The 112,875-nt window shown below is 74.1% G+C and carries 107 protein-coding genes (2 of these 107 only partly in view); 69 read left to right on the top strand and 38 right to left on the bottom strand.

Annotated features, from left to right (window positions below):
* The 8 genes from ABZ249_RS04890 to ABZ249_RS04925 all read right to left on the bottom strand — a co-directional run.
* Positions 1-1,730: the 5' portion of a TraM recognition domain-containing protein gene (locus ABZ249_RS04890; protein WP_355257379.1), read on the bottom strand. The gene continues 106 nt to the left of window position 1, outside the view; the window shows 1,730 of its 1,836 coding nt (coding positions 1-1,730); the start codon lies at positions 1,728-1,730; its stop codon lies off the left edge, out of view.
* A 3-nt stretch (positions 1,731-1,733) separates the two neighbouring features.
* Positions 1,734-3,281 carry a hypothetical protein gene (locus ABZ249_RS04895; RefSeq protein ID WP_355257382.1) on the bottom strand — a complete coding sequence of 516 codons (1,548 nt, stop codon included), beginning with the start codon at positions 3,279-3,281 and terminating at the stop codon, positions 1,734-1,736.
* A 9-nt stretch (positions 3,282-3,290) separates the two neighbouring features.
* Positions 3,291-4,760 (bottom strand): SCO6880 family protein, encoded by a 1,470-nt coding sequence (locus tag ABZ249_RS04900; protein ID WP_355257385.1) that lies wholly within the window; start codon positions 4,758-4,760, stop codon positions 3,291-3,293.
* A complete protein-coding gene (locus tag ABZ249_RS04905; protein WP_355257388.1) occupies positions 4,761-6,392 on the bottom strand; it encodes a hypothetical protein in 1,632 nt (543 codons plus the stop codon).
* A 65-nt stretch (positions 6,393-6,457) separates the two neighbouring features.
* Complete coding sequence (locus ABZ249_RS04910) at positions 6,458-7,321, bottom strand: hypothetical protein (RefSeq protein WP_355257391.1); 864 nt, start codon at positions 7,319-7,321, stop codon at positions 6,458-6,460.
* Positions 7,322-7,352: 31 nt separating this feature from the next.
* The gene (locus ABZ249_RS04915; protein ID WP_355257394.1) at positions 7,353-7,694 is read right to left on the bottom strand and encodes a hypothetical protein; all 342 of its coding nucleotides are present in this window, start codon (positions 7,692-7,694) and stop codon (positions 7,353-7,355) included.
* The gene (locus ABZ249_RS04920; protein ID WP_355257397.1) at positions 7,694-8,032 is read right to left on the bottom strand and encodes a hypothetical protein; all 339 of its coding nucleotides are present in this window, start codon (positions 8,030-8,032) and stop codon (positions 7,694-7,696) included. The genes ABZ249_RS04915 and ABZ249_RS04920 overlap by 1 nt, the downstream gene beginning before the upstream one ends.
* A 9-nt stretch (positions 8,033-8,041) precedes the next feature.
* Entirely contained in the window at positions 8,042-8,560 is a 519-nt protein-coding gene (locus ABZ249_RS04925; protein ID WP_355257400.1) for a hypothetical protein, read from the bottom strand.
* Positions 8,561-9,051: 491 nt separating this feature from the next.
* On the opposite strand from ABZ249_RS04925, the gene ABZ249_RS04930 reads away from it, so the two are divergent.
* From ABZ249_RS04930 to ABZ249_RS04960, 7 genes are all read left to right on the top strand, one after another.
* Positions 9,052-9,705: a hypothetical protein gene (locus tag ABZ249_RS04930; RefSeq protein ID WP_355257403.1), complete on the top strand. Its 654-nt coding sequence runs from the start codon at positions 9,052-9,054 to the stop codon at positions 9,703-9,705.
* The gene (locus tag ABZ249_RS04935; protein WP_355257406.1) at positions 9,702-11,207 is read left to right on the top strand and encodes a C40 family peptidase; all 1,506 of its coding nucleotides are present in this window, start codon (positions 9,702-9,704) and stop codon (positions 11,205-11,207) included. The genes ABZ249_RS04930 and ABZ249_RS04935 overlap by 4 nt, the downstream gene beginning before the upstream one ends.
* 52 nt (positions 11,208-11,259) lie before the next feature.
* Positions 11,260-11,655: a hypothetical protein gene (locus ABZ249_RS04940; protein WP_220564438.1), complete on the top strand. Its 396-nt coding sequence runs from the start codon at positions 11,260-11,262 to the stop codon at positions 11,653-11,655.
* A 72-nt stretch (positions 11,656-11,727) separates the two neighbouring features.
* A complete protein-coding gene (locus tag ABZ249_RS04945) occupies positions 11,728-12,741 on the top strand; it encodes a MoxR family ATPase (RefSeq protein ID WP_255646971.1) in 1,014 nt (337 codons plus the stop codon).
* The gene (locus ABZ249_RS04950) at positions 12,741-13,868 is read left to right on the top strand and encodes a DUF58 domain-containing protein (protein ID WP_355257410.1); all 1,128 of its coding nucleotides are present in this window, start codon (positions 12,741-12,743) and stop codon (positions 13,866-13,868) included. The genes ABZ249_RS04945 and ABZ249_RS04950 overlap by 1 nt, the downstream gene beginning before the upstream one ends.
* Positions 13,856-16,111 (top strand): transglutaminaseTgpA domain-containing protein, encoded by a 2,256-nt coding sequence (locus ABZ249_RS04955; protein WP_355257412.1) that lies wholly within the window; start codon positions 13,856-13,858, stop codon positions 16,109-16,111. The genes ABZ249_RS04950 and ABZ249_RS04955 overlap by 13 nt, the downstream gene beginning before the upstream one ends.
* A gap of 55 nt (positions 16,112-16,166) precedes the next feature.
* The gene (locus tag ABZ249_RS04960) at positions 16,167-18,218 is read left to right on the top strand and encodes a hypothetical protein (RefSeq protein ID WP_355257415.1); all 2,052 of its coding nucleotides are present in this window, start codon (positions 16,167-16,169) and stop codon (positions 18,216-18,218) included.
* A 3-nt stretch (positions 18,219-18,221) separates the two neighbouring features.
* Here the strand turns inward: ABZ249_RS04960 and ABZ249_RS04965 are convergent, their stop codons facing one another.
* From ABZ249_RS04965 to ABZ249_RS04980, 4 genes are all read right to left on the bottom strand, one after another.
* On the bottom strand, positions 18,222-18,650 hold the full coding sequence (locus tag ABZ249_RS04965; protein WP_355257418.1) for a spore-associated protein: 429 nt from the start codon (positions 18,648-18,650) through the stop codon (positions 18,222-18,224).
* Positions 18,650-20,971, bottom strand: coding sequence for a fibronectin type III domain-containing protein (locus ABZ249_RS04970; RefSeq protein ID WP_355257421.1), 2,322 nt, complete (start codon positions 20,969-20,971; stop codon positions 18,650-18,652). The genes ABZ249_RS04965 and ABZ249_RS04970 overlap by 1 nt, the downstream gene beginning before the upstream one ends.
* Positions 20,972-21,133: 162 nt before the next feature.
* Entirely contained in the window at positions 21,134-22,603 is a 1,470-nt protein-coding gene (locus ABZ249_RS04975) for a PQQ-binding-like beta-propeller repeat protein (RefSeq protein ID WP_355257424.1), read from the bottom strand.
* A 112-nt stretch (positions 22,604-22,715) separates the two neighbouring features.
* Positions 22,716-23,336, bottom strand: a complete 621-nt coding sequence (locus ABZ249_RS04980; RefSeq protein WP_220564431.1) for a YigZ family protein — start codon at positions 23,334-23,336, stop codon at positions 22,716-22,718.
* Positions 23,337-23,428: 92 nt separating this feature from the next.
* Here ABZ249_RS04980 and ABZ249_RS04985 point away from each other — a divergent pair, with 92 nt between their 5' ends.
* The 3 genes from ABZ249_RS04985 to ABZ249_RS04995 all read left to right on the top strand — a co-directional run bounded on the left by ABZ249_RS04985 (position 23,429) and on the right by ABZ249_RS04995 (position 25,291).
* On the top strand, positions 23,429-24,094 hold the full coding sequence (locus ABZ249_RS04985; RefSeq protein WP_355257427.1) for a helix-turn-helix domain-containing protein: 666 nt from the start codon (positions 23,429-23,431) through the stop codon (positions 24,092-24,094).
* Between the two features lie 33 nt (positions 24,095-24,127).
* Positions 24,128-24,595 (top strand): DUF3291 domain-containing protein, encoded by a 468-nt coding sequence (locus ABZ249_RS04990; protein WP_220564429.1) that lies wholly within the window; start codon positions 24,128-24,130, stop codon positions 24,593-24,595.
* Positions 24,596-24,673: 78 nt separating this feature from the next.
* Complete coding sequence (locus ABZ249_RS04995; protein ID WP_355257431.1) at positions 24,674-25,291, top strand: superoxide dismutase family protein; 618 nt, start codon at positions 24,674-24,676, stop codon at positions 25,289-25,291.
* Between the two features lie 336 nt (positions 25,292-25,627).
* On the opposite strand, the gene ABZ249_RS05000 is transcribed toward ABZ249_RS04995, so the two are convergent.
* Both ABZ249_RS05000 and ABZ249_RS05005 read right to left on the bottom strand, forming a co-directional pair.
* The gene (locus ABZ249_RS05000; RefSeq protein ID WP_355257434.1) at positions 25,628-26,347 is read right to left on the bottom strand and encodes a YidC/Oxa1 family membrane protein insertase; all 720 of its coding nucleotides are present in this window, start codon (positions 26,345-26,347) and stop codon (positions 25,628-25,630) included.
* A 103-nt stretch (positions 26,348-26,450) separates the two neighbouring features.
* A complete protein-coding gene (locus ABZ249_RS05005) occupies positions 26,451-26,669 on the bottom strand; it encodes a DUF6412 domain-containing protein (RefSeq protein WP_355257933.1) in 219 nt (72 codons plus the stop codon).
* Between the two features lie 289 nt (positions 26,670-26,958).
* Here ABZ249_RS05005 and ABZ249_RS05010 point away from each other — a divergent pair, with 289 nt between their 5' ends.
* On the top strand, positions 26,959-27,276 hold the full coding sequence (locus ABZ249_RS05010) for a hypothetical protein (RefSeq protein WP_220564426.1): 318 nt from the start codon (positions 26,959-26,961) through the stop codon (positions 27,274-27,276).
* Here the strand turns inward: ABZ249_RS05010 and ABZ249_RS05015 are convergent.
* Together ABZ249_RS05015 and ABZ249_RS05020 are read right to left on the bottom strand one after the other, a co-directional pair.
* Positions 27,266-28,207, bottom strand: a complete 942-nt coding sequence (locus tag ABZ249_RS05015; protein WP_355257438.1) for a sugar kinase — start codon at positions 28,205-28,207, stop codon at positions 27,266-27,268. The genes ABZ249_RS05010 and ABZ249_RS05015 overlap by 11 nt on opposite strands.
* Positions 28,204-29,826 carry a D-aminoacylase gene (locus ABZ249_RS05020; protein ID WP_355257441.1) on the bottom strand — a complete coding sequence of 541 codons (1,623 nt, stop codon included), beginning with the start codon at positions 29,824-29,826 and terminating at the stop codon, positions 28,204-28,206. The genes ABZ249_RS05015 and ABZ249_RS05020 overlap by 4 nt, the downstream gene beginning before the upstream one ends.
* 265 nt (positions 29,827-30,091) lie before the next feature.
* Between ABZ249_RS05020 and ABZ249_RS05025 the strand changes: the two genes are divergently transcribed.
* From ABZ249_RS05025 to ABZ249_RS05075, 11 genes are all read left to right on the top strand, one after another.
* Entirely contained in the window at positions 30,092-30,472 is a 381-nt protein-coding gene (locus tag ABZ249_RS05025) for a Rid family detoxifying hydrolase (RefSeq protein WP_220564423.1), read from the top strand.
* Positions 30,473-31,020: 548 nt separating this feature from the next.
* Entirely contained in the window at positions 31,021-31,326 is a 306-nt protein-coding gene (locus ABZ249_RS05030) for a gas vesicle protein (protein ID WP_220564422.1), read from the top strand.
* 64 nt (positions 31,327-31,390) lie between these two features.
* Positions 31,391-31,813 (top strand): gas vesicle protein GvpJ, encoded by a 423-nt coding sequence (gene gvpJ / locus ABZ249_RS05035; RefSeq protein ID WP_220564421.1) that lies wholly within the window; start codon positions 31,391-31,393, stop codon positions 31,811-31,813.
* On the top strand, positions 31,810-32,565 hold the full coding sequence (locus ABZ249_RS05040; RefSeq protein WP_355257446.1) for a GvpL/GvpF family gas vesicle protein: 756 nt from the start codon (positions 31,810-31,812) through the stop codon (positions 32,563-32,565). The genes gvpJ and ABZ249_RS05040 overlap by 4 nt, the downstream gene beginning before the upstream one ends.
* A gap of 12 nt (positions 32,566-32,577) precedes the next feature.
* Positions 32,578-32,835, top strand: coding sequence for a gas vesicle protein GvpG (locus ABZ249_RS05045; protein WP_355257449.1), 258 nt, complete (start codon positions 32,578-32,580; stop codon positions 32,833-32,835).
* Between the two features lie 11 nt (positions 32,836-32,846).
* The gene (locus ABZ249_RS05050; protein WP_355257452.1) at positions 32,847-33,458 is read left to right on the top strand and encodes a hypothetical protein; all 612 of its coding nucleotides are present in this window, start codon (positions 32,847-32,849) and stop codon (positions 33,456-33,458) included.
* Positions 33,445-34,629 carry an SRPBCC family protein gene (locus tag ABZ249_RS05055; RefSeq protein ID WP_355257455.1) on the top strand — a complete coding sequence of 395 codons (1,185 nt, stop codon included), beginning with the start codon at positions 33,445-33,447 and terminating at the stop codon, positions 34,627-34,629. Before ABZ249_RS05050 ends, ABZ249_RS05055 begins: the two co-directional genes overlap by 14 nt.
* Before the next feature lie 97 nt (positions 34,630-34,726).
* Complete coding sequence (locus ABZ249_RS05060) at positions 34,727-35,149, top strand: gas vesicle protein (protein WP_355257458.1); 423 nt, start codon at positions 34,727-34,729, stop codon at positions 35,147-35,149.
* On the top strand, positions 35,136-35,930 hold the full coding sequence (locus tag ABZ249_RS05065; RefSeq protein WP_355257461.1) for a GvpL/GvpF family gas vesicle protein: 795 nt from the start codon (positions 35,136-35,138) through the stop codon (positions 35,928-35,930). Before ABZ249_RS05060 ends, ABZ249_RS05065 begins: the two co-directional genes overlap by 14 nt.
* Positions 35,927-36,229: a gas vesicle protein gene (locus ABZ249_RS05070; protein ID WP_355257464.1), complete on the top strand. Its 303-nt coding sequence runs from the start codon at positions 35,927-35,929 to the stop codon at positions 36,227-36,229. Before ABZ249_RS05065 ends, ABZ249_RS05070 begins: the two co-directional genes overlap by 4 nt.
* A gap of 29 nt (positions 36,230-36,258) precedes the next feature.
* Complete coding sequence (locus ABZ249_RS05075; RefSeq protein WP_355257467.1) at positions 36,259-36,723, top strand: gas vesicle protein K; 465 nt, start codon at positions 36,259-36,261, stop codon at positions 36,721-36,723.
* Between the two features lie 184 nt (positions 36,724-36,907).
* On the opposite strand, the gene ABZ249_RS05080 is transcribed toward ABZ249_RS05075, so the two are convergent.
* Entirely contained in the window at positions 36,908-37,567 is a 660-nt protein-coding gene (locus ABZ249_RS05080) for a class I SAM-dependent methyltransferase (protein WP_355257470.1), read from the bottom strand.
* Positions 37,568-37,733: 166 nt separating this feature from the next.
* Entirely contained in the window at positions 37,734-38,330 is a 597-nt protein-coding gene (locus tag ABZ249_RS05085; RefSeq protein WP_355257473.1) for a TetR family transcriptional regulator, read from the bottom strand.
* A 280-nt stretch (positions 38,331-38,610) separates the two neighbouring features.
* Here ABZ249_RS05085 and ABZ249_RS05090 point away from each other — a divergent pair, with 280 nt between their 5' ends.
* Complete coding sequence (locus ABZ249_RS05090; protein WP_355257476.1) at positions 38,611-40,164, top strand: MDR family MFS transporter; 1,554 nt, start codon at positions 38,611-38,613, stop codon at positions 40,162-40,164.
* A gap of 46 nt (positions 40,165-40,210) precedes the next feature.
* On the opposite strand, the gene ABZ249_RS05095 is transcribed toward ABZ249_RS05090, so the two are convergent.
* On the bottom strand, positions 40,211-40,660 hold the full coding sequence (locus tag ABZ249_RS05095; protein ID WP_220564410.1) for a GNAT family N-acetyltransferase: 450 nt from the start codon (positions 40,658-40,660) through the stop codon (positions 40,211-40,213).
* Between the two features lie 123 nt (positions 40,661-40,783).
* Positions 40,784-42,088: a cell division protein DivIVA gene (locus tag ABZ249_RS05100; protein ID WP_355257936.1), complete on the bottom strand. Its 1,305-nt coding sequence runs from the start codon at positions 42,086-42,088 to the stop codon at positions 40,784-40,786.
* A gap of 391 nt (positions 42,089-42,479) precedes the next feature.
* Between ABZ249_RS05100 and ABZ249_RS05105 the strand changes: the two genes are divergently transcribed.
* Positions 42,480-43,037, top strand: coding sequence for a gamma carbonic anhydrase family protein (locus ABZ249_RS05105; protein ID WP_355257479.1), 558 nt, complete (start codon positions 42,480-42,482; stop codon positions 43,035-43,037).
* A 117-nt stretch (positions 43,038-43,154) separates the two neighbouring features.
* On the opposite strand, the gene ABZ249_RS05110 is transcribed toward ABZ249_RS05105, so the two are convergent.
* Together ABZ249_RS05110 and ABZ249_RS05115 are read right to left on the bottom strand one after the other, a co-directional pair.
* On the bottom strand, positions 43,155-44,042 hold the full coding sequence (locus ABZ249_RS05110) for an ABC transporter permease (protein ID WP_355257482.1): 888 nt from the start codon (positions 44,040-44,042) through the stop codon (positions 43,155-43,157).
* Between the two features lie 38 nt (positions 44,043-44,080).
* The gene (locus tag ABZ249_RS05115) at positions 44,081-45,061 is read right to left on the bottom strand and encodes an ABC transporter ATP-binding protein (protein WP_355257485.1); all 981 of its coding nucleotides are present in this window, start codon (positions 45,059-45,061) and stop codon (positions 44,081-44,083) included.
* A 357-nt stretch (positions 45,062-45,418) separates the two neighbouring features.
* Between ABZ249_RS05115 and ABZ249_RS05120 the strand changes: the two genes are divergently transcribed.
* The 17 genes from ABZ249_RS05120 to ABZ249_RS05200 all read left to right on the top strand — a co-directional run bounded on the left by ABZ249_RS05120 (position 45,419) and on the right by ABZ249_RS05200 (position 58,218).
* Positions 45,419-46,159, top strand: a complete 741-nt coding sequence (locus ABZ249_RS05120; RefSeq protein WP_220564406.1) for a class I SAM-dependent methyltransferase — start codon at positions 45,419-45,421, stop codon at positions 46,157-46,159.
* A complete protein-coding gene (gene lxmK / locus ABZ249_RS05125; RefSeq protein WP_220564405.1) occupies positions 46,149-47,213 on the top strand; it encodes a class V lanthionine synthetase subunit LxmK in 1,065 nt (354 codons plus the stop codon). The genes ABZ249_RS05120 and lxmK overlap by 11 nt, the downstream gene beginning before the upstream one ends.
* The gene (locus ABZ249_RS05130; protein ID WP_355257489.1) at positions 47,210-48,166 is read left to right on the top strand and encodes a T3SS effector HopA1 family protein; all 957 of its coding nucleotides are present in this window, start codon (positions 47,210-47,212) and stop codon (positions 48,164-48,166) included. Before lxmK ends, ABZ249_RS05130 begins: the two co-directional genes overlap by 4 nt.
* Positions 48,167-48,242: 76 nt before the next feature.
* Positions 48,243-48,407, top strand: a complete 165-nt coding sequence (locus ABZ249_RS05135; protein ID WP_220564403.1) for an LxmA leader domain family RiPP — start codon at positions 48,243-48,245, stop codon at positions 48,405-48,407.
* 195 nt (positions 48,408-48,602) lie between these two features.
* Positions 48,603-48,761, top strand: a complete 159-nt coding sequence (locus ABZ249_RS05140) for an LxmA leader domain family RiPP (protein WP_220564402.1) — start codon at positions 48,603-48,605, stop codon at positions 48,759-48,761.
* A gap of 25 nt (positions 48,762-48,786) precedes the next feature.
* A complete protein-coding gene (locus ABZ249_RS05145) occupies positions 48,787-48,951 on the top strand; it encodes an LxmA leader domain family RiPP (RefSeq protein WP_220564401.1) in 165 nt (54 codons plus the stop codon).
* A 25-nt stretch (positions 48,952-48,976) separates the two neighbouring features.
* The gene (locus ABZ249_RS05150) at positions 48,977-49,159 is read left to right on the top strand and encodes an LxmA leader domain family RiPP (protein WP_220564400.1); all 183 of its coding nucleotides are present in this window, start codon (positions 48,977-48,979) and stop codon (positions 49,157-49,159) included.
* 29 nt (positions 49,160-49,188) lie between these two features.
* Positions 49,189-49,365, top strand: coding sequence for an LxmA leader domain family RiPP (locus ABZ249_RS05155; protein ID WP_220564399.1), 177 nt, complete (start codon positions 49,189-49,191; stop codon positions 49,363-49,365).
* A 58-nt stretch (positions 49,366-49,423) separates the two neighbouring features.
* Positions 49,424-49,600: an LxmA leader domain family RiPP gene (locus ABZ249_RS05160; RefSeq protein WP_220564398.1), complete on the top strand. Its 177-nt coding sequence runs from the start codon at positions 49,424-49,426 to the stop codon at positions 49,598-49,600.
* Between the two features lie 103 nt (positions 49,601-49,703).
* Positions 49,704-50,432 carry an ABC transporter ATP-binding protein gene (locus tag ABZ249_RS05165; protein ID WP_355257496.1) on the top strand — a complete coding sequence of 243 codons (729 nt, stop codon included), beginning with the start codon at positions 49,704-49,706 and terminating at the stop codon, positions 50,430-50,432.
* On the top strand, positions 50,429-51,256 hold the full coding sequence (locus ABZ249_RS05170) for an ABC transporter permease (protein ID WP_355257499.1): 828 nt from the start codon (positions 50,429-50,431) through the stop codon (positions 51,254-51,256). Before ABZ249_RS05165 ends, ABZ249_RS05170 begins: the two co-directional genes overlap by 4 nt.
* Before the next feature lie 35 nt (positions 51,257-51,291).
* Positions 51,292-52,287 carry an LLM class flavin-dependent oxidoreductase gene (locus tag ABZ249_RS05175; protein ID WP_355257502.1) on the top strand — a complete coding sequence of 332 codons (996 nt, stop codon included), beginning with the start codon at positions 51,292-51,294 and terminating at the stop codon, positions 52,285-52,287.
* Positions 52,280-52,897: a flavoprotein gene (locus ABZ249_RS05180; RefSeq protein WP_355257505.1), complete on the top strand. Its 618-nt coding sequence runs from the start codon at positions 52,280-52,282 to the stop codon at positions 52,895-52,897. The genes ABZ249_RS05175 and ABZ249_RS05180 overlap by 8 nt, the downstream gene beginning before the upstream one ends.
* The gene (locus ABZ249_RS05185; protein ID WP_355257508.1) at positions 52,891-53,844 is read left to right on the top strand and encodes a hypothetical protein; all 954 of its coding nucleotides are present in this window, start codon (positions 52,891-52,893) and stop codon (positions 53,842-53,844) included. The genes ABZ249_RS05180 and ABZ249_RS05185 overlap by 7 nt, the downstream gene beginning before the upstream one ends.
* The gene (locus ABZ249_RS05190; protein WP_355257511.1) at positions 53,841-55,127 is read left to right on the top strand and encodes a pitrilysin family protein; all 1,287 of its coding nucleotides are present in this window, start codon (positions 53,841-53,843) and stop codon (positions 55,125-55,127) included. Before ABZ249_RS05185 ends, ABZ249_RS05190 begins: the two co-directional genes overlap by 4 nt.
* Positions 55,127-56,434, top strand: coding sequence for a pitrilysin family protein (locus ABZ249_RS05195; protein WP_355257514.1), 1,308 nt, complete (start codon positions 55,127-55,129; stop codon positions 56,432-56,434). The genes ABZ249_RS05190 and ABZ249_RS05195 overlap by 1 nt, the downstream gene beginning before the upstream one ends.
* Positions 56,431-58,218, top strand: a complete 1,788-nt coding sequence (locus tag ABZ249_RS05200) for an ABC transporter ATP-binding protein (RefSeq protein WP_355257517.1) — start codon at positions 56,431-56,433, stop codon at positions 58,216-58,218. The genes ABZ249_RS05195 and ABZ249_RS05200 overlap by 4 nt, the downstream gene beginning before the upstream one ends.
* A 26-nt stretch (positions 58,219-58,244) precedes the next feature.
* Here ABZ249_RS05200 and ABZ249_RS05205 read toward each other — a convergent pair whose 3' ends face one another.
* Together ABZ249_RS05205 and ABZ249_RS05210 are read right to left on the bottom strand one after the other, a co-directional pair.
* The gene (locus tag ABZ249_RS05205) at positions 58,245-58,898 is read right to left on the bottom strand and encodes a response regulator transcription factor (RefSeq protein ID WP_355257520.1); all 654 of its coding nucleotides are present in this window, start codon (positions 58,896-58,898) and stop codon (positions 58,245-58,247) included.
* Between the two features lie 165 nt (positions 58,899-59,063).
* The gene (locus ABZ249_RS05210) at positions 59,064-59,255 is read right to left on the bottom strand and encodes a hypothetical protein (RefSeq protein ID WP_220564388.1); all 192 of its coding nucleotides are present in this window, start codon (positions 59,253-59,255) and stop codon (positions 59,064-59,066) included.
* Between the two features lie 310 nt (positions 59,256-59,565).
* On the opposite strand from ABZ249_RS05210, the gene ABZ249_RS05215 reads away from it, so the two are divergent.
* On the top strand, positions 59,566-59,745 hold the full coding sequence (locus tag ABZ249_RS05215; protein ID WP_355257523.1) for a hypothetical protein: 180 nt from the start codon (positions 59,566-59,568) through the stop codon (positions 59,743-59,745).
* Between the two features lie 2 nt (positions 59,746-59,747).
* Here ABZ249_RS05215 and ABZ249_RS05220 read toward each other — a convergent pair whose 3' ends face one another.
* From ABZ249_RS05220 to ABZ249_RS05235, 4 genes are all read right to left on the bottom strand, one after another.
* Positions 59,748-60,947: a histidine kinase gene (locus ABZ249_RS05220; RefSeq protein WP_355257526.1), complete on the bottom strand. Its 1,200-nt coding sequence runs from the start codon at positions 60,945-60,947 to the stop codon at positions 59,748-59,750.
* The gene (locus ABZ249_RS05225) at positions 60,944-62,155 is read right to left on the bottom strand and encodes a histidine kinase (protein ID WP_355257529.1); all 1,212 of its coding nucleotides are present in this window, start codon (positions 62,153-62,155) and stop codon (positions 60,944-60,946) included. Before ABZ249_RS05225 ends, ABZ249_RS05220 begins: the two co-directional genes overlap by 4 nt.
* A 70-nt stretch (positions 62,156-62,225) precedes the next feature.
* Positions 62,226-63,068 (bottom strand): ABC transporter permease, encoded by an 843-nt coding sequence (locus ABZ249_RS05230; protein WP_220564385.1) that lies wholly within the window; start codon positions 63,066-63,068, stop codon positions 62,226-62,228.
* 39 nt (positions 63,069-63,107) lie between these two features.
* Entirely contained in the window at positions 63,108-64,097 is a 990-nt protein-coding gene (locus tag ABZ249_RS05235; protein ID WP_355257533.1) for an ABC transporter ATP-binding protein, read from the bottom strand.
* A 625-nt stretch (positions 64,098-64,722) separates the two neighbouring features.
* Between ABZ249_RS05235 and ABZ249_RS05240 the strand changes: the two genes are divergently transcribed.
* Positions 64,723-65,388: a DUF998 domain-containing protein gene (locus tag ABZ249_RS05240; protein WP_355257536.1), complete on the top strand. Its 666-nt coding sequence runs from the start codon at positions 64,723-64,725 to the stop codon at positions 65,386-65,388.
* 27 nt (positions 65,389-65,415) lie between these two features.
* Here the strand turns inward: ABZ249_RS05240 and ABZ249_RS05245 are convergent, their stop codons facing one another.
* Both ABZ249_RS05245 and ABZ249_RS05250 read right to left on the bottom strand, forming a co-directional pair.
* Positions 65,416-67,617, bottom strand: a complete 2,202-nt coding sequence (locus tag ABZ249_RS05245) for a (Fe-S)-binding protein (RefSeq protein ID WP_355257539.1) — start codon at positions 67,615-67,617, stop codon at positions 65,416-65,418.
* Positions 67,618-68,019: 402 nt separating this feature from the next.
* Positions 68,020-68,856, bottom strand: coding sequence for a sensor domain-containing protein (locus ABZ249_RS05250; protein WP_355257542.1), 837 nt, complete (start codon positions 68,854-68,856; stop codon positions 68,020-68,022).
* Between the two features lie 342 nt (positions 68,857-69,198).
* Here ABZ249_RS05250 and dnaK point away from each other — a divergent pair, with 342 nt between their 5' ends.
* The 5 genes from dnaK to clpB all read left to right on the top strand — a co-directional run bounded on the left by dnaK (position 69,199) and on the right by clpB (position 76,300).
* A complete protein-coding gene (gene dnaK / locus ABZ249_RS05255; protein WP_220564380.1) occupies positions 69,199-71,049 on the top strand; it encodes a molecular chaperone DnaK in 1,851 nt (616 codons plus the stop codon).
* A gap of 36 nt (positions 71,050-71,085) precedes the next feature.
* The gene (grpE, locus tag ABZ249_RS05260; RefSeq protein WP_355257545.1) at positions 71,086-71,811 is read left to right on the top strand and encodes a nucleotide exchange factor GrpE; all 726 of its coding nucleotides are present in this window, start codon (positions 71,086-71,088) and stop codon (positions 71,809-71,811) included.
* A 126-nt stretch (positions 71,812-71,937) separates the two neighbouring features.
* Entirely contained in the window at positions 71,938-73,104 is a 1,167-nt protein-coding gene (gene dnaJ / locus ABZ249_RS05265) for a molecular chaperone DnaJ (protein ID WP_220564378.1), read from the top strand.
* Positions 73,105-73,109: 5 nt separating this feature from the next.
* Positions 73,110-73,592, top strand: a complete 483-nt coding sequence (locus ABZ249_RS05270; RefSeq protein WP_220564377.1) for a helix-turn-helix transcriptional regulator — start codon at positions 73,110-73,112, stop codon at positions 73,590-73,592.
* 95 nt (positions 73,593-73,687) lie between these two features.
* Positions 73,688-76,300 carry an ATP-dependent chaperone ClpB gene (clpB, locus tag ABZ249_RS05275; protein ID WP_355257549.1) on the top strand — a complete coding sequence of 871 codons (2,613 nt, stop codon included), beginning with the start codon at positions 73,688-73,690 and terminating at the stop codon, positions 76,298-76,300.
* Between the two features lie 49 nt (positions 76,301-76,349).
* Here clpB and ABZ249_RS05280 read toward each other — a convergent pair whose 3' ends face one another.
* The 4 genes from ABZ249_RS05280 to ABZ249_RS05295 form a co-directional block, all read right to left on the bottom strand.
* Positions 76,350-77,339, bottom strand: coding sequence for an NAD-dependent epimerase/dehydratase family protein (locus tag ABZ249_RS05280; protein ID WP_355257552.1), 990 nt, complete (start codon positions 77,337-77,339; stop codon positions 76,350-76,352).
* Between the two features lie 59 nt (positions 77,340-77,398).
* Positions 77,399-78,655 carry an RNA polymerase sigma factor gene (locus ABZ249_RS05285; protein ID WP_355257556.1) on the bottom strand — a complete coding sequence of 419 codons (1,257 nt, stop codon included), beginning with the start codon at positions 78,653-78,655 and terminating at the stop codon, positions 77,399-77,401.
* 48 nt (positions 78,656-78,703) lie between these two features.
* The gene (locus ABZ249_RS05290) at positions 78,704-79,150 is read right to left on the bottom strand and encodes a YciI family protein (RefSeq protein WP_355257559.1); all 447 of its coding nucleotides are present in this window, start codon (positions 79,148-79,150) and stop codon (positions 78,704-78,706) included.
* A 254-nt stretch (positions 79,151-79,404) separates the two neighbouring features.
* On the bottom strand, positions 79,405-79,968 hold the full coding sequence (locus tag ABZ249_RS05295; RefSeq protein WP_355257562.1) for a hypothetical protein: 564 nt from the start codon (positions 79,966-79,968) through the stop codon (positions 79,405-79,407).
* 183 nt (positions 79,969-80,151) lie between these two features.
* On the opposite strand from ABZ249_RS05295, the gene ABZ249_RS05300 reads away from it, so the two are divergent.
* Positions 80,152-82,818 (top strand): DUF4135 domain-containing protein, encoded by a 2,667-nt coding sequence (locus ABZ249_RS05300; protein ID WP_355257565.1) that lies wholly within the window; start codon positions 80,152-80,154, stop codon positions 82,816-82,818.
* Between the two features lie 8 nt (positions 82,819-82,826).
* On the opposite strand, the gene ABZ249_RS05305 is transcribed toward ABZ249_RS05300, so the two are convergent.
* Entirely contained in the window at positions 82,827-83,345 is a 519-nt protein-coding gene (locus ABZ249_RS05305) for a hypothetical protein (RefSeq protein WP_220564368.1), read from the bottom strand.
* A 244-nt stretch (positions 83,346-83,589) separates the two neighbouring features.
* On the opposite strand from ABZ249_RS05305, the gene ABZ249_RS05310 reads away from it, so the two are divergent.
* A complete protein-coding gene (locus ABZ249_RS05310) occupies positions 83,590-83,820 on the top strand; it encodes a hypothetical protein (RefSeq protein WP_355257568.1) in 231 nt (76 codons plus the stop codon).
* Between the two features lie 29 nt (positions 83,821-83,849).
* On the opposite strand, the gene ABZ249_RS05315 is transcribed toward ABZ249_RS05310, so the two are convergent.
* Entirely contained in the window at positions 83,850-86,654 is a 2,805-nt protein-coding gene (locus ABZ249_RS05315) for a BTAD domain-containing putative transcriptional regulator (protein WP_355257571.1), read from the bottom strand.
* Between the two features lie 424 nt (positions 86,655-87,078).
* Here ABZ249_RS05315 and ABZ249_RS05320 point away from each other — a divergent pair, with 424 nt between their 5' ends.
* On the top strand, positions 87,079-87,459 hold the full coding sequence (locus tag ABZ249_RS05320) for a nuclear transport factor 2 family protein (protein ID WP_355257574.1): 381 nt from the start codon (positions 87,079-87,081) through the stop codon (positions 87,457-87,459).
* A 36-nt stretch (positions 87,460-87,495) separates the two neighbouring features.
* Here ABZ249_RS05320 and ABZ249_RS05325 read toward each other — a convergent pair whose 3' ends face one another.
* Positions 87,496-90,249, bottom strand: coding sequence for a BTAD domain-containing putative transcriptional regulator (locus ABZ249_RS05325; protein ID WP_355257577.1), 2,754 nt, complete (start codon positions 90,247-90,249; stop codon positions 87,496-87,498).
* Positions 90,250-90,680: 431 nt separating this feature from the next.
* Between ABZ249_RS05325 and ABZ249_RS05330 the strand changes: the two genes are divergently transcribed.
* From ABZ249_RS05330 to ABZ249_RS05375, 10 genes are all read left to right on the top strand, one after another.
* Positions 90,681-91,319 carry a DUF1449 domain-containing protein gene (locus tag ABZ249_RS05330; protein ID WP_355257939.1) on the top strand — a complete coding sequence of 213 codons (639 nt, stop codon included), beginning with the start codon at positions 90,681-90,683 and terminating at the stop codon, positions 91,317-91,319.
* Between the two features lie 260 nt (positions 91,320-91,579).
* Positions 91,580-93,664 carry a flotillin family protein gene (locus tag ABZ249_RS05335; protein ID WP_355257580.1) on the top strand — a complete coding sequence of 695 codons (2,085 nt, stop codon included), beginning with the start codon at positions 91,580-91,582 and terminating at the stop codon, positions 93,662-93,664.
* Positions 93,665-93,675: 11 nt separating this feature from the next.
* The gene (locus tag ABZ249_RS05340; protein ID WP_355257583.1) at positions 93,676-98,664 is read left to right on the top strand and encodes a DNA repair ATPase; all 4,989 of its coding nucleotides are present in this window, start codon (positions 93,676-93,678) and stop codon (positions 98,662-98,664) included.
* Positions 98,665-98,750: 86 nt separating this feature from the next.
* The gene (locus ABZ249_RS05345; RefSeq protein ID WP_355257586.1) at positions 98,751-99,164 is read left to right on the top strand and encodes a hypothetical protein; all 414 of its coding nucleotides are present in this window, start codon (positions 98,751-98,753) and stop codon (positions 99,162-99,164) included.
* 35 nt (positions 99,165-99,199) lie between these two features.
* Entirely contained in the window at positions 99,200-99,430 is a 231-nt protein-coding gene (locus ABZ249_RS05350) for an antitoxin (RefSeq protein WP_355257589.1), read from the top strand.
* A complete protein-coding gene (locus ABZ249_RS05355; RefSeq protein ID WP_355257592.1) occupies positions 99,427-99,822 on the top strand; it encodes a type II toxin-antitoxin system VapC family toxin in 396 nt (131 codons plus the stop codon). The genes ABZ249_RS05350 and ABZ249_RS05355 overlap by 4 nt, the downstream gene beginning before the upstream one ends.
* A 136-nt stretch (positions 99,823-99,958) precedes the next feature.
* On the top strand, positions 99,959-100,123 hold the full coding sequence (locus tag ABZ249_RS05360) for a MerR family DNA-binding transcriptional regulator (protein ID WP_355257595.1): 165 nt from the start codon (positions 99,959-99,961) through the stop codon (positions 100,121-100,123).
* A 4-nt stretch (positions 100,124-100,127) separates the two neighbouring features.
* Positions 100,128-101,108 carry a bile acid:sodium symporter gene (locus ABZ249_RS05365; RefSeq protein ID WP_355257598.1) on the top strand — a complete coding sequence of 327 codons (981 nt, stop codon included), beginning with the start codon at positions 100,128-100,130 and terminating at the stop codon, positions 101,106-101,108.
* A gap of 138 nt (positions 101,109-101,246) precedes the next feature.
* The gene (locus ABZ249_RS05370) at positions 101,247-102,893 is read left to right on the top strand and encodes a DUF6745 domain-containing protein (protein WP_355257601.1); all 1,647 of its coding nucleotides are present in this window, start codon (positions 101,247-101,249) and stop codon (positions 102,891-102,893) included.
* A 102-nt stretch (positions 102,894-102,995) separates the two neighbouring features.
* On the top strand, positions 102,996-103,892 hold the full coding sequence (locus tag ABZ249_RS05375; RefSeq protein WP_355257604.1) for a macrolide 2'-phosphotransferase: 897 nt from the start codon (positions 102,996-102,998) through the stop codon (positions 103,890-103,892).
* A 192-nt stretch (positions 103,893-104,084) separates the two neighbouring features.
* On the opposite strand, the gene ABZ249_RS05380 is transcribed toward ABZ249_RS05375, so the two are convergent.
* The gene (locus ABZ249_RS05380; protein WP_355257607.1) at positions 104,085-104,870 is read right to left on the bottom strand and encodes an alpha/beta hydrolase; all 786 of its coding nucleotides are present in this window, start codon (positions 104,868-104,870) and stop codon (positions 104,085-104,087) included.
* Positions 104,871-105,173: 303 nt separating this feature from the next.
* Here ABZ249_RS05380 and ABZ249_RS05385 point away from each other — a divergent pair, with 303 nt between their 5' ends.
* The 8 genes from ABZ249_RS05385 to ABZ249_RS05420 all read left to right on the top strand — a co-directional run.
* Positions 105,174-105,719, top strand: a complete 546-nt coding sequence (locus ABZ249_RS05385; RefSeq protein WP_355257610.1) for a GNAT family protein — start codon at positions 105,174-105,176, stop codon at positions 105,717-105,719.
* 178 nt (positions 105,720-105,897) lie between these two features.
* Positions 105,898-106,308, top strand: a complete 411-nt coding sequence (locus tag ABZ249_RS05390) for a hypothetical protein (RefSeq protein ID WP_355257613.1) — start codon at positions 105,898-105,900, stop codon at positions 106,306-106,308.
* A gap of 216 nt (positions 106,309-106,524) precedes the next feature.
* The gene (locus tag ABZ249_RS05395; RefSeq protein WP_220564355.1) at positions 106,525-106,707 is read left to right on the top strand and encodes a thiazolylpeptide-type bacteriocin; all 183 of its coding nucleotides are present in this window, start codon (positions 106,525-106,527) and stop codon (positions 106,705-106,707) included.
* Between the two features lie 293 nt (positions 106,708-107,000).
* Positions 107,001-107,177, top strand: a complete 177-nt coding sequence (locus tag ABZ249_RS05400) for a thiazolylpeptide-type bacteriocin (RefSeq protein ID WP_073380607.1) — start codon at positions 107,001-107,003, stop codon at positions 107,175-107,177.
* Between the two features lie 322 nt (positions 107,178-107,499).
* Positions 107,500-108,486 (top strand): ABC transporter ATP-binding protein, encoded by a 987-nt coding sequence (locus ABZ249_RS05405; protein ID WP_355257618.1) that lies wholly within the window; start codon positions 107,500-107,502, stop codon positions 108,484-108,486.
* Positions 108,483-109,361 (top strand): ABC transporter permease, encoded by an 879-nt coding sequence (locus tag ABZ249_RS05410; RefSeq protein WP_355257621.1) that lies wholly within the window; start codon positions 108,483-108,485, stop codon positions 109,359-109,361. Before ABZ249_RS05405 ends, ABZ249_RS05410 begins: the two co-directional genes overlap by 4 nt.
* Complete coding sequence (locus ABZ249_RS05415) at positions 109,358-112,048, top strand: lantibiotic dehydratase (protein WP_355257624.1); 2,691 nt, start codon at positions 109,358-109,360, stop codon at positions 112,046-112,048. Before ABZ249_RS05410 ends, ABZ249_RS05415 begins: the two co-directional genes overlap by 4 nt.
* Positions 112,045-112,875, top strand: partial view of a hypothetical protein gene (locus tag ABZ249_RS05420; protein ID WP_355257627.1) — the 5' portion only. Its footprint extends 306 nt past the window's final position; the window shows 831 of its 1,137 coding nt (coding positions 1-831); the start codon lies at positions 112,045-112,047; its stop codon lies off the right edge, out of view. The genes ABZ249_RS05415 and ABZ249_RS05420 overlap by 4 nt, the downstream gene beginning before the upstream one ends.

Genomic DNA, 112,875 nt, shown 5'->3' on the forward strand with positions numbered 1-112,875 from the left:
GGGGCGCGGCGGTCCCGGTACCACGGGAGCATCCGCAGGATGGTGGGCTTGGCGGCGGTGGCGAAGAGCAGGCAGTCGCCCTTGTCGATCCGGCGGATGTCCGAGCCCTGGAGGATCTCCTGCCGCCGCAGCTGCACCGAGTGGTTGCCCTTGCCCTCGCCGTAGCTGAAGGACGTGGTGGACACGTCGTGCTGGCCGACGAGCTTGGAGAGGGCGTCCACGATCTTGTGGTCGTCGAGTCCGGCGCCGAACACCTTGACCGTGGCGGCGGACCACATCGCCTCCATGCCGTTCTCCGTCCACACCCGCACGCCCTGGCGGTGGCTCTGGAGGATGGTGACCGGCACGATGCCCCGCGACCCCAGGTGGGAGTACATGTCGGGCAGGTCGGCGATCTTGCAGATGTTCGCGGCCTCGTCCAGGACCGCCACCAGCGGCGGGTCCAGGCGGCCGCCCTGCGCCTCGGAGGCCTGCTCGCCGGCGAGGAAGATCGCGTCCGTGAGCGCGGCGATGAGCGGCGCGGACGCCGCCCGGGACTTGCTGAGCAGGTGCAGGGTCTGCCGGGTGGTGACGAAGGAGCGCGGCTGGAACTCCGGGAAGGGGTCGCCCTCCTGGGGCGTCACCCACCGCATGATCTCGGGGTCGTCCAGGCAGCGGGCGGCGGTGCGCGCCGTGGTGTAGATGCCGTCGCGGGTCTCCGCGACGATGTTCTGCGTCTCGCGCAGGGCCTCGGCGTAGGCGGTGAACCCGTGCTCGAACAGGATGTCCACCGGCTGGGGCAGCTTGGTGTCGTGGAGCCACTCGCCGACCTCCCGCAGCGACCGGCCGTCCAGGGCGGCGGCCAGGATGAGCTGGGAGAGCAGGGCGCGGGCGGCGGGCCCCCACATGTCCTTCTTGGAGTCGTCGTCGATGGTGAGGACGAAGTGCCCGGCGAGCCGGTAGGCGTCCTCGACGCCGCGCACCTCCGCCAGCGGGTCCCACCAGAACTCCTGCTCCTGGTGGGTGATGTGCTGGGGGTCGAACAGCCACACGCGCTCGCCGGTGGTCCGCTGCCGGATGGCCGCCGTCGCCGACCAGACGTCGGCCTTGTTGCTGGTGGCCAGCGCCGCGCCGGGCGCGTCCAGGACGTAGGGGATGGCCATCGCGGTGGTCTTGCCCGCCCGGGGCGCCATGAAGGCGAGGACGGTGTCCTCCCACGAGGCGAACAGGCGCTTGCCGACCCGCTCCCCTCCCATGCGGACGTCCCCGAGGGCCAGGCCCACGTCGGCGTCCCCGAGCGACCGCCCCCGGGACCCGGCCAGGGAGCGCCGCCGCAGGCGGACGGCCTTGTCGGCGGCCTCGGGTCGGGCCAGCTCCGAGACGGTGTCGTTGTCCTTGTTCAGAGCGCCGACCGCGTCCGGCTGCCCGTACAGGGCGTCGCGCAGGCGGGCCAGGGCCCACCACACCGCCGTGACGGACGCGGCGGCCAGGAGGGTGAACACCACGAGGACCGGGACCGTGGGCACGCCCGGCCACACCGCCGCGGTGTCCCGCATCAGGAGGGAGTAGGCCCACAGGGGGCCGAAGGGGGTCACCGTCCCGCCCAGCACCGCCGCCACGAGGCGGGCGGAGAGCCAGAACAGGAAGAACAGGCCGACCACGCCCCAGAGCGCGAGCAGGACCAGCAGGGGCGGCGCGCCCGCCGCGGCCACCCCGCCCTTCACCTGGTACTTCGGACGTTCACGGGCCACGGTTCACTCCCTCCGGATCGCCTGGTCGGTGTCGTACAGGGCGAGCTCGTCACGGGTGAGGGTCATCTGCACCGGGATGCCCAGGCGCTCCGCACCGGTCTTGATCAGGTACTTGCCGCGGCCCGGGTGGCGGGCCCCGGGCTGCCAGGAGTCGGGTGAGGACCAGGAGGAGACCAGCCCCTGTTCGGGGGCGGTCATCGGGGTGATGCGGTTGACGGCCGCGAGCTCGCGCGGCGGCAGGCCCGCCAGGACGGTGATGGCGGAGCGGTCCACGAACCCGCGCGCCTTGGCCCGGTCCTCCTCGGTGGCCAGGGCCTCCAGGTCGTTGAGGGAGTGCGTCACCATGACCGAGGCCATGCCCTTGGAGCGGTTGAGCCGGGTGAGGGAGTCGGCGAACTCCACCAGGCCGGGGGCGCCGCGCAGGGCCCGCCACAGCTCGTCCATGACCCCGATGTAGGAGCGGCGCCGGATGACGCCGTGCTCGGACAGGACCGCGGCGGCGTCCACCATCCCGAATCCGTAGCTCCACGTGCAGAGCATGGCGGCGGTGAGGAGCTTGTCCCCGGCCGCGCCCACGCGGGAGATGTCGACGCTGATCCCCGGGGCCTCCAGGTCGAGCGGTGTCGTGGTCTCGCCGTCGAAGACCCCCGCCAGGGAGCCCGTGCACAGCAGGCGCAGCGTGAAGACGAGGTCGTCGACGCGCTTGTCGTACTGGTCCCGGGTGTCGGCGCGGGCGAACGACCGCAGCGAGTCGGGCCCCTCCTCCACGACGTTGAGCACGTCGATGACGGTGGGCTGGCGCAGGCCGGCGAGCCGCTCGTCCAGCAGGTCGATGGCCGCGCCGAGCACGACCTCCTCGGAGTTGGCGATCCGCCCTTCGCGGACCAGGGTGCACAGCGCCATGAGCAGGGAGATCCGGCGCGAGCGCACCTCCCAGCGCAGCTTCTCCCGCTCCATGTCGGTGAGCCGCCCCATGACCTGGCCCAGGGGCCCGGCGTCGAGCGGGTTGATCCGGTCCAGGCCCCGCCCGATGCGCACCACCTGGCCGCCCAGGTGGGCGATGAGGTCGCTGTAGTCGGGCTTGGTGTCGCCCAGGATGATCGCCTGGGAGCCGAACGACACGGCGCCGGTGACCAGCCGCTTGACGAACGTGGACTTGCCCGTGCCCGGCTGGCCCAGGACGAAGCACCCGGGGTTGGTGATCAGCCCCGCGCGCAGCCACGCCATCGGGTCCAGGCAGACGACCTCGCCCGAGAGCAGGTCGCGGCCGATGGGGGTGCCGATCGCGGGCGGCTTGCTGCTGGTGACGAAGGGGAACAGCCCGCACGCCTGCGCGGTGGTGGCCTGGTACTCCACGACGTTGGGGATGTTGGGCGAGGCCCCGCCGCCCCGGTGGCGCCAGCCGAGCAGGGGGGCGATGACCTCGCGGTCCCGCTCCGCCGACCGGTCGGGCGCGGCCGTCTCCTGCTGCTTCTTGCGCTTGAGCCGCCTGCGCTCCTCGCGCTGCTGGCGGCGCTCCTCCGCCCGGCTCTGCCTGTCGACGATCGCCATCGGTGTCTCCTAACCCATACCGCGCTGGACGAGAAACGGCGGGCACACGCCCAGGGGCAGGGTCGTGGCGAACGCGACGTCCTGGCTGCCCCAGGCCCGGCGCAGCCGGATCCGGGAGGTCTCGGCCGCCGACTCCGTGTGCGCGATCGCCTGCTGCATCTTCTGCTCGTCGTCGACGGTCGCCGTCGTGTACAGGCTCACCTGCACCAGGCCTGCGCCGCGCGTCTCCTCCTGCGCCGCCTGCCGCGCGTAGGCCAGGTCCTGCCGGTCCCGGGCGCTCACCCGGTGGCGCACCCGGAAGGACAGCTCGCTCTTGTACTGGGCGGCGGCGTTCTGCGCCTCCAGGGCGCGGGCCGCCGCGGCCGCCGGCCAGGGCCGGAACAGCAGGGTGGTGCGCTTGACCCAGCGGGTCGGCGAGAGCAGCTCGGCGAGCACCGTGCTGGTGACGTGGGTGCGCGGCGCCTCCTGCCAGATCCACGAGACGCTCGTGCCGCTGTCGTGCGTGTAGCGGTCGTGGTGCGCCTCGGCCTCGACCGGGGTGGCGTCCGTCCAGTCGACGCTGCCGATGCCCTCGGGGGTCTTCTGGAGCAGGGAGCTGAGGTCGTTGAGCGCCGTCGGGTCGTAGGCGGAGCGCACCATCGCGACGAGCTGCTCCGGGGTGGCCCGGCCCAGGACCGAGACGCCCGAGCCCGCCAGGGAGGTCTCGATCTGGTTCAGGTACCCGTTGATCTCGACCGCGGCCTGCATGCGGTCCTTGGGGGCGGTGGGGAACCTCCGCGGGTCGTAGGTGATGCTGACCCGGGTCTCCACCTGGGCGCTGACGGTGGGCGCGTTGACGACGAGGTCGTGCATGATCTTGCGGGCGGCCTCGGGGGAGGCCGGATCGATCTCCGCCTCGACGCGGTGGCGCAGCGTACTGCCCGGGTCGGGCCGGGACTCGACCGTCACCGTCACCCACTGGACCCACGGCATGTACCCGAGGGAGGCCAGCCACTGGTGCCAGCCCGCCACCCAGGTGTCGACGTCGGAGGGCTCGGCGAGCCACACCGAGTTGGACGACACCAGGACCGTCGCGGTCATGTGGCCCAGGCGCCGGTTCCAGGCCAGCCCGAACCGGCCGCCCCGGCCGTCCTCGCAGGAGAGCAGGGTGACGGGGGCCAGCACGCCGGGCAGCTGGAAGGCGCGCGGGTGCTCGACCATGACGCCCGCCCGGTAGCGGGTGTGACCGAGCGCCTTGGCCCACCACCAGCGCAGCCGGGTGAGCAGGAAGCTCAGCAGGGACTCGCCCTGCACCGGCACCGCGGCCAGCACGAACGCCACCGCCATGACCGGCAGCAGGTACAGGGCCAGCCCGGGGGCGAACAGCCCGGCCAGCATCAGCAGGATGAGCCCCGCGAAGAGGACGAGGGTGGCGGTGAGGCCGAGCCCGAAGAGCCCGATGCTGCGGCGCTTGCGCCACCCCCCGTACGTGCGGACCACCTAGACCATCCTTCCGTCGGCTCCGGTGGGCGCGTCCGCGCCCGCCGCTCCCCCGGGGCCGGCGGTCGACACCGAGCCCCCCGTGTCCAGGGACGCGCCCTCCGAGACGCTCCCCCCGTACGAGTCGCCGCCCCCCGCGTAGGAGGCGCCCGGAGCGCCGGGGTCGGCCCCGCCGCCCCCGCCGCCCTCGACCGCTCCCGAGGCGGAGACGTAGGACGCCTCGGAGGCCGAGGTCGTCGAGCCGACCGACTCCGACGCGCCCGGGGCCGCCGATCCCGAACCGCCCGGGAGGGCCGAGTCCGCGCCGGCCTGCGCCGTCGGGTCGCCGCCGGTCCCCTCGGGGAGCCCGGCGTCGCCGGTCCCGTCGAGGGCGCCCCCGGCCTCGGGGGCCCCGGCCGCGGCGAGTCCGGCCGTCGCGGCCGTTCCGGCCCCGGTACCGCCCTGGCCGCCCAGGGTCCCCAGGGCGCCCCGGTCCGCGGCACCGGTCGCCGGGCCGGAGTCGCCGGCCTGCTGCACCCCGCCCCCGCTCCCCCCGTCGAGGTTGCGGGCCACCCCGGAGGCACGCTCGTTGGCCCCGGCGGCGGCCGCCTGGAGGCCGCCGGACCCTCCGGAGTACGAGGCCGGGGAGCCGTCGGTGCCCCCGCCGACCCCGGCGGAGGAGCCGCCGCCCTCCGAGGCGCCGCTGCCACCGCCCCCGCCTCCGCTCCCACCGCCGCCGCCGGTGATGGAACCGATGCCCCCCGCGGTGAGGGCGACCATCCAGACCCCGGCCGAGCCCATCAGGCGCATCAGCACGGGGAGGGAGCCGGTGGCCAGGAGCATCACGCCGGCGCCCACCAGGTACGTGGACAGCCCGTTGCTGGTGTCGTCGCCGGTGGTGCCGAGGAGGACCAGCCCGACCAGGTAGATCATCAGCAGCAGCGGCTTGTACAGGATGCAGGCGAACAGCCAGCCGATGACCTTGGGGAAGATCCGCAGGCCGGGCACCATCGTGCTGGCCGCCGCCAGCGGCAGCAGGCAGGCCAGGAGGTAGACGATCGCGTTCAGCACGGACAGGATGACCATCTGCGCGATGAGCCCGAGGATCACGGCGAGGGAGACGAGGTTGGTGAACGCCTGGCGCGCGGCGTCGTTGTCGAACCCCAGGGCGTCCTCGTCGGCGCCCACCCGCATGATGCTGGGGTAGACCTCCCGTGCCGACGAGAGGAGGTTGATCGGCCCCTCGCTGTTGTTCAGGTGCGGCCGCTGCCCCTGGTAGGTCGGCGCGTCGATGATCATCTGGGTCAGCGCGCTGCCGAAGGCCATCAGGACGTAGACGAGGAAGAGCCCGGCGAAGGTCGTGATGATCACCGACAGCAGGCCGCGGACCAGGTCCATCATCGGGTCAAGGCGGCGGGTCCAGAGCAGCCGGACCGCCGCCAGCAGGATGCCCAGGGTCGCCAGGAAGAGCACCAGGGGGTTGAAGATGTTCTGGATGTGGAGCACGCCCTCGTCGACGACGAGCAGGCCGCCCGTGGGCGGTCCGTTCGCGTCGGCGCCGATGGGCGGCCTGCTCCCGCCGAGGATCAGCAGGTCGAACATCCGCTCGGTGACGCCCTGAAGGCTCTCACCGACCCATTCGTCCATGTTCATTCGCCTCGCCCCCTCTCCTCCAGCCGCCCCGGTCCCTCCCGGTCGCGCCGGCCCTCATTCGTCCGTCAGTCCGGGCAGTAGTCCTGCGGGAAGTCGCCCACCTCCCGGTTGGCCTCCACCCAGGCCGGGTACTGCGTGCAGATGTAGTAGCGCTTGACGGCGCCCTCCCCCCGGCCGGCGGCCAGCTGGTACTTGCGCGGGACCTCGTCGAAGTCGTCGATGGCGTCCTTGCACGACTTCGCGGTCTCGTTCAGCAGGCTCGACGGGAGGTTGGCGCAGTGGTAGGTCGCCCAGACCCAGTCGGACCTCCCCATGAGGTCGCGATCGTCCCCCCGGGGGGTGCAGGGGGAGTGCTCGAAGTTGTTGTGCACGTCCGCGAAGCCCGTGACGAAGCAGTACTCGTAGCAGTCCGCGGCCCCGTCGTAGGTGCACCGCACGTCGTCGGCGCCGGTCAGGGGGAGGGTGTGCGAGAGCTCGGTCCACCGGTCGGAGTCGGGGCAGACGTACGTGCTCGTATCGGGGTCCCTGAGCCCGCCCTCGCAGGAGCTCTCCTGCTCCCTGGCGGCCTGCTCCTGGACGACGCGCTCGACGAGGTTCCCCAGGTCCTCCTCGGTGTCGTGCCGTGACCCCTGGAGGAGCACCGCGGCCAGGGAGCCCGCGGCGATGAGCAGGATGATCCCGAGGATGACCCAGGGGAGCTCGGCCATGCCGCGCGCGGCGATCCAGGGGTCGCCGGTGAAGTTGGCGTGGATCATCCGCCCGCCGATGATGATCAGCGCGAGGACCCCGACGACCGCGCCGAGGCCGACGACGTAGCCCAGCAGCTCGTTGCCCGCGCGCTCGAACTGCACCAGGGCCGCGGCGGAGTCGATGCCCGTGGCGGCGTCGGAGGCCGCCCGGTCCGAGAACCGGTACGCGGAGTACGTCATCACGTCTTTCCCGTCGTCATGACAGTGCGGTTCACACCCCGAGCAGCGTGGTCACGATGGGGACGGCGACGAGCATCAGCGAGACGCCCATGATGGTCCACAGGGCGCCGCTGACGCCCTCGGCGGCCATCTCGGAGCGGCCCAGCCTGCCGGCGGCCATCTTCCCCGCGGAGTACAGCAGCCCGATGACCCCGACCACGACGACGACCCCCTGGGCGAAGTTGAGCAGTCTCCCGATGGGGTTCCCCGAGGGGTTCTGCTCGCCGTTCTGCGACCAGGCCGGCATCCGGGGTTCGGGGTCCCAGGTCACTTCGAGGGGGAGGGAGGCGGCCAGGTGGGCGGCGTCCGCGAGGACGGCGAGCGCACCCGCCATCAACCGCCGCCCACGTTGGCGACGGCCCGGATCACGGGCACGGCGACGAGCATCAGGGAGATGCCCATGATGGTCCAGACGAGGCCGCCGACACCGTCGGCGGCCAGGTCGGAGCGGCCGAACTTGCCGATGGCCATCTTCCCGGCGGCGAAGAGCACGCCGATGATGCCGATGACGACGATGATGCCCTGGCCCCAGTTGATGGCGGTGCCGATCGGGTCGTCGCCCTCGTCGAAGTCGGGCAGTTTGGGGTCGGTGGTCCACCCGAAGTCCATGGGGACCATGGCCAGGTGGTTGGTCAGGTCGGCCGCGACCTGGAGGTATCCGTCCATGCTCATCCGTTCTCGTCAGCCTGCGGGGTGGGGGGTCCGGACCCCGGCCGCCGCCGTGATCCGGGCCAGGGCCCGGGACGCCTTGCCCGGCAGCTTCACCCTCGCCGCCTCGGCCGCGTCGACGTAGCGCAGGCCCGGGACGAAGGGGAAGCGGATCGGGGGCCCGGTGCGCTCGCCCACCAGGCGCAACCGCGCCGAGGACTCGGGGGGTTCAGGGCCGGAGCCGTCGGCCACGACCACCAGGGCGGCGGGGCGCAGCCCGTTGTGCTCCAGGACGTTGACGACCTCCGCGAGCCGCGTCGTCGCGGTGATGCCGTCCCGGGTGACGAGGACCAGGGGGCGGCCGAAGACGGAGATCAGGTCGCGGTCGGGCGTGTAGGCGCCGAGGTCCCAGGGGGTGCCGAGCAGTGCGGCCAGGGTGGTCGCGCCCGCTCCTCCGTGGCAGCCCAGGACCACGGCCTCCCCGAGACCGCTCCCGGAGGACGCGGTGGAGGCGCCGCGCACGTCATCGGCGTCGATGGGTCGCCTCCTCATCTGGTCCTCCCCGGGTCGCTCGGTCCGTTCCGCCGGAAGGGACGACGGGTCCGACGGGGTTCGGAGAACGTCCCGTCACTCGGAGCCTCGCCATTCGCGACGTCCGAAAATCGGCGTCCGCGGACAGGAGATAACGGACGGTGATGCCGCTGGGCCGGGGCGGGGGTCGAACAGCAGGCCATATATACCGCAAAGGCATAAAACCCCTCAAGTGACCAGTATCACATTCGTCACTTTGAGCAATGGACCGCATGGACTCTCCGTTGAAAATGCGAAAAAGAGGGACCTTTTCTCGGTCACCATGCGGAATTCGGAAACTCCGAACCGTGATCGCGCTTGGTCGACCACAACCTTTCGCCAGGAGACCCATTCGGGACTTCTTGCCCGCGAACAATGGAACACTCAAGGGTTTATCTAAAAGTTATCCTCGTTCACGCTGCGTCACCATATCCGGACGCCGTAATCCATTGCCGTACCGGAACGCCCTCTGTATGGATGTACCGGATGTCCAGGAGCGGAACGGCGGGTCCAGCATGAGCGACTTCACCAGCGGTTCACGCGAGAAAACGATCGTGATCGCGATCATCGCGGCCCTGGTCGTCGCCCTCGTCCTGCTGTTCCGGCAGCTCTCGGGCGGTTCCGACGCGGAGGAGCCCGACCCCGGACCCGGAGCGGAGGCCCCGGCGACGCAGGCCCCCGGCGAGCCCGTGGACGACGTCCTGGCGCTCATGCCCCACTCCGAGGACGAGCTCCGCGCCGGCGCCGAGAGCGCTCGGAGCTTCGTCGCCGCCTACACCGAGGTCCGCCCCGAGGAGACCGACGAGGAGCGCCTCGCCCGGCTCTCGCCCCTGGTGTCCGAGGAGTTCTTCGGAGCCGTGGAGGCCCTCGTCATGGGCGCCCCCACCAGCGCCGTCCCCCGGGGGAACCCCCAGGCGCTGCGGTCGGACGCGGTGGTCACCGGCATTCGCAACATCGGGGAGGGATCGGTGATCTTCGAAGTGGAGGCGCGGTTCATGACCGACACCGGGGACGACGGGGGGAACGAGCCCGTGTCGTACGCGGTCACCATGGTCCCCGAGGAAGGGGGCTGGGCCGTGTACGCCTTCCAGGGAGCCGCCGTCGGGGACATCGCGGAGACCGGGTGAGCACCCGGGCGCGTACACGGGCGAAGGCGCTGTGGTCCCGGCTGGTCACCCTCGTCCTGCCCGCGGGCGGACGCGACGGCGACCGGGGGTCGGCCGCCCTGCCGCAGGGCGGCGGGGCCGCCCGGGTGGGCGGGGGCGTCACCGCGCTCGCCGTCATGGGGGGCATCGCCTACGCCGCCACGATGTGCGGCCCCACAGGGGCGACGAGCACCGCTGCGGGCGACTTCGGCGCAGCGGCCACACCGGGTGGTGTGATCCAGGCTTCCGCTTCGACCGACTGCTACCGTCCCGCCCCGTCGACGCCGACGACCATCACCATCAGCGCGCACGGGGAGCCGGGCTCCTCGACCAAGACCGTCCGCGTCGACGTCCCCGCCGACATTCTGCGCATACACCGGAGCGCGGCAGAGGCGTACGACCTCCCCTGGGAGCTGATGGCGGCCATCGGGGCCATCGAGACCCAGAACGGCAACTATGTCTCTACCGACCCCCAGTGGCACTCAGGGCTGTGCTGGGGCCAACGCAACCCCTACGGGGCCGCGGGGATCGTGCAGTTCGGTGTCCAGGACCCGGTGACCGGGCAGGTCGGCGGCCGGCTCGGTAACGCGAGCAACGCCTGGGGTGGCAAGCCCGATGAACCGGTCTCGGCGCGCGTGCCCTACGACCACAAGGTCGGCACAATGCCCGCGAACCCCCGGTACTTCGGCATCGATGGGAACGCCGACCAGAGGGTCAACGTCTGGGACCCGGCGGACAACATCACCTCCGGGGCCTTCCGCATCGCCTACTACGCCCGCCAGGCCGAGCAGAAGGGCTCGTCCTCCGTCTGCGGGCGGAGCGACCTGACCCCCATGCAGTGCACGGTTTTCCGGCACAACCCCGCCAAGTGGTACGTCGACCAGGTCTTCGAGGTCGCCGAGTACTACCGGAACTCGGGGATCGCCCCGACCTCCCCCTCCCTGAACATCGTCCAGGCGTCCTCGGGCTCCTCCGACCGGGAGTGCGAGGGCGGGGGCGGCGCCACGCAGGCGGCGTTCCTCGGGGACGTCGGCGAGGCGCACCGGAGGGCGGTGGAGTTCGCCCGGGCCCAGCTCGGCAAACCCTACGTCTGGGGCGGCCGGGGTCCCGACTCCTTCGACTGCTCCGGGCTCACCCAGGGGGCGTGGCGGGCGGCCGGGGTGCAGATCCCCTGGGTGACGACCACCCAGTGGGACCCGGACCATCCGGACTACCGGGGAGGGACGGCCGAGCGCGTCCAGGAGGGCAGCCTGGACGTCTCCGTCCTCCAGCCCGGCGACCTGCTCTTCTTCCACACCAACCCGGGCGCGGCCAGCCCCTCCCATGTCGGCATCTACGCCGGCGGGGGCATGATGGTCCATGCGGCGAACTCCCGCAAACCCATCGAAGAGGTCCCCCTGGACTCGCAGTACTACCGCTCCTCCTACATCGGCGCCGTGCGGATCACCCCGGACGGCGACGGACCGGACTCCATGCAGGTGTGACCCCCCGCCCCCGCTCCCCGCAACCGCACCCGATCACAAAGGACGATCCGCCATGGCCTTCTTCGTACCCCTCCTCGCCGCCGCGGGCGGCACCGCCCTGCGGGCCGCCGGCGGCCGCGCCCTGAGCTTCCTCGGCAGCCGGGGGGCGAGCTGGCTCGCCGCCCGCGGCGGCTGGGGCGGCCTGGCGAAGGGCATCGGCAGCGGCGCGCTCGGCTTCGGCCTGGGCGCCCTCAAGCTCGGAGCGAGCGCCCTGCCCGCCATGGCGGGTATGGCCATGAGCGCCGGGGCCACCGTGCTGGGCGCGGCCGGGGCCGCCCTCGGCGGCGCCACCAGCCTGCTCGGAATGCTGGCGAGCGCCTTCGAGGGCGCGGGGTCGGGACAGTCGTACGGCATGTCGGGTCCGGCGCTGAGGGGCAAGGGCAAGGGGGCCACACCGCTGCACGCCTGAATCCGGCCCCGGCGCGCCCGCGCCGGGGCCGACACCTCCGCCTCCCTCCCTCACCACCCCGGAAACCGCACTGTGAACACGCACGCCGCCACGGCCCCCGCCCTCCCGCTGACCATGGACGACGCGGTCATCCGCGCCGACCTGTTCGACGGTGTCGCCGCCTCGGTCGAGACCGCCCTGCTGGGCAAGTCCGAGGTCGTGCGCCTGGCCCTGGTCGCCATGCTGTGCCAGGGGCACGTCCTGCTGGAGGACGTGCCCGGCACCGGCAAGACCACGCTGGCCCGCGCCGTCGCCGCCGTCGCGGGCGGCGACTGGCGCCGCGTCCAGTTCACCCCCGACCTGCTGCCCTCCGACGTCACCGGGGTGACGATCTTCAACCAGGCCACCCGGGAGTTCGAGTTCCGGCCCGGCCCGGTCTTCGCCAACGTCGTCGTCGCCGACGAGATCAACCGGGCCTCGCCCAAGACGCAGTCGGCCCTGCTGGAGGTCATGGAGGAGCAGGCGGTCACGGTGGACGGCGAGCGGTACGCGGTGCCCTCCCCGTTCCTGGTCGTGGCCACCCAGAACCCCGTGGAGATGTCGGGCACCTACCGGCTGCCCGAGGCCCAGCTGGACCGCTTCCTCATGCGCCTCTCCCTGGGCTACGCCGACCCGGCCGCGGAGATCGCCATCATGCGCGGGGAGACGCTGACCTCCCCGGACGACCTGAAGCCCGTCCTGAGCGCGGAGGAGGCGGAGCTGCTGCGCGGGGACGCGCGGCGGGTGTTCGTCCACGACTCGATCTACGAGTACATCCTGCGCGTCGCCCACGCCACCCGCGACCGCGCGGAGCTGAGCGTGGGCCTGTCCACCCGGTCCACGGTGGCGATGGCGCGGACGGCGAAGATGTTCGCGCTCGCCTCCGGGCGCCCCTACGTGGAGCCCGAGGACGTCAAGTACCTGGCCCGCCCGGTCTGGGCGCACCGGCTGGTCCCCTCCCCGGAGGCGTCGATCGGCGGCCGGGGCGGCGCCGACGTGCTGGAGGAGATCCTCCGCGACACCCCCGCGCCCACGCCCGGCCGTCCCGCGGGCCCGGCGGCCGGCTGATGCCGACAGCACGGGGCCTGGCCGTCGCCGGGACCGGTGTCCTGCTGCTCGTGCTCGGCGTCCTGTCCGAGTACCAGGAACTGGCCCTGCTCGGCGGCGTGGCCGTGGCGGCGGTCGTCCTGGCCGTGGTGGCGGTGGGGCGGCCGGCGGCCGTGGCCGTCGAGCGCTCCCCCTCCGCGGTCCGCACGTCCCCCGGCGCCGCCGTGGACGTGCGGCTCTCCCTGCGCAACGCCGGGCGGCGGGCCGTCCGCGCCGCCGACCGCGTGGGCGGCCACCGGGGCGAGCGGCCGGTGCGGCCGCAGCGGCTGGCGGGGCGGGCCGCCGCCGAGGTCCACTACCGGTTCCGGCCCGGCCGCCGCGGCCTCGTCCGGCTGGGCCCGCTGCGCGCGGGCCGCTCGGACCCGCTGGGGCTGGCCGCGGCGTACCGCGACCACGGGGACACGGACCTGGTCTGGGTCCACCCCCGGTGGGAGCCGCTCGGCTCGGTGCCGGTGGGCCGGCGCGCCGACCCCGACGGCGAGGCCGACGGGGCGCCCTCCGGGGCCCTGACCTTCCACACCCTGCGCGACCACGTCCCCGGGGACGACCTGCGGCACGTCCACTGGCGCAGCTCGGCCCGGCTGGACCGGCTCGTGGTGCGGGAGTACATCGACGTCTCCCAGCCGCGGCTGCACGTCATCGTCGACGACCGGCCCGCCCCGGGCGGCGAGGACGCGCTCGACGAGGTGGCGAGCGTGGCCGCCTCCCTGGTGGGGACGGGGGTGGGCGCGTCCATGCACTGCGAGCTGTGGCTGGTGAGCGGCCGGGGGCGCGACTCCGCCGGCGGGCTGCCGCCGATGCTCGACCTGCTCGCCGAGGCGGTCCCCTCCCCGGACGCCGACCTGGAGGGCGCCCTGCGCCTGGCCCGGTCCCGGCCGGCCGGGGACACCGCGATCCTGGTGGGGGGCGCGCTCGGCACCGCCGACCTGCGGTCGTTCGGCCGGCTGGAGCACCACTACTCCTCCCTGGTCGCGATCTCCCTCGGAGCGGCGGAGCGGCCGGCGGCGCCGCCGTCGGTGACGCTGCTCTGCGCCGGGGACGCGCGCGGTTTCGCGGAACGCTGGAACGGAGCCCCATGGTCACGCTGACGCGCGAGCGCGCGGACGCCTCCCCCGGCGGGACCGGCGGGGGGCGCGCGGTCCCGCGGACGCTCCTGGCGGCCGCGGGCCTGGTCCTGGCCTCCTCCGCCGGAGGCGTGGCGCTCGCCCCCGGGTACGCGACACCCCTGCCGGTGCAGGTGGTGCTGCCGGCGTGCGCGCTGCTCGCCGTGCTGGTGACGCTGGCGGCCCGGGCCCGGCTGCGCCCGTCCCTGGTGGTCCCGGCCGGGCTCCCGCTGCCGCTGGCGGCGGTCGTCGTCTGCGCCGTCCTGCTCCCGGGCCAGGGGACGGGCGTGGTCGACTCCACGGTCGAGGCGCTGGTCCACTCCGGCGCCCGGATCCTGACCAGTGCCGCGCCCACGCCGCTCAGCGTGGACACGCTCACGGCTCCGCTGCTGGCCACCTGGCTCGCCGGGGTCGGCTCGGTGCTGCTCTGGCACGGGCGACGGCCCGCGCTGGCGATCCTGCCGGGGCTGCTGTGGCTGGTGGGAGCGGTGGTGCTCAACGGGCCGGTGGCCCCGCCCGGGTTCCCCTCGATCGGGCTCGTGGCGGTGGCCGCGGTGCTGCTGATGTCCGCGGTCTCCGCCGAACGCCCGCCGCCGGGGGCGGACGGTCCGACGGCCGCCGACCTGGTGGTCGAGGACGGCACCCCGGAGGGAGCGGCGCCGGGCGGGCGGGCCGGCCGGTTCCTGACGACGGTGCTCGTCACCGTCCTGGCGGCCGCCGTCACGGTGTTCGGCGGCCCGGTGCTCCTCGCGGACTGGGAGGCCCGGCCGCGCGACCCGCGCGAGGCCCTCACCCCGCCGCTGGCCCCCGAGGCCGCCCTGAACCCGCTCGGCCACCTCTCCGAGTGGGCCGCCGCCCCGGACGTCCCGCTGCTGACGGTGCGGTCCGAGGAGCCCGTCGAACTGCGCTGGGTCGCCCTGGCGGACTTCACCGGCACGACGTGGCTGCCGGAGGGGGGCTACCGGGCCGCCGGAGAGGTGCTCCCCGCGCCGGTGCCCGCGCCGCCGCACGCCGTCCGCGGCAGTGCGGAGGTGGCCGTGGGCGAGGAGCTGCCCGGCGGGTGGGTCCCGGTCGTCGGGGCCCCGCGCACGATCGACCTGCCCTCCGTGGGCCACGACGCCCGGTCGGGGGTGGTGGTGCTCCGGGAGGGCCCGGTCGCGGGCACGGAGTACACGGTCACCGGGGACGTGGGCGACTGGCGGCCCGCGGAGCTGGAGACGGCGCACGTCCCGGCGGGCCCGGAGTTCGACCGGTACCGGGAGCTGCCCCCGGGGGCTCCCCCGGTCCTGAACGACGTGGTCGCCGCGGTCTCCGGCCAGGGGCCGCCCTACGAGCGGGCCCGGCTCATCGCCGAGTACCTGCGCGAGTCGCACCACTTCTCCGCAGAGTCCCCGGGCGGCCACGGGTACGCCCACGTCGCGCGGGTGCTGGCGCCGCCCGGGGAGCAGGGCGGCGGGGGGACCTCCGAGCAGTTCGCCAGCGCCTTCGCCCTGCTGGCCAGGGCCGCCGGGCTGCCGAGCCGGGTCGTCGTCGGCTTCGGCCCGGGGGACGGCGCCGAAGACGGCGCGCACACGGTGCGCACCGGCGACGCCGTCGCGTGGGGCGAGGTGTACTTCGAGGGCTTCGGCTGGGTGCCCTTCTCCGTGACCCCCGGCGAGGAGGGCGAGGAGGCCCCCGAGGAGACGTCCGCCGGCACGGCCGGCGACGAGGACGGCCCGGAGGCGGAGAGCCAGGGGGCGCAGGGCGGCGGGGCCCAGGGGTCGCAGGAGCGGCCGCCGGAGCGCGAGGACGCGTGGACCCGGCCCGCGCTGTTCGCGGGCACCGCGCTGCTCGCGGCGGCGGTGGCGGTCCCGGCGGCGCGGCTGGCCCGGAGGTGGCTGCGGCTGCGGACCGGGTCCCCCGAGCGCCGGGTGCTGGGCGCCTGGTGGGAGCTGCGGGACACGCTGCGCCAGTGCGGGGCGCCGCTCCCGGCCGGACGGACGGTGGGCGAGACCCTCGCCGCGGTCGACGGCCTGCTCCCCGCGGGGGCGGGCATCGGGCTGGACCGGCTGGGCCGGGCGGTGAACTGGATCGGGTTCGCCGAGAACGCCCGGGTGAGCCGGGAGGCGGCGGCCGACGCCGCCGCAGCAGTGCGGCGGTACTCGTCCGGGCTGCGCCGGACCCGCGGCCGGGCGCGGCGGGCGCTGTGGTGGTTCGACCCCCGGCCGCTGTTCTGGCGGGCCCGGTGAGCGCCGCCGCGGTGGGGGGCTTCGTGGATGGACCGGTCGTGAGGAGGTACGGGCGATGGACCGGATGACGTCCGGCGGCAGCCTCGTGGAGGGGTTCCACTCTCTGGAGGTGCTGCACCGGGGTGCGGCCGCCACCGTCTACCGGGCCGTCCCGGACGGCGGCGGCGACCCGGTCGTCCTCAAGGTGGCGCGCATGGCCGGCGCCGCGCCGGAGCGGGCGCGGGTGCCGGAGGACGTGCCCGGGGCGGTGCGGGTGCTGGCCGCCGGGAGCACGCGGTCGGGGCGGCCCTTCGTCGCCATGCCCCTGTACGGGGACGGCGACTACGCGGGGGTGCTGGACCGCCGCCACCCGCTCCCCCTGCCGGAGGTCGCCCGGGTCGGGTCGGTCGTGGCCGGGGCGCTGGAGGCGCTGCACGCGGCCGGGCTGGCGCACCACGCCGTGGAGCCCTCGCACGTCCTGCTCGGCGGCGGGGAGGTCGCGCTCACCGGCCTGGACCGGGTGCTGCCGCTGGGGACACCCGGGCCCGCGCCGGACGCCGCCGCCCTGCCCCACACCCCGCCGGAGGCGGTGGACGGCCGGGCGGCGACCCCGGCCTCCGACGTGTACCGGCTGGCCGCCACGCTGTGGACGCTGCTGGCCGGGCGCCCGCCGTTCGCCGACGGCCCCGCGGACCTGTTCTCGCTCCGGGAGCGGGTGCTCACCGAGGTGTTGCCGCCTCCGCGCGCGGACCTGCCCGACGCGTGGTGGTCGGTGCTGTCGCGCGGCCTGGCCAAGGACCCCGCCCTGCGCCACCCCGACGCGGCCGCCTTCGCCGCCGCCCTCCGAGCCGCCACCCCGGGCGCGGTGCCGACTCCGCCCGCACCGCCCGTCCCCGAAGCCCCACCTGCGACGCCCGTGACCCCTGCGGCGCCCGAGGCCCCTGTGGCGTCCGTGGAGCGGGAGGTGCCCACGGCGGAGGCGGCGGCCTCAGACGCCGCGCCCGTGACACCTGCGACACCCGCGACGGAAGCGCCGCCCGCAGAAGCGGCCGCAGTCCCCGGCGCGCCTGTGCCCCCTGAGACACACGTGACCCCTGCGACCGCGACGCACATGGCCCCTGCGGCCCCTGTGGCGTCCGTGGAGCAAGAGGTGCCCACGGCGGAAACGGCGGTCTCAGACGCCGCGCCCGCGATGCCTGCGGCGCCCGCCGGGGAAGAGCCGGGGGCGCCGCCTGTGGTGGAGGCGCCCGGGGAGGCGTCCCCGGCTGCGGCGGAGCCGACGGTCGGGTCCGGGCCGCGCACCGACCCCGCTCCCCCTCCGGCGGAGCCCCCTGCCCCCGCGAGGCCGACGACCGCTCCTGTGTCGCCCACCCCCCGGTCACCGGTCCCGGGCACGCCCTCCGAGACCCGGGGCGGCGCCGTGGAGCCGACCGCCGCGGCGCCCCTCCCGGCGAAGACGGACCCCGTGCCCCGGGACCCCTGGCACGGCATCGTCGACCGGACCCCGTCGACGCCCCCCGTCGTCGCCCGGCAAGCGGCGCCGCCGCCCGGCGGGCGGCCCCCGGGCGGCGCCCCGAGCGACCCCTGGCACGGCCTGCTGGAGCCGGGTACCCCCGGCGCCGGCCCGCGACCGGAGCCGGACGAGGGCGCACCGCGCTGGGGCACGCTCCGGATCGTGGTCGCGGCGGCGTCCGTCCTCGTCATCGTCCTGGGCGTGGCGACCTTCCTCAACCCGGGCCCGGTGGCGGCGGTGCTGGGCGCGGTGGGCCTCATGTCCCGCGAGGAGGCGCCCCCTCCGGGGGCCGAGCTGCCGGAGGCGTCGGAGGTCCCCGGCGCCGCCATCGACCCGGAGTCGGCGCCCGCGGACGTGGCCCTGGAGGACTCCGGCGAGGCCGTGGTGCTGACCTGGACGGCGGCCCCCGGCGCGGAGTCCGCCCCCCATCACGTCGTGGGCGGCCCCGCGGGCGACACCCCCGCCTCGCTCGCCGACGCGGCGGCGGGCACGGCCGAGGCCCGGGTGGAGGGGCTCGACCCGGAGACGGAGTACTGCTTCATCGTCATCGCCGTCCTGGGCGCGGACACCATCGCCCACTCCGAGGAGGTCTGCACCGAGCGCGGCGCGGGCTGAGGGTCAGCTGCCGCAGTTGGTGCCCCAGACGGTGTGGGACCGGCCGCCGGAGGAGCCGGTGACGTCGACGCAGACGCCCCTGGCCCGCACGTACACCGGGCCGGTGACCCCGTTCCCGGTGCTCCACTGCGCCCCGCCGCCGCCCGAGACGCGCAGGCCGATGTCCACGGCGCCGGAGCCGACGGTCACTGCGCAGTTCTGGCCGAGATTGCCCTCGTAGAAGAGGTACATCGTCCCGCCACCGCCGGGAATGGACCTGGGCCATCCGGCGGCGTTCTGTGTGTACGTCAACGCCCCCTCCGCGCTCTGCGAGTTGCAGATGGCGACCGGGTCGGCCGCCTGTACGGCCGAGGTCGGGGACAGCAGCACCGCCGCGACGGCGGCCGCCAGGACCCCGGCCCAGGAGGCGCGGGTCCTCGTTCGACGACGCATCACCGGAACTCCCTTTCGCATCTGGAGGGACCGCTGGTCGAGGACTGCGCGACCGTGCCGTCCTCCGCCACCGCGACCACGGTGAACCCGTAGCAGCGCCCGGTCGACCCGCGGGCCATGGTGTGGGACACCGATCCGCCCCCGGCGGAGGACCCGGCCACCGTCACCGGCTGGATCCCGCCGTCGCCGCGCGGTGTAATCGTGTACCGCGCCGCGCCCTCCACCGCGGTCCAGGTGACGGTCACGTTGCCGCCCGAGACGGTGTGGCTGACGCTCGCGGGAGCGCCCAACTCCGGCTTGGGCATGGTGAGCGGCTCGCTGCTCGTCGAGCCGCCGCTCACCCCGCCCTCGGTCCGCGCGGTGACGGTGAAGGTGTAGGTCCCACCCGGCGTCAGCCCGGAGACGTCCGCGGACGTCCCGGTGGAGGTGCGGTCGGCCGGGTCCGCGCCCGAAGCCGCGTCGATGGTCAGCAGGTAGTCGTGCGCCCCGTCCACCGCCTCCCAGGAGACCGTGGCGCTCCCGCCCCCGGTGGCCGTGGCCGTCACGGAGCCGGGGGCGCCCGGTGCCCGCTCGCCGGGGGTGACCTCGGTGCTCTGCGCCGCCGGGCCGGGCCCGTTGGCGTTGGTGGCCCGGACCCGGAACCGGTAGGTGGTGCCGTTGACCAGGCCGGAGATGTCGGCGGAGAGCTCGTCGCCGCCGACGGTCAGCTCACCGTCGTCCCAGGTGATCAGGTACTCCTCCACCGGCGCGTCCGGGGAGTAGGCCTCCGGCCAGCTCAGGGAGACGGAGCCGTCCCCTGCGGTGGCGGTCACCGGGGTGGGGGCACCGGGCGGCGCGCCCTCGGGCTCCTCCGGCTCCTCGGGGTCGGGACTGGGGTCCGGACTCGGGTCGGAGCTCGGGACGGGCGGAAGCGGCTCTCCGGGGCCGTCCCCCTCGCCCGCGCCGTCGCCCTCGCCGCGGCCGCCCTGGCCGTCGCCGGACTCGTCGCCGGGGCCGGGGAGGTCCGGCAGGTCCGCCGGTCCGTCGTCGCCGGGCTCGTCGGCGGCCTGGCCGGTGCCGGGGTCCGTGCCGGGCTGGTCGTCGGGCTCGCCGGTGTCGCCGGCGTCGGGGGATCCGGGCGCCGGGGCGCCGTCCTCCTCGTCGCCGGGGCCAGGCGGCGGGTCGGACTTGTCGACGATGGTGGCCGTACCGTCGGGGTCGACCACCGCGGCGGTCCCGGTGCGGGGCGAGTTGATGAACAGGCGCCCCTCCCGGACCTCCAGCTCCAGCGGCCCCTCGGCCTCGGGCAGGGTGACCGGGTTGAGTTCTCCGCCCTCGGCGTCGAAGACCCGCACCGTGCCCTCGCCGGCGAACGGCACGTAGACGCGCCCCTCGTAGGCGACGGCGGCGCCGGCGTCCTCGCCGACCGGGAAGTGCGCGATCCCGGCCGCGCCGTGCGGGTCGGTCACCGTGAGGACCTCTCCGGCGCCGGGCAGGGACACGGCGACCAGGTCGCCCCGGGTCCGCGCGGGCAGTTCGGCGTCCTCCAGCGGCACCGGGGAGTCGACGGCCTCCGTCTCGCCGCCCGCGTCCAGGGTGACGAGGCGGTCCCCGGTCCGGTCGACCGCGAGCGCCCCCTCGTCCAGGACCGTGAGGGCGAGGTCGGCGCCGGGTTCGGCGACGGCGGCGGTCCGCTCGATGACCGCCTCGTCCTCGGGGATCTCCACGCCCACGACGGTGCCCTGGGAGGGCACCCCCAGCCAGAGCGTCCCCTCGTCGTCGAAGGCCCCGCCGACCAGCGGTGCCGGGATCTTCAGCGTCTCCCCCGTGGGCTGGAGGGTGGCGGGGTCGACCGCCTTCACCTCGCCGGAGGCCCGGTCGATCACCGCGGCCGCGTCCTCGCCGAGCACCAGGTCGAAGTCTCCGGAGCCCAGTTCGAGGACGCCGGAGAAGCCCATCCGGCGCAGGTCCACCGAGGTGACCTTGCCGGTGACGGGGTCGTAGAGGAGCAGGTAGTCGTCGTTCTGGACGACACGGATATCGGTGCCCGCCGACTCGGGCAGGCCCGCGACCAGGTCGACCTCGCCGCTGTTGCCGTTGACGCGGGCGGCCTCGCCGAGGGGGCTGGTCCACAGCCACACGGCGCCGTCGGACATCTCGTCGGCGCGTCCGAGGGCCCCGGTGCCCAGGACGGTGCTGACCAGGGCGGCGGTGAGGAGGACGACCGTCAGTCCGGAGGCGTGGGCGCGGGCCCGGTTCCGGAGGGAACCGAACAGGCGGGCCGCGCGGCCCTGGCGGGCGGGGCGCCCGGGGGGCGCGGTGGGTTCGGTGGAGGGGGCCACGATGCTGCTCTCCCTCTGACGGGGTGGCGCGTGCGGGCGGGCACCGAGAAGGGGCCGGGGGCGGGGGGTCGGCACGGGGCATGGGCCGAGCAGAGGACAGGCAATTGTCTACCAGCCCCCGGGAAACCCGTCAATGCGGAATTCCCACCACGAACCACACCGTCAGCTCGCGTCGTCGCCGGGGGTTTCGGAGGGGCTCGCGGACTCCTCCGGCTCCTCCTGTGGGGGCGGCCCGTAGACGAAGCGCTGGCGGCCCTGGACGAGGATGGCGTGCCCGCCCTCGGTGACGGCCTCGACGTGGGCGTCCAGGTCGTCGGCGGCCACGTCCATGTCGAGGGCGTCCAGCACCACCTGAGAGTCGGACTCCCCGCCGCGGTCGGCGCCGTAGACGAACCCGGCGTGGGCGAAGGCCGGGGAGAACGCGCCGTCCTCCTCCTCCAGGCCCCACAGCACCTCCCCGGCGGCCAGGTCGACGGCGACGGCGGTGGCCGTGCCGCTGGCCTGGGGCAGCAGGAAGGTGCCGGTGGCGGTGTCGTAGAGGCCGCCCGCGGGCCCGGCCGGGTCGTAGGCGCCGCCGACGGGGTTGGGGCCGGGCTCCTCCATGGTCCACAGCAGAGCGCCGTCGGCCGGGTCGTGGGCGGAGAGCACGGAGGGGGACTCGGCGCTGCTCCAGCGCACCAGCAGGACGTCGTCGCCGGGCTCGCCGGCCTCCTCCCCGTCCCCGGACGCGTCCTCCTCCTCCGGGGCGGGCAGCGGGAACAGGCCCAGCACGTGCGGGACGGGCAGCGGGGCGAGGTCGGCCAGTCCCAGGTCGTCGTCGGCCCCGGCGTCCAGGGTCCACAGCTCCCCGCCGGGCTCGTCGGGGTCGAGGGAGCGGGCGTGCAGGGCGCCGCGGCCGGAGTCGAGCAGGACGGCCCCGTCCCAGGCGGTGACGGGCACGCCGAGCCCCTGGGGCTCCTCCCCGGGCTCCCGCGCGTCCTCGTCCTCGTCCGCGGACCCGCCCTCCCCGGCGCCGTCGGAGGGCTCGTCGGAGGGCTCCTCCGGCGGGGCGGCGAACTCGTAGGTCCACAGCTCCCCGCCGTCGGCGTCCAGGACCGTGTACTCCCCGTAGGGCTCCTCCGCCGACCACCCGGCGGGGCGGCGCACGCCGATCCCGTCCAGGTAGAGGTCGCCCTCCTCGGCGGGCTCCCACAGGACGCCGCCCCCGGCGTCCAGGACGAAGGGGCGGTCCCCGTCGGACATCAGCAGCACCGGGTCGCCGTCCAGGTCGGCGTCGAAGCCGCGGAAGCGCGCCTCGCCCTCCCACAGGTCGGCGCCGGTGGCGGCGTCCTGGAGCAGGTGGCGGTCCTCGCCCCCGGAGCTGACCAGGAAGGCGTCGCCGACGGGGCTGATCCGCACGCCCAGCGGGTCGGCGAAGATCTCGTGGACGTCGGCGCCGTCACCGTGCAGGACCCGCAGCACCTCGCCCTCGATGCCGGGCGGGGCCTGGCCCTCGAACGCCGTGGGCACCGGCGCGGGCTCGCTCTCCTGCCCGGACGGCCCGGGCCCGGGGTCGGGGTCGCCGCTGCACGCCGCGAGCAACAGGACCGCGAGGCCGCAGGTGAGGGCCCCAGGCGCCCGTGAGCTGCGCATGAACGGTTTCTCCCCACGAACGATGACGTTTACGGCAAATCCTAAGCCGGGTGTCGGCGTGCCGATACACACGGCCACCGGTCGTTACGCCGCCGTGAACCGGGCCGTCCGCTCAGGGCTCCACATCCACGACGGTGCTGCCGCGCACCTCCGCCTCGGCCCTCCCGCCGGTGAGCTCGGCGAGGAGGACCTCGAACTCTGGGAGCTCCGCCTCCGGCAGGGCCACCTCGACGCGTACCCGGGCCCCGTAGTCGACCTCGCGGACGTGGAAGCGGGAGTCGCGCAGGTCGCTCTCCAGCCGCCCGCCGATCACGTAGTCGGCGAACACGTCCACGAGGAGCAGGCGGCGGCGCTCCAGCACCCCGACGGCGTCGATCGCGGCGGACACGGCGTTGCCGTAGGCGCGGATCAGGCCGCCCGCGCCGAGCTTGACGCCCCCGTAGTAGCGGGTGACGACGGCGACGGTGTCGGTCATCCCCCGGTGGCGCAGCACCTCCAGCATGGGCACGCCCGCGGTGCCGGCGGGCTCGCCGTCGTCGCTGGAGCGCTGGATTCCGCCGTCCTCGCCGAGGATGTACGCGGTGCAGTTGTGGGTCGCGCTCCAGTGCTCCCTGCGCCGCCGGGCGATGAACTCCCGGGCGGCCTCCTCGTCGGCCACGCGGGCCAGGGCGCAGAGGAAGCGGGAGCGCTTGATCTCCAGCTCGTGCTCGCCGTCGCGTCTGATCGTTCGCATGTCGCCTGTTCGGACGGGGTCTGGTGGGCCCGTCCAGTGTCCCACCCGCCTCCGCGCACGCCGCACCCGCGGCGGGCGCGGACAATGGGGGCATGGACGACTCCTCGATCGACGCCGCCGGGGCCCTGGCCGACCCGCTGCGGCGCAGGCTGTACGAGTTCGTGGTGGAGTCGGGCGGCGAGGTGGGCCGGGCCGAGGCCGCGCAGGCGCTCGGCATCCAGCGGACGCTGGCCGCGCACCACCTGGACCGGCTGGCCGAGGCGGGGCTGCTGGAGACCGCGCACCGGAGGCTGAACGGCCGGGAGGGGCCGGGGGCGGGGCGTCCGGCCAAGCTGTACCGGCGGGCCGACCGGGAGCTGTCGGTGCACCTGCCGCCGCGCGACTACGGGCTGGCGGCGCGGGTGCTGGCGGAGGCGGTGGAGCGGCACGGCGCGGAGGAGGCGCTGCACGCGGCCGCGCGCGAGGAGGGGCGGCGGATCGCCCGGGGGACGGCCGCGGAGTCCCTGGAGGGGCTGCTGCGCGAGCGCGGCTACGAGCCGGAGGAGGTGCCGGGCGGGGAGCCCGGGGAGAGCGGCCTGCGGTTGCGCAACTGCCCGTTCCACGCGCTGGCGCGGGACTTCCCGCCGCTGGCCTGCGGTCTGAACCTGGAACTGCTGCGGGGGGTGCTGGAGGCGGCCGGGGAGGACGGCGGCCGGGCCCGGCTGGACCCGGCGGCGGGCCGGTGCTGTGTGGTCATTTCTAAAAACAAAAAATATTGACATAGAAGCCGGGGCCGTGGTGCGATACCTCGCATGAGCGACCCCCGCCCCGGCCACCAGCTGGCCCAGTTCAACATCGGCCGCCTGAAGGCCCCCCTCTCCGACCCCTCCATGGAGGGGTTCACCTCACAGATCGAACCGGTCAACCTGATGGCCGAGAAGGCCCCAGGCTTCGTGTGGCGCCTGATCGAGGAGGGCAAGGAGGACGCGACCGGCCTGCGCCCGTTCGGGGACTCCTACCTGGTCAACTACTCGGTGTGGGAGGACCTGGAGACCCTGTGGGACTTCACCTACCGGACCGACCACCTCGAACTGCTGCGCGGGCGGCGGGAGTGGTTCGAGCGGTCGGAGGGCCCGCACCTGGTGCTGTGGTGGATTCCGAGCGGTACGATCCCGAGTGTCGAGGAGGCCGGGAGGCGTCTCGACCTGTTGCGCGAACACGGCCCCTCCCCCGAGGCCTTCACTCTCAGGACGCATTTCCCTCCTCCCGCGACACCCTGAATCCGCACTCAAAGCGATGAATCCATTGCTTTGGGTAACCTTGCGGACGACCGTCGAGAAACCACCGGGAGTTCCGTCATGCGCACGCCACCGCTCACCGCCGGGGCCCTGGCCCTGACCGCGCTGCTCGCCACCGGCTGCTCCGGGGGCGCGGACGAGGGCGGGGCCGACTCCCCGCAGAGCCCGGCAGGCGTCCAGCCCACCGCCTCCCCCAGCGTGACCGCCGGGATCTTCATGGTCCCCGGGGAGAGCCGGGCCGCCATCACCTACGACGAGACCGCCGTGCCCGAGGGCGCCACCTCCGACGTCCAGGTGCGCACCCAGGAGGGCACGACGTTCGTGCAGTTCACCGGCACCGGGCTGGAGGCCGACCGCGACTTCGGCGCGCACGTGCACACCCGGCCGTGCGGGGAGAAGCCCGAGGACGCCGGGCCGCACTACCAGAACGAGCAGGACCCGGCCGCCGACGCGGAGACCCCCTCCACCGACCCGGCCTACGCCAACCCCGAGAACGAGATCTGGCTGGACTTCACCACCGACTCCGCCGGAGCCGGCACGGCCGGCGCCACCGTGCCGTGGGAGTTCCGCGAGGGCGAGGCCAACTCCCTGGTGCTGCACGAGCGGCACACCGCGACGGAGCACGGCGAGGCGGGCACCGCGGGCGACCGCCTCGCCTGCGTCAGCGTCGCGTTCTAGGCCGTGTCCTCCTGAGCCTCCGCTGCGCCGCGGCCCGCCGGGCGCCCCGCCGGCCCCGGAGGCACAGGGGGCGTTCGGAGCACGGGCCCCGGCCCCAGGGCCTGCCCGGCGGATCATTCCGCCTCGCGGCCCCCGGGCCGACCCGCGCTCGTCATCTCGTGGGAGATCGCCCGGAGGCCGCCCGTGCTCCTTCGGCGCAGGCGCCGAACCGCTCGGGGGCATCCGCCGAACAGGTCCCCGTTCCCAGGGCGTGTTCGGCGGATCATTCCGGGTCGCGGCCGCTCCCGACATTCGGCGCAGGCGCCGAACCGCGCGGGGGCATCCGCCGGACACGCCCTAGCGGGCGGCGGGGACGGCGGGCTCGGGGAGCACCCGGCGCAGCAGCAGCCGCTCGCCGAGCGCCCACGCGCCCGAGGCCAGCAGGTACAGGCCCGCGGCCAGCGGCACGAACACCGCGACGACCACCGTCATGAACGGCAGGTACGAGATCGGGCCGCGGGCCATGCGCTCGGCCTCGGGGGTGACGGCGGGCATCGGGAGGTACCGGCGCGAGGCCCACGCCACCAGCGCCAGCAGGGCCAGCAGCGGGCCGAAGACCAGGGCGCCCGGCCCGCCCGCCGCCACCGGGGTGGCGCTCAGCGCCACCCCGGCCAGGGTGTGCTCCAACAGCCCGTCGCCGCCGGGGCCCTGGCCGATGAACACCCCGTACAGGGCGATGACCACGGGCAACTGCGCCAGCGAGGGCAGGCAGCCCGCCAGCGGCGAGGTGCCCGCCTCGGCGTAGAGCTTCTGCTGGGCGGCCACCATCTTCTGCGGGTCGTCGCGGTGCCGGGCCGTGATCTCGGCGATCCGGGGCGCCAGGCGCGTCCGGACCTTCTCGGCGCGCACCTGCATCACCCCCAGCGGCAGGAGCAGCAGGCGGACGGCGACGGTCAGGCCGACCACGGCCAGCGCCGCGGCGGGTTCGCCCGCCAGGGGCGTGAAGAAGGCGGTGAGCGCGGTCAGGACCGCGGTGAGCAGGGACATGACGGCCGAGATCGGCCACACGGAGTACACGGTGGAAAGGACCCTTCGTCCGGGGTGGAGAATGCGGACGTCGGGCCGCCCGGGGACGCCGAAGGGGCGTTCGGGAACGACGGGATCGGGTGTCGGGCGGCCGCTACAGGGCCGCGCCGGGCGCTCTGGGACGCGGTCTGCCCGCCGCGTCGGGGTCGCGCAGGGTCGGTACCGCCGACCGCTCCGAGCGGCGGCGCATCGCGCCCGTCCGCCCGGCCGTGGTGTCGCCCGCCGGGACCGCCGCGGGGCCGTACGCCAGGTACCAGACGACGGCGGCGGCGCCCACCGCGGCGAACAGCAGCGCCATGGGGGCGGAGGGCAGGGCGTCGGGTCCGGGACCGATGAAGAGGAGTTCGGCGAGGAACAGCAGCAGAGCGTGCACCGCGTCCCCTCCCCCGTGTCACCGGCCGTATCACGGCAAATCCTATCCGGCCCCGGCTTGTCCGTCGACGGATGCGGTCCCACACGGAGAAATCCGCCGACACTCCGGCCGCGCTCCCCTCGTTCGCCGCACGCGTGTAGCTAAATGACCCCTGTAGACACGTGACAGAGCGTGATCAGGACCTCGTCGGGCGGCACGCCGGACGAGGCCGGCCGTGAAGGGGAGCCCCGTGCCGATTCGCCCCGCGAACCTCGCCACCATGTCCGCCACCATCGCCGGAGCCATCGCAGGGCTGTCCAGCCGGGAGGACCAGGCGCCCCCGGTGAAGATCACCTTCGAGTCCGGCTTCCAGCAGACGGTGGAGCAGGGCGGCTGCCGCGCGCTCAAGACCGGCCAGGGCGGGGTCACCGCGATCGCCACCGAGGCCAAGGTCAAGTTCGCGCTGTTCGCCGGGACCAGCTGCCAGGGCAGCCGCGCGCTCGCCTCCGGGCACGGCAGCGTGAGCTTCGGCGACCCCGTCCTGGCGGGCGCCATCGTCATCGGCTGACGGGACCGCCCTCCCGGATCTCCGCGACGCTCCGGGGCGGGTCCTCCAGGGTGTCGCCGCGCGAGCGCAGCACCTCTCCCGCCACCGCGTGCCCCAGGCGCAGGCGGCTCCGCACGGGCAGGCCGTCCAGCAGCCCGGACAGGAACCCGGCGGCGAACGCGTCGCCCGCGCCCACGGCCTCCACCACGTCCACCTCCGGGGACGGCTCGAACACAGCGTCGGCGCCGGAGAAGCAGGTCGCGCCGTGCTCGGCGTCCTTGACCACCAGGGCCGGGACCTCCGGCAGCACCGCGCGCACGTCCTCCGCGGTGGGAGTGCCCCACAGGCGTTCGGCCTCGTCCCGGCCGACGAACACGATGTCCGCGCGCCGGGCCAGGTCCAGCAGGATGTGGGCGGCGGCCCGGGCGGGCCACAGCGCGGGCCGGTGGTTGACGTCGAAGGAGCGCAGGGCGCCGTCGTCGGAGTGCCCGGTCAGCAGGTGCTCGACCAGGGCCGCGGCCTGGGCGGACAGCGCCGGGGTGATCCCGGACAGGTGGATCAGCCGGGCCCCGAACGACCACACCCGGTCGGCGTCGACGGCGGACAGCGCCGAAGCGGCCGAGGAGGAGCGGTAGTACAGGACCCCGGCGCCGCCGGGCGCGGTGTCCTTGACGTACAGGCCGGTGGGGCGCCCGGGGTCCACGGTCACACCGCTCACGTCCACACCCCGTTCGGCGACGGCGTCGGTGACGATCCGGCCGAAGGGGTCGTCGCCCACCCGGCTCACCCAGGCGGCGGTGTGCCCCAGGCGGGCCAGGGCGACGGCGACGTTGGACTCCGCGCCGCCGGTGCCCAGGGTCAGGCTCGCCCCGGCGGCGAGCGGCTCGGCGCTGTGCAGCACCGCCATGGTCTCGCCGACGCAGACCGCGTCGGGCCGGGTGGGTGTGCTCATCGCCGTTCCCTTCGGACGGAGCGGCCGGGCAGGCGGTCGGTCCGCCGCCCGTCGCGGACGGTGAACTCCCCGGCGACCAGGACGTGCTCGATGCCGATCGGGGGGAGCCGGGGTTCGTCGTAGGTGGCGCGGGCGTCGACGGTGTCGGGGTCGAACACCACCAGGTCGGCCACGGCGCCGAGCTGGACCACGCCGCGGTCGGCCAGGCCCAGCCGGCGCGCGGGGCGCGAGGTGAGGTGGCGGACGCACTCCTCCAGGCCGAGCACCCCGAGTTCGCGCACGTAGTGGCCGAGGTAGCGGGGGAAGGTGCCCCAGCCGCGCGGATGGGGCTTGGCGCCGACGAGGATGCCGTCGCTGCCGGCGGTGTGGGAGCTGTGCCGCATGATGGTGCGGATGTTCTCCTCGTTGCCGACCTGGAGCAGGCAGCCGCTGCGGAGCTCGTCCGCGATGAGCAGCTCCATGTACAGGTCGCCCGCCTCGCGGCCGCGGCGGGCGGCCAGCTCGGCGATGGACGCGCCGACCGCCCAGGAGAGGCCGGGGTCGGCGGTGCCGGTGACCACGATCGCGGACCAGTCCATGGGAACGCCGTGGTTGCCGTCCGTGCCCTCCACCTCGATCTCGTGGAGGATGCGGGCGCGGGCGGCCGGGTCGCGCAGGCGTTCCAGGGTGGCGGCGGTGCCGCCGGTCTGCGCCCAGCTGGGCAGCGGTGCGCCCAGGTAGGTGGCGCTGGCCCGGTAGGGGTAGGAGTCGAGCGTGACGTCGAGGCCGTGGCGGACGGTGGCCTCGTCGATGGCGTCCAGGACCTCGGGCGCCCGGCCCCGGTTCTGCGGGAAGTTGACGTGGCAGTGCGCCAGGTGCAGGGCCACCTGGGCGCGCCGGGCGACGTCCAGGCACTCCTGGTAGGACTCCACCACGCGGGAGCCGTAGTTGCGGTGGTGGGGGCAGTAGTAGCCGCCCGCCTCGCGGACGGGGGCCAGCAGCGCGACGATCTCGTCGTCGGTGGCGTACATGCCGGGGGTGTAGGTGAGTCCGGAGGAGAGCCCGTGCGCGCCGTCGGCCATGCCGTCGGCGACGATGGCGCGCATGCGGTCGAGCTCCGCCCCGGTGGGCGCGCGGTCCTCGCCGCCCAGGACGGCCATGCGGACGTTGCCTTGCGGGACCAGGTGGGCGACGTTGACGGGCGCCCCGGCGTCGACCCGGTCGAGGTAGCCGCCGATGCCGCGCCAGGTGTGGTCCAGGTCGGGGGTGCCGTTCCAGCCCGCGAGCTGGGCGCGCAGCTCCTCGACGGTGTCGTCGGTGACGGGGGCGTAGCCCAGGCCGTCCTGTCCGACGACCTCCAGGGTGACGCCCTGGAGGACCTTGGCCTCGTGCCCGGGGTCGGCCAGCACGGCGAGGTCGGAGTGGGAGTGCATGTCGATGAACCCGGGTGCGAGCACGCGCCCCGAGATGTCGACGACCTCGGCGGGGCCGCCGCCGCCGGTGCCGGTCATCCGCCGGCCGGCGCCGGGTGGGACGATGTGGACGATGCGGTCGCCGCGCAGCACGACGTCGGCGGGCCTGGAGGGTCCGCCGGTGCCGTCGACCACCCGTCCCCCGGCCAATACGGTCTCGGGCTGCACTGTGTCCTCCACTCAGGGGGTCGGGTCACCGCTCGGGGGACCGACCGGCCGGGTGTGTCGTCGACCGGATGTCGGTGAGGCCAAGATACGCTTCCGGGAACAAAATCGGTAACTTTGTTGCCAATAAGCGTGATCCAGGCCGCCCCGCCGTTCGACGTGTGCACCGGTGTGCGCATTCGCATGTGCATCCGTAAGCACATCGGTACAGGCATTATCGACGAGGCGGGCCCGGCACGCGAGACCCGCGACCACAAGGAGACCACGGATGTCCAAGAAGGCGGTCCGTACGGACAACGCCCCCGCCCCCGCCGGCGCCTACAGCCAGGGGATCGTCGCGGGCGGGTTCCTCTTCACCGCGGGCTTCGGCCCGCAGGACCCGGCGACCGGCGAGGTCGCCCCGACCGTCGGGGAGCAGACCGCGCAGGTCCTGGCCAACATCTCCGCCGTGCTGGCCGAGCACGGCCTGACCCTCGACGACGTCGTCAAGACCACGGTGCACCTGGAGCACCTCAAGCGCGACTTCGCCGAGTACAACGCGGTGTACGAGCAGCACTTCAGTGCCCCCTACCCGGTGCGCACCACCGTGGGCTCCGACCTCGCCGACATCCTGGTGGAGATCGACGTCGTCGCCAAGCTCCGCGACTAGCGCCCGTGCGGGGCGGCGCCTCCGGCGGGGGGCGCCGCCCCGGTGCGTTCCCGGATCCCGCCGCCCGCCCCGCGGGCACCGTGCCCGCCTCCCCCTCCCCGCTCCCTCCCGCGCCCCCGCAGGCGCACCCGGCCCGGCGGCCGCCCGGACCCCCCCGTTCCCGCCTCCCCGTGCCCCCGCTCCCGCGGCCCACAAGCACCCCCGGTCCCACGGCACACAGACGTCCCCGCTCCCGCGATCCACAGGCACGCCCGGACCGCCCCCGTTCCCGCCTCCCCCGCGCCCCGCGCCTCCGCTCCCGCAGCACACGGACGCCTCCGGTCGAGCGACCCGCAGACGCGCCCGATCCCGCGGCCCACAAGCGCGCTCGATCCGGCGCGGGCCGGCCGACGGCCCCCTCCCGCGCCGCCGCACGGCCGGGGAAAGCGAATCCGCCGCATCGGTGACCCACCTTTGACCTGGGAGATGTTTGGCTTGGGCTATTGGGGCTAGTCGGCGGAGAACACGCCATGGCAGGGAAAAGTCGGTAATGGGCCGACAGGAGATCCATGAGTCAGGACGGCAGGGACCAGGAGTCGTCCTCGCGCACGGAAGGGCGGAAGTCGATGATGCGTCGCCTGCGCGAGGCCCAGGAGCAGTTCGAGGAACTCACCGGACTGGAGGTCGAAGGCGTCTCCGGCTTCGAGTCGTCCGACGACGGCTGGGTTCTGACCTTCGAGGTCGTCGAGTTGCGCCGGATCCCCGACACGGTGAGCCTCCTGGCCACGTACTCCGTCCGGATCGATTCGGACGGGGAGCTCCAGGGCTACCGGCGCACCGAGCGCTACACCCGGGGCCGGTCCGACGGCCGCTGAGGCCGGGGGACGGGACGAGCGCGTCCGACCAGACGGAAGAACCGTACGGAAAGGGGAGATTCCGATGACGGTGGTGCAGCAGTCAGGTGGAGGGGGCCGCAGCTCGGGCAACCTTTACGAGGTCTTGGACCTCATCTTGGACAAGGGGCTGGTGATCGACGTGTTCGCCAGGGTCTCGCTCGTGGGCATCGAACTGCTCACGGTGGACGTGCGGATCGTGGTGGCCAGCGTCGACACCTACCTGCGCTTCGCGGAGGCGTGCAACCGCCTGGACCTCACCAGCAGCGGTGGCGCGGGCCTGCCCGACCTGGTCAACGGAGGCATGGAGAAGGGCGCCCGCAGCAAGTCCAAGGGCGCGATCGCCGGTGCGGCCGAGGCCATCTCCGACTCCTTCTCCAGCGGGAAGTCGGACGAGAAGGAGAAGGAGAAGCAGCCCGCCCGTTCCTCGCGCCGCCGCACCTCGGCCAAGAAGGAGGAAGAGGAGTGAGCACCTACGTCTACGGGATCGTCCGCGACAGGGACGACCTCGACGGAATGAAGCTGAGCGGCGTGGGCGAGGAGGGGGCCCCGGTCCGCTTCGTCCGCGGCAGCGGCCTGGCCGCCGCCGTCAGCGACGCGCCCGAGGGGCTCCGGGCGAAGCGGCGGGACCTCACCGCCCACCAGAACGTGCTCCAGGACCTGGCCGAGGCGGGCGCCGTCCTGCCCCTGCGCTTCGGTTCCCTGAGCGAGGACGACGAGGCGGTGGCCGCGGAGCTCGCCCGCTCCGCGGACCACTACTCCGAACTGCTCGACCGGCTCCGGGACCGGGTGGAGTTCAACGTCAAGGCCGAGCACGTCGAGGAGGCCGTCCTGGCCGAGGCGCTGCGCGGCGACGCGGGCCTGCGGGCCGAGAACGAGGCCCTCCGCGAGGCCGGGGGCGGGAGCCCCGCCGAGCGAATGGCCTTCGGCGAACGGGTCCACCACGCGGTGGAGGAGCTGCGCCGGAGGGACGCCGCCGCCGTGCTGCGGCCGCTCCAGGGCTTCGCCGACGGCGTCGGCGAGGGCGAGCCCGTGGGGGCGTCCTTCGTGAACACCTCCTTCCTCGTCCCCCGGGACCGCGTCGAGGGCTTCCTGAAGGAGGCGGCGCGGCTCCAGCAGGAGGCGGGCTCCTACATGGAGATCCGGGTCAACGGCCCCCTGCCCCCGTACAGCTTCGTGACCCCTCCTCCGAACCGGCCGTCGGGGCCCGACGGTCCCTGACCGAGGAGCGCCATGGGAATTCTCAGTGCCATCCTCAGCGCCCCCCTGGCGCCCGTCCGTTTCGTCGACTGGACGATGCACCAGATGGTGGGCGCGGCGGAGCGGGAGGCGTACGACCCGGCCCGCATCCGCTCCGAGCTCGCGGAGCTGTCCGACCGACTCGACCGCGGTGAGATCTCCGAGAGCGATTTCGACCGGGCCGAGGACGAACTGCTGGACCGGCTGGAAGAGGCCGAGGAGTTCCAGCGGGGAACGACGAGAGACCAGTGAGGTGAGACCCGGTGGGGGACACAGCCAAGATCGTGGCCGCGGTGGCGGGCGGTTACGTCCTGGGACGACGGAGGAAGCTGAAGCTCGCCATCGCGCTCGGCCTCTACCTGGGGGCGAAGAAGCTCGACATCGACCCGCGCAGGATCGGACGGGACCTGCTCAAGGAGGTCTCCTCCCTGCCCGCGGTCGGTGATCTGAAGCTCCAGTCCCGTGAGCAGCTGGTCGAGGCCGGCAGGGCGGCGGTGGGCGGCATCGCCGACAGGTGGGCCGGCGGTCTGGCCGAGTCCCTCGAGAACCGGACCTCGCGCCTGCGCGAGGGCCTCGCCCCCGAGAAGGGCGGCTCCGAGGACTCCGGGGACGGCCCGCCGGACGCGGAGGCCGAGCCGGAGTCCGAGGACGGGGGCCCGCCGGAGGAGCCGCAGAAGGAGGGCTCCTCCGAGGACGAGGGCCCGTCGAAGGGCAGAACCTCCGGGGCGAAGGGGACCCGCAAGGGCGGGCGCGCCCGGTCGGGGGCCGAGCGGGCCGAGAGCGCCGCCGGGCGGACCGCGGGCGCCGCGCGCAAGACCGCCTCCCGGCGCAAGCGCGCCGCCGATGACGAGGGGGAGGACCGTGACGAGGACTGAGGAGGCCGGCCCGCTGGCGCGCCTGCGGGCCGCGGCCGACGAACACGAGGGGACGTCCCGGCTCGCCGACGCCCTCCAGGACTACCTCTCGGTCAAGGCGAGCAGCCTGGTCCACGGGGCCGCGCGCAGGCTCGGCTCCGCCGTGGAGCGCCTCGGTTCCGGGGACTCCTCCTCGTCCCCGGTCGCCGCCGAGGTGGGGAGCAGGCTCGCGGAGGGGAAGAACGCCGCGAGCGCCCTCGTCGCCGGCGGGGCCCGGGGGCTCGGCCGCAGGGCCGAGCGGGTCTTCCGCGGGAAGGACTCCGGTTCGGACGGGGCCCCTCCGGTGGTCATCACCGAGGACCTCGACGTGGGCGTCCCCGTCCGCGTGGCCTACGACCAGTGGACCCGCCTCCCGGAGTTCGGCGCGTTCACCAGGGGCGTGCGGAACGTGGAGAGGACCGGCGACGCCTCCTCCCACTGGGAGGGCAGGATCTTCTGGTCCAGCCGCAGCTGGGACGCCGTGGTCACCGAGCAGGTCCAGGACGAGCGGATCGCGTGGTCCACGGAGAGCGACAAGGGCACGATGCGGGGGGTCGTCACCTTCCACGCCCTGGGGCCGTCCCTGACCCGGGTCCTGCTGCTCATCGAGTACCGGCCCAAGGGCCTCATGGAGCGCACCGGCAACCTGTGGCGGGCCCAGGGCAGGCGCGTGCGCGCGGACTTCAAGAACTACCGGCGCCGGGTGATGATGCTCGGCCGCGAGGGGGAGCGCGAGGTCGAGGGCTGGCGCGGCGAGATCCGCGGGGGCGAGGTGGTCCTCTCGCACGAGGACGCCCTCGCCCTGGAGGAGGCGGGCCTCACCGCGCGGGAGTGGGCCGAACTCGAGGACCTGTCCCCCGAGGAGCGCGAGGAGCTCGCCGGGCTGGACGACGAGGAGCGGGAGGCGCTCGCCGCCCTGGGCGCCGAGCGCGGACGGAACGGCCCGGAGGGCGGGACCGACGAGGGGTTCGAGGACGAGGAGGACGAGCCCTTCGAGGACGAGCCCGAGGACGGGGCCGAGGAGGAGCCCGCCGAGGTCGAGGACCTCGAGGACGAGGACCTCGACGAGGAGGACTTCGAGGAGGACGGGGACGACCTGGAGGACGGGGAGGAGATCGAGGATGACGAGGAGGACGAGCCCGAGCCGCGCTGAGAGGGGGCGCCCGGCGCAGCGGGCCGCGGCTCCGCCGCCGGGCGCGCGCACGTGACACCGGACCCGCGGAGACGGCGCGGACGGAGGGCCGATACCCATGAGTGAACCCACACCCTGGCGGGGCGGTCCCAGCGAGATCCGCCCTTCGGGAAGGGCGTCGTCCGCCAATCTGGCCGACGTCCTGGAACGCGTTCTCGACAAGGGCGTCGTGATCGCGGGCGACATCAAGATCAACCTGCTGGACATCGAACTCCTCACGGTCAAGCTCCGGCTGCTCGTCGCCTCGGTCGACAAGGCCAAGGAGATGGGCATCGACTGGTGGGAGCACGACCCGGCGCTGTCCTCCGGTGCCTCCCGGCGCCGGAACGACGAGCTGGCCGCGGAGAACGAGCGGCTGCGCGAGCGCCTCGCGGCCCTGGAGGAGCACCGGGCGGGGCAGGTGGAGGCGCCGGAGGCGGCGGCCTCCGTAGAGGACGCGAGGACGGAACGGCTGGAGGAGGACGGCCATGGACCGGGCTGAACAGGCGAGTTACGCCTACGCCGTCTGCCGGCCCTTCGACCCCGGGGAGCTCGACGGGCTCACCGGTGTGGGCGGCCACCCCGTCCACCTCGTCACCCGGGGCGGGCTCGCCGCCGTGGTCAGCACCGTCCCCGCCGCCGAGTTCGACGAACAGGCCCTGCGCACCAGGCTGGAGGACCTCCGGTGGCTGGAGGAGGTGGCGCGGGCGCACCACGGCGTCGTGGCCGGGGTGGCCGCGCGGTCGGTGACCGCCCCCCTGAGGCTGGCCACCGTCTACCGGAGCGACGACCGGGTGCGGGAGGTGCTCGACGAGAACGCCGCGGCCTTCGAGGAGACCCTGGACTCCCTGGCGGGCCGGGTCGAGTTCGGGGTCAAGGTGTACGCCGAGGCGGCCCGCCCGGCGCGCGCCCCCGGACCCGCGGCCCCCCTCCCCGGGGAGAGCCCGGGCAAGGCGTATCTGCGCAGGCGCAGGGAGCAGCGCGACCGGCGCGACGACACGTGGGAGAAGGCGTCCGACCTGTGCGAGCGCGTGTCCCTGGCCCTGGAGCGGCACTCCCTCGCCCGGGTGCGGCACCAGCCGCAGAACGCGGCCCTGTCGGAGTCCTCCGGCGAGAACGTCATGAACAGCGCCTACCTCGTGGACCGGGAGCGGGCGGCGGAGTTCGTCGGGGCCGTGGAGGCGCTGGCGGCCGAGGCGCCGGAGGGCACCAGGGTGGAGGCCTCCGGGCCGTGGACCCCCTATTCGTTCGCGTCCCTGCGCACGGACGGGGAGGGGACGTGAGCCCGGCGCCCCGGGAGGGGGAAGGGGCGCCGGCGGACGGCTCCCCCTTCGGGGAGGCCCGCTCCCTGACCACGGTGCTCGACGAGGACCTCCCGCTGGCCGACCGCGAGATCTCCCTGGTCGACCTCCTCGACAGGGTCCTGGCCAAGGGCGTGATGATCACCGGGGACGTGACCGTGTCCATCGCGGACGTGGACCTCGTCAGGATCTCCCTGCGCGCACTGGTCTCGTCGATCAACGAGGACGTGCCCTCGCCCTGGGAGCACGGCCACCCCCTGAGCGGGTGGATCCGGCCATGACGGGAACCCGCCCGGGAAGGGGTGAAGCGATGTCGGAGACGGACGGACGCCCGCCGGGGACCGCGGCCCGCGCGGACCAGGACGAGGCGGGGGAGGCCGGCGCGAACGGTGTGGACGGCGTCCTCGCTCCGCTCCGGGACGTGCTGGACGCGACGGCGGAGCGGCGGGAGGCGGGCACGGGCGCGCACTCCGGTCCGGCCCGGCAGCGGCTCCGCCACCGCATCGAGACCGAGCCCGACACGGTCGAGCGCGACCTGATCAAGCTCGTGCTCACCGTGGTCGAGCTCGTGCGGCAGCTCATGGAGAGGCAGGCCCTGCGGCGCGTGGACCAGGGGGACCTCACCGAGGACCAGGAGGAGCGGATCGGCATGACCCTCATGCTGCTGGAGGAGCGCATGACCGAGCTGCGCGACCGCTACGGCCTCACCGCCGCCGACCTCAACCTGGACCTGGGGCCGCTGGGCTCCCTGCTTCCGCGCGATCCCGAGGGGTAGGGCCGCGGGCCGCCCGGCGAGCGGGCGAGCGGGCGCGCGAGGTCGCGGCACCCGGACGCAGGCTCCTCCGGGCCCCGGCGCGCGGCGCCCGGCGCCTCCGCCGCCGAGGCGGGCCCGGGGCGCGGTTCCGCGGCCGGGTACGGGTCCGCCCGCCGTCCGTGCGGACGGCGGGCGGACCCCGGTGTCAGGCGCGGCGGCGGGCGCGCAGGACCACGTCGTGGATGGTGTACTCGGTGCCGTTGTAGACGGCCGGGCGCGGCCGCTCCTCCAGGGTCACCGTCTCCCAGCGGTCCTCGGGGACCAGGGCCGCCATCTCCTCCAGGGTCGGGAACATCTCCGGCCACGGCGGGCGCGGCACCCCGTCCTCCAGGTCGCGCAGGGCGTGGGATACCAGCAGCAGGGTCCCGCCCGGGGCGACCGCCGCGGCCAGCCCGCCGAACACCTCCGCCCGCCGCTCCGGGCGCGGCGGCAGGTAGTGCGAGGTCACCAGGTCGTAGGCGCCCTCCGGCGGCACCCAGGCGTAGATGTCGGCCTGCCGCCACGTGATCCGGGCGGCGGCCTCGGGCACCTGCTCGGCGACCCGGGCGGCCGCCTTCTCCAGGGCCACCGCGGAGATGTCCGTGGCGGTCACCTCCCAGCCCCGCTCGGCCAGCCACCGGGCGTCGTCGCCCTCGCCGCTGCCGACCTCCAGCGCCCGGCCCGGCTCCAGGCCGGCCGCCTCGGCCACCAGTGCGACGTTGGGGTTCCCGCTCCAGATCCGCTCCGGCGCGGCGAAGCGCTCGTCCCAGTACTCCGCGCGGAACATCTCCGGCGGGGGCGCGTCGGGGAACTGCTCATCGGTCATCGTCGACCACCTCCACGACCAGACTCACCATCGGGGCCCCGGTACGCCACTCTCCTTGCCGATCCGGCAAAACAGGGCCCGCAGGCCGTCCTTTGAGGGCGGTGGCGGGCGTCGGCGGGCGACAGGCGGAGGACGGCGGCCGGGAGGTACCGGGCGGCGGGCGGGGTCACTCCCCGGAGAAGTCCTCCAGGCACAGGTCGAGCAGCGCCTCGACGCGCCGGGTGAGGTCCTCCCGGGCCTGGGCGCGCAGCGCCGTGGCGCCCTCGACCAGGCGGACCCGGGTGATGCCCAGCATCAGCGCGGTCACCAGGGAGGCGTTCGCGCGCGCTCCGGTGCCGCCGCCGAGGTAGGCCTCCAGCGGGTCGATCAGGGCGCTGGTGATGCGCCCCTGGTAGACCGCCTGGAGGTCGGGGTCGCCCGCCGAGTGGTCCAGGGCGCGCTGGAGGGCGCTGCTCTCGCCGTGCAGGCGGCTCACCACGTGCTCGGCCAGCCGCCGGGTGAGGGTGTCCCGGTCCCCCTCGATCAGGCCGGGGAAGACGCCGTCCTCGCGCAGGATCTCGGTGAGCAGACCGCGCTTGGCGCCGAAGTAGCGGTTGATCAGGGCGACGTTGACCCCGGCGTGCGCGGCGATCTTGCGCGAGGACACGGCGCCGTAGCCCTCCTCCGTGAAGAGCTCCCGGGCACTGGCCAGGATGCGCTCTCTGGTCGCCTCGCGGCCGCGGGCGGGCCCGGCACCGCTTCCGGTTCCGTCCGTACCGTCCATCTCCACACCCTTCGGCGGACCTGCTCTGACTGTGCGGATTCCAGGTTGACACCCCGGCTGCCGGTTCGCCTACCGAATCGTCCCCGGTGATATCGACTTGACAAGGTCAACACCGTTTACCTATACCTGGAGATGGACATTCCGCCCCCGGCAATACGCCGCGGGGCCTTTCGTGTGTCCGGGATGAGGGATCTCGTTGGAACAGGCAGTACGCAGTGCATCCGTCCCCCGTACCCCGGAACCGCCCGATCCCCACGCCCAGGTCCTCCCCTCCCCCAGGGTGGTCCGGCGCATCATGGTCGGCCTCGTCCTGGCGATGCTCACCTCGATGCTCACCAACTCCATCATCGGCACCGCGCTGCCGACGATCATGGGCGAACTCGGCGGGCAGGACCGGCTGGCGTGGGTGGCGACCGCCGCCCTGCTCACCATGACCGCCTCGACCCCCGTGTGGGGCAAGCTCTCCGATATCTGGGGCCGCAAGCTGCTGTTCCAGGTGTCCCTGGGCATCTTCATCGTCGCGTCGGTCGCGGCCGGGCTGGCCCAGGACATCAACTGGCTGATCGCCGCCCGCGCCCTCCAGGGCCTGGGCGTGGGCGGTCTGGCCACGCTGCCCAACATCATCCTGGGCGACGTGGTGGCCCCCCGCGAGCGCGGCCGCTACAGCGGCCTCATCGGCATGGTGTTCGGGGTGTCCACGGTGCTCGGGCCGCTGGTCGGCGGGTTCCTGGTGGACAGTCCGCTGGGGTGGCGCTGGTGCTTCCTGATCACGGTGCCGCTGGCGGTGTTCGCGTTCGTGGTCATCCAGTTCATGTTCACCATGCCGTTCACGCCCCGGCGCGACGCCCCGGTCGACTACACCGGCGCCGCCCTGATCTTCGGGGCGGCCAGCACCGCGATCGTGCTGCTCAGCCTGGGCGGCACCCAGATCGCCTGGACCTCGCCTCTCGCGATCGGCCTGGGCGCCGCCGCGGTGCTGCTGACGGCGGGCGCGGTGGTCGTGGAGCGGCGGGCGCGCGAGGCGATCATCCCGGCCCGGCTGTTCCGCGACCGGACGTTCGTGCTGTCCTCGGCGGCGTCGGTGTGCGTGGGCATGATGATGTTCGGCCTGATCATCTACATGCCGCAGTACCTCCAGATGGTCCACGGGATGAGCCCGACCGTGTCGGGGATGATGACGCTGCCGCTGGTGGCGGCGTTCCTGGTCACCTCGATCGGCTCCGGGTACGCCGTGAGCGGCAGCGGCCGCTGGAAGGCCTACCCGGTCGTCGGCATGGTGCTGTGCGTGGTCGGGTTCGTGCTGCTCTCCCTGGCGCACCTGGACCCGGGTCTGACCTCGGTGGTCGTCGGGCAGGCCCTGGTGGGACTGGGCTTCGGCCTGAACATGCAGCTCCTGCTGCTGGCCACGCAGAGTTCCCTGCCCACCGCCGACATGGCCGCGGGCACCGCCTCGGTGGTGTTCTTCCGCAACCTGGGCGGGGCCACGGGCGTGGCGGCGTTCGGCGCGGTGATGGTCGGGCGGCTCAACACCGAGCTGGCGGCCGCGGTGGCGGCGGCCCGGGAGCGGGCGGCGGCCGACGCCGCGGGCGGGACCGACTCGGGCGCCGCGGAGCTGGCGGAGCAGCTGGCCGGGGCGGGCCGGGCGGCCCAGGGTTCGCCGGAGCTGGTGCACGCGCTGCCGGGCCCGGTGCGCGACGTGATCGTGGGCGCGTTCGACCACGCGATGCAGGGGGTGTTCCTGGCGGGCGTGCCCATCGCCGTGCTGGGCCTGGTCGCGGTGGCGTTCATGCGGGGCGTGCCGCTGCGCGGCGGTCCCCCGGCCAGGGGCCGGTAGCGCCGCCGGGGCACCGCGGGCCCGGAACGGGCACCCGGGGCACGGGTCAGAGGTAGCGGCGGAAGCCCTCGGCGGAGTCGGAGAAGCCGAGGGCCCTGTAGAACTCGTGGGCCCCCCGCCTGCTCTCGTGGGACAGCAGCTCCACCTTGTAGCACCCGGCCCGGGAGGCGCGGTCCAGCGCGTCCTCCATCAGGGCCCGGCCGATGCCGCGGCGGCGCAGGTTCGGGTCGACGACGAGGTTGTCGGCCACGGCCCAGGGCTGGGCGTCGTGGGTGAGGTTGGCGACCACCAGCAGGTCGAGGGTGCCGATGATCTGGCCCCGCTGCTCGGCGACCAGGACGGTGCGGTCCGGGTCGTTCTCCATCCGGGTCCAGGCGCGCACGGCCGCGGAGGACATGCGGACGTGAGCGCTCTGCGTGTGGGTCGTATCGCCGAGTTCGCGGAGGAGACGCAGAATCGCACCGAGGTCGGACCGGATGGCCGCGCGGATAATCATGGCTTCCGGAATGGTAGCCGACCTCCCGCGACAAGGCGGACGTCGCCCTACAACCGGACATAAAACACCAGGGGTGGGGACCTCGGCCCCCACCCCGGAATCGTCGTGCGCGCGGCGCCGGCGCTACGGCTTGCGGATGACCCGCACGCCCTCGTCGCCCGACGGCGGCTGGCCGCCCTCCGGACGCCGGTAGATGCCGGTGATGCCCGGGTCGCCGCCGGGCTCGGCGGAGGCCGGGGCCTGCGGCCCGGTGCCCTGCGGAGCCTGCGGTCCCGTGCCCTGCGGAGCCTGCGGCCCGGTGCCCTGCGGGGCCTGCGGGCCGCCCTCGGGGGCGGGGCCGGTGAACCGCGCGCCCTGCGGGGGACGCGGGGCCTCGGCCTGCGGACCCTTGGGCTCCTGGCCCTGGGCCTGCGGCCGCGGGTTGGGCTTGATCCGCACCGTGGACTCGTCCGGGACCTCGGGAAGGGAGGTGATCCGGATGGTGGCCTCGTCCGGAGCCGGCTCCGGCTTGGGGGCCTCCGCGGGCTTGGCGGGCTGAGCGGGCTTGGCGGCCTCGGGCGCGGGCTTGGCCGGCTCCGGCTCGGCGGGAGCGGGCTTGGCCGCCTCCGGCTTGGGCTTGGGCGTGAAGACCTCGGTCCTGGCCTCGACCTGGGCCGCGGGCTCCGTCGCGACCGGGCCGGGCGCCTTGGCGGCCTCCGGCGCGGGCTTGGCGGGTGCGGACTTGGCCGCCTCCGGCTTGGCGGGCGCGGGCTTGGCCGGTGCCGGGGAGACGTTCTCCTCACGGGTCAGGCCGGTCTCCAGCGCCCCCGCCTTGTCCTCCGCCGCGACCAGGTCGGCCAGCGTGGAGTGCATGTCGCGCAGGCGGCGCAGCGCCTCGGAGTGCGTCGCGGTCAGCGTCGCGAGCCTGCGGTCGGCGGTGTCGTGGATCTTCTTGGCCCGCGCCTCGGCCTCGCCCAAGCGGCGCTCGCCCTCCTGGCGGGCCTGCTCGCGGAGCTGGTCCGACTCCTTCTTGGCGCCGGTGACCATCTCGTTGGCCTCCGAGCGCGCGGAGGAGATGATGCGCTCGGCGTGGTCCTCGGCGTCCTTGCGGAGCTTGGCGATCTCCTCCTGGGCCCGCTTCCGGGCCTCCTGCACCTCGGAGTCCACCTTGGCCCGGCGCTCGTTCGCCTCCTCCTCCGCGATGCGGAGGATCTCGGCCATGCGCTCGCTGATCTGCTCGTGCTCGGGCTTGGTCTGGGCCTTCTCACGGGCGACCGCCAGGTCGCGCTTGTACTGCTCCAGCTCGTCGTCCATCTGGTTGAGACGCTGGCGCAGACTCTGGTTGTCGTTGTTCAGACGAATGAAGCGCTCGTCGACCGACGCCTTGTCGTAACCGCCCTTGCGCACCGTCGGGAACATGTCCTGTTGCAGTCCGCTACCCGGCAACATATCGCTCATGTGCCTTTCATGTCCTAGTACACCGTCATCGGCTGCACGTCGCAGCTGGTGAGACTTGCCCCGTACCCCATTGTCCGGTGAACACCCGCAAGCCCGTGTAAAGCATGCTCCGTGGGCGAGTGTCCTTTTTCACCGCGACCTCGACCGCACGAGGGGAACGGCCGGGCGCGGAGCGTCACACTGTGGACGACCGAACGACCACGGTAGGCACACGCCGCGACACCCCGTCAAGGGTCCCGAGGGGGACATCGGCGTGCGGCCTACGATCACGTTCTTACTAAGGTATGCGCGATCATCCCCGCGCGGGGGCGGAGCGGTCAACTTCGCCGCCTTCCGCACCGCCGTGAGGGCCGGTGCACGCTCCACCGAAAGGAAGCACGACATGGGCAGTGGGACCGAAGGCCGCGAGGCGGCCCCCGGGCCGCGGATCGGGGAGGCCGGGTTCGGCACCCCGCGGATCCACCCCGACGCCTGGATCGCCCCGGGCGCGGTCGTGGTCGGCCGCGTCCGGCTGGGCGCGGACAGCAGTGTCTGGTACGGATCGGTCCTGCGCGCCGACACCGAGGACATCGTGGTGGGCGAGCGCGTGAACATCCAGGACCAGTGCGGCCTGCACTCCGACCCGGGCCAGCCGGTGGAGCTGCACGACGGCGTCAGCCTGGGCCACAAGGCGATGGTGCACGGCGCGATCGTCGAGGAGGGCTCGCTCATCGGCATCGGCGCGATCGTCATGGGCGGGGCCCGGGTGGGCAGGGGCGCCTTCGTCGCCGCCGGCGCGCTGGTGCCGCCGGGCAAGACCGTGCCGCCCGGCACCCTGTGGGCGGGTGTCCCCGGCAAGGTCGTCCGGGAGCTCGACGACGACGACCGGGCCGTGCTGGAGTACACCTCCGTCCACTACGCGCAGCTCGCCCGGGAGCACGCCGGGGTCACCTGGCGCTGAGCCCGGCCGGACACCGGAACGCGGAACGGGCCCGGGAACGCACGGCGTCGTGCGCTCCCGGGCCCGCTCCGCCCTCGGGGCGGGGCGACCCGTGTCGGGGTCGTGTCGGGGCCGTCGTCAGGACCGGCGCGGGTCCCAGCGGAAGAACCGGTGGGCCAGGAACGCGAACACCGCGATCCAGAAGAGCTGCACGCCGATGGCGGGCAGGGCGTTCACCCACAGCTCGGCGAAGCCGGCGTCGTGCAGCTCCTGGATGGAGCCGAAGGCGTCCGCGCCCAGGAAGCCGGAGCGCAGCATGTCCACGGCCGGGGCGATCGGGAGGAAGCGCAGGACGGTGGCCAGCGAGTCGGGCATGACGTCCAGGGGGATCATCACGCCGCCCAGGACCAGCATGCCGAGCATCGGCACCATGGAGACCATCTGCGCGGTCTCGCCGTTGCGGACCAGCGGGGAGATGAGGGTGCCCAGCAGCGCCATGGACACTGAGGACAGGAGCAGTGCCAGCGCCATCATCACCGGGTCGGCGGGGAGCCGGTCCGCCATCACCCCGACCAGGGCGAGGAAGACGGCGCCCACGACCAGGCAGAGCAGGGTGACCAGGGCGACCATCGAGGTGTGGACCGCCGCCGGGCGCACCCCGCTCACGCGCAGCCGCTTGAGGACCAGGGCCTCGCGGCGCATGGTCAGGACGTTGGCGGGGTGGACCAGGCCCAGGGTGGTCGCGATGGCGACCAGGGTGCCGGGCAGCAGGTAGTGGACGGACAGGACGCCGGGCACCAGCTCCGTGGGCTCCATCACCGCGAAGGGGAGCAGGAAGGCGCCGGGCAGGGCCAGGTACATCAGCGCGGTCTTGTACCGCAGGAAGAGCCGGAACTCGGTCCGGGCGAGGACGGAGACCTGCTGGAAGAGGCCGCTGGGGCGGCGGGCCTCCGGGGTCGCGGGGTCGGGGTCGGCGGGGGCCGGAGCGGCCTCGCGCGCCGTGTCCGGGATGAGGGTGTGCGTCATGGGGTGCTCCTGATTCCGTAGCGGGTTGGATCGGGGGTCTACTCGTCGCCCTCGTCGGCGATCCGGAGGAACACGTCCTCCAGGGTCACGCCGCGGACCTGGAGGTCGGCGAGCTCCAGGTCGTTGTCGCGCGCCCACTCGACCAGCGGGGCCAGCGCCCGGTAGGCGCGGTGCGGGCCGGCCTCGCCGCGCACGGTGTAGGAGACGTGCAGGTGCCCGTCCCGGGTCTCCAGGCCGGGCCGCTCGCCGGACAGGGTCGGCAGGTCGCCGCTGCGCACGCCCGCGGGGACCCGGAACCCGATGTGGTCGCCGTACTCGGCGAGGACGGACCCGATGGTGCCCTCCACCCGGATCTCGCCGCGGTGCATGATGGCGAGCCGGTCGGCGAGCTGCTCGACCTCGTCCAGGTAGTGGGTGGTGAGCAGGATCGCGGTGCCCTGCTCCTTGAGGTCGGAGATGATCTTCCAGGTGTCCCGGCGGCCCTCGGGGTCCATGCCGGTGGTGGGCTCGTCGAGGTAGAGCACCTCGGGCCGGGTGACCAGTGCGGAGGCCAGGTCCAGGCGGCGCTTCTCGCCGCCGGAGAGCTGGCGGACCATGGTGTCGGCCTTGTGCGCCATGCCGACCGTCTCCAGGAGCTCGGCGGCGTCGCGCGGGCGGGAGGCCAGGCCGACCGTGAAGTCCAGCGTCTCGCGGACCGTGAGGTCGTCGAAGAGCCCGCTGCCCTGGAGCACGGCGTTGGCGCGCTCGCGGATCTGGGAGGGCTGGCCGTAGGGGTCCACGCCGAACACCCGGACGGTGCCCGCGCTGGGACGGCGGAAGCCCTCCAGCGTCTCGATGGTGGTGGTCTTGCCGGCGCCGTTGGTGCCCAGCAGGCCGAACAGCTCGCCGGGGCGGATCTCGAAGGAGATCCCCTTGACGGCCTCGAAGTCGCCGTAGCGCTGGCGCAGGTCCCGCACCTCGACGACGGGGCCGGCGGTTCGGCGGTCGGTTTCCTTGTTCTTTTTCGCGGTTTGTGCCATGCCCCCTTTTCTACCTCGATGGAACGGCACGATCAATATCATTCACCGCACCCGTACGCGAAGCACGGAATATTTTTTCGCGCACTCCCCGAACGGCCTGGAAACCGGTTGGACCAAAGACCAGGACCCGGCCAATCCTTCGACCAGAAGCCCTCTGATCTGCGACGATCACACCATAGCAAACCTCCGCGCAAAACGGGTCAAACCCACCCGAGAATTCCTCGACCTTGGATTGGAACAGGAATGGAAAGACGGGCAGCGCATTCACCGGGGCGCGGGTCCAGGATGGTGACAACGAAAGAGCGGGACACACCGAAGGCGAACGGGAAAGGACAGGGCGGAGCCGCCCGGAGAGCCATGCAGACGGCGAATATTTACGGGGACTCCCTGGCGGGGGTCTACGACATGATCTACCCGGCGAGCCCCCTGGCCGACCAGGCCGCGGAGTTCATCGCGGGCCTGGCCCCGGGCGGCAGCGTCCTGGAGCTGGGCGTGGGCACCGGCCGCGTCGCCCTGCCGATGGCGGCCCGGGGCCTGCGGGTCACCGGGATCGACGCCTCCGAGGAGATGCTCCGCAAGCTGCGGGAGAACGACCCCGAGGGCCGGATCACCGCCGTGGCCGGCGACTTCTCCGAGGAGCTGCCCGAGGGCTCCTTCGACGTCACGGTCAACCCGCTCAACACGCTCTGCATGGTCAGCGACGCGGAGAAGCAGCTGGCCACCCTGCGCCTGATGCGCTCGCGCACCGCCGACGACGGTGTGGTGGTCCTGGAGACCTACAACCCGCTCATCTACCACGGGCTGGACGAGGGCACCAAGACCGAGGCCCAGCACCTCCAGGACGGCACGGTCGGCCTCTACACGACCTACGTCGACCGGATGGCGCAGCTCGCGGTCATCGTCCGCACCTTCGTCGGAGACGAGAACTCCCGCCTGGTCGAGCTGAGCCGCTACGTCTGGCCCTCGGAGCTGGACCTCATGGCCCGCCTGGCCGGCCTGCGACTGCGCGAGCGGTACGCGGGCTGGAACCGGGAGCCCCTCACCCACCACAGCCAGTCCTTCGTGTCCGTCTACGAGGTGAACCCCGATGGCGAGTAAGCCCACCACCTTCGACCCCATCCCCCTGGAGGACGTCCCCGAGGTCACCGCCCTGCTGGAGCGGAACGGCTTCGGCGGGTTCGTCGAAGACACCCTGACCTCCTACCTGGGCCGCAACGACATCTGGGCCGGCGAGACCGAATCCGGCCGGGGGGTGTTCGTCAAGCGCCTCAACGGACCGGCCGAGGACGTCCGCGCCCGCCTGGAGCGCATCGCCCTGGTCGACGGCCTCACCGCCGACAGCCCCGACCTGGTCGGCCCCCGCGTCCACGCCGTGGACACCGAGCACGGCCTGGCCGCCTTCGAGCTGCTGGAGGACGTGGTCAACGGCGCCGACCTGGCCCGGGACGACCTCTTCACCGAGGAGATGTCCGAGCAGGCCGGACGCGCCCTGGCCGCCCTCCACTCCCTGGAGGTGCCCGAGGAGCTGAGCGCCGGCGCCCGCCCCGCCGACCCGCCGCGCACCCTGGACTCGATCGACCTGGAGACCTACGCGGCGGCCAGCGCCGGCGAACTGGACCTGTGGCGGCTGCTGCACGACGACGGGGAGGTGGCCTCCGCCCTGGCGGTGCCCCCCGGCGGCGCCGGACGGCACCGCACCGGGCTCGTCCACGGCGACCTGCGGCTGGACCAGTTCCTCAGCGACGGCGACGTCCTGTACCTCACCGACTGGGAGGAGATCCGCCCCGGCGACCCGGCCTCCGACATCGGCGCGTTCGCCGGCGAGTGGCTGCACCGCGGCGTCATGGCGATGACCTCCTCCCCCGAGGACCCGATCTCGGGCGGCGCCCGCCGCTTCGAGCTGCTGCGCAGCAACATCGAGGCGTTCTGGGCCGCCTACCTGGAGGCCCGGCCCGAGGCCCGCGGCGACATCGACCTGGCGGTCAGGGCCACGGCCTACGTCGGCCACCACCTGTTCAACCGGGTGCTGGCCGCGGCCCAGCACGCCGCCTACCTGACCCCCCTGAACAAGGCCGCCGCGGGTGTGGGGCGACGCGCCCTGCTGAACCCGCAGGGCTACGCCCCCGCGATCGGATTCGGAGAACGAGTGTGAGTGCGACGACCACCGCGCCCCCGCTGGCGGAACCGCTGCGGCGGGCCCTGGACGAGATCGACTTCGCCCCCGACGGCAAGGAGGGGGAGGTCCGCGGGCACCGGTTCGAGGGGACCGACGCCAAGCACCTGACCGCCTCCCTGGCCAACGCCCTCTACCTGGCCCTGCACACCGGCCGGCCGCCCCGCGCCGCCAAGCGCAACCCGGCCGTCAGCGACCCCCGCATGGTCGAGGCCCTGCGGGAACGGGTCCCCCACGACACGAGCGTCATGGAGGTCCCCGGCACCGCCGCCGACGGCGGCGCACAGGACGAGGTCGTGGTCCGCCTGGGCGGTGTCCGGGTCCGGGTGCCGCGCGCCGGGGTCGAGGAGGCCCCGGGCGGGTCCCGCATCCGCATCCCGTCGGTGCTGCCGCGGCGCTCCCCCGGCTTCCTGATGGTCCACGGCTCCCGCGGGCACTCCCTGGACGGCGGGGACATCCTCCGCCTGTACCTGAGCGTCCCCGACCACCTCGGCGCCCCCGGCGTCTGGGGCCGAGCGCTCACCCTGCTGGAGGAGGCGGGCGTCCGCTACCAGGCCAAGGCCCTGTCCACCCGGTCGTCCTACCCGCGCAACGACGCGATCGTCGTCTACCTCGGCAGCTCCTCCTGGCCGGCGGTCCCCGCCCTGGTGGAGGGGTTGCGCGGCACCGAGGGCCTGGGCACCGGAGCCTCCCTCTACACCGCGCCCCTGGCGCCCGGCGTCGCCTGGGCCTGGGAGCCGGACGACGGGCAGCTGCGCGACCGGACCCTCAGCTTCGGCCAGCACCGCTCACGGCTGATCGCCGAGGGCCTGGTCCGGGCGGTCCGCGAGGGCACCGACCGCGCCGCGGAGGCGGCCCGCTCCCTGGAGGAGGGCGGGGTGCCGGCCGGAGCCCTGCACCGCGGGCACGGTTCGCCCGACATCGGCCTCTGACGGCCGCACGAACTTCCGGGGCCGGGCCACCGCGCCCCGGGACACCAGAGGAAAACACCCAACGAAAGGACACCGCATGAGCGAGAAGACGCTGTTCGAGGGCGCCGACGACTACACCACCCCGGCCGAGATCGTCGAGGAGAACGACGTCGAGAACCCCGAGGCGTCCCCCGCCTCGATCGCGTCCGCCATCGGCAGCTTCAACGCGAGCCTCGCGCTCACCAACACCTTCGGCTGCTGACGAACCCCTTCGGGAGGCGAGGGCCGTGACCACCGGTTCCGAGTCCACCCCACCCACGTCGGGAAACGGGGGCGTCGCCGACGCCCCCTCCATCCCCGACTTCCTGGCGGGCTTCACCGTCGGTGAAGCCCCGCCGGTAACCCCCCGCCGGCACGGACCGGACAACGAAGAGCACACGGAAGAGAAGGAACGGACATGACCGAGAAGAACCTGTTCGAGGGCGCCGACGACTACACCACCCCGGCCGAGATCGCCGAGGAGACCGACGTCGAGAACCCCGAGATCACCCCCACCATCTCGTTCGTCTCCGGCGCCGCGGCCAGCGCGGCCGCCACCAAGGCCATCGGCTGCTGAACCGCCGACCCGAAAGGACACGGACATGACCGAGAAGAACCTGTTCGAGGGCGCCGACGACTACACCACCCCGGCGGAGATCGCCGAGGAGCACGAGGTCGAGAACCCCGAGATCACCCCCACCGTCACCATCTCGTTCGTCTCCGGCGCCGCGGCCAGCGCCGGGGCCACCAAGGCCCTGGGCTGCTGAGCCACCGTCTCGGAAGGACACGGCCATGAGCACCGAATCCCTGATGGGCGGGGCGGACGACTACACCACCCCGGCCGAGATCGCCGGCTCCGCCGAGAGCGAGGTGCCCGAGGTGTCGCTCATCCCGATCACCACGCTCCCCGCCACGACGCTGCCGACCACCGGGCCGGCGACGACCGTGATCACCACTCTGCGCGTCGGCTGCTGACACCCCTGCGGCAGGAAGGAAGGAACGGCATGAGCACCGAATCCCTGATGGGCGGCGCGGACGACTACACCACCCCGGCCGAGATCGCCGACTCCGCCGAGTCGGAGTCCCCGGAGGCGACGCTCGCACCGACCCCCACGCTCCCGACCACCCTCCAGCCGGTCACCAGCGTCACCGTGACCACCACCCTCCGGGTCGGCTGCTGACCGCGGTCCGCACCGATCCGTTCCACCAGGAAACACAACACACGAAAGAAGGAATGACATGACCGAGCAGAACCTCTTCGAAGGCGCCGACGACTACACCACCCCGGCCGAGATCGCCGACTCCGCCGAGTCGGAGAACCCCGAGGTCACCCCGACCGTGGTCGTCTCCATCGCGGTCAGCGCCAGCGCCGCCTCCGGTGCCTCCGTCAGCGGCACCAAGTACTGGGGCTGCTGATCACCTGATCACCCCCTGAAGGAATGAACCGCCCGGGGCCGCCGAGCCGAGCGCATCGGCGGCCCCGCGGTCATCTCCCGACGAGAGAGAGGAAGACACGTCGATGTCCCCACTGGTCAGGGCCGCCGGTCTGCGGATGGCCTATGGAGCGCGCGAGGTCCTGCGCGGCGTGGACCTCGACGTCCACCGGGGCGAGGTGCTCGCCCTGCTGGGCCCCAACGGGGCCGGCAAGAGCACCACCATGGAGATCCTGGAGGGCCTGCGACGGCGGACCTCCGGAACGGTCGAGGTGCTGGGCCGCGACCCCGGCGACGCGGACGACGCCTGGCGCGGACGCATCGGCGTCGTGCTCCAGTCCTGGCGCGACCACGCCGACTGGCCGGTGGACGCCCTGCTCCGGCACGTCGCCCTCTACCACGACGACCCGGCCGACCCGGCGGAGCTCACCGCGCGGTTCGGCCTCACCGACTTCTCGGACCGGCGGGTGCGCGAGCTGTCCGGCGGGCAGCGCCGCCGTATGGACCTGGCCCTGGCCGTGGCCGGCCGCCCCGAGGCGCTGTTCCTGGACGAGCCCACCGTCGGCCTGGACCCCCGGTCGCGCCGCGCCTTCCACGACGCGGTCCGCTCGATCGCCGCCGAGGGCGTCGCCGTCCTGGCGACCACCCACGACATGGCCGAGGCCGAGCGCATCGCCGACCGGATCGCCGTCCTGGTCGCCGGGCGGATCACGTTCGACGGCCCCGGCGAGGAGCTCGCCGCCGAACACGGCACCGGCTCCCTGGAGGACGCCTACCTGGCCCACCTGGACTCCCGAGAGGGGATCGCACCGTGAACCGCCGCGCCCTGCGGGCGGGGGCGGACCGGTTCCGCACCGGCGCCCGCCTCGCCCTCGCCTCCCCCGACCGCCTGCTGCTGGACTTCCAGCTGCTCTTCGTCCTGGTCTACGGGACGACCTGCATGGTGGCCGCCCCCCGCGAGGACTCCGACTTCTTCATCACCTCCCCGTCGAGCCTGGCCATGACCTTCCTGATGCTGGTCATGGTGCAGTCGGGGACCTTCGCCGTCGCCCAGGCGGTCCTGGCGGCGCGGGCCGACGGCACCCTGCTGCGGCTGCGGCTGCTGCCCGGCGGGCTCCAGGCCTACGTCGTGGAGAAGTGCCTGCACGTCCTGGCGGTGAGCGCCGTGTCGATCGGCGCCCTGCTGGGCCTGGCGTTCACCGTCGGGGGCCTGTCCGCGGGCGGCCCGGCCGCCCTGCCCGGCGCCCTCGGCTCCCTCGTCCTGGGCCTGCTGTTCTTCGTGGCCCTGGGCCTGCTCCTGGGCGCGGTCCTGCCCGCCGGGGGCGACCTGCTCTCCTACTCGGCGCTGGCCGTGTACGTCCCGGCCGCGCTGGCGGGCACCGGGGCGGCCGCGTTCTTCCCCGAACCGCTGCGGGCCGCCGTGCGGGTCCTGCCGTTCGAGTGGATCGCCAACGGCGTCGACGCCGGGCTGACCGGCGGCACGCCCCTCGGGTTCGGCGGCGCCGACACCTGGAACCCGCTCGCCGCGGCCGCCGTGACGGCCGTCTGGACGGCCCTGCTGCTCGCCGCCGCCGTCCCCCTGCTGCGCCGGATGACCCGACGCGCCTCGGGCTCGGCCCCGGACCGGACCCGGACCTGACCCCACCCCCGCGCCATCGGAAGGAAGAGATCGCCATGTCGGCCCGAGCGCACCTGAGCGTGATCCAGCCCCAACAGCCCGAACGCCCCCAGCTCGTCGAACCCGTGGCGAAGCTGGTCCAGGAGACCGCCCTGCACCGGCTGTGGATGGGGCAGTCCCTGAACGCCGAGACCCACCAGGTACTGGCCTACCTGGCCGGGCGCGGCCACCGCGTCCCCGTCGGCATCGGCGTCACCCTGATGCCGCTGCGGCACCCCTTCGAGGCGGCCGTCCAGGCCCGCAGCCTGGCCCGCATCACCGGCAAGCCCGTGGTGGTGGGCTACGGCCCGGCCACCCCGGGCCTGGTCGGCGCGCTGCGCGGGCGGCCCTACGACACCCCGGCGCGGACCTCCGCCGAGTACGCCCTGGCCGTCCGCGACCTGCTCGACGGCGGCCCGGCCGAGGAGTCCGTGAACGAGGCGTTCCACCAGGGCGAGGGCCTGGTCCTGCCGGAGATCGGCCGGTTCCCCCGCGTCGAGGTGGGCCTGGGCGTGCTGCGCAGCGGGATGGCCCGCCGAGCCGGGGGCGCGGCCGACGTCGCCATCACGTGGCTGACCCCCGCCCACCACGTGCACGACACCATCGCCCCGGCGCTGGCCGAGGGCGCCGCACGGGCCGGGCGGCCCGCCCCGCCGCGGATCGCCACCGTGGTCCACGCGGCGATCGCGCGCCCGGGCCGCGACCCGCGGCGGCTGGCGCTGCGCGGGGCGAGCACCCACCTGGGCCTGCCGCACTACACCGAGATGCTGCGCAGGGCGGGGGTGCCGGCCGACCCCGCCGACCCCGAGTCGGGCGCCGCCGCCCTGGTCGACAAGGGCGTGTACCTGTACGGGACCCCGGAGGAGGTCGCCAAGGGCCTGCTCGACTACGAGCACGCCGGGGTGAGCGAGATCGTCGTCAACCCCGCCGGGGTCGTGAACACCGAGGGCATCCGCTCGGCCGTCGCCGACGTCCGGGAGATCGCCCAGGCATGGGAGGAGCTCCGTGGCTGAGGAGGCACCGCACCCCGACCTGTTCCCCGAACTCGGGGCCGAACGCCTGCTGGTCATCGTGACCGGCTCGCTGGCGGCCACCCACATGACGTCCTGGTCCCCCTGGCTGAGCATGGGCTACCCGCGGCTGCGCCGCCGGGTGGTGCTGACCTCGTCGGCGACCCGGTTCGTGTCCCACACCGCGCTCACCGCGATGGAGCCCAACCCGGTGCTGGTGGACGCCTGGTCCGACGACCCCACCGAGAAGCCGCTGCACGTGGACCTGGCCGTCTGGCCGGACGCCGTCATCGTCTACCCGGCGTCGTTCCACTTCCTGGCCCGGTTCGCCGTGGGCCTGGGCGACACCCCGGCGATGCTCGCGCTCCAGTGCACGTCCGCGCCGGTGGCCGTCGCGCCGTCCGTGCCCCCGGGCGCGGCCGGATCGCTGGTGTACCGCAAGCACGTGGAGGCGCTGCGCGAGCGCGACAACGTGGTGGTGGTCGACCCGGTCCCGGGGATGAGCGCGCACACCGGCGGCTACGACGCCGCCGTCGCCGCCCCGCTGCCCGACGTCCTGACCGGCGTGGAGTCACTGCGCCGCGCCCTGGTGGGGGTGGGGACGCCGTGCTGACCAGGATCGTCGACGACTTCGGCACCGCCTACGTGCACACGACCGTGCTGCACACCATCACCGACGGGTTCGTGTGGATCCGCAACAGCGGCATCGACCGCTCGGTGCCCATCGGCACCGCCCCCATCCGGCTGCGCCGGCCCCTGGAGGACCTGCCCGGCTCCGTCCGGGCCCGGGTGGACCTGCCGCCCGACCCGGGGCAGACCTGGCGGGTCTTCTCCGCCCCCGGCCCGTCCTCGGTGGCCAAGCGGATGCTCCAGGAGGAGGCGGACGTCACCGGCCCGGGCGGCCTGATGACCGGGACCGGCGAACTGCTGTCCCGCATCCACGCCCTGCCGGTCCCCGCCGAGCCCGTCCTGGCGTCCCCGCAGGGTCCCGCCCGGCTGCTGCGGTGGCTGGAGAGCGGCCGGGGACCGCACGCCGCCGCCCACCTGCACCGGGTCGCCGGGCGGGTGCTGGGCCGACGGCGGCTCGACCTGGCCCGGGAGTGGTGCGAGGACCTGGCCCGGTACGGCCGGGACGTCCCCGGCGCCCTGCTGCACGGGGCGCCCGGCCTGGGAGTGCTCATCCCCTCGGTCTCCTCCGGGTCCGAGGGCGTCCTGCTCACCGGCGAGGAGCTGGCGGTGGGCCCGGCCGAGTTCGACCTCGGATGGCTGGCCGGGGAGCTGGTGGAGCACCGCGAGGTCGTACCGGCCTCCCGGGAGGAGGTGGGCCGCCTGCTGGACCGCCTGCTCGCCGGGTACGGGCCCGGCCCGGACCTGGACGCGGTCGGGCGCTACGCCGCCCTGCGGGTCCTGGTCCACGTGCACGACTTCTGCGCCTACGTGGGCTGGCACGCGTCGGTCGACTCCCACCTGGAGGTGGTGGCCGACGCCTTCGACCGGCACGGGGCCGGGCTGCTGGACCACACCACCGGAACCATCGGAACGGAGGACACCCGGCGATGACCACCGCCACCGCACCGCCGCGCACCCTGCACCGGACCCTGTCCAACGGGCTGCGCGTCCGCGTCCTCCCGCTGCGCTCGGTGAGCGCCGTGGGGATCGCCCTGCACTTCGGCACCGGCTTCCGGTCCGACCCCCCGGAGTTCCCCGGGCTCGCCCACCTGGTGGAGCACCTGCTGTTCCAGGGCGACGGCGCGGCCGGGCACTTCACCGGCATCGAGGCCCTGGGCGGGTTCTGCAACGCCTCCACCCGGCAGGACTACACCGACTACTACACCGTCGTCCCCTCCGACCACGCCGAGGAGATGCTGGCCCTGGAGGCCCGGCGCGTCCGCGAGCCGGAGATCACCGAGGCGGGTCTGCGCACCCAGATCCGGGTCATCGAGGAGGAGATCGGTGCCAAGGGCCGCAAGCCCTACGGCCGGTTCCCGTGGCCGTCGCTGTCGCCGGTGCTGTTCCGGTCCTACGCCAACGCCCACGACGGGTTCGGCGACCCGGCGGCGCTGTCCCGGGCCACGCTGGAGGACTGCCGGGGCTTCCTGGAGGAGTACTGCACGGCGTCCAACGCGGTGCTGACCGTCAGCGGCGACATCGACCCGCTGCGGGCGCTGGACCTGGCCGAGGCCCACTTCGGGACGCTCCCGGCCCGGCCCGCACCGCCGCGCCCGCACCACTGGGAGCCGGAGCCCGAGGGGACCGTGACGGGCACCGCGCACGACCCGCTGGCGGCCCGGCCCGGGTTCGCCCTCGGCTACCGGACCCCCGACGCCGCGGTCGACCCGGCGGCGCACTTCGGTCTGGCCCTGGTCGCCGAGCTGCTGGCCGGCGGCCCCGGGGCGCTGGTGCCGCGCCGCCTGGCGGAGGTCACCGGGCAGGCCCTGGGGGTGTCGGCCCGCGACGGGCTCTTCGACCTGCTGGACGCGCGCGACCCCGACATGTGGGTCCTGTCCGCGGTCCACCCCGCCGACGTGGAGCGCGACGTGATCCTCGACGCCGTCCGCGGGCAGGTCGGGCGGCTGGCCGAGCACGGCCCCACGGACACCGAGCTGGCCCGGGCGCGGGCCCGGCGGCTGGCCGCCTTCCACCGCCGGACCGACCAGCTCGCCGCCCGCACCCGCGCGGTCGGCCGCGGTGAGCTGCTGTTCGGCGACGGCGACCTGCCGGCGACCGTCCACCGCGGCTTCACGGAGGCGACCGCCGAGGACGTCGCCGCCGCCGCCCGGCTGCTGACCCGGGAGCACCGCGCCCTGCTGGTGCTCTCCCCCGGAGAAGGAGGGGAACACTGATGCGCGTCCACGACCTGCGGAGCCGGACCCTGCCCAACGGGCTGCGCGTGTGCTGCCTGCCGCACGGGGACACCCCCCTGGCGGAGCTGCGGATGGTGGTCCCCGGGACGAGCCGGACGCCCGGCGAGCTGTTCCGGGCCCAGCTGCGGGCCTCGCTCGCCGTCCTGCACACCGGGGCGGGCGACACCTCCCGCGAGGACCTGGAGTCCTCCGCCGTGGAGGTGCACGGCTCCGCCTCGCCCTGGGCGACCGTCCTGTCGGGGGGCTGCGGCACCGCCGACCTCGACCGGACGCTGCGCTACCTGGCCGAGGCGGTGCGCTCACCCGACATCGACCCCGGGGAGGCGGAGCGGGAGTACGGGCGCCAGCGCGCCCTGCTGGAGGCGTCCGCCGCGTACCCCCAGCACCGGGCGGTCGACGGCCTGTACCGGGGGCTCTACGGGGACCACCTGGCGGGCAACCGGGCGGGCGCCGGGCGCCACCCGCTGCCCGCCGAGCCCTCCGCCGAGGACCTGCGGGTCCCCGCGGGTACCTGGGGCCCCCGGGGGGCGATGCTGCTCGTCGTGGGCGGCTCCCTGGACGCCGAGGAGGTCTTCGCGGCCGTCCACGGCGCCTTCGGCGGCTGGGACTCCCCCGCCCCCGGGTGGGTCGTGCCCCCCGTCCCCGCGCTGGCCCCGGGCGCGCCCGCCGTGGTCCACGTCCCCGGCACCGACCGGGCCCACGTGAGACTGCGCGCCGACGCGGTGTCCAGCGAGGACGACCGCTACGCGCCCCTGTTCCTGGCCCTGAACACCCTCAGCGGCGGGGCCGTGTCCACCCGCCTCAGCCGCAACCTGCGCAACGACCACGGCTACGTGTACGGCGTCAACGCCTACGTCGACTCCTTCCCCGGCGCGAACCTCATCGCGGTGGAGGCCGAGACCGCGGCGGCCACCGCCGGCCCGGTCCTGGCCGGGATCGCCGAGGAGCTGTCCGGGATGGTCCTGGACCCGCCCACGGAGGAGGAGTTCCGCGCGGCGCAGCGGTTCGCCGCCGGATGCATGCGCACCCGCCTGACCTCGCTGGCCGAGGTCACCGGCAGCCTCATGGACATGGCCCTGAACGGCGAGGACCCCATGCGGCTCGCCGACTTCGCCGACCAGCTGGCCCGGGTGACCCACGACGAGGTCGTGGACGTCTCCCGGGAGTTCTTCCGTCCCGAACGCTTCACCGGGATCGTCTGTGGCGACGCCTCCCTACTCGGAACCCCGGAGCCGCTCACCGCACCCACCACACCCCACCAACCGGCCGAGGAGGTCGTCCTGTGAACACCGACGCGCCCGCACCCGAACCCCCGGTGGGCCTGCGCGGCCTGCTGTCCTACGCCCGGCCGCACTCCCTCGCCCTGTGGTCCGGCGGCCTGATCACCACCGTCGCCGCGCTGCTCACCCTGGCCCAGCCGATGGTCGCCAAGTACTTCCTGGACGGGATGGCGGTGGGCGGGGGCCCCGACGTCGCGCTCATCCTGGTGCTGTCCGCGCTGCTGGTGTTCGCGACGGTCCTGGCCTCCGTCGGCAACTACCTGACCGAGCGCACGGCCGAGGGCATCGTGCACGGGGTGCGCCGCGACCTGGTGCGGCGCATCATGCGGCTGCGCATGTCGGTGCTCGACCACGGCAGCCCCGGCGACCTGCTCTCCCGGGTGGTGTCCGACAGCAACCAGCTGCGCACCGCGACCACCCGCGACCTGGTGGACCTGTTCATCGGCGCGCTCCAGTTCGTCGGCATCATCGTCCTCATGGGCTACCTCGACCTGGGGCTGCTGGCCCTGCTGCTGGCCGTGGTCGTGGTGGTCGGCTTCGCGTTCGGGGCCGTCGTGCCGCGCATCCGGCGGGCCAGCCTGAACGTCCAGGAGGCCCTGGGCGAGATGGGCTCGACCCTGGAGCGGTCGCTGAACTCGCTGCGCACCATCAAGGCCAGCGGTTCGGAGGAGCGCGAGATCGCCGTCGTGACGGCCGCCTCCGAGCGGGCGCTCCAGCAGGGGAAGCGGGCCGCGGTGTGGTTCTCCGCCGGGAGCATGTCCACCGGGCTGCTGGTCCAGGTGTCGTTCCTCATCATCCTGGGTGTGGGCGGGGCCCGCGCCGCCACCGGCGGCCTGGACCTGTCCGTCCTGGTGGCGTTCCTGCTGTACCTCTTCTACCTGACCGGTCCGATCACCCAGCTGACCAGCTCGATCAGCGGCCTCCAGGCGGGCCTGGCCTCGCTCCAGCGCATCCGCGAGGTCCAGGCGATGCCGAACGAGGAGGAGACCGGCGCCGGGAGCTGGACCCCGGCGTCCGCCGACCGGCCCGCGTCGGTGTCCTTCCGCAACGTGCGGTTCGGGTACGACCCGCAGGTGCCCCTGTTCGAGGAGCTGACCTTCGACGTCCCCGCCGGGGGCATGACCGCGTTCGTCGGCCCCTCCGCGGCGGGCAAGAGCACGGTCTTCTCACTGGTCGAGCGGTTCTACGAGCCCCAGGCCGGCAGCGTCCGGATGGACGGCCGGGACATCACCGAGTGGCCGCTGGACCGGTTGCGCGCCGGGATCGGGTACGTGGAGCAGGAGGCCCCGGTGCTCTCCGGCACCCTGCGCGAGAACCTGCTGATGGCCGCCCCCGAGGCCACCGAGGAGGAGCTGGCCGACATCATCTCCCGCACCCGCCTGGAGGGGCTGGTCGGCCGGCTGGAGAACGGGCTGGACACCCTGGTCGGCCACCGCGGCGTCGCCCTCTCCGGCGGCGAGCGCCAGCGGGTGGCGATCGCCCGGGCCCTGCTGCGCCGTCCCCGGCTGCTCCTGCTGGACGAGGCCACCTCCCAGCTCGACTCGATCAACGAGCAGGCCCTCCAGGAGACCATCCGGGAGGCGTCGCGGATCACCACCGTGATGGTGATCGCCCACCGGCTGGCGACCGTGCGCGAGGCGGACCGCATCCTGGTCCTGGAGCGCGGCCGCATCCGGTCGACGGGCACCCACGAGGAGCTGGTGGAGTCCGACGAGCTGTACATGGAGCTGTCCATGCACCAGTTCGCCGGCGCCGAGGCCGCCCCGGTGGGGGCCGGTGCGCAGGGCTGACCCCGCGCCCCGGGCGCCGGGCGTGTTCAGACCGCGGTCCGGACACGCCCGGCGCCCGCGCCGTGCCGGGCGATGAGCTGGGAGCGGCGGTCGCAGCCGAACTTGCGCAGCAGGTTGGAGACATGGAACTTGATCGCCCCGGTGCTGAGGATGAGCCGGTCGGCGATCTGCGAGTTGGACAGGCCCTGGGTGAGCAGGTCCAGCACCTCCTGCTCGCGCCGGGTCAGGCTCTCCCCGAACAGGGGCTCGGCCGCGCCGAGGTCGGCTCTCAGGATCGGCGGCATCAGCTCCATCCACCGGCCGGCGAAGGTCGGCGAGATCCACACCGCCCCGGCCAGGGCCTGTTCGATGGCGTGGGTGATGTTGCCGTCCAGGTCGTCCCGGTCCACGATGGCGTGGGCGCCCCAGCGGGCCACCTCGACGAAGCGCGGGTCGGACTCGCCCTCCAGTAAGACGACGCAGGCCGGGCCGGGGTGCTCGCGGCGGCCGGGCAGCCCGGCGATCGCGCCGCTGCGCAGCAGCAGGACGTCCAGGCCTTCCAGCTCCCCGGGGCCGGGTGCGGCGCCGAGCTCGGTCACCGACCAGTCGCGCCCCGCCAGCACCGCGCGGATGCGCCGGGCCAGCAGTGCTCCGCCCAGGTGCAGGCCGATGCGGACGGTCTTCGCCTCGTGTGCGTTCATCGCCGTTCCTCTCCCGTGCGCCGAGACATCTGAGCCGAGGTTCACGGCCGCGGGTCGCGCCGCCATCACAGGAACGCGCGGCGTGTGAGGGCGGCCGCGGCGGCGGGGACGCGAAAGGGCCCGTCCCCCGGGGCGGGGAGGACGGGCCGGACGGTTTCGTTCGGGTCAGGCCTTGACGGAGTTGCGGCCGCCGACCGACAGCACGGCGAAGGCGACGAGGGCGACGGCCCCGACCAGCCCGGCGCCCAGCTGGGCGCCCGGGAACGGGTCGAGGACGGCGACGGCGGCGCTCGCGGCGAGCACCGCGATGGCGGCTCCGATCAGTACCTTGCGCGGGGTTCCCTTGTTCTGGGCCATGGTGTTTCTCCTCCCGTATGCCCTTTGCGGTCACCCCCACGATCTCCCGGGGCCTTCACAGCACGATCACACGAATGCGAAAAGTGAGCGGGTGGTGGGAGAAGAGTGACGGGTGGACCGGAGGGTCCCGTCCTCCTGGTCGGACCGGGTGGTCCCGGCACTGGTCCTCCCGGGTCATGCGGGTCCCGGAGGGGGCCGCGTACCCTGGGTCCGGGTCCTCCGGACGGGTTCCCGTGCCCTCCACCGTCCGCTCCCCAGGGGGCCTGCGCCCGTCCAGGACACCTCTGTACCCCCCGGGGGGTGAACGCGTGTGGCATCCGAACCGCACCGGCCCGCTCCGCTGCACGACCACGTCGCGCTCGACGAGATCGAGCTGTACGCGGAGGTGCTCGCCGCCGCCGCCCACGCCGACCGCCGCCTGGCCCGGGAGGAGCTGGACCGGGTGCTGGGGCTGGCCCCCGCCCCCGAGGGCCCGGCCCGGGCCCGCTGAGGTCAGAGGGGCAGTACGGCGCGCAGCAGGAACCCGCCCTCGCGCGTGCGCGCCGCCGTGAGCCCGCCGCCCGCCGCCGACAGCCGCTCGGACAGCCCGCTCAGGCCGTTGCCCCTGCCGCCGTCGCCGTCGCGGGCCCCGTCATTGGACATCTCCACCACCAGGGCCCGGCCGCCCTCCCCGCCGACCAGGGAGAAGTCGATCCGGCAGCGAGTGGCGTCGCTGTGCCGCAGCACGTTGGTGCCGCCCTCGCGCACCGCCCACGCGATCGGCGCGGTCGCTCCGGCGGGGACCTCCGCGCATTCCAGGTCCTCCAGTCCGGTGACCTCCACCCGGACCCCGGCCGTCTCCAGGACACCGCGCACCGAGGCGACCTCCTCGGCCAGGTCCGGCTCCCGGTACCCGTCGACCGCCGCGCGCACCTGGCCCAGCGCCTCCCGGGCGAGGCCGTGGACCTCGCGCAGCTCCTTCTCCGCGCGTTCGGGCGCCCGGTCGACGAGCCGCCCGGCCAGCTCGGCCTTGACCGCCAGCGCCGACAGGCTGTGCCCGAGCAGATCGTGCATGTCGCGGGCGAACCGCAGCCGTTCCTCGGTGACCGCCAGCCGGGCCCGGGCGGACTGCCCCTCCACCGCCTGCCGGGTGATGTCCCACAGCCAGATGGTGGCCATGGAGCCGGAGGCCATCAGCAGCGCCCACAGGATGGCCCCGGCCCAGAAGAGCAGGTGGGAGGCGAAGGGGAGGTCCGGCCTCTCGGTGAGGTAGATCGCCCACGGGGCCGCCAGCAGCACCAGCGTGACGGGGACCCCCCAGCGGCGCGGGGCCGCGAACACACCCACGGACCACCAGGAGGCGTACAGGCCCATCGTCAGCATCGCGTCCCGGAGCAGGACGGAGGTGGCGGCGAGCAGGGCGAGCGACCCCCAGTAGAGGAGGGGGTCGGGGACCCTGCGGCCGTCGATCCGGTCCCGCATCAGCAGCAGGACCAGCACGGTCAGGGGGAGCGACGTGCCCAGGGCGGCCAGCGGCCGCCACGGGTCGTCCGACGGCCCGGAGAAGACGACCTCGAAGAGCGGGATGCCGCCCAGCATCATCGCCACCATGCCCATCGTGACCATGATGATCAGGCGGGCGAAGCGCATCGTGCGGTCGTGCCGGTCCTCGGAGGGCGCCGGCGCGCCCTCGCGTTCGCGGGGGGAGGTCAACGGTTCTCCTCGGCTTCGGAAGAGGGGGTCGCGCCGGCGGGCAGGTGGACGCGCAGGAGGTGGCCGCCGTCCTCCGTGCGCACCGCCGCCAGGGTGCCGCCCTCCCGGCCCACCCGGTCGGCCAGCCCGTCCGTCACACCGGCGGGTCCGGTCTCCCCTCCCCGGCGGGCCCGGTCGTCGGAGACCTCCACCACCGCCCGCCCGGTGCCGGGGTCCCGGGAGAAGGCGATGCGGCAGCGGGTGGCGCCGCTGCGCCGGAGCACGTCGGTGCCGACCTCGCGCACCACCCAGGCCGCCAGGGACGCCTCCGCCGGGGAGGGGTCCAGGCCGCCCAGCCCCGTCACGGTGGTCCGGGTCCCGTCGGCCTCCAGGGCCGCCGTCACCGAGCGCACCTCCTCGGCCAGGTCCAGCTCCCGGTAGCCGCTGACCGCGGCGCGGACCCGGCGCAGCGCGTCGCGGGCCAGCGCGTGCACCTCGGCCGCCTCGGCGCGGGCCTCCTCCGGGGCCCGGGACACGTTCCGCTCCGCCCGCGCGGCCCGGGTCGCCAGCACGCTCAGGTCCTGCCCCAGCAGGTCCTGGAGGTCGCGGGTGAACCGCAGCCGCTCCTCGGCCACCGCCAGCCGGGCCTTGGCCTCCTGGGCCGCGAAGGCGTCGCGCACGATGTCCCAGAGCCGGAAGGAGACGGTGCAGCCCAGGTAGAAGAGGGCCCACATGAGGACCCCGCCCGCCCAGAAGACCGCGAACACCCCGGCGTGGGAGTTCGGGTACAGGAACGGCCAGGCGATCCACGGGACCAGGGCGGTCAGCAGTCCCAGCAGGGCGGACCGGCGCCCGTCGCGGTGCAGGTGCAGCATGACCGACAGCCACGCGCCCAGGGCGGAGACCATGTACACCTCGACCCGCAGGAACAGCGCCCCCGACCAGGCCAGGAGCACCGAAGCGACGTACAGGCGCGTGTCCGGGGCCGCCTCCCCGCGCATCCGGTCGACCAGGAGGGGTCCCATGCACACGGAGGAGCCGGTGAGCAGGACCAGGGACACGGCCTCCGGCCAGCCGGGGTTGCCGTGCATGCGCGTCTGGACGAACTCGATCACGGGCCACAGGACCACGATCACGGGCGTCACGAACACCGTGTAGGTGGTCATCCGGCGGGCCGTCCGCAGGTGGCGCCGCTGCGCGGCGCTCGGGGACGCGGTCTCCTGGTTCACCGTTCGAGTCTCCCCCATGGGAACGCCCGCCCCGGACGGGGCGGGCGGTACCGGGCCGGGTGCCGGGGCGTCATGCCTGACGGGGGTCCCAGCGGAAGGTGCGGAAGGCCAGCACGGCGAACAGGAGCGTCCACAGCAGCAGCAGGCCGACGGCGGGCACGGCCGCGGCCCACAGCTCCCCGAACCCGGCCGGGGCGGCGGACGCGTAGCCCGAGAAGACGTCGTAGCCGGTGTAGGAGGCCTGGGCGAGCTGGCCCGCGGCGGTGGAGGGCAGGAAGCCCAGCACCTCGACGAGCGGGTCCGGGAACATGCTGGTCGGAAGGATGTTGCCGCCCGCGAAGAGCAGGAACATCATCGGCACCATCGAGGCCATCTGGGCGGACTCGGCGGTGCGCGCCAGCGGGGTGACGCACAGGCCCAGGAAGCTCATGGAGACGGCGCTGAGCGTGATGGCGAGCACCAGCATGACCGGGTCCTGCGGCAGCGAGCCGGAGTTGGCGTAGATCAGGGCGGCGCCCAGCACGGCGATGGCCAGGGACATGAGGACCACCAGCAGCACCACCGCCCCGAACAGCGCGCCCTGGGTGACCCCGTTGACCCGCAGCTGCTTGAGGACGAGCGACTCGCGGCGGGCGGTGAACACGTTCGAGGGGTGGCCGATGCCGATGATCAGGCCGATGCTGCCCATCGCGGCGATCATGGCGAGGTCGGCGCTGCCGATGTCGCCCATGACGGGGTCGTCGGGCAGGTTCATCGGGACGAGGAACATGAACACCGCCAGGCCCAGGAACATCCAGGCGGTCTTGTAGCGGACGAAGAGGGTGAACTCGGTGCGGGCCAGGCGCAGCGTCTGGCGTACCGGGCTCATGGCGGGCGGGCGGACGGCGGTGGCGGGTTCGGCGGTGAGGGTCATGGGATGCGCTCCGGGTGCGGAAGGTCGGCGGGGGAAGGGTTACTGCTCGGCGAGGCCGGTGGCGCCGGCGACCTGGAGGAAGACGTCCTCCAGGGAGGCGCCGCGCACCTGGAGGTTGCGCAGGACCACGCCGCGCTCGGCGGCCCAGGCGACGAGCTCGGAGACCACCCGGTGCGCCCGCGATTCGACGTCGGCGCCGCTGACGGTGTAGGTGGCCCACAGCCGCCCGTCGCGGGTCCGCACCGCGGCCTCGGCCCCGGACGGCTCGGGCAGGTCGTCGGTGCCGACCTCCTCCGGCACCCGGAAGGTGACCCGGTCGCCCCAGGAGGCGAGGACGTCCTCCAGGGTGCCCTCGACCCGGATCTCGCCGCGGTGCATGATGGCGAGCCGGTCGGCCAGGCGCTCGGCCTCCTCCAGGTAGTGGGTGGTGAGCAGGACCGCGACCCCCTGCCGCTTGAGCTCGGAGATGATCCGCCAGGTGGTGTGCCGGGCCTCGGGGTCCATGCCGGTGGTGGGCTCGTCGAGGTAGAGCACCTCGGGCCGGGCGACCAGGGCCTGGGCGAGGATGAGGCGGCGCTTCTGCCCGCCGGAGAGCTGGCGGACCGGGATGCGGGCCTTGTCGGTGAGGGCGACCAGCTCCAGCAGCTCGTCGGCGTCGCGGGGGTCGGAGACCAAATCGTGGGCGAGGACGAGGGACTCCCGGACCGTGAGGTCCTCCATCAGGCCGTTGCCCTGGAGGACGGCGCCGGTGCGGCCGCGCAGGGCGGCGGGCTGGCCGTAGGGGTCGGTGCCGAACACCCGCAGGGTTCCGGAGCTGGGGCGCCGGAAGCCCTCCAGCGTCTCGATGGTGGTGGTCTTGCCGGCGCCGTTGGTGCCCAGCAGGGCGAACAGCTCGCCGGGGCGGATCTCGAAGGAGATGCCCTTGACCGCCTCGAAGTCGCCGTAGTGCTGGTGCAGGTCGCGGACGACCACCGCCGGGCCGTCGGGGGCGGTGCGGTCGGAGAGGGATTCGGTGCTCGTCGTCGTCATGGCTCCAGACTCCCGGAACCGGGGCCGGGGCCACAGACGCCGTTGTCACCGATCGCGTGTGGGAATCCACCGGGGCCGACGATGACAGATGTCACGGGTCCCGGGCACGGGGTGCCGCCCGCACGCGCCCCTTCCTCACCGCGTACGGGCGGCAACACCCCGGGTGGGCGCCGGGCGCCCGGTCGGGGGTGCTGGTAAGAGTTCTACACGAAAAACACGGGGCGTGGGGCGCGAACTCCGCCCTTTCGGGGTTCCCCGTGATCTTTTCCCAGGAAGTCATATCCGATGGGTGATTTCCCCGCCCGATGCGCGCGGGAGGAATAACCGGAAACCCGGTCCTGACCCGCCAAACCCCGCCGCGCCGGGTGTCCGGGACGTGATTTTCGGCCTTTCCGCAGTTCCGCATATACGGGCCTGCGGCCGCCCGTCCCGTAAACGGTCCGTTATTTGGAGTTCCCGTCCGGCCCCCGATCCCGGCGAAGGTCCCCCAACCGACGGCCGCCCCGCGGCATCTCCTCTGACGACCGGCGGCCGGCTCCACCCGGAAAGGGCCGCGACCGGACTTTCCGGACCGGCGGGGCCGAGCCTACTGTGGTCCCCTTGTCCACGACGACGAAGGATGTCCATGTCACCCAACCGCGGGCTCCTGTGGTGCGGGGTCGCCGCAGGCCCCCTCTTCCTCGGGGTGTCCACCCTGGCGGGTCTGCTGCGGCCCGAATACTCCCTGGCCCGGCACCCGGTCAGCTCGCTGGCGCTCAACGGGGCGGGCGGGGTCCAGGTACTGAACTTCCTGCTCACCGGCGCGCTGCTCACGGCCTTCGCGGTCGGCGCCGGGCGCGAACTCGGCCGCGCCGGCCGCACCGGGCCCGTCCCGTGGCTGCTGGGCCTGTGCGGCGCCGGCCTGGTCGGCGCCGGGCTGTTCCGCACCGACCCCGTCAGCGGCTACCCGCCGGGCACCCCCCACGAGCTGGTCTACACACCGCTGGGCGTCCTGCACGACGCGGCGTCCGCGCTGTTCTTCTTCGGGCTGCCGCTGGCCTGCGTGCTCTACGCCCTGCGGTCCCTGGCCGACCGGCGCTGGGTGGTCGCCGGGTACTCGGTGCTCACCGCGGCCGCCTTCTTCGCCTGCTTCCTGTGGGCGAGCGCCGGCTTCCAGCAGAACCCCGGCCTGGTCGCCGTGGGCGGGCTCTACCAGCGGGCGTCCCTGCTGGTCGGGTTCGCCTGGATCGCGGTGCTGGCCCTGCTGCTGCTCCGCTCGGAGAAGACGCGGGGGGCGCCCACCCCTCGGTGAGCGCCCCCTGCCGGGTCCGGCCGACTCCTAGGCGTCGGCGGGCTCGGCCTCCTGCGGCTTGCCGCCCTTGATCGAGCGCAGCAGCAGCTGGGAGACGTCGACGACCTCGAGGGTCTCCTTCGCCTCGCCCTGCGACTTCTTCTCGTTGATCGCGTCACCCAGCATGACCTGGCAGAACGGGCACGCGGTGGACACGGTGTCGGGGTTGGTGGTCAGCGCCTCGTCCACCCGCTCGGTGTTGATGCGCTTGCCGATCCGCTCCTCCATCCACATGCGGGCGCCGCCGGCGCCGCAGCAGAAGCCCCGCTCCTTGTGGCGGTGCATCTCCTGCGTCTTGACGCCCGGCACCTTCGCCATGATGTCGCGCGGCGGCGTGTACACCTTGTTGTGGCGGCCCAGGAAGCACGGGTCGTGGTAGGTGATGTTCTCGTCGATGGACTCGACCGGGGTCAGCCTGCCCTCGTCCACCAGCTTGGCCAGCAGCTGGCTGTGGTGGACGACCTCGTAGGTGCCGCCGAGCTGCGGGTACTCGTTGGCGAGGGTGTTGAAGCAGTGCGGGCAGCTGGCCACGATCTTGGTGACGCCGGCCTCGTTGAGGGTCTCGACGTTCTGCTGGGCCAGCATCTGGAAGACGTACTCCATGCCGAGACGACGCGCCGGGTCGCCGGTGCACGCCTCCATGCCGCCCAGGACGGCGAACTTGACGCCCGCGATGTCCAGCAGCTCGGCGATGGCCTTGGTGGTCTTCTTGGCCCGGTCCTCCAGGGCGCCGGCGCAGCCGACCCAGAACAGGTACTCGGTGTCCGCGTCGAGCTTGTCGTCGACGACCTGCACCTCGACCGGGTTCTCCTGGGAGGCCAGCTCCTCGATCCAGTCCATGCGCTTGTCCTCGGACATGCCCCACGGGTTGGCCTTGTTCTCCAGGTTCTTCAGGAGGGTGTTGGCCTCGGACGGGAAGTTGGACTCGACCATGACCTGGTAGCGGCGCATGTCGAGGATGTGGTCGATGTGCTCGATGTCCACCGGGCACTGCTCGACGCAGGCGCCGCAGTTGGTGCAGGCCCACAGCTCGTCGGGGTGGATGACGCCACCCTCCTCCTCGGTGCCGACCAGCGGCTTCTCCAGGAGGGCGAGGACGTCGACGCCGGCGTGGCTGTCGTCGGGCTTCTCCGCGAGGGTCTCGGCGTTGATGCCCTGGAGCAGGTACGGGGCCTTCTCGTAGGCGTGCCGCTGGAGGTCGAGGATGACCTTCTTCGGGGAGAGGGGCTTGCCGGTGTTCCAGGCGGGGCACTGGGACTGGCAGCGGCCGCACTCGGTGCAGGTGGTGAAGTCGAGGAGGCCCTTCCAGGTGAAGTCCTCGATCTTGCCCGCGCCGAACGGGTCCTCGTCGGGGTCGGCCTCCTCGAAGTCCAGGGGCGCGCTCCCGTCCTTGTTCATCATCTGCTTGGCGGCGCCCAGCGACGGGGAGCCGTCGGCGTTGCGCTTGAAGTAGATGTTGACCGGGGCGATGAAGCGGTGCCAGCCCACGCCCATGGTGAGCTGGAGCGCCAGGACCATGAAGAACGCGTAGCTGATGATCAGCTTGAACGCCGCGATCAGGGCGATCGCGGGGTCGGCGACCGCCGCCTCGCCGGGCATGACCGCGCCGACCGCGTGGGAGATCGGGGTGGCCCAGACCGGGAACGGGAAGGTGTCCGTGGCGGCCTTGAGCCCGCGGATCGCGAAGATCGCGAGGAGCAGGCCGATGATGTACGCCTCGACGTAGTAGCCGGTCCACTGCTTGGAGTGCATGAACCGCGAGTCGCGGCCCTTGCGCGCGGGGCGGTTGAGCACCCGGTACGCGGTCAGGCCCAGGATGCCGACGAGGCTGGCCCCGGCGATCAGCTCGATGGCCAGGCCGTAGACCGTCCAGTCGTAGATCAACGGCAGGTGGAAGTGCGGGTCGAAGACCTCGCCCTGCGCCTCGATGACCGTGAAGACCAGCAGGGGGAAGGAGACCATCACGAACCAGTGGGCCACACCCACCCAGGGCCGCTTGAGCATCCTGCCGTGGCCGACGATCTCGATGATCGCCATCGTGAGCCGTTGTCCGAACGGCCCCTTGCGCTCGGCCTCCACCGGTCGGCCCACGTTCACGGTCCGCACGATCTGGCGGACTGCCAGACCGAACATGGTGAAGGCGACCACGGCGAGGACCGAGGTGATGATGCCCAGTGTCAGGTACAGCATCGCCCGTGGCCTCCCATCCTGCTGCGTCGGCCGGTGCGCCACACACCGGCGGTCGAAATCTATGTTACTAGCGGGTAATCATGCGACGGCCACCGGCTCTGCGGGAAACCCCGACCGCGCAGGGGCAACGCTAGTGACTCCTGCCGCAACGAAACCACGCGGGTCCACCCTGTTCACCCCGTGACACGCGCCGCGGCGGCGCCCCGCGGCGCCCCCGCGCGCACCGCGTCCGCCCATTCCACCGCTCCCCCGCACCACCCGGCATCGGTCATCCCACCGGCCCCGCACGACGGCGCCCGCTGGCCGGGGCCGACGGGCGCGGAGCGGCGGGCCACCCCTGCGGGGGAGCGCGTTCGCGGCGGCGAGGGCCCCGGCCACGGAGCCGGGGCCGGGGCCGGGCGGTCAGATCCCGGCGGGGACGCGGTCCGCCGGGGCGGTGTACACGCGCACCCGGGGGTCCTCCGGCAGGAGCAGCAGCGCCCGGCCGACGGAGGCGTCGGCGTAGGCGCAGGCGCGCACCACCGCGGGCAGGGTGAGCAGGAACAGCGCGCCCGCGGCCATGTGCAGCAGGGCGGTGGCGACCAGCGGGTGGTCCATCGACAGCTGCGAGCCCAGGTCGGTGTACCCGGGGATCGTGTACAGCGACCACCCCCAGAGCGGGTAGAGCAGGCCGGCCAGCGCGCCGGCCCACCAGGTGACCGTGACGACGAAGGCGACCAGGGCGACCGGGAAGCGCACCACCGCGTGCAGCGCCTCCAGCCAGCTGCGCCCGCAGGCCAGCGGGGCCAGTGCCCGGCGCAGCGGTCCGGCGCCGGGGGCGGGGGCGCGGTAGGGGGCGCGCAGGACGGGACCGCCGGTGAGGTCGGCGAGGCGGATCCGGTCCACGTGGGCGATCCCGCGGGCCGCGTAGAGGGTGCCCACCAGGATGAACAGCCCCACCCCGGCGACCGCGGCGCCCAGCCCGGCGGCCAGGCCGGTGACGATCAGGGAGAACGAGACCACGGCGAGGGGCAGGCCGAGGAGCGTGTGCCGGGTGTCGGCGAGGAGCCGCACGGGCCAGGGACGGGGGGCGGGAGAGCCGTGCCCCAGGCGTCCGTTGAGGGTGGCGGTGGGCGACGGGTGGGCGGGACCGCGCCGCAGGCGTCCGTTGAGGGTGGTGGAGGGCGACGGGTGGGCGGGACCGCGCCGCAGGCGTCCGTTGAGGGTGGTGGAGGGCGACGGGTGGGCCGTTGTGTCCATGCCCCGAAGCTACGGCCGCGGCCCCCGTCCCGTCGGGGCCGCGCGCACCCCTTTCGCGGGTCGCGGCCCCCCGTATCGGGAGTGGTGCGCACACCACCCCCGACCCGTCCCCGGTTCTCCCCGGGGTCGACCCCGAGTCACGGTCAAGGATCCCCCCGGGTTCCCCCGGGGTTCCGTCATCTTCCTCGTGAAACCCGCCGGAGTCGGGAACAACCCCGCAGGGTCGCTCGTTGTCAGGTCGTAGAAAGTAACTTGAGTCGCCTCGACTCAACTGACTTGACAACCCTCGCCGGACGAAGCAAACTTACGCCCGAACGACTCAACTTTGACGGAGGAAGCAACATGGCACGTGCGGTCGGAATCGACCTCGGTACGACGAACTCCTGTGTCGCGGTCCTGGAGGGCGGTGAGCCCACGGTCATCACCAACGCCGAGGGCTCCCGCACCACCCCGTCCGTCGTCGCCTTCGCCAAGAACGGTGAGGTCCTCGTCGGCGAGGTCGCCAAGCGCCAGGCGGTCACCAACGTCGACCGCACCATCCGGTCGGTCAAGCGCCACATCGGCACCGACTGGACGGTGAAGATCGACGACAAGACCTTCAACCCCCAGCAGATCAGCGCCTTCATCCTGCAGAAGCTCAAGCGCGACGCCGAGGCCTACCTCGGCGAGGACGTGACCGACGCCGTCATCACCGTCCCCGCCTACTTCAGCGACTCCCAGCGCCAGGCCACCAAGGAGGCCGGCACCATCGCGGGCCTCAACGTCCTGCGCATCATCAACGAGCCCACCTCCGCCGCCCTCGCCTACCACCTGGAGAAGGAGGACGAGGCCACGATCCTCGTCTACGACCTCGGTGGCGGCACCTTCGACGTCTCCCTGCTGGAGGTCGGCGACGGCGTGGTCGAGGTCAAGGCCACCAACGGCGACAACCACCTGGGCGGCGACGACTGGGACCAGGCGATCGTCGACTGGCTGGTCGAGAAGTTCAAGAACGCCAACGGCGTGGACCTCTCCAAGGACAAGATGGCGCTCCAGCGCCTGCGCGAGGCCGCGGAGAAGGCCAAGATCGAGCTGTCCTCCTCCAGCGAGACGCAGATCAACCTGCCCTACATCACCGCCTCGGCGGAGGGCCCGCTGCACCTGGACGAGAAGCTCACCCGCGCCGAGTTCCAGCGGCTGACCGCCGACCTGGTCGAGCGGACCAAGATCCCGTTCCAGCAGGTCATCAAGGACGCGGGCATCAGCCTGAGCGAGATCGAGCACGTGGTGCTGGTCGGCGGCTCCACCCGCATGCCCGCCATCGTCGAGCTCGTCAAGGAGCTGACCGGCGGCAAGGAGCCCAACAAGGGCGTCAACCCCGACGAGGTCGTGGCCATCGGCGCCGCGCTCCAGGCCGGCGTCCTCAAGGGCGAGGTCAAGGACGTCCTGCTGCTGGACGTGACCCCGCTGTCCCTGGGCATCGAGACCAAGGGCGGCGTGTTCACCAAGCTCATCGAGCGCAACACGACCATCCCGACCAAGCGCTCCGAGATCTTCACGACGGCCGACGACAACCAGCCGTCCGTGCAGATCCAGGTCTACCAGGGCGAGCGCGAGATGGCCCGCGACAACAAGAAGCTGGGCGTCTTCGACCTGACCGGTCTGCCCCCGGCGCCGCGCGGCGTCCCGCAGATCGAGGTGGCCTTCGACATCGACGCCAACGGCATCGTCAACGTCACCGCCAAGGACCTGGGCACCGGCCGCGAGCAGTCCGTCACCATCTCCGGCGGTTCGGCGATGTCCAAGGACGACATCGACAAGATGGTCCGCGAGGCCGAGCAGTACGCCGAGGACGACCGCAAGCGCCGCGAGAGCGCCGAGGTCCGCAACAACGCCGAGTCCCTCGTGTTCCAGACCGAGAAGGTCATCAAGGACAACGAGGACAAGATCCCGGCGGACGTGCGCTCGGAGACCGAGGCCGCGCTGGCCGACCTGAAGACCGCCCTGGAGGGGTCGGACGTCGACACCATCCGCACGGCGAGCGAGAAGGTCGCGCTGGCCAGCCAGAAGATCGGTTCGGCGATCTACAGCCAGGGCCAGCAGCAGGGCGCCGACGGTGCCGCCGGCGAGTCCGCCTCCGACGCCTCGGCGGACGACGCCGACGTCGTCGACGCCGAGATCGTCGACGAGGACAACAAGGGCGACCGGTCCTGACCCGCTTCGGCCGAGAGGAAGGAGGGCGCGTCCCAGATGGCGCAGTCTGACAACGCGAACGGCAGCGCGGGCGACGGCGAGGAGCGCCGGGGTCCGGTGATCCGCGACAACCGCCGCATCGACCCGGAGACCGGTGAGGTGCGCGGGGCCGCGGCGGAGGAGCCCGAGGAGGCCCCGGAGGCCGGGGCCGACGCCGGGGCCGACGCCGAGGAGGTCGAGGGGATCGAGATCCCCGACACCCCCGAGCAGGTGGTGTCCGAGGCGATCAACGCCGACGAGCGGGTCGTGGAGCTCACCAACGACATCAAGCGCGTGCAGGCGGAGTACTCCAACTACCGCAAGCGCGTCGAGCGGGACCGGGTGGCCGTCCGGGAGGTCGCCACCGCCCAGGTCCTGGGTGAACTCCTGCCGATCCTCGACGACATCGGCCGGGCCCGCGACCACGACGAGCTCACCGGCGGGTTCAAGGCGGTGGGCGAGGCCCTGGAGGGCGCGGTCGCCAAGCTGGGCCTGGAGCGGTTCGCCGAGCAGGGCGACGACTTCGACCCGAACGTCCACGAGGCGCTGACCCTGGTCCCGGTCCCCGGGATCTCGGTGCAGACGGTGGTGGAGGTCTTCCAGCCGGGGTACCGGATGGGCGAGCGGATCCTGCGCCCGGCCCGTGTGGTCGTCGGCGACCCGGTGGAGGGCTCCGAGGAGTCCGGCTCCGCCGAGGCGCCCGCCGGCGACGCGGAGGACTCCGGCGGCAGGGCCGAGGAGTAGCGGTCGGACCCGCGGCTCTGCGGGCCACCCACGGGTGGCCCGCAGAGCCGACCCCGGTCCCGGGCGGCCCGGGACCACCTGGAAACATCGGACGCGATCAGAGCAGCGGGAGAAGGCACCCAGTCGATGAGCACCAAGGACTACCTGGAGAAGGACTACTACAAGGTCCTCGGAGTCTCAAAGACCGCCTCCAAGGACGAGATCAAGTCGTCCTACCGCAAGCTGGCGCGCGAGAACCACCCCGACGCCAACACCGGCGACCCCAAGGCGGAGGACCGCTTCAAGGAGATCTCCGAGGCGTACAACGTCCTGTCGGACGACAAGCGCCGCAAGGAGTACGACGACGCGCGGTCCCTGTTCGGCGGCTCGTACCGGCCCGGCGGCGGGACCGGTCCGGGCGGGTTCGACATGAGCGACCTGTTCGGCCAGGGCGGCACCGCCGGTAGCGGGGGCACCGGCGGCGAGCGGCTCAGCGACCTCTTCGGCGGCCTGTTCGGCGGCCGGGGCCGGGGCGGCACCGGCACGCGCAGCAGGCGCGGCGCCGACGTCGAGACCGAGGCCACCCTGACCTTCCGCGAGGCCGCGGACGGGGTGACCCGCTCCTTCCAGCTGGCCAGCGAGGCGCCCTGTCCCACCTGCAAGGGGACCGGGGCCAAGGCGGGCACCGCCCCGCGGATGTGCCCCAAGTGCTCGGGCACCGGGCACGAGAACACCAACCTCGGCGGCTTCTCCCTGTCGGAGCCGTGCAGCGAGTGCAAGGGGCGCGGCCTGGTCGTCGACGACCCCTGCGACACCTGCCACGGCAGCGGGCGCGGCAAGAGCACCCGCACCATCCAGACGCGCATCCCCGCCGGTGTGGCCGACGGCCAGCGCATCCGCATCAAGGGCAAGGGCGCGCCGGGTGAGAACGGCGGGCCCGCCGGCGACCTGTACGTCGTCGTCCACGTGAAGGAGCACCCGGTGTTCGGCAGGAGCGGCGACAACGTCACGATCACCGTTCCGGTCACGTTCCCCGAGGCGGTGCTCGGCGCCGACGTGCGCATCCCGACCCTGGGCGGCTTCCCGGTGACGGTCAAGGTGCCGCCGGGCACGCAGAACGGCCACAAGCTGCGGGTGCGCGGCAAGGGCGCCACCCGCAAGGACGGCACCACCGGCGACATGATCGTCACCCTGGAGGTCTCCGTCCCCAAGAACCTCAACGGCGATGCCCGCGAGGCCCTGGAGAAGTTCCGCGCGGCGACGTCCGACCACGACCCGCGCGACGGGCTCGAAGCGCGGGCGAAGGGTGCGTGAGACCGATGAACGACTCCTTCGGCGTGGACGCGCCGGTCTACGTGATATCCGTGGCGGCCGAGCTGGCGGGCATGCACCCGCAGACGCTGCGGCAGTACGACCGGCTGGGGATCGTGTCCCCGGGCCGGACCTCCGGACGCGGTAGGCGCTACTCCATGCGCGACGTGCAGACACTGCGCGAGGTGCAGCGGCTGTCGCAGGAGGAGGGCATCAACCTGGCCGGGATCAAGCGGATCCTGGAACTGGAGCACGAGGCGGAGCAGCTGCGCGAGCAGGTGTTCCACCTCGCCAACGAACTGGAGGCGGCGCGCCGGGCGGTGGCCCGGCGGGCCCGCCCGCCCCGCTCCGAGAGCGGGACCGCGGTGCGCGGCGAACTGGTCCGGCGCACCCGCGTGACGATCTTCAACACCGCCGAGGACGACGGTCAGCGGAGGGACTCCGGGCAGGAGGGCCCCGGCCCCGACCGGATCGGCGGCGACGGGGCCTGACGGCCGCGACGGCCGGCCCGGCACGGGGGCACGGGGTCCGGCCGGCCGCGACACATCACCCTGCGTGACACGGCTTGCATAAGGAGTCACCGCACATGAACTACAAGCTCACCCAGAAGAGCCAGGAGGCCCTGTCGGTGGCCATCCGCCTGGCCACCACCAAGGGCAATCCCCAGACCGAGCCGGTGCACCTGCTGACCGCGCTGCTGGACCAGGCCGAGGGCGTCACCCGCCCGCTCCTCAAGGAGGTCGGGGCCGACCCCGACCGGCTCAAGGACAGGGTCGACGAGGCCGTCGACGCGCTGCCCCAGGTGACCGGGTCCACGGCGGCCTCGCCCGGCTCCTCCCGCCAGCTCATCGTCTCCATCAACACCGCCGCCCAGCGCGCGCAGCAGATGGAGGACGAGTACGTCTCCACCGAGCACCTGCTGGTGGGCCTGGCCGCCGACGGCGGCGAGGCGGCCCGGCTGCTCAAGGACGCCGGTGCCGCGCCCGAGGCGCTGCTCGACGCGTTCGAGCGGGTGCGCGGCAAGCGCCGGGTCACCACGGAGAACCCCGAGGAGACCTACCAGGCGCTGGAGAAGTACGGCGTCGACCTGACCGAGCGGGCCCGCGAGGGCAAGGTGGACCCGGTGATCGGCCGCGACGGCGAGATCCGTCGGGTCATCCAGGTGCTCAGCCGCCGCACCAAGAACAACCCGGTGCTCATCGGCGAGCCCGGTGTCGGCAAGACCGCCGTGGTGGAGGGCCTGGCCCAGCGCATCGTCGCGGGCGACGTGCCCCAGTCCCTGCTCGGCAAGCGGCTGATCAGCCTGGACCTGTCGGCGATGGTGGCGGGCGCCAAGTACCGGGGCGAGTTCGAGGAGCGCCTCAAGGCGGTGCTCCAGGAGATCAAGGACTCCGAGGGCCAGGTCATCACGTTCATCGACGAGCTGCACACCATGGTCGGCGCCGGGGCCTCCGGCGACGGGTCCATGGACGCCGGGAACATGCTGAAGCCGATGCTGGCCCGCGGCGAGCTGCGCATGGTCGGCGCGACCACGCTGGACGAGTACCGGGAGCGGATCGAGAAGGACCCCGCCCTGGAGCGCCGGTTCCAGCAGGTGTTCGTGGGCGAGCCGACGGCCACCGACACCATCGCGATCCTGCGCGGGCTCAAGGGCCGCTACGAGGCGCACCACAAGGTGCAGATCTCCGACTCGGCGCTGGTGGCCGCCGCGACCCTGTCCGACCGCTACATCACCGCGCGCTTCCTGCCGGACAAGGCCATCGACCTCATCGACGAGGCGGCGTCCCGGCTGCGCATGGAGATCGACTCCAGCCCGGTGGAGATCGACGAGCTGCGCCGCACCGTCGACCGCCTGAAGATGGAGGAGATGGCGCTCGACAAGGAGTCGGACCCGGCGTCCCGGCAGCGGCTGGAGCGGCTGCGCGCGGACCTGGCCGACAAGCAGGAGCGCCTCAACGGGCTGGTCGCCCGCTGGGAGCAGGAGAAGGCGGGCCTGAACCGGGTCGGCGACCTCAAGGGCCGGCTGGACGAACTGCGCACCCGGGCCGAGCTGGCCGAGCGCGAGGGCGACTTCGCCACGGCGTCCCGGCTGATGTACGGGGAGATCCCGCAGCTGGAGAAGCAGCTGGAGGAGGCCTCCCAGGCGGAGGAGTCCGCCGAGGCCGAGACCGACTCCATGGTCAAGGACGAGGTCGGCGCCGACGAGGTGGCCGAGGTGGTCTCGTCCTGGACCGGCATCCCGGTGGGGCGGATGATGGAGGGCGAGACCTCCAAGCTGCTGCGCATGGAGGAGGAGCTGGGCCGGCGGCTGATCGGCCAGCGGTCCGCCGTCGTGGCCGTGGCGGACGCCGTGCGCCGGGCGCGCGCGGGCATCTCCGACCCCGACCGGCCGACGGGCTCGTTCCTGTTCCTGGGCCCGACCGGCGTCGGCAAGACCGAGCTGGCCAAGGCGCTGGCGGAGTTCCTGTTCGACGACGAGCGGGCGATCGTCCGCATCGACATGAGCGAGTACTCCGAGAAGCACTCGGTGTCCCGCCTGGTCGGCGCGCCCCCCGGGTACGTCGGCTACGAGGAGGGCGGCCAGCTCACCGAGGCGGTGCGCCGCCGGCCGTACACGGTGGTGCTGCTGGACGAGGTGGAGAAGGCCCACATCGAGGTGTTCGACACCCTGCTCCAGGTCCTGGACGACGGCCGGCTGACCGACGGCCAGGGGCGGCTGGTGGACTTCCGCAACACCATCCTCATCCTCACCTCCAACCTGGGCTCGCAGTTCCTGGTGGACCAGACCCTGGACGAGGCGACGCGCGAGCAGCGGGTCATGGACGTGGTGCGGGCGACGTTCAAGCCCGAGTTCCTCAACCGGCTCGACGACGTGATCATGTTCGAGGCGCTGTCCATCGAGGACCTGACGCGGATCGTGGACCTCCAGGTGGAGAAGCTGGCCCGCCGCCTGGCGGACCGGCGCCTGAACCTGGACGTGACGCCGGGGGCGCGGGAGTGGCTGGCGATGACCGGCTACGACCCCAACTACGGGGCCCGGCCGCTGCGCCGCCTGGTGCAGTCCTCGATCGGCGACCCGCTCGCCCGCGAGCTGCTGTCGGGCGCGCTGACGGAGGGGGACACGGTGGTGGTGGACGTCAACGACGCCGCCGACAGGCTGGTCGTGTCGTCCCGACCGCTGGGAGCGCCGGCGGAGTAGGACCCGGCCGCGGGGGGCCGCCCGGACCGGGCGGCCCCCCGCGCGCGTGTCAGGCGCGTCCGGCCAGCAGGCGCTCCTCGGCGCCCTCGGGCAGGCCCACCGCGGGGCGGTCGGGGCGCTGCGGGGCGGTGCCGCCGATGGACACCAGCCACTCCCAGGTGTCGGCGGCGGTCTCGGCGACCGGGCGGCAGCGCAGCCCCGCGGCCACCGCCTTGGAGACGTCGTTGCCGTGCAGGGAGTCGTGCAGCTCGCCCGGCGGGAGCCACACCGGCAGCTGGGACCACGGCTCCACCTCCGCCGCGGCGACCTGCTCGGGAGTGAGCCACACGGGCTCGGCGCCGGAGCCGGTGGCGGCGACGCAGGCGTCGATCAGCTCGCCGACGGTGGCGTGTCCGGGCGGGCTCACCAGGTTGAACGGCCCGGACAGCCCCGCCTCGGTGGCGTCCAGGGTCCAGGCGGCCAGGTCGCGGGCGTCCACGTACTGGATCGGCAGGTCGGCCGGGCCGGGCGCGGGGAAGGGGCCGCCCCGGGCGATCCGGTTCAGCCACCAGGGCAGGCGGCCGATGTTCTCGTAGGGGCCGAGGATGAGCCCGGCCCGCACGAACAGGGAGCGGTCGCCGAAGGCCGCCTCCACGGCCAGTTCGCCGCCGCGCTTGTCGGCCGCGTACTCGGTGCCGTCGGCCCCGGGGTCGGCGTCGACCGTGGGCCAGGACTCGTCCGAGCCCGCCGCCGAGGGGAAGGTGTAGACGGAGCAGCTGGAGATGTAGGTGTAGTGCCCCGCCCGGTCGGCCAGCAGCCGGGCGGCCTCCAGCACCGCCCTGGGCGCCGCCGACCAGGTGTCGACGACGGCGTCCCACTCGCCCTTCTCCAGCGCGGCCAGGCCGTCGGGGGCCAGCCGGTCGCCGTGGAGCACGGTCGCCCCCTCGGGCGCGGGCCGCGTCCCCCGGTGCAGGACGGTGACGTCCCACCCCCGTTCCAGCGCGTCCTCGACCACAGCCCGCCCGACGAACTCCGTGCCGCCCAGTACCAGAAGTCTCATGAACCGCAGTCTGGCCCTCCGCCGGGCGGGTGCGCCAGCCCTTACTGCCGAAGGCAGAATCAGGGGGCGAGGCGGTCGGCGCGGGCCAGCAGCAGGGAGCGCTCGCGCTCGTTGCGGGTGAGGGAGGCGGCGCGGCGGAACTCCGCCTCGGCCTCCTTCTCCCGGCCCAGGCGTTCGAGCAGGTCGCCGCGGACGGACGGGAGCAGGTGGTAGCCGTCCAGGGCCCCCTCCAGGGAGTCCACGATCTCCAGGGCGGCCGCCGGGCCGTGGGCCATCGACACCGCCACCGCACGGTTGAGCTCCACCACCGGCGACCCGGTCTGCCGGGCCAGCGCCAGGTAGAGGGCGGAGATGACGGTCCAGTCGGTGTCGCCGGGGTCCGGGACCCGGGCGTGCTCGGCGGCGATCGCCGCCTGGAGGGCGTAGGGGCCGCGCGGCTGCGCGGGGTCGGGCGGCAGTGAACGCAGCAGAGACGCCATGCCGCGGGTGATGAGCATCCGGTCCCAGCGGGAGCGGTCCTGCTCGGCGAGCGGCACCGGGGACCCGTCCGGGGCGACCCGGGCTCGGAACCGGGAGGCGTGCAGCTCCATCAGCGCGAGCAGCCCGTGCACCTCGCGCTCCTCGGGGAGCAGCCCGGCGAGCACCCGGCCCAGCCGCATGGCCTCCTCGCACAGCTCGGGGCGCAGGAGGCTGTCGCCCGAGGTCGCCGTGTACCCCTCGTTGAAGACGAGGTAGACGACCTCCAGCACGGAGGCCACCCGGGCGTCGCGGTCCCCGCCGACGGGCACCTCGAAGGGCACCTTCTTCTCGGCCAGGGTGCGCTTGGCCCGGACGATGCGCTGGGCGACGGTGGACTCGGGCACCAGGAAGGCGCGGGCGATCTCCTCGGTGGTCAGCCCGCCCAGCATCCGCAGGGTCAGGGCGACCCTGGCCTGCGTGGACAGCACCGGGTGGCAGCACACGAACATCAGCCGGAGCAGGTCGTCGCCGTAGTCCTCCTCCAGGACGGCGTCGAACCCGCCCTGGCCGTCGTTCTCGACGACCTGCCGGCCGAGTTCGGCCATGCGGTCCTGGAAGCGCTCGTCGCGCCGCCAGCGGTCGACGACGCGGCGCTTGGCGACGGTGGTCAGCCAGGCGCCGGGCCGGTCGGGCACGCCCTCCCGCGGCCATTTCTCCAGGGCGCTGACCAGCGCGTCCTGGGCGAACTCCTCGGCGAGGCCGACGTCGCCGACCATGCGGGTGAGCGCGGCGACGAGGCGGGCCGACTCGATTCGCCAGACCGCCTCCACCGCGCGCCGGGTATCGGTGTGGCTCACGGGCCCATCAGAGCACCGCGGGACACACCGCCGCAACCCGCCCCCGGGTCAGTCCTCGTGGGCCTCGTGGGCGTTCTGCCCCCGCAGTTCGCGCTCGCGGTCCTTGAGCTCCGCGGGCATCATGTCGTCGCTGAAGTCGTCGGTGTCCATGATCCGGCGCAGGATCAGGTTCAGCTCCGCGGAGTCGCCCGCCGGGGGGTGGGGGCAGCGCTTGGCCCACTCCACGGCCTCCTCGGGCGAGGACACCTGGAGGATCCAGTACCCGGCGATGAACTCTTTGGCCTCGGCGAAGGGGCCGTCGGTCACCCGGGCCCCGCCGTTGGAGAAGGTCACCCGGACGGCCTCGGCGGAGGGCGCCAGGCCGTCCCCGGCGAGCAGCACGCCGGCCTTGACCAGCTCCTCGTTGTAGGCGGCCATCGCCTCGAAGATCTCCGGGGTCATCTCGGTGTTCGCCTCGGCCTGCGGGTCGGACATGATCGACATCATGTAGCGCATGGTGTTCGCCTTCCGTGCGGTGTGGGGGTCCCTCCCCCGCTCTCACCTGTTCGTCGAACGGGCGGCCGCCGGATCGACATCCTTCCGAGAATTTTTTTCCGGGCCGTGTGAAGCCCCTGCGAATCCGGCGCCGGAGACTGGTGCACGTACCAGAGACCACCCCGGCACAGGGGGGAGGGGGTACCTGGAAGGGCGGCCTTTCCGGTCGTCCGGGGTCCTCCTCCCGCCCGCGGTCCCGTCACCGCCGGGAGGGCTCAGCCGGGGAAGCCGAGCCCGGAGAGCCAGGAGCGGCTCAGCGAGACGGTGGCCGGATCGGCGCCGCGCCTGACCAGTTCCTCGCTCAGCTCCGGGTGCTTGACCAACCGGTCCGCCCGGGTCATGAGCGCGACGTCGCCCCGGGCCAGGACCGCCCGCACGAGGGCGCCCTCGACGCCCGCCCGGGTGTCGGCGGCGAAGGGGCTCTGGCTGGTGGACAGGAAGGGGCCGGCGTAGAGGTCCAGGGCCCGCTCCGGGTCCCCGGCGCGGACGAGCCGGAGCAGTTCCACGACGTCGAAGCGGACCGCACCGTCCAGCGTGTAGCAGGCCCGGCGCCGGTCGTAGCCGAGCGGGATGCCCGCCCGGCGGGCGCGCATGGCCAGGGTCGGCAGGCTGGACGGGGCCGGGTCGGCCTCGAACAGCTCCACCAGCACCCGGTCGCGGTGCACGCAGCCGTTCGACAGGGCGACCAGCGCCGCCAGCTCCACGGCCCTGCGGTTGGCCACGGCCGTGCCGTCCACAGCGCAGCGGCCCAGTGTCGACACCTCCACGGTCCTCGTCATCACGCCTCCTTCTCGGCACGGGTCCGATCCCTGCACACCTACTGTCGCCCGGGGCCCCATCGCCCGCTTATCGGCCGCCTATCGACGCCGGCCCCGGCGTGATGGCGACGTGAACGCCCCTGGTGAGACTGGGTCCACAGCACCGGTACGTCATCGGGACCCCGGTCGGAACGGGAGCCGAACATGGAAAGGCAATGGACCGTCGAGGAACTCCCCTGGCGGCGGGCGGCGGACGACGCCGCCGGGGACGCGCCCGCCTCCGGCGCGCCGGAGGCGTGGGTGCGCCGCGCGGACGCGCGTATCGCCCTGGGGCGGGACACCGGACGCGCGCGGGAGGCGTTCCTCGCCGACCCCGACGCGGCCGGGTTCCTGCGCCCGGCGCTGGACGCCGTGCACGGGCACCAGAGGGCCCTGCACGACGCGGCGACCGCGCTGGTGCGGGGGGCCGACCCCCGCCTGGCCGGGCTGCCGGACCTGCTGGCCGGGGCGTGGCCGGACGAGGAGCTGAGCCGCCTTATGACCCCGACCGTGGCCCTGGAGATGCAGTTCGCCCAGCTCTCCGGCCGGATCGGCGGCGCGAGCGGGGAGGCCCGGTTCCGCGCCTACCTGGAGCTGCTGTCGCGGCCGCGGGTGCAGCGCGAGCTGTGGGAGGAGTACACGGTGCTGCTGCGCCGGGTCGCGGAGGTGCTCTCCCGCTGGGAGGAGTCCCGGCTGGAGCTGGCCCGCGACCTGGTCGCCGACCTCCCGGAGCTGGACCGGCTGCACGGGGGCCGGCTGGACGCCGTGACCCTGGTGGACTTCGGCTCGGGGTACGTGCGCCGCCCGGGCGGGCTGGCCGGGGCCGTGGTCTCGTTCGGCGACGTCCGGATGGTCCGCACCCCGCGCCCGCCGGACGCGGCGGTGCTGTGGGAGGGGATCGTCTCCTGGTTCAACGCGCGCGGCCCCGCGCACCGGCTGTCCTCGGTCCCGGTGCTGCGCCTGCCCGACCACGGGTGGACGCTCCGCGTCGAGCACGAGCCCTGCCCCGAGGGGGAGGGCGTCGCCTTCTACTGGCGGCTGGGCGCCGTCACTGCGCTGGCCCACGCCCTGAGCGGCAGTGCCCCGCGCCACCGGGACATCGTCGCGCACGGCGCGCACCCGGTGCTGACGGACGCCGAGCGGTTGCTGGCGGGGGTGGTCCGGCCGCCGGAGCGGCCCGTGGACGCCGCGGTCTCACAGGTCGGCGACGAGGACGACCCGTTGGACGAGGAGCCCCTGGAGGACGACGAGCACCTGCCCGGGTCCGGCGGCGGGGTGCTGCCGCTGGAGGGGCACACGGGCGCGCTGACGGACGGGTTCGCGTTCGCCTACGACGCCCTGGTGGCCGACCGGGGGACCTGGCTGTCGCGGAAGGGCCCGCTGGGCGGGCTGTCCCGCGCCCTGCTCCGGCACGACCTCTACCCGGCCGCCCTGTACGCGCCCTCCCTGGACGCCGGGGACCGCCCGGACCTGCTGCGCGACGGCCTCACCCGCTCCCTGCTGCTGCCCCGGCCCCTGCCGGGGGACGGGGACGCCCGGCTGTGGTCGGCGCTGCTGCGGGCGGAGTCCACCGACCTGCTCAGGGGCGACCTGCCGCACCTGTCGGGTCCGGCGGGGGCCGTCGACCTGGTCGACAGCGCGGGCCGCACCGTCCCGGGCGTGCTCGCCGAAGCGCCGGCCGCGTCCGTGCGCCGCCGGCTGCGGTCCCTGGACCGCCACGGCGCCGGCGGGGCGGTGGCGCTGGTCCGCCGGACCGCCCGCGACCTGTGCCCGGACGACCCCGACGCGGCCGACCCGCGTCCGGGCGACCGGCCGCTGGACGGGGAGACCGCGCTCGCCGCGGCCGCGGACCTGGCCCGCGGCCTCTCCCCCCGCGACCCGGGGGCGGGACCGCTGCTGGCCCGGCTCGCCGACCTCGGCGGCGGCCCCGACCTGCGGGCCCGCGCCGAGGCCGCCGCCGACCACACCGCCGCCCTGCGCTTCTCCCCCCGCGCCCCCGACCGGTTCGGCCGGGCCGCTGCCGCACTGGTCCACCTGGCCGCGGCCGGCGCGGTGCGCGGGCACGACACCCGGACCCGGGGCGCCCTGGCGCACCTGGCCCTGCTGCGCGGGCACACCGGCACCGGCTCCCCCGGCCTGGCCGGGGGACGTGCGGGCACCGTCCTGGCCGCGCTGGCGCTGCACGCGGCGCTGCCCGGGGCGGGGGCGCTGGCCGTCGCCGACCGCGTCGCCTCGGTGCTCGCCGAGGAGACCGCCGCCGCGCCCCCCGAGCCCGGCATGGCCTCGGGCTCCACCGGGGTCCTGGTCGCGCTCTCCCGCATGGACGCCGCGCTGCCCGGCGCGGGGTACGGCGGGGCCGTCGGCCGGCTGCTGTCCCGGGAGCGGGAGGCGCTGGAACGGCGTCCGCCCGCGGACGTGTCGTGGTGCCACGGCCTGGCGGGGATCGGCCTCTCCCGGCTGTCCCTGCTGGCCGACGCGCGCGAGCCGGCGGTCCGCTCGGCCGCCCTGGAGGACCTGGCGTCCCTGGAACGCGCCGTCCGCGACGCCCTGCTCCGCGGCGGCCTGCGCTCCACCGGCGACCACGGGGCCTGCCACGGCGACCTGGGCGTCCTGGAGTTCCTGGTGTCGGCCGCGCGGTGGCGCGGCGGAGGCGCGGAGGAGGTCCCGCTGCGCGCCGCCGCGGGCCTGTGCGCGCACGGCCGCGCCCGCGGCTGGTGCCTCACCCCGGGGGCCGCCCCGGCGCTGTCCGGCGCGGCCGGAGCGGGGTACGGCCTGCTGCGCCTGGCCTTTCCGCATGCCGTCCCCTCCCTTTTGCTCGTCTCCCCGCCCTGACCGGCCCGTCAGACCAGTGCCGCGTCCGCGTCGCGCACCAGCGCCCGCCGCATCCCCGGGTCGCGCACGACCCGCAGCGTGTCGGCCATCAGGCGCGCGTCGCCGGTGTCCACGACGGCCTCGACGATGCGCTGTTCCAGGTGGGCCCGGGTCTGGACGGCGAAGGGGCTCTGGCTGCGCACCATGAAGGGGCCCTTGTAGAACTCCATCGCCTGGGCGACGTAGCCGTGCGACAGCAGGAACAGGAACTCGACGACGTCGCAGCGGACCCCCTCGCCGATGCGGTACGCGCCGATCTCGCGCTCGTACCGGACGTCCAGGCCGATCCGCCGCGCCCGCATGGCCAGCGTCGGCAGGCTGGACGGCGAGGGGTCGCCCTCGAACAGCACGGTGGAGAGCCAGTCGCGGGGGGCCGCCCCGTCGGACAGGAGCAGGACCGCGGCCAGCTCCGCGGCCCGCCGGTGACGCACGGGGCGCCCGTCGACACGGCACTCTCCCAGGGTCTCAAGCATGGGGACGTCGTTCATCACCACTCCGCATTCCAAGGCGATCCCGGTCCGATGCCCCGGGATCTCCTCCCGCGATCGGCTCCCCACGATCATCGGAAAGGGGGGCATCCACCCGCTATCCGCGACCTATCCCCGGGCGGGATAGGCCCTTGTCAGCGCCGTGCAATGGTGCGAATAGCCCTGTGATAAGCCTTCGGCGGCGGCGCGGGGCAGGATGTGGCCATCCCCCGAGAAGACGGGGCCCTCACCAACGGAGGTCACCATGCGGATCGTCAAGTTCTCCCTCGCCCTCGCCGCCGCCGTCGCCGTCTCCCTGGGCGCCTCCCCCGCCCTGGCGGACACGGGGGCCGGCACCCTGGAGGACCGCTGGGAGAAGACGGGCCCCGGCGCCGCCGTCTCGGTGACCGTCGACGTCCCGTCCGGTCCCGGGGAGAAGGGCCCCGCCACCGTCACGGTGAAGGTGGACACCCCGGCCGACCGCTGGGAGAAGTAGCGGGCGGGGGTGAGGACGATGGCGAACGGTCAGCCGAGGTCGGCCAACACGGATGCCACCTCGGCTCGTTCCCTCTCCTCGTAGAGCTGGTCGAAGGCCGCCATCGCGCGCTCCAGCAGCCCCCGCGCCTCATCGATCCGGCCCGCCTGGGCGCAGGCGGTCCCCAGGTCGCGCAGCACCATCGCCTGGCCGACGAGGTCGCCCAGCTCCTCGACGACGGCCAGCACCTCCCGCAGCCGCCCTATCCCCTGCCCGACGTCCCCCCGGAGCAGGTCGAGCTGGGCACTGCGCCGCAGCACCTGGGCGCTGGCCCGCGGGTCCCCGGTGCGCCCGGCCAGTTCCAGGGCCCGGTCGAGTTCCGCGCGGCCCCCGTCGACGTCGCCGCCGCGTCCGCGCAGGTAGCCGGTGAGCATCAGGCTGCGCCACTGGCCGCCCAGGTCCCCGACGGCGATGAAACCCTCCAGCGCCTCCTCGCACAGGCCCAGCGCGCGCTTCTCGTCCCCGGCCTCGGCGGTGAGGGTGGCCAGGGCGCGGCGGGCGATCGCCTGGCCCCGCACCTCTCCGAGCTCGGTGTACGCCTCCAGGGACCGCTCCAGCAGCGCCGCCCGGGTGGGCCCGTCGTAGCGGTGGCTGAGCGCCTCGCTGACCGTGGCCCACAGGGAGGCCATGCCGAGCCGGTTGCCGCGCTCCCGCACGAACGGCTCGACCCGGTCGTGCAGCTCGGCCAGCTCCTGCATGTAGCCGCGCCGGGTGAGGAAGACCGAGAAGCCGACCAGCAGGTCCCAGCTCTGCTCGTCCATGCCGAGCTCGACCGCCTGGAGCACCACGTGCCGGAGGTTGGCGCGCTCGCCCTCGAACCAGGCGTAGGGGTCGCGCAGGACGCGCTCGACGTACCGCGCGGGAGGGGACCACCGGGGCGCCCCGCCGCGCACCCGCAGGTACTCCCCGCCCATGAGGTCGTCGTTGGCGGCGTCCAGCAGCGCCAGCCAGCCGCCCATGAGGCGGTCGATGGCGGCGCCGCGGGAGGCGTCGTCCTCGACGTCGGCCGACCTCTCCCGCGCGTAGTCGCGCACCAGCTCGTGGAAGCGGTACACCGGGTCCCCGGACGGGTCGGTGCCCACGATGTCCAGCAGGTGGGCGTCCACCAGCGGTTCGACGATGTCGGAGGGGAAGGGGCGGTCGTCCCCCAGCAGGGCGGCCGCCGACCACATGGGGATGGTGGGGCCCTCGACCAGGCCGAGCAGCCCGAAGGCGCGGGCCGTCCCGGCCTCCAGTCCGTCGTAGGTCAGCGACAGGCTGGCCCGCACCGTCATGTCGCCGTGGGCCAGCTCGTCCAGGCGGTACCGCTCGTCCGCCAGCCGGTCCACCATGGAGGACAGGGACCAGTGGCGGCGGGCGGCGAGGCGGGCGGACACGATGCGCAGCGCCAGGGGCAGCCTCCCCACCGCGCCCACCAGCGCGTGGGCGGCCTCGGGTTCGGCGTCGACCCGGGCGTCGCCCAGGACCTGGCGCAGCAGGGCCAGCGAGGCGTCCTCGGAGAGGGTCTCCAGGGGGAGGAAGGTCGCGCCGGGCAGGCCGGTGAGGTTGGCCCGGGAGGTGATGAGGACCCCGCAGCCGGGGCCGGCCGGGATGAGCGGCAGCAGCTGGGACTCGGTGGCGGCGTCGTCCAGGACGATGAGGACCCGGCGGGTGGCCAGCAGGCCGCGGTACATGGCGGCGCGCTCGTCCACGTCGTCGGGGACGGCGGGGCCGGGCACGCCCAGCGCCCGCAGGAAGCGGCCCAGGACCTCGCCGGGGTCCAGCGGGGTCCCCCGGGTGGCGCGCAGGTCGCAGTAGAGCTGCCCGTCGGGATAGCGCTCGGGGCCCAGCCGGTGGGCGACGCGCACGGCGGTGGAGCTCTTGCCGACCCCGGGGCGTCCCATGAGCACGACGACCCGGGCTCCGTTGCCGGGCTCGGCCAGGACGCCCTCGACCCGGTCGATGGTGCCGTCGCGGCCGACGAAGTCCACGGTGTCGGAGGGCAGCTGGAAGGGGGTGACCCCGCCGCCGAACGCGGTGGCGGGCCCGCCGCCCGAGGCGTGGGCCGGGCCCTGCGGGGGCGCGTGCTCCAGGGAGGGGTCGCCGGCGAGGATGGCGCGCTCCAGTTCGCGCAGCTCGGACCCGGGCTCCAGCCCCAGCTCCTCGATGAGCAGGTCGCGTCCGCGGCGGTAGACCTCCAGCGCCTCGACCTGGCGGCCGGACCGGTACAGCGCCAGCATCAGCTGGGCGCGCAGCCCCTCACGGAGGGGGTGCTCCTCGACCAGCCCGTTGATCTCGCCGATGAGGCGCTGGTGCCGCCCCAGTTCGAGTTCGATGGCGAGATAGGACTCGACGGCGGCCATCCGCTCCTCGTCGAGGTGGGTGGCCCGGGCGCGCAGGGCCTCGGCGCCGACGCCGCCGAACACCGGCCCGCGCCAGAGGCCGACCGCGGAGCGAAGCAGGGCGGCGGCCTCCTCGCCCCGGTCCTGCTGGGACAGGGCGGTCGCCTCGCGGACCCGGGCGCGGAAGACGTGCGCGTCCACGGTCTCGGGGGCGGCGTTGAGGACGTAGCCGGGGGACCGGGTCTCGATGACGGCGCCGGTCGGCTTGAGCAGGGTCCGCAGCCGGGAGACGCAGATCTGCACCTGGGTCCGGACGGTCTCCGGCGGGCTGTGCTCCCAGAGGATGTCGACGATCTGGTCGGTGGAGACGACGCGGCCCAGTTCCAGGAGCAGGATGCCCAGGACGGTCTGCTGCCGGCCGACGGGCACCCGGACCGGGCCCCCGGCGCCCCGGACCTCGATGGGGCCGAGCACGCGGAACACCATTCCGTCGTCGCCAGGCCGATCGCCCGTCGTGATCACACAGCTCCCCACCGTTCTGAAATCAAAGAGAACGACTCCCGAAACGGAGTTATATCACACGCATTGCGAAGAGAAGCGAACTTTATTCGACCGAAAACCGAGGTCGCCGTGGTCGAATTCTCACATTCCCACCACTGGGACCCAGACCCAAATTTCGGATGGTTGAAAGACGGACGGAAGGGAACTGCAAATATCACGTTAAGTGATATATCGGCTACCGGGAAGCGCGGCGAAGACGCCGGGATAGCCCGGGGATAGGCCGGTGACAGGGGGTTTTCCTAGCGTGGGCCCCGAACCACGAGCGCCCGGGAGTCGCCATGAACCACGCCTCCGCCGTCCGCGGTGTTCCGCGCACCCCCGGCCGGGGAGGTGCCGGATGACCGCACACGGCCAGGAGCACACCCCCGGCCGCAGCGAAAGGGTGGCGCGGGCGGGCGCCGAACACGTGCTCCTCCTCTACGACTACGTCGACCGCGCCGACCTGGACGGCTGCGCCTCCCTTCTGGACGAGTACGCCCGCCTGCGCCTGCCCGGCGTCCCGTACAGCCGGGGCCGACGCCGGGTCGAGGCGGCCCTGCGCGAGCACCTGGCCGGGCGCGGCCTGCACCGGGTGGACCTGGTGCGCGTCAGCGGGGAGGGCGTGGTCGCCGAAGGGGCGTTCACCGAGACGTCCCGCATGGCCACGCTGGTCTACAGGGACGTGTTCTCCCTGTCCGAGCACGGGCTCATCGCCTCCTGGGACCGCGCCCCGCGGTGACCGGCCGGCCGCGGCCGGCCCGGGCGGGGGCGCCGCTCACGCCTGCTCCGGCGCCCGGGCCGCCGTCCCGTCCCGGTCCCCGAGGTCCCGGGGGCCGGGCACCGTACGCGGCACCCGCTCCTCCCCGCCGTCCAGCTCCCGCGCCTCGGTGAGCAGGCGCAGCGCCCGCCGTTCATCACCCAGGTCCCGCGCCATCCGGCCCATCCGGCTCAGCACCCGCGCGCGGCCCCGGGGGTCCCCGGTCCGCTCGTACAGCGTGAGCGCCCGGGCCAGGTCGGCCTCCCCCGCGTCGACGGCGCCGGCGGCCGTGCGGAGGTGTCCGCTGAGCATGAGGGCGCGCCCCTCCCCGTCCGGGTCGCCGACCTCCTGGAAGTCGCGCAGGGCCCGCCCGCACAGCTCCAGGGCGTGCTCGCGGCGCCCGGCGGCCCGCTCCAGCCGGGCCAGCCCCCAGGTGCACCAGGCGCGGCCGGTCACGTCGCCCAGCTCCCCGAACACCGCCAGGGCCTCCTCGAAGGCCGCGCGGGCGTCGGCGGGCCTCCGCCGGTCCAGGTCCAGGCAGCCGCGGGAGTAGGCGACCGCCGCCGCCCCGCGGCGGTTGGCCGCGGCGCGCACCGCCTCGGCGGCCCGGTCGTTGACCCGGTCCCACTCCCGCAGGTACCCGCGCCGGTGGAACAGGGGGACCAGGGCCAGCGCCAGGTTCCAGCACAGCTCGTCGAGACCGTGGTCGGCGGCCAGGTCCACGGCCGCGCACAGGCGGGACCGATCCGCCGACAGCCAGGCCGCCGGGTCGCGCAGGACGGCATCGGCCGGGGGCGGGCGCCACCGGCCCCCCGCGCCGATGCGGCCGGATCCGCCCCCGGTGCGCAGGTCGGCCTCCTCCGCCAGGAAGAGCCAGCCGCCGACCAGCCGGGCCGCCGCCTCCCGCCGCTCGGACTCCGTCTCCTCCTCCGCCAGGCGTTCGCGCGCGAACAGGCGGACGACGTCGTGGAACCGGTAGCGGGGGCCGCCCGCGGCGTCGGTGCCGTCGGCGGCGAGCATCCGGGCGTCGACGAGGGGTTCCAGCAGCTCGTCGGGGCGGGGCCTGCGGTCGTCCAGCAGCGCCCCGGCGGCCCACCCGGGCTGTCCGGGGCCGTCGGCCAGCGCGAACAGCCTCAGGGTCCGCCGGGCGTCCGGGGCCAGGCCCTCGTAGCCCGGCACCAGGCCGGCGCGCACGGTGAGCCCGCCGTGGGAGAGCTGGTCGAGGCGGTGCCGCTCGTCAGCGAGCCGGGCGACCATGGACGCCAGGGACCAGTGGGGCCGTGCGACCAGCCGGGCGGCGACGATCCGCAGGGCCAGGGGCAGCCTGCCCACCGTGCCCAGCAGCTCGGCGGCGGCCTCGGGGTCGGCGTCCGTCCGTTCGGGTCCGATCACCCGGCGCAGCAGCTCCAGCGCCTGGTCCTGCGGGAGCACGTCGAGTTCGACCAGGTCGGCCCCGGGAATCCCGGCGAGGCCGGAGCGGCCGGTGACGATCGCGGCGCAGCCGGGCCCGGGGGGCAGCAGGTCGGCGACCTGCCGATCGTCGGCGGCGTCGTCCAGGAGCACCAGGACCCGCCGCCGTGCGAGCAGGTCGCGGTACATCCGCGCGCGCGGCCCGAGCCCCTCGGGCAGCGCCCGGTCGGGGACGCCCAGGGCGCGCAGGAACCGGGCCAGCGCCCGCGCGGGGTCCAGCGGGGTCCCGCTGCCGCCGCGCAGGTCGCAGTAGAGCTGTCCGTCGGGGAAGCCGGCGCGGGCCAGCCGGTGGGCGACGTGCACGGCCAGGGCGCTCTTGCCGACGCCGGGGAGGCCGACGACCGCGCAGAGGGCGGCCCGGCCCCCGCCGCGGCCCGGCCCGGTGAGGGCGGCCTCCAGTGCCGCCGCCTGCTCCCCGCGTCCGGAGAAGTCCGCGGTGTCGGCGGGGAGCTGGCGGGGGCACGGGGCTCCCGCCCGGGAGCGCGGGGCCGGGACCGCGACGGGGGCGGCGGGCGCCGCCGGGGCCGGGTCCGGGTCGGGCGGCGACTCCCCCGCCAGGACGGCGGCCTCCAGGGCGCGCAGTTCCGGTCCGGGTTCGCGCCCCAGCTCGGCCGTGCTCAGCTCCCGGCCCCGCCGGTAGACCCGGAGCGCCTCGGCCCGGCGCCCGGAACGGTGCAGGGCGAGCATGAGTTGGTAGCGCAGCCGCTCGCGCAGGGGGTACCTCCGGACGAGGTCGTCGATCTCCCCGACGACCAGGTCGTGGCGGCCCAGCTCCAGCTCCAGGTCCAGGTACGCCTCGACGAGGGACGCGCGGTCCTCGTCCAGCCGGTCGGCCAGGGGCCGCAGCAGGCGGCCGGACGGGCCGCCCAGGGACGGGCCGCGCCACAGGCCCGCCGCCCGGCGCAGCAGGGCGACCGCCTCCTCCGGGCGGCCCCCGGCGACGGCCTCCCCGGCCCTCTCGGCGAGGATGCGGCTCAGGTGGACGTCGACGGCCTCCGGCTCCACTCGGAGCAGGTAGCCCGGCGGGGAGGTGAGCAGGGGCGTGCCGAGGGGGGCCAGGCTCTTGCGCAGCCGCGAGACGCAGATCTGCACCTGGGTGCGGGCCGTGTCGGGGGGATCGCAGTCCCAGGTCACGTCGACCAGGTGGTCCGTGGAAACGGTGCGCCCCGCCTCAAGCAGCAGCGCACGGAGAATGACCTGCTGGCGTCCGGGGGGAATGTGCACCTGCTCGGAACCCGCCTCGACCTGGAGCGGCCCGAGAAGGCGGAAGAAGACTCCGTTGAAACCGCTTCCGGGGTTCACGAGATAGACCTCGCCCTCCGTAGGCGCGCTTGTGCGGTGCAGCAGATCCTAAATGAGGCCTTCGGGAAGCGCCACAGTCCTCCGCCGCGCCGGGATCCGAATACCTTTGAATGCCGCACCGTAGCTCAATGTGATATCCGCCTGTCGGCGGGGGCGTTCCGGGGAATGCCGGGCCGGGCGTTCCGGGAAAACGACACCCGATGACCTCGAAGAATTCACTGTGCGGAAATACTGCGCCGTAAACCCCGGTGCCCGTGCGCGCGTCGCGGAAATCCGCGCGGCGGTGGCCGGTTCCGGCCACGTTCCCCGGCCCCCCGGACCGCGTTCAACTGGGACGTTGGGTAAAGTTCCGGGCACGGTCCCCGTCCTGACGGCCACCATCCCCCGTGCGCCGCCGGGGACCGGGATGGACGCGAAGGGGCGTGATCCGCGTGGGGCTGTTCCTCAGCACGGCTTTCGGCTTCCCGACCGTACTGTTCACCCCCATGCTCCTCGTGATCGTCCTCTACTGGATCGTGGTCGCGGTCGGCCTGGCCGACACCGACGTCCTCGACTCCGCGGACTCCGACGGCGACCCCGCGGGCGCGAGCGCGGTCATGGGGCGGGTGGGGCTGGGCAGGGCCCCGGTGACCGTGGAGATCACCGTGCTGGTGCTCTCCGCCTGGTTCGTGAGCATGATGGGCGGGATCGTGACCAGTCTCCTCACCCCCGACGGCGCCCTGCTCTGGGCGCTCGGAGCGGTCGTCCTCGTCATCGCCGTCGTGGCGGCGTGGGCGTTCACCAGCGGCGCGGTCATGGCCGTGCAGCGGTTCCTGCCCAAGGGCAAGGGGTCCTCCAAGCACGAACTGGTCGGCCGCACCTGCGTGATCCGGATCGGCTCGGCGAACGAGGGCTTCGGCCACGCGGAGATCACCACCGCGGGCGGGGCCTCCATCACCATCCCGGTGCGCACCATCGGCGGCGAGGTGCTGCCGTCGGGGAGCACCGCCCTGATCTTCGACCACAGCGACGACCGGGACGTCTTCCTGGTCACCCGCTTCGACCCGGCCCTGGACCCCGGTCAGGGCTGACCCCGGCCACGGCCTGCCCCGGCCGGAGCCGACCCGGGCGGGCCCGTGCCCGCCGGCTCCCCCAGGTCCTCCGGCCACCGGCTCGTGCACGAGCCCCTCGGACACGAGTCTTTCCCCCAGGGAACGGAACCACCGGCCGGGGGCCCGCGTCCCATTCCACGAGCCCCCTCCCGGGAGCGTCCGGGCCCCGCACCCCCGCCCGCGCCGCCCCCGCACGGCCACTCGACCCCGCACGGTCAATCGCAGAAAGGCCCCCATACGTGTTGCTGAGCGCCCCATCCACCGGAGAGGCCGCCGACGCGGCGTTCCTCACCGTCGGCATCTCCCTGGCCGTCGCCCTCCTCGTCCTGCTCCTCCTGATCGTCTCCATCCTGAAGATGTTCAAGAAGGTCAAGCAGGGTGAAGCGCTGATCATCTCCAAGACGCGCGACGTCCACGTCACCTTCACCGGTGCGGTGATCCTGCCGGTCCTGCACAAGGCCGAGTACATGGACATCTCGGTCAAGACCCTGGACCTGGACCGCCGCGGCCGCGACGGCCTCACCTGCAAGGACAACATCCGCGCCGACATCAGCGTGAAGTTCTTCATCCGGGTCAACGAGACCGAGGAGGACGTCAAGCGGGTCGCCAAGGCCATAGGCACCGAGCGGGCCAGCAACCCCGAGACCCTCCAGGAGCTGTTCAACGCCAAGTTCGCCGAGGCCCTCAAGACCGTCGGCAAGCGGTTCGACTTCGAGGAGCTGTTCACCCAGCGCGAGGAGTTCCGCCAGCAGATCGTCGAGGTCATCGGCCAGGACCTCAACGGCTACGTGCTGGAAGACGTGGCGATCGACTACCTGGAGCAGACCCCGCTGCACCAGCACGACGCCAACAACATCCTCGACGCGCAGGGCATCTCGAAGATCACCGAGCGCACCGCCACCGAGCACAAGCGCACCAACGCCTTCGAGAACGACCGCAGGAAGGAGATCGACCGCCAGAACACCGAGACCTCCGAGACCCTCGCCGAGCTGGAGAAGCGGCGCGAGGAGGCGGCGGCCAAGGCCAAGCGGGAGATCGAGATCATCAAGGCCCGCGAGGAGGCCGAGACGGCCCGCGTGCAGGCCGAGGAGCGCCTCAAGGCCGAGACCGCCAACATCCGCACCTCCGAGGCGCTGGGCGTCCAGCACCAGAACCAGCAGCGCGAGATCGCGGTCGCCGAGAAGAACCGCGAGCGCGTCATCGCCATCGAGACCGAGCGGATCGAGAAGGACCGCATGCTGGAGGTCATCGGCCGCGAGCGCGAGACCGAGCTGAGCCGGATCTCCAAGGACAAGGAGGTCGAGGCCGAGAAGCGCGAGGTCGCCGACGTCATCCGCGAGCGGGTCGCCGTGGACCGCACCGTCGCCGAGCAGGAGGAGGCCATCAAGCGCCTGCGCGCGGTCGAGGAGGCCGAGCGCCAGCGCCAGGCCATCATCATCCACGCCGAGGCCGAGGCCCAGGAGCGCCTGGTCAAGGACATCAAGGCCGCCGAGGCCGCCGAGGCCGCGGCCAAGCACAGGGCCGCCGAGGAGCTGACCCTCGCCGAGGCCCGCCAGCAGGCCGCCGAGCTCGACACCCGCGCCAAGATCCGCCTCGCCGAGGGCATCCAGGCCGAGGCCGCCGCCCAGGGCCTGGCCGACGTCCAGGTCCGCGAGCAGGACGCCGCGGCCATCGAGAAGGTCGGCACCGCCGAGGCCGAGGTCTCCCGCCTCAAGGCCGAGGCCGAGGCCAGGGCCGTCCAGGCGAAGATGCTCGCCGAGGCCGAGGGCATCGAGGCCAAGCTGCGCGCCGAGGCCGCGGGCCTCACCGACAAGGCCGGGGCCATGGCCGCCCTGGACCAGGTCAGCCGCGAGCACGAGGAGTACCGCCTGCGCCTGGAGGCCGAGAAGGAGGTCCGCCTGGCCGGGATCGACGTCCACCGCCAGGTCGCGGAGGCCCAGGCCACCGTGCTGGCCACCGGCCTGGAGAACGCCGACATCAACATCGTCGGCGGCGACGGCGCCTTCTTCGACCGCATGGTCAACTCCATCGGCCTGGGCAAGGCCGTGGACGGCTTCGTCGGCAGCTCCGAGACGATGCAGGCGCTGGGCGGCAGCTGGCTGAACGGCGAGGGCGACTTCGTCCGCGACATCAAGAAGGTCGTGTCGTCGCTGGACACCGAGGACGTCAAGAACCTCACCGTGTCCGCCCTGCTGCTCCAGCTCATCAACGGCGGCCAGGGCGACAACGGCAAGCTCAACGGCCTGCTGTCCACGGCCCGCTCCATGGGCCTGGACCAGCTGCCGGTGACCGCGCTCGCCCCCGCCAACGCCGTGAAGCAGTGAGGTAGCCGTCCGTGACCGAGGCCCCCGAGACCGCAGGCCCCGGGCCGGACACCGTCGACGAGCAGGAGCTGGACGCGGGCACCTACGAGGTGCTCCGCGCCCGGCTCCGCGAGCAGACCGGTGAGCTGGCCCGCCGTACAGAGGAACTGAACACCCGCCGGCTGGAGGTGTTCGGCGGCACCGAGCTGACCCTGCTCGGCACCGAGCGGATCCGCACCGAGCACAACTGCACGCCGCGGGACATCGTCAGCGTGGGCGGCTCCGTCGGGGGCGGCACCGGTGACACCATCCTGTTCGGCTACAACGTCTTCATCGGCATGCAGCGGGAGACGCACGTCTCCGACGTGTTCTCGCTGCACCGCTACGAGCACGACGGCGACGGGTTCTCCTTCGCCGACGCGCCCGCCGGGACCCTTCCGGGTCTGCTGGAGGACGCGCGGTTCCGGCAGGACTTCGGTCAGCTCTACCGCTACTACCGCGACGCCCGCCTCCTCCAGCTGCGCAAGGTCGAGGACCGGCTGCTGGCCGTGTTCCAGATCGGCCCGCAGACGGAGGACGTGCGGGTGCTGCGGTGGACGGTCGCGCCCACCGGCGAGATCGCCTACCTCGACGAGCGCGGCGAACGCGACCACGTCTTCCCGCCCTCGCACGAGTTCTCGTGGGTGGAGGCCACCCGCGAGGACCACGTCCTGGGCCGCCACCCGCACATCTCGATCCTCGACGAGCTGTTCGTGGAGACGGTCGGCGGCGACCTCACCATCAAGATCGAGAACAACACCGAGGTCGGCGAGGGCGTCTACAGCGAGCCCGTGGACGAGGCGCTGCAGAGCCTGGCCGACGCCTCGGTGTTCCACGCCGAGGTGGGGCCGCTCATCCTGCTGCGGATCCGGCCCTACAACGAGACCGTGTGGCGGCACCTGGTCTTCAACCGGCACACCAAGGACGTCCTGCGCCTCGACGGGATCGGGCAGTCCTGCCAGCGCCTTCCCGACGACCAGGGCCTGATCTTCCCCGGCGGCTACTACCTGTCCACCGGCGTGGCGCGGACGTTCGACACCGACGTCACCGACCTGGAGTTCGAGCGGGTGGTGCGCTCGCCCAACGGCGAGGACGTGCTGTACGTCTTCCACTCGCGGGCGGACGGCCGCAGCCTGCTGCTGCCGTACAACACCATCCGCAAGGAGGTCGCCAACCCGATCGTCTGCCACGGGTACTCGCTGTTCGACGACGGCACCATGACGGTGTTCCGGGAGACGTCGGGCGAGCCCACCCGGGTCCACCCCATGCAGGTGTGGCAGACCCCGTTCGTGTCCGACGAGTACGCCGCCGCCCAGCCCGTGGGCAGCGGCCCGCTGGAGCGGATCGGCAACGCCGAGCTGGTGCGGGGCGTGTCGGACTGCTTGTCCGTGGCGCGGATGGCCCAGGACATGAGCCCCTCCACCGAGGTGTTCGAGGCGCTCATCGCCGCCTGCCGCCGGGTGTCGGACCGGTTCCACTGGCTGGGCGAGGAGGAGCTGGGCGACCTGGCCGCCCCCCTCGCCCAGGTGCGCGCCACCGCCGAGCGGGTGCTGGAGGAGTTCGAGACCGTCCAGGCGCTCACCGCCCAGGCCGCCGAGGCGCTGGCCGCGGCGCAGGAGAGGGCGACGGCGCTCATCCGCACCTCCCGGGGGGAGGCCCCCCGGTCCGCGGAGGGCTGGATCACCCGGCTCACCGAGCTGCGCCGCGCCCAGGGGCAGGCGGCCACGCTGGGCGAGATGCGCTACGTGGACGCCGACCTGCTCGCCGGGCTGGACCGGTCCCTGGAGGAGGAGATCGGCTCCGTGGGCCGCCGCACCGTGGCGTTCCTGGAGCAGGAGGACGCCTTCGCCGGCTACCACTCCGATGTGGAGCGGCTGGTGGAGGAGGCCGAGACCCTCGAAGCGGTCAGCGCCGCCACCGCCGTGGGCGAGCGGATCGCCGCGCAGACCGAGGGGCTCCAGACGGTCACCGAGGTCATCGGGTCGCTGGAGATCGGCGACGCCCAGGTGCGCACCCGCATCCTGGAGCGGATCAGCGAGGTGCTGGCCGGGATCAACCGGGCCCGCGCCACCCTGGAGGCCCGCCGCAAGGAGCTGCTGGCCCTGGAGGGCCGGGCCGAGTTCGCGGCCGAGTTCGCGCTGCTCGGGCAGGCCGTCACGGGGGCGCTGGCGGCCGCCGACACCCCCGAGCGCTGCGACGAGCAGCTGGGGCGGATCATGCTCCAGCTGGAGAACCTGGAGTCGCGGTTCGCCGAGTTCGAGGACTTCCTCGGGGAGCTCTCGGACAAGCGCGAGGACGTGTACGAGGCGTTCTCCACCCGCAAGCAGTCGCTGGTGGACGAGCGGGCCCGCCGCGCCGACCGGCTGGCGGCCTCCGCCGAACGCGTGCTGGAGGGCGTGCACCGCAGGGTGGCGTCGCTGTCCACCCTGGAGGACGTCAACACCTACTTCGCCTCCGACGCGATGGTGGCGCGGCTGCGCCGCACCGCCGACGAGATGCGCGAACTCGGCGACACCGTGCGCGCCGAGGAGCTCCAGGGCCGCATCCTCGCCGCCCGCCAGGAGGCGGGGCGGTCCCTCCGGGACCGCACCGACCTGTACGACGGCGACACCATCCGGCTGGGCAGGCACCGGTTCGCGATCAACTCCCAGCCGATCGACCTCACCCTCACCCCCTTCCAGGGGGAGATGGCGGTGGCGGTCACCGGCACCGACTTCCGGGAGCCGGTGACCGACCCGGAGTTCGCGCGGACCCGGCACCTGTGGGACCGGCTGCTGGTGTCGGAGAGCCCCGAGGTGTACCGGGCCGAGTACCTGGCCACGTCGATCCTGGCGGCGGCCGAGGAGAGCGCGGACGGGCTGGCCCGGCTGCACGAGGCCGAACTGCACCCCGAGAACGGGTCCTCGCTCCCGGCCCTGGTCCGCGAGGCGGCCGAGTCCCGCTACGACGAGGGCTACGAGCGGGGCGTGCACGACCACGACGCCGCGAAGATCCTGTCGTCCCTGCTGCGCCTGCGCGCCGGCGCCGGGCTGCTGCGCTACCCGGGGCGCACGCGCGCGGTCGCCCAGCTGTTCTGGGCGTTCGGCGCCGACCAGGGCCGGCGGACCTCCTGGGCGACCCGGGCGGCGTCGCTGGCCCGCGCCCGCGCGGTGTTCGGGGCCCGGCGCTCGACCGCCGCCGACGCGCTGCGCACCGAGCTGGCCGGGGCCGTGGACGCGTTCCTCACCGACACGGGGCTGTACCAGGACGCCGACCTGGACCTGGTCGGCGACTACCTGTTCGAGGAGCTGGCCGCCGACGGCCCCGCCGAGCGCGGCTTCGTGTCCGGTTCGGGGGCGCGCACACTGCTGGACCGGTTCTCCCGGGCGCTGGGCAGCACCCGGGAGACCACCCGCAAGTCCTTCGAGGAGGACCTGCGCGGGCTCGGCGACGACCTGGCCGCCCGGCACCAGCTGGTCGGCGCGTGGCTGGAGGCGTACGCGGCCACCCGCGACGACGTCGACCCCGGCGACCTGCCCGAGGCGGCGGCGATCGCGCTCGCCGGGGTGGACCGGTACGAGTCCTCCGCGGCGGTGCACGAGACCGTCACCGGCCTGCTCGGCTCGCACCCCCGGATCCGGGACCGCTCCCTGGACGTGCGGCTCGACGAGATCCTGCCGCGCACCCGCCGGTTCCGGCTGGAGGAGGTGCCCGCCTACCGGGACTTCCAGAAGCGGCGCAACGCCCTGGTGGCCGCCGAGCGCGACCGGCTGCGGCTGGAGGAGTACAAGCCCAAGGTGATGAGCGGGTTCGTCCGCAACCGGCTGCTGGACGAGGCGTACCTGCCGCTGATCGGGGACAACCTCGCCAAGCAGCTGGGCGCCGCGGGCGACGACAAGCGCACCGACCAGAGCGGCCTGCTGCTGCTCATCTCCCCTCCGGGCTACGGCAAGACCACGCTCATGGAGTACGTGGCCAGCCGGCTGGGGCTGGTGTTCGTCAAGGTCAACGGGCCCGCCCTGGGGCACGGGGTCACCTCCCTGGACCCGGCGGAGGCGCCCGACGCCACCTCCCGGCAGGAGGTCGAGAAGATCTCCTTCGCCCTGGAGATGGGCAACAACACGATGCTGTACCTGGACGACATCCAGCACACCGACCCGGAGCTGCTCCAGAAGTTCATCTCGCTGTGCGACGGGCAGCGCAGGATGGAGGGCGTCTGGAACGGGCGGACCCGCACCTACGACCTGCGCGGCAAGCGGTTCGCGGTCTGCATGGCCGGCAACCCGTACACCGAGCAGGGCAAGCGGTTCCGGATCCCGGACATGCTGGCCAACCGCGCCGACGTGTACAACCTGGGCGACGTGCTGTCGGGCAAGGAGGAGCTGTTCTCGCTGAGCTACATCGAGAACGCCCTCACCTCCAACCCGACGCTGGCGCCGCTGTCCACCCGGGACCGGGAGGACGTCTACCGGTTCGTGCGCATGGCGCAGGGGGACGAGTCGGTGACCGTCGACCGGATGAGCCACCCGTACTCGGCGGTCGAGGTCGAGCGGATCGTGTCGGTGCTGCGCAAGCTGCTGCGCGTCCAGGAGGTGGTGCTGGCCAACAACCAGGCGTACATCGCCTCCGCGGCCCAGTCCGAGGACGCCCGCACCGAGCCGCCGTTCCGCCTCCAGGGGTCGTACCGGAACATGAACCGGCTGGCGGAGAAGATCGTGCCGGTGATGAACGACGCCGAGGTGGAGGCCGTCATCGACGACCACTACCTGGGCGAGGCGCAGACGCTGACCTCGGGGGCGGAGGCCAACCTGCTCAAGCTGGCCGAGCTGCGGGGGACCATGACCCCGGAGCAGAAGGCCCGCTGGGCGGAGGTCAAGGCGGCGTTCCGCCGCTCCCGCGCCCTGGGCGGGGCCGAGGACGACCCGGTGACGCGGGCGATCGGCGCGATCGGGCTGCTCGCCGACCGCGTCGGCGAGATCGGCAGCGCCCTGGACCGGGGCTGACCCGGTCTGGGGACACGGCCGCGGGGCCGGGCACGCGCCCGGCCCCGCGGCGCACCGGGGGAACACGGCGAACGGGGAGGCGGCGCATGAAAGTGGTCGTGGACCGGGACTCCGTGTCGATGGGGGACGACGTGGAACCCCACGCCCGGGTGTGGGAGCTGCCCGACGACACACGGGTGGGCGAGGTGGTCGCCCGCATGGCCGGGGAGTACCTGCCCCGCTCGGGCGGCTGCGCCTGGACCGTGGAGGCCCTGCACGGGGCCGAGGCGGTCCGGGAGGACGGCGCGGTCGTGCTGCTCCGCCGGGGCGGCCGGGCCACGCCCTGCGCGTTCGTCGCGTACCCCGAGGTCGGCGCCCTGGACGCGGTCGTGGCGCCCTCCGCCGAGGTCCGCGCGGTGGTCGTCCCGACGCCTACCGGCGAGTACGCCTTCCACGCCCGCCACCACCCCCGCGGCCGCCCGGTCCCCCTCACCGACTACCTCGCCCGCGCGCGAAGTTGAATGCACGATGCCTTCAACGCAGCTAGAATGCTTTCATGACTGCGCTCACCATCCGAGACATGCCGGAAGACGTCGTCAGAGAGATGAAGGTCCGAGCCGCCAGGGCCGGCCAGTCCCTCCAGGCCTACGCCCGCGCCGTGCTGACCCGTGAGGTCTCCAAGCCCGCCCTGGCCGACGCCGTGGAGGCGGCCCGCCGCACCGCCCAGGCCGACGTCACCGTCTCCGACGTCCTGGACGCCATCGACCGGGAGCGGGCCGGGCGTTGATCGTCATCGACAACTCGGCGCTCGTCGAGATGCTGGTGGTGGCGGGGCCCGTGGGCTCGGCCGTGGCCGCACGGGTGTCGAAGGCCGAGGTGCTGTGCGCCCCGTACCTCCTCGACACCGAGATCATGTCGGCGCTGCTCGGCTTGGCGCGCGGTGGGAAGATCACGTCCGACCAAGCGGACACGGCGATGGCCGCCTACGACCGCCTGCCGATCGACCGCTACGGCACCCTCCCGCTGTGGCCCCGTGTCAAGGTGCTCCGCGCCAACCTGTCGGCCTACGACGCCACCTACGTGGCGTTGGCCGAGGCCCTGGGGGCACCGCTGGTCACCAGCGACGCCCGGATAGCCCGCAGCGGGGCGGCCCGGTGCCCGGTGGAGGTCTTCGACTGAGACCGCCCCACCACCCCCGCGGCCGCCCGGTCCCCCTCACCGACTACCTCGCCCGCGCGCACGGCCGGACGCCCTGAACGCGTTCCGCGTCCGGCGGCTTGACCTTCGAGTCGGCTCGAAGGCCTACCGTGTGCGCATGGTGTTGATGCGGGTCTCCGAACTGGCCGAACGCTCCGGCGTGTCGGCCACCACCCTCCGCTACTACGGGGAGAGGGGGCTGCTCCCGGCGCAGCGCTCCCCGGCCGGATACCGCCTCTACGACGAGCGCGCCCTGGGGCCCGGTTCCGCCGAGGAGGGCTGACCCGGTGTCCACGGCCGAACGCCTCCAGAGCCTGTTCGTGGCCCTGGCCGCCCTGGCGGGCCTGGCCGCGGGCCTGCTGCCGCCCGTCGGCCCGGTCGCCGGGCACGCGGTGCTGCCCGCCCTGCTGGTGATGCTCACCGCGGTGTTCGTGCAGATGGACGCCGCCCACGTGGGCGAGGTCCGCCACGCCAAGACCCTGGTCGCCGCCGGTCTGGTGCTCAACTTCGTGTTCACCCCGGCCCTGGCCTGGGCACTGGGCGCGGGCCTGCTGGGCGGCGAGCCGGACCTGCGCATCGGCCTGCTGCTGCTCCTGGTGACCCCGTGCACGGACTGGTACCTGGTCTTCACCGCCATGGCGCGCGGGCACACCGGCATCGCCGCGGCCCTGCTGCCGGTCAACCTCGTCCTCCAGCTGCTCCTGCTGCCGGTGTACGTGCTGCTGCTGGGCGGGCGGGCCGCCATGGTCGACGGCGCCACACTGGCCGAGTCGGTCCTGCTCGTCCTCGTGGTCCCGCTGACGCTGGCGATGCTGCTGCGGTGGGCCTCGGCCCGGTTCGGGGGAACCGCCTGGCGCGAGCGCCGCGTCACCGGCCCGGCCTCGCACCTGGTGCTGCCGCTGCTGTACGCGGCCGTGTTCGCGATGTTCGCCTGGCAGTCGCGCACGGTCCTGGAGCACGGCGCCGACCTGCTCGCACTGCTGCCCCCGCTGGTGGTCTTCTTCGTGACGCTGCCGCTGATCGCCACGGGCCTGTCCCGGGTGCTGCGCCTGTCGGCCGACCGGGCGATCACGCTGACCATGACCGTCACGGCCCGCAACTCGCCCATCGCGCTGGCGATCGCGGTCGCGGCCTTCCCCGAGCGGCCCCTGATCGCGGTCGCCCTGGTGGCCGGCCCGCTGGTGGAGCTGCCGGTGCTGGCCCTGCTCGCCCAGCTGGTGCGCCCCCGCCGCCCGGCCCCTGCCACCCCGGAACCCCACACCCCCTGAGCCCCCCGGGTCCGTCCGCACGACGGTGACCGGCCCGCGCCGGGGGCTTCGGCCGAGGCCGGGGGCGGAGTGGCCGTGTCCGGAACCGGGGGGCGGCACCGCCCGTCACACAGGGCACCGACCATGCGAGGAGTGACCGTGCCCGCGAACGGACTGACCGACGAGCAGCACCGCACCCTGGAGGGGCTGGCCGCGCGGTGGCGGGAGCGCGCGGCCGATCCCGACCCGGGCGCGGCGGAACGCGCCGTGGGCGACCTCTACCGGAGCCGGGGGGCGGCACCGCCCGCCGTCGTCCGGTGCGCGTCCCCGCTCGCCGGGCTGCTCGCCGTCCACATCCTCAGGTCCGACGCGGCGCTGCGGGACCGGGCCGGCGCGCCCCTGGCGACCCCGGACCCGCTCACCGACCACGGCCTCCTGCAACGGCTCTGGGAGCCGGACCTGCCGCAGGACCTCGTATCCGGAGCCCTCACGGCCGCGGAGGCGCTGGTCCCGGCCCCGGCCTGGAACTCCTACTGGGTCGGCGAGCAGTTCCGCACCCGGGCGGCCGAGCCCGCCGACCCGGCCCTCTCCGACCGGGTCCTCGCCGACACCCGTGCCGCGCTCTCCCGGGACCTGGGACTCCCCGTCCCCGCCACGGACGGACCGGCGGCCTCCGACGGGCACTGGCGGACGCTCCAGCAGCAGGCCCGGACGCCCGTCGCCCCCGCCCCGGTGCTGGCCTCGCTCCTGCTGCGCGACCTCGCCGCGGACGCCGACGCCGAGGGGCTGGACGCCCTGGCGGCCCTGGCCCCGGCGGTGGGCTGGTGGTGGGCGTTCGAGCACGTCGCGGTCCTCACCCCGCCCCCGGTGGAGGTCCACACCGACGCCCGCGGCCGCCTCCACCACCCCCACGGCCCCGCCGTCCGCTTCGGGGACGGCTTCTCGGTGCACGCCTGGCACGCCCACCTCGTCCCGCCGAGCCTCATCTCCCCCGGCTGGTCCGCCGCGGACATCGCCGGTGCCTCCGACGCCGAGATCCAGGCCCGGGCCGACGCGGAGCTCGGCGCCGGGGCCGTGCGCGGCTTCGGCGTGCCCGACCAGCGCAGGTGCGCCGCCGAGCGGCTCGGCTGGGCGCGGATGGCCGCCGACCTCGGCCTGCCCCCCGTCGCGGAGGACTCCGCGCACTCCCTGTACGACCTGCCCGAGACCGTGCTCGGCCTCCCCGCGCGCGTCGTCGTGGGCGCCGACGGCACCGTCGGCCTCGTGCCCGCCGACATCGGCGATCCGGCGGCCGCCGCGAGCTGGCTCACCGGCCCCGCCGAGGAACCGGAACTGCTCCGCCGCGCCCGAGAGGACTCCGATACCGAGGACCACCTGGCCGCGTTCGACGTGTACACCGACCTCGACGAGCAGTACGGGGGCGGCGACCCCCACGTCGAGGAGGTCCACCTCATCGGCGGCCGGCGCCTGGAGCCGTTCGCCTACGAGGGGGCGGGCGGCACCTACTTCCTGTGCGGTGAGGGGCCCCGGCGCCCCGTCCTGTACGCCGACTCCGAGGGCGGGTTCCGGGTCCTGGGCCGCGACCTGGTCGAGGCGCTGGAACTCCTCGCCGCCGAGCGGTTCCGCGACCTCGACCCCGACGACCCCGACGAGGACGACCCGCGCCCCGCGGCGAAGGCCCTGGGCCTGGCCCCGCCGGACACCCCCGGGCTCCTGGAGGAGCGCCGGGCCGCCTCCCGGGCGATGTCCGGGGCCCTCACCCTGATCATGACCGCGGAGGGCAACGGCTACGGGTTCCGGGGCTGAGGGCGGGCTCCCCCGGGCACGGGCGTCCCGGCCCGTGGACGGCTGCGCGACCGGGCGGCGCGGACGTGGAAACGGGGTGCGCGCGGATGAGAGCGTGGTCCCATGAGCACGATCGACGATGTCATCGCCCTGGCCGCCGCCCACGGGCTGGAGCTGCGCCCGGAGTCCGCGGACGTGAACGAGGCGGGCCTGGACTACCGGGTCGTGATGGCCGACGACACCGAGGGGCGGCGGTGGGTGCTGCGCGTGCCGCGGCGCGCGGACGTCTCGGCGGGCATGGCCGCGGAGGCCCGCGTCCTGGACCTGGTGGCCCCGGCCCTGGCGGCCGGAGGCGTCGCCGTGCCGGACTGGCAGGTGCGCGGGCCCGACCTGGTCGCCTACCCGGCGCTGCCCGGCTCCCCCGGGCTGACCCTGTCCGGCGGGGAGCCGGAGTGGCACATGGACCCGGCCGACCCCGGCTACGCCGAGCGGCTGGGCCGCCTGCTGGCGCGCCTGCACTCCATCACCCCCGAGCGGGCCGGGGCCGCCGGGGTCGAGGTGCGCACGCCGGCGCAGGTGCGCCGGTCGTGGGCGGAGGACATCGCGCGGGTGCGCGAGGAGTTCACCGTCGCGCCCGCCCTGGCCGGGGCCTGGCAGGACTGGCTCGAGGACGACACCTGCTGGCCCCCGTCCACGGTGATGACGCACGGCGAGATCTACCCCGCCCACGTCCTGTTCGACGGGGACGGCACGATCACCGGCGTCCTGGACTGGACCACGGCCCGCGTGGACGACCCGGCCCGCGACCTGGCCGCCCAGTACGGGGCCGCGGGCGAGGAGATGCTGCGGGCCGCCGTGTCCGCGTACGGGGAGGCGGGCGGCCGCGTCCACCCCGGCCTGATCGCACAGGCGAGGCACCTGTGGGACGCCTCCCCCATCGGGCACGCCCTGTACGCCCTGACCACGCGCGACGGCGCCGACCTCGCCGCGGCCGCCGCCGCGCTGAACCCCGGAGCCTGACACGCCGCCCGCCCCGCGCCCGCGTGCCGCCCGGGGGATCCCCCGGGCGGCACGGGCGGTCCCCCGGGCGGGTGGCGCGGTGGACCCGGGCGGGTCCGGTTCCGGCCCCGCGGCCGGCGCCTTCCCGGCCCGAAGGGCGCTCAACGTTCCGCGCCCCGCCCGGCCGGTCGCCCGCGACCGGCGGGCCGGGGCTCAGCCCAGGACGAAGTGCGTCACGTCCGCGACGAGGCGGTCGGTCTCCTCGTACGGCAGCATGTGGCCGGAGTGCTCGTAGACCCGGAACTGGAAGTCGGGGATCGACACCGCCACCTCCCGGCCCATCTCCGGGGTGTTCAGCCCGTCGCCGCTGCCGGAGACCACCAGGGTCGGGGAGGTGATCCCGCCCAGGCGGGGCCGCAGGTCGAACCCGGCCAGGGACCGTTCCACCGCGGCCTTCTCCTCGGGGGACGCCGGGTCGGAGCCCAGGCTCAGCAGGATCTGCGTGCGCCGGTCGTCCGAGGTGTCCGGCGACCAGAGCGCCCCCGCCATGAACTCCAGGGCGTCCCGGGCCGACGCGCCGGCGAGGTCGAACCCCATGCGCTCGGCGTACGCCGCCGACGACGACGTCAACCCGTGCGCCTTCGGTGCGACCAGCACCAGCTTCGACACCCGCGCGGGTTCCAGGACGGCGGCCTGCGCGGCGACGTACGACCCCATGGAATGGCCCAGAACGGCGGCCGAGCCGTACCCCAACGACGCGATCAGCCCGTTGAGCGCGTGCCCCTGGTCCTCCAGGACGAACTCCTCGGGGTGCGCCGATTCGCCGTGCCCCAGCATGTCGGGCGTGACGACCCGGAAGGATTCCGCCAGGCGTTCCGCCACCGGGGCCAGATCACCCGATTCGCCGTGGAGGCCGTGGACCATGACCAGGGGCGGGGCCGACGGCTCCCCGTACTCCCGGTAGAAGAGTGAGTGGCCGTTGATCTCCGCCGTTGGCATACCCGTGTCCCGTCCTCGCAGCGCCGCCGAGCCGTCCCGGACAGTACACCACGGCGCCCGCGCCGGGAAGCGCGCACGCCATCGCGGTCGACGGCCTGGGAACGCCCCCCGACGGGGCGCCGCCGGAGCGGCCGGCCGCGGGCTGCGGACGCGCCTCCCGCACCCGTGCGGTGGGGCCCGTCCTCCCGTCGCTTTCCTCCCGAAAATCAGGAGGAACCTCTCATATGACCCGCGTAGGGTTGGCCCGGTCCCCCGACCATGCCCGCCCCCTATCACCGCTGACCGTTTCGGACGAGGAGCCCGATGTACAGCACACCCCTCGGAGACGGCGCCGAGCTGCGCCCGCTCGAACCCTGGCACGCCCAGGAGTTCCTGGACCACATCGACCGGGGGCGGGAGTTCATCGGCCGTTACGTCGGCCTGCCCGACCTGGTCACCGACCTGGAGTCGAGCCGCGCCTACCTCCAGCGGTACGCGGACAGGACCGCCGCCGACACCGGGCGCATCTGCGGGATCCGGCTGGACGGGGAGCTCGTCGGCGGCGTGCTGCTGCCGCAGCTGGACACCTCCCAGGGCACCGCCGAGGCCGGCTGCTGGCTGGAGCCCGCCGCCTCCGGCCGCGGGCTCGTGACCCGGGCCGCCCGGGTGCTCATCGGCTGGGCGTTCGAGGAGCGCGGGGTGCACCGCGTCGAGTGGCACGTGGACACCGAGAACACGGCGAGCATCGCGGTGGCGCGCCGCCTGGGCATGACCCGGGAGGGTGTCATGCGCGGCAACTTCCTGTACCGGGGCAGCCGCCGCGACACCGAGATCTGGTCGGTCCTCGCCCCGGAGTGGAAGAACGCCTGATCCCCAGGATGCACGCCCCGGCGCCCCCGGGCGCCGGGCAGCACTCCCCGGGCACCCGCCTCGGCCCACGCCCCCGGCCGCACCCCGCACACCGGGCGCCGGACACGGCCCCCCGGCGTACACCCCGGGTGCCGGGTACGGCCTTCTGATCCGGGGGTCCGGCGCCTAGCATGGGGCCATGGCCATCAACGGTTCCTCCGTTCGGCGGCCCGGACCCCCCGGCCCGGACCCGGCCTGGGCGTGGATCGGCCCGGCCCTGGCCGGCCTGGTCTCCCTGGCGACCCTGGGCCTGATCTCCCCCCTCCTGCTCTGGTACGCCTTCCTCCGGCTGCGGAACCCGGTCTCGTTCCTGTGCGCGCTGGCCTCCTCGGCGCTGCTGGTGGCCCTCGCCCTCCTCGAGGGGACGGACGACCTCAACCTGCCGGTCGTCCTCGCCCTGTGGCTGGGCGGGTCCGCCGCCGTCCTCCGCCTCTTCCGCGCCCTGGCGGCGCGCCCGCCGACCGGCCCGGACCGGCGGCACGGCGACCGGGGCGCGGGCCCGGCGGCGCCCGGAGCCGTGCGCCCGGATCCCGCCGAACACCGCCGCTGAGCACCGCGGACCCCACCGGAAACAATCCTTGGAATTCCAGACCTTTCGGGACCCCATACCGAACCGCCCTCCCGGGCGTTTTCCATTGTTACGGGAACGCGAACCCGAGGACACGCTACGGAGAATGGTCGACACGGCCCCTATCCGCTTTCCGCGACGCATGTTATTTTCGTGCCGCCCGGGGGACCGCGCACGAAACGAACGAAGGGGCTCACCATGCCCGAATCCACGGCTCTGGACATCGACCTGCCCGAGCTGAACTTCGACGATATGGAGGTCATGAGCGTCCGCGAGGCCGTCGCCGTCCCCGAGACCGGCGCGACCAGCGGCTCCAGCAGCTGCACCTCCACCTCCTGCTGCGGCTCCAGCAGCTGCTGCTCCGGCGGTTCCTGCGGCTGACCCCGCCCACCGCCGACATGCCGGGACCGGGTCCCGGTGTGTGACCGACGGATCGCGCTCCACGTGCGGAGCGACCTTTCCACATCCCCCGTTCCACGACTCCCAAACCCCCCGTCGAGCATTCACGCTGCACAAGCGATAAACCCGTTGACCGTTTTCGGCCACCCCCTTGCCCGGGGACGGTCTCTCCGCAAGGAAAGACCCACCGACCCGATAGGGAAAAGCCGCGTCCGGTCGACCGGTCAAAGCGTGGACGAACGGGTGACGTTTTCTCTTCCACGAAAGGTTCCCCCATGCAGGACTCCCCCTCCATCGAACTGCCCGACCTCGACTTCTCCGACATGGAGGTCATGAGCGTCCGCGAGGCCGTCGCCGTCCCCGAGACCGGCGCGACCAGCGGCTCCAGCAGCTGCACCTCCACCTCGTGCTGCGGTTCCAGCAGCTGCTGCTCCTCGGGTTCGTGCGGCTGATCCGGCCCTGAACCGGATCGGCCATCCGATCCCGATCCGGATCGGTCATCCGGATCTGAAGCGGATCGGCTATCCGATCTGGAACCGGATCGGCCATCCGGCTCCTATCCGGACGGGCCATCCGGCTCTGAAGCGGATCGGCCATCCGAGGCCGATACGGATCGGGTGTCCGGTTTCCAACCGGATCGACCATCCGCTTCCGACCCGGCGCTGACCCGGACCCGGACCCGGATCCGGTCCGAGCCCTGCACCCAGGGCGGTTCCCCACCGGTCGGGGGGCCGCCCCCACCCGCGAACCCCACGAGAACACCGAGGGCAGCACGTGCACCCCAGCGACACCGGCGGCACCGGCGACCCCGCGCCCGCCGCCGCAGACGTCCCCACCGAACACGCCATCGAGGCCGCGGGCATCACCAAGGACTACGGCAAGGGCGAAGTCCTCCACGGCATCGACTACCGGGTGCCCACCGGCACGATCTCCGCCCTGCTCGGCCCCAACGGCGCCGGGAAGACCACCCTCATCGAGATCCTGGAAGGCCACCGCGGCCGCACCTCCGGCCGGCTGTCCGTCCTGGGGCTCGATCCCGGGAACCGCCGCGACTTCGCCCGGCTGCGCACCCGGATGAGCGTGGTCCTCCAGCAGTCCATGCTCGAACCCGGCCTGTCCGTGCGCGACATCCTGCGCCGCCACGCCTCCTACTACCCCGACCCGGTGGGCCTGGACGAGATCCTCGAACAGGTCGACCTCGCCGAGAAGCGCGGCGCCCTGGTCAAGTCCCTCTCCGGCGGCCAGCTCCGCCGCCTCGACCTGGCCCTGGCCCTGACCGGCCGCCCCGAGCTGCTCTTCCTCGACGAGCCCACCACCGGCCTGGACCCGGTGTCGCGCCGCCGCATCCGCGGCCTGGTCGCGGGGCTGCGCGACAGCGGCACCACCGTCATCCTCACCTCGCACGACCTGGCCGAGGTGCAGGAGCTGGCCGACCGGGTGGACGTCATCCGCGACGGCTCCTTCATCGCCTCGGGCACCCCGGACGAGCTGGTCCGGTCCTCCTCCGCGTTCACCGTCGTGGAGTTCGCCGACCCGGGCGTCGGCGCCGACCGCCTCCCCGCCGGGGCGAGCCTGGTCAACGGGCGGGTGCGCATCCACACCGACGACCAGGACTCCGTGGTCCGCGACGTCCAGGCCTGGGCGGAGCGGGAGAGGGCCACCATCAGCGGGCTGACCATCGTGCCGCCCACCCTCGACGACGCCTACCTGGCGATGCTCGACGCGGGCGCGGAGAAGACCACCTCGGGGAAGGCCGAATGAGCACCACCGACACCGCGCCCGCCGCACGCCGCGCGGGCGCCCGCGCCAACGGGCTGCGCACCTTCCTGCTGCACGTCGACGGGGAGCTCAAGGAGTTCTGGCGCTCCCCGATCACGCTGGCGTTCATCGTGCTGATGCCGGTGATGTTCTACCTCGGCTTCGGGTTCGCGTTCCGCTCCGAGGCCGACACGGTCCTGGACCTGGGCGACTACTCCATCACCCAGGCCAACCTGAGCTTCGGCGGCGTCCTGGGCTTCGCCCTGATGTCGGTGGCGTTCGCGAACGTGGCGATCGGGCTGGCCATCCGCCGCCACCACGGGCTGTTCAAGCGCTTCCGGACCACCCCGGTCAAGCCGGTCACGGTGATGGGCGCCTACCTCGCCAACACCCTGCTGACCACGGTCGTCGTGCTCGCGGTGATCGTCGTGATCGGCATGTTCATGGGCGTGAGCGTGCCGGCGGAGCGCGTCCCGCTGCTGCTGGCGGCGGTCGCACTCGGGTTCGTGTGCATGGCTCCGCTGGGCGCGGCGGCCTCCCTGCTGCCGCCCAACGCCGACGCCGCGGTGCCGATGATCAACGGCATCTTCTTCCCCACCGCGTTCCTGGCGGGCGGGTTCATCATCCTGCCGCTGGGCGACACCCTGGGCGCGATCGTGGACGTGCTGCCCGGGCGCCCGCTGACGGTGCTGCTGCACGGGGCCCTGTCGGAGGGCGGCCCGCTGTGGGACTGGCCGTCGGTGTGGCTGCTGCTGGGCTGGTCGCTGCTGGGCACCGTGGTGGCGCTGCGCTGGTTCCGGTGGGCGTCGGAGCGGGAGCCGCGCGGGTTCGGCGCGGGCAAGCGCAAGGACGCGGACGCGGGCACGGAGGGCGCGTGAGCACACCCGGTCCCGCCGACCGCTTCGAGCACGTGGAGGGCCCGTACCTGGTCTCCCGCGTGAACCTGTACCCCTACCGCCCGCTGCGTTCGGCCCGCGCCGACCTGGAGCGGGACCTGCTGCGCACCCTCGCCGACGAGGAGGCGCACCGCGAACGCATCCGCGACCACCTGTTGGAGGCCCTCCACCTGCTCGCCCCGACGCTGGAGGAGGAGGCGGACCGGCGGACCGCGCTCGCCGTCAAACGCGACGTCTTCAACCGGCGCCCGCCGCGCACGCCCCTGGTCGGCGACCCGCTGACCTGGCGGATCGGCGCGCTGGGCGAGTGGACCGACAGCTGGGAGCGGACCCGGGCGGCCACCGCCGCCCTGGACGACGCACAGCCGGCCGCGCTGGCCGAGGAGCGCGCCGAGCTCGCCGCGTGGGCGCGCGACCCGGCCACCGACCGCAGCACCGCGCTGTCCAGCCCGGACCTGCACCGGGCGGTGGCTGCGCGGGCCGCGGCCCCGGCCGACCGGGCCCCGGACAAGCGGATGCGCAAGGCCGAGCCGGCCCTGGTGCGCTACCACTCCCGGTCCACGGTCAAGGTGAGCCCGTACTCGCTGTACACCGGGGTGCACTTCGACGACCTGGAGCACCCGTCCTCGCCGACCCGGGACGGGGAGCCGCTGCGCTCCACCACCGTGGCGGGGCTGCGCCGGCTGCTGGTGCGCCAGGCCGCGCGGGCGCTGGCCGCCGACCCGGAGGCGCGCCCGGAGCTGGAGTGGGTGCTCACCGGCGGGGCGCGCCGCGAGGGAGACCGGCTGCTGGTGCGCCGCCGCCGCTGGGCGCCGCCCTCGCCGGGCGCGCGGGCGGAGGCGTTCGGCGAGGAGGAGGTGCGCCTGCCCCTGACCGGGGCCTGGGGCGCCCTGCTCTCCTCGCTGGAGCGGCGGGCGGCCCGGCCGGTGGTGCTGCGGGTCCTGGGCGAGGGGCTGGCCGCGGACCTGGGGCGGCCACCGGAGGCGCTGCGGGACGTGCTCGCCAAACTCATCGACGCCGGGGTGCTGGTGCCCTGGGCGCCCGCCGCCGAGCAGGACCCGGAGTACGACCGGCGCTGGCACGACCTGGTGCGGCGGCTGCCGGGCCGGACGGCGGCGCGGATGGAGGAGGCGTTCGACGCCACCGAGGAGGTCCTCAAGGGGTTCGCGGAGGCGGACGGCGCCGAGCGCGCCCGGTCGGTGACGCGCCTGTCGCGCCTGTGGTCGGCGGCGGTGACCCCGCCGGGGGCCGACCCGGTACCGCCGGAGGCCGCCTCCTCGCCCCTGGTCGAGGACTGCCACGTGTCCCGGGGAGCCCCGGTGCCGCGGGCGTGGACCCGGGAGTGGACGGCCGACCTGCGGCGGATCATGCCGCTGCTGTTCGCCCTGGACGACCAGCGGATGCTGTCGGGCGCGCTGGAGAGCGTGTTCGTGTCCCGCTACGGCGCGGGCGGGCGCTGCGACGACCTGGACGGGTTCGCGGTGCACGCGCGGGCCGCGTTCCCCCTGACCCAGCGGTTGATGGCCGGGGACCTGGACGGCGTCCCCGACCCGGGCGACGGCCTGCGCCGCCTGGTGGCGGCCCGGCGCCGGGCGGTCGACCACCTGGCCGAGCTGGCCCGGTCCACCGGGGAGGAGGCCGCGGTCGATCCGTCGGTGGTCGCCGAGATCGCCGACCTCCTGCCCGAGCGCGAGTTCACGGCGCGCCGCTCCCTGGCGGTGTTCGGCCAGCCCGACGGCGGCCGGCTCGTCCTCAACCACCTGTACGGCGGGCGGGCCCGGTACTTCAGCCGGTTCCTGTCCGCTCTGCCGGCGCGGGCCCGCGACCGGGTCGCCGAGCACGTGCGGCGATCGGGCCCGCCCGGCACCCCCACCGTCCACATGCGGTCGGCGCTGGGGTTCAACGCGAACCTGGCACCGCCGCTGGCCGGGGAGGAGCTGGCGCTGCGCGACGAGCCGGTGCTGCTGCCCGGCTCCGCCACCGCCGACCTGGCGCTGGTGCACACCCCGGACGGGCTGCGGCTGGTGCGGCGCGGCGGCACCGGCGCAGGCGCCGCGGACGCGGCGGACCGGGAGATCGACCCGCTGTACACGGGTTTCCTGGTCCCGCACGCGCTGCCCTACGACGAGATGCTCGTGGCGATGGTCGCGGACTCGCCGTTCTTCTCCTTCGGAGACACGGTGATGGACCTGCACGCCCGCTGGGAGGAAAACGGGTTCGCGGGCGCGGTGCCGCGCGTGCGCGCCGGGTCCGTCACCCTGTTCCGCCGACGGTGGGCGCTGGAGACCGCGGAGCTGGCGGCCCGCCCCGGCGAGTCCGCCGCGGAGCTGCACCGGCGGGTCAACACGATGCGGATGGCCCGCGGCATCCCCGACCAGGTGTTCGCGCGCCCGCTCCAGGGCTCCCGGCTGGGCCCGCTGGAGCGCGCGATGGCGCCCAAGCCGCAGCACATGGACTTCCTGAGCAGGCTGCACACGGCCACGGCCGCCAAGCGGCTCGACCACCTGGGTCCGCTGCTGCTCGTCGAGGAGATGTCCCCGGACCCGGCGGACGCGGGGCTCAGCGGCCCGCGCGGCCGGCACGCCACCGAGGTGTTCCTCGAACTGGCCGTCGTCCCCGCCGCCACCGAGGCGGCCGATCCCCCAGGCGAAGTGAGGCTGGTCCCGTGACCGTCGGACTCCGAGTGACCTACTACGACAGCGACAAGGCGGCCCTGCTGGGCGAGTGCCTGGTCCCGGCCGCGCGGGACGCGGCGGCCCGGCCGGGGATCACCGCGGCGTGGCTGCACCTGCACTGGCGGCTGGGCCCGCACTGCGTGCTGTACCTGGACGGGCGGGACGGGGCGGTGGCTGACGCCGCGGACCGGGCCGAGGCGCGGGCGCGGTCGTTCCTGGAGCGGCGGCCGTCCGCGGCGGCGCTGGACCCGGACAGGTACGAGGCGTTCTCCGAACGGCTGGGGCGCCTGGAGCTGGTGGAGCCCCCGTACACGCCGCTGGAGCCGGACAACTCGGTGCTGCGGCTGGACGGCGACCCGGTGGACACGTTCCTGCGCGGGCCGGAGGCGATCGCGCTCAAGGGGCGGGTGCTCACCGACGGGCTGGGGCTGGTCGCCGACCGGGTGGACGGGACGGGTGTGTTCGCGCACGTGTTCGCGGGGATGGGGGCCATCGCGTCGCAGTACCCCGAGTGGGGCCTGCGGTCGGGGTACCAGGCGTTCCTGTCCCATTGGAAGGAGTACTTCCACTGGTCGGACCCGGACGGGACCGCGCAGGCGCGGCTGGCGGAGTCCTACCGGTCCCAGCGCGGGGAGCTGGTGGCGCTGCTGGCCCCGATCCACGAGGGGCGGGCCGCCGACCCGTCGGCACCGGGCTGGCTGGAGTGGACGCGGCGGTGGCTGCCCGAGGCGGTGGAGCTGGCGCGGCGGGACCACATCCTGCCCTACCCCCACCAGGACCGGCTGACCGCGGCGTCGCGGTTCGGCGACGACGTGCGGGTG

The sequence above is a fragment of the Nocardiopsis sp. NPDC006139 genome, from assembly GCF_040614155.1.
Lineage (GTDB): Bacteria > Actinomycetota > Actinomycetes > Streptosporangiales > Streptosporangiaceae > Nocardiopsis > Nocardiopsis changdeensis.

Bases quoted from the DNA above. Each gene is read 5' to 3' on its own strand.
- ABZ249_RS04960 (WP_355257415.1), top strand. From the start codon at position 16,167: ATGGACCGGATGACGTCCGGCGGCAGCCTCGTGGAGGGGTTCCACTCT.
- ABZ249_RS05395 (WP_220564355.1), top strand. From the start codon at position 106,525: ATGCCCGAATCCACGGCTCTGGACATCGACCTGCCCGAGCTGAACTTC.
- lxmK (WP_220564405.1), top strand. From the start codon at position 46,149: ATGGCGAGTAAGCCCACCACCTTCGACCCCATCCCCCTGGAGGACGTC.
- ABZ249_RS04980 (WP_220564431.1), bottom strand. From the start codon at position 23,336: ATGCGAACGATCAGACGCGACGGCGAGCACGAGCTGGAGATCAAGCGC.
- ABZ249_RS05310 (WP_355257568.1), top strand. From the start codon at position 83,590: ATGCGGATCGTCAAGTTCTCCCTCGCCCTCGCCGCCGCCGTCGCCGTC.
- ABZ249_RS05105 (WP_355257479.1), top strand. From the start codon at position 42,480: ATGGGCAGTGGGACCGAAGGCCGCGAGGCGGCCCCCGGGCCGCGGATC.
- ABZ249_RS04925 (WP_355257400.1), bottom strand. From the start codon at position 8,560: ATGAGGAGGCGACCCATCGACGCCGATGACGTGCGCGGCGCCTCCACC.
- ABZ249_RS04920 (WP_355257397.1), bottom strand. From the start codon at position 8,032: ATGAGCATGGACGGATACCTCCAGGTCGCGGCCGACCTGACCAACCAC.
- ABZ249_RS05320 (WP_355257574.1), top strand. From the start codon at position 87,079: ATGACCGCACACGGCCAGGAGCACACCCCCGGCCGCAGCGAAAGGGTG.
- ABZ249_RS04955 (WP_355257412.1), top strand. From the start codon at position 13,856: ATGGTCACGCTGACGCGCGAGCGCGCGGACGCCTCCCCCGGCGGGACC.
- ABZ249_RS05270 (WP_220564377.1), top strand. From the start codon at position 73,110: ATGAACGACTCCTTCGGCGTGGACGCGCCGGTCTACGTGATATCCGTG.
- ABZ249_RS04985 (WP_355257427.1), top strand. From the start codon at position 23,429: ATGGACGACTCCTCGATCGACGCCGCCGGGGCCCTGGCCGACCCGCTG.
- ABZ249_RS04895 (WP_355257382.1), bottom strand. From the start codon at position 3,281: ATGGCGATCGTCGACAGGCAGAGCCGGGCGGAGGAGCGCCGCCAGCAG.
- ABZ249_RS04930 (WP_355257403.1), top strand. From the start codon at position 9,052: ATGGATGTACCGGATGTCCAGGAGCGGAACGGCGGGTCCAGCATGAGC.
- ABZ249_RS04965 (WP_355257418.1), bottom strand. From the start codon at position 18,650: ATGCGTCGTCGAACGAGGACCCGCGCCTCCTGGGCCGGGGTCCTGGCG.
- ABZ249_RS05235 (WP_355257533.1), bottom strand. From the start codon at position 64,097: ATGACGACGACGAGCACCGAATCCCTCTCCGACCGCACCGCCCCCGAC.
- ABZ249_RS05380 (WP_355257607.1), bottom strand. From the start codon at position 104,870: ATGCCAACGGCGGAGATCAACGGCCACTCACTCTTCTACCGGGAGTAC.
- ABZ249_RS05210 (WP_220564388.1), bottom strand. From the start codon at position 59,255: ATGGCCCAGAACAAGGGAACCCCGCGCAAGGTACTGATCGGAGCCGCC.
- ABZ249_RS05085 (WP_355257473.1), bottom strand. From the start codon at position 38,330: ATGGACGGTACGGACGGAACCGGAAGCGGTGCCGGGCCCGCCCGCGGC.
- ABZ249_RS05115 (WP_355257485.1), bottom strand. From the start codon at position 45,061: ATGGCACAAACCGCGAAAAAGAACAAGGAAACCGACCGCCGAACCGCC.
- ABZ249_RS05065 (WP_355257461.1), top strand. From the start codon at position 35,136: ATGGACCGGGCTGAACAGGCGAGTTACGCCTACGCCGTCTGCCGGCCC.
- ABZ249_RS05385 (WP_355257610.1), top strand. From the start codon at position 105,174: ATGTACAGCACACCCCTCGGAGACGGCGCCGAGCTGCGCCCGCTCGAA.
- ABZ249_RS05300 (WP_355257565.1), top strand. From the start codon at position 80,152: ATGGAAAGGCAATGGACCGTCGAGGAACTCCCCTGGCGGCGGGCGGCG.
- ABZ249_RS05025 (WP_220564423.1), top strand. From the start codon at position 30,092: ATGTCCAAGAAGGCGGTCCGTACGGACAACGCCCCCGCCCCCGCCGGC.
- ABZ249_RS05015 (WP_355257438.1), bottom strand. From the start codon at position 28,207: ATGAGCACACCCACCCGGCCCGACGCGGTCTGCGTCGGCGAGACCATG.
- ABZ249_RS04950 (WP_355257410.1), top strand. From the start codon at position 12,741: ATGCCGACAGCACGGGGCCTGGCCGTCGCCGGGACCGGTGTCCTGCTG.
- ABZ249_RS05175 (WP_355257502.1), top strand. From the start codon at position 51,292: ATGTCGGCCCGAGCGCACCTGAGCGTGATCCAGCCCCAACAGCCCGAA.
- ABZ249_RS05350 (WP_355257589.1), top strand. From the start codon at position 99,200: ATGACTGCGCTCACCATCCGAGACATGCCGGAAGACGTCGTCAGAGAG.
- ABZ249_RS04940 (WP_220564438.1), top strand. From the start codon at position 11,260: ATGGCCTTCTTCGTACCCCTCCTCGCCGCCGCGGGCGGCACCGCCCTG.
- ABZ249_RS05075 (WP_355257467.1), top strand. From the start codon at position 36,259: ATGTCGGAGACGGACGGACGCCCGCCGGGGACCGCGGCCCGCGCGGAC.
- clpB (WP_355257549.1), top strand. From the start codon at position 73,688: ATGAACTACAAGCTCACCCAGAAGAGCCAGGAGGCCCTGTCGGTGGCC.
- ABZ249_RS05045 (WP_355257449.1), top strand. From the start codon at position 32,578: ATGGGAATTCTCAGTGCCATCCTCAGCGCCCCCCTGGCGCCCGTCCGT.
- ABZ249_RS05360 (WP_355257595.1), top strand. From the start codon at position 99,959: ATGGTGTTGATGCGGGTCTCCGAACTGGCCGAACGCTCCGGCGTGTCG.
- ABZ249_RS05060 (WP_355257458.1), top strand. From the start codon at position 34,727: ATGAGTGAACCCACACCCTGGCGGGGCGGTCCCAGCGAGATCCGCCCT.
- grpE (WP_355257545.1), top strand. From the start codon at position 71,086: ATGGCGCAGTCTGACAACGCGAACGGCAGCGCGGGCGACGGCGAGGAG.
- dnaK (WP_220564380.1), top strand. From the start codon at position 69,199: ATGGCACGTGCGGTCGGAATCGACCTCGGTACGACGAACTCCTGTGTC.
- ABZ249_RS05110 (WP_355257482.1), bottom strand. From the start codon at position 44,042: ATGACGCACACCCTCATCCCGGACACGGCGCGCGAGGCCGCTCCGGCC.
- ABZ249_RS05280 (WP_355257552.1), bottom strand. From the start codon at position 77,339: ATGAGACTTCTGGTACTGGGCGGCACGGAGTTCGTCGGGCGGGCTGTG.
- ABZ249_RS05140 (WP_220564402.1), top strand. From the start codon at position 48,603: ATGACCGAGAAGAACCTGTTCGAGGGCGCCGACGACTACACCACCCCG.
- ABZ249_RS05305 (WP_220564368.1), bottom strand. From the start codon at position 83,345: ATGAACGACGTCCCCATGCTTGAGACCCTGGGAGAGTGCCGTGTCGAC.
- ABZ249_RS04990 (WP_220564429.1), top strand. From the start codon at position 24,128: ATGAGCGACCCCCGCCCCGGCCACCAGCTGGCCCAGTTCAACATCGGC.
- ABZ249_RS05190 (WP_355257511.1), top strand. From the start codon at position 53,841: ATGACCACCGCCACCGCACCGCCGCGCACCCTGCACCGGACCCTGTCC.
- ABZ249_RS04905 (WP_355257388.1), bottom strand. From the start codon at position 6,392: ATGAACATGGACGAATGGGTCGGTGAGAGCCTTCAGGGCGTCACCGAG.
- ABZ249_RS05135 (WP_220564403.1), top strand. From the start codon at position 48,243: ATGAGCGAGAAGACGCTGTTCGAGGGCGCCGACGACTACACCACCCCG.
- ABZ249_RS05240 (WP_355257536.1), top strand. From the start codon at position 64,723: ATGTCACCCAACCGCGGGCTCCTGTGGTGCGGGGTCGCCGCAGGCCCC.
- ABZ249_RS05095 (WP_220564410.1), bottom strand. From the start codon at position 40,660: ATGATTATCCGCGCGGCCATCCGGTCCGACCTCGGTGCGATTCTGCGT.
- gvpJ (WP_220564421.1), top strand. From the start codon at position 31,391: ATGACGGTGGTGCAGCAGTCAGGTGGAGGGGGCCGCAGCTCGGGCAAC.
- ABZ249_RS05120 (WP_220564406.1), top strand. From the start codon at position 45,419: ATGCAGACGGCGAATATTTACGGGGACTCCCTGGCGGGGGTCTACGAC.
- ABZ249_RS05295 (WP_355257562.1), bottom strand. From the start codon at position 79,968: ATGACGAGGACCGTGGAGGTGTCGACACTGGGCCGCTGCGCTGTGGAC.
- ABZ249_RS04995 (WP_355257431.1), top strand. From the start codon at position 24,674: ATGCGCACGCCACCGCTCACCGCCGGGGCCCTGGCCCTGACCGCGCTG.
- ABZ249_RS05390 (WP_355257613.1), top strand. From the start codon at position 105,898: ATGGCCATCAACGGTTCCTCCGTTCGGCGGCCCGGACCCCCCGGCCCG.
- ABZ249_RS05155 (WP_220564399.1), top strand. From the start codon at position 49,189: ATGAGCACCGAATCCCTGATGGGCGGCGCGGACGACTACACCACCCCG.
- ABZ249_RS05410 (WP_355257621.1), top strand. From the start codon at position 108,483: ATGAGCACCACCGACACCGCGCCCGCCGCACGCCGCGCGGGCGCCCGC.
- dnaJ (WP_220564378.1), top strand. From the start codon at position 71,938: ATGAGCACCAAGGACTACCTGGAGAAGGACTACTACAAGGTCCTCGGA.
- ABZ249_RS05165 (WP_355257496.1), top strand. From the start codon at position 49,704: ATGTCCCCACTGGTCAGGGCCGCCGGTCTGCGGATGGCCTATGGAGCG.
- ABZ249_RS05250 (WP_355257542.1), bottom strand. From the start codon at position 68,856: ATGGACACAACGGCCCACCCGTCGCCCTCCACCACCCTCAACGGACGC.
- ABZ249_RS05205 (WP_355257520.1), bottom strand. From the start codon at position 58,898: ATGAACGCACACGAGGCGAAGACCGTCCGCATCGGCCTGCACCTGGGC.
- ABZ249_RS05345 (WP_355257586.1), top strand. From the start codon at position 98,751: ATGAAAGTGGTCGTGGACCGGGACTCCGTGTCGATGGGGGACGACGTG.
- ABZ249_RS05030 (WP_220564422.1), top strand. From the start codon at position 31,021: ATGAGTCAGGACGGCAGGGACCAGGAGTCGTCCTCGCGCACGGAAGGG.
- ABZ249_RS04915 (WP_355257394.1), bottom strand. From the start codon at position 7,694: ATGGCGGGTGCGCTCGCCGTCCTCGCGGACGCCGCCCACCTGGCCGCC.
- ABZ249_RS05290 (WP_355257559.1), bottom strand. From the start codon at position 79,150: ATGCGCTACATGATGTCGATCATGTCCGACCCGCAGGCCGAGGCGAAC.
- ABZ249_RS05245 (WP_355257539.1), bottom strand. From the start codon at position 67,617: ATGCTGTACCTGACACTGGGCATCATCACCTCGGTCCTCGCCGTGGTC.
- ABZ249_RS05160 (WP_220564398.1), top strand. From the start codon at position 49,424: ATGACCGAGCAGAACCTCTTCGAAGGCGCCGACGACTACACCACCCCG.
- ABZ249_RS04910 (WP_355257391.1), bottom strand. From the start codon at position 7,321: ATGACGTACTCCGCGTACCGGTTCTCGGACCGGGCGGCCTCCGACGCC.
- ABZ249_RS05145 (WP_220564401.1), top strand. From the start codon at position 48,787: ATGACCGAGAAGAACCTGTTCGAGGGCGCCGACGACTACACCACCCCG.
- ABZ249_RS05195 (WP_355257514.1), top strand. From the start codon at position 55,127: ATGCGCGTCCACGACCTGCGGAGCCGGACCCTGCCCAACGGGCTGCGC.
- ABZ249_RS05100 (WP_355257936.1), bottom strand. From the start codon at position 42,088: ATGTTGCCGGGTAGCGGACTGCAACAGGACATGTTCCCGACGGTGCGC.
- ABZ249_RS05375 (WP_355257604.1), top strand. From the start codon at position 102,996: ATGAGCACGATCGACGATGTCATCGCCCTGGCCGCCGCCCACGGGCTG.
- ABZ249_RS05080 (WP_355257470.1), bottom strand. From the start codon at position 37,567: ATGACCGATGAGCAGTTCCCCGACGCGCCCCCGCCGGAGATGTTCCGC.
- ABZ249_RS05230 (WP_220564385.1), bottom strand. From the start codon at position 63,068: ATGACCCTCACCGCCGAACCCGCCACCGCCGTCCGCCCGCCCGCCATG.
- ABZ249_RS04975 (WP_355257424.1), bottom strand. From the start codon at position 22,603: ATGCGCAGCTCACGGGCGCCTGGGGCCCTCACCTGCGGCCTCGCGGTC.
- ABZ249_RS05400 (WP_073380607.1), top strand. From the start codon at position 107,001: ATGCAGGACTCCCCCTCCATCGAACTGCCCGACCTCGACTTCTCCGAC.
- ABZ249_RS05150 (WP_220564400.1), top strand. From the start codon at position 48,977: ATGAGCACCGAATCCCTGATGGGCGGGGCGGACGACTACACCACCCCG.